This window comes from Magnetospirillum sp., from assembly GCA_027532905.1.
Lineage (GTDB): Bacteria > Pseudomonadota > Alphaproteobacteria > CACIAM-22H2 > CACIAM-22H2 > Tagaea.
The window spans coordinates 682583-794539 of sequence record JAPZUA010000001.1; the positions used below are offsets into that span (position 1 = coordinate 682583).

Genomic DNA, 111957 nt, shown 5'->3' on the forward strand with positions numbered 1-111957 from the left:
CCCGCACCGACCTGGCCGATCCCCGGCTTCTTGTGCGCGATGCCGGTATTGATCGTCGGCGCAATTCCGGTTTCGACGACCTTGCGAATGTCGATACCGACGGGTGTGCCCGCAAAATCGAGGCCGGGGATCGTCCAGTCGGGATTGCGACCGACGGCGATGTCCATCATCGCGCGCGTGATGTCGAGCGCATCGGACGCGGAACCCGCCCCCACGAAGCCCGCGACGGCGGGCGAGGCCGCCATTGCAAAGCCGCCCAAGCCCACCGTTTCGACGATCGCGCTGTCGCCGATGTCGGGATTGGCGTCGGCGGCCGAATAGCCCGCGAAGTAAAGCCCCGTCGGCTGTTCGACCGGGGCCGTGAACCAGCGCTCGCCGGTCGCGGCCACGCGAATGCCGAACTCGGTGCCGTTGCGGCACATGGCGGTCACCAGCGTGGCATTGGCGATGCCCTTGGCGGGATCGGCGATCGCCTTGCCCATCGCCATCGCGACATTCAGGAAAAACTGGTCGTTGCCGCCGATGAACTCGAACACGCTCGCAAGCTTGGCGGGATCGGAAATTGCGCGCGCCAGATGCGGCGCCATCGCGCGCACGAACAAACTCGTGCAGGCGACGTTGCGCTGGTGCATCTCGTCGCCCATCGTGAGGCCGCGCGCGATGATGTTTTTGAGGCCGAGCCCGCCCGAGGCGCGCAAGGCAGCCGCCAAAGCGGGGGCGAGGTCGCTCGCCAGCCAACGCAGGCGCTTCAACACGTCGGCATCGTTGCCGCCGAAGCGCATGACCTTGCCGAGCCCTTCGTTGAGCGTGCAGTAGGCGCGGTTGCCGAAAGTGCGGTTCTCGACGACTAGGACCGGCATTGAGCGCGTGATCATGCCGGTCATCGGCCCGACGGCACCCAAATGATGGTTCGGCACAAACTTGATGCCGCCCGAAGCGGCGAGGCTGTCAGCAGCTTCAAGATCGGGCGCCCAGCCTTCGAGCACAATGGCCCCTTGGATGGCACCGCGAAGCGGCCCGCACATTTGGTCCCACAGGATGGGCGGGCCGGCATGGCCGATCATGCGATCTTCAAGACCGTTCAAAACGTCGCCTGCAACCTGCACGTCGATCAAAACCGGATCGGCAGCAAGCAGCCGTTTCAGCGCCTCGGCATTGGCGGCTTCGATGGCAGGCACGCCGTCGAGCTTGGCAAGCAGGCGGGCGAGCCCCGCATCGCCGCGCGCGGGCGGCTGCCAATCGAGATCGACGACCGGAATGTCGGCGGCCGCCAAATCGCGGGCGAAGCTTTCGAGCCCGATATTGACGACTTGGAGCGGCGTTTTGAGAAGCGAATCGACAGTCATTGAAATGTCCTAAACCGGAGGCGCGCGGGAGTGAAGCTTGGGGCCGTCGCTTTTGCAAGGCTCGCGGCAGCACCAATACAATATTCCCAGATTCCAGGTCTGTTTTCTCTTTTTAGGCCGCCGACGGGCAAGGGTCTGTTAGGCTCGCACCCATGAGCGATTCCCGCACGCGCCTTGCTGCCGCCCTTGCCGAACGCTTCGGCGAAAATTTTGCCATTCCCAACACGCCCAACGTCGCCGCCCTCGCCCCCTTGGCCGAGCGCGGCTCGGTGCGCAGATATTCGGATGCACATGTAGACCCCGCCCTCGTGCGCTTGCTGTGCGCGATCGCCCTTGCGGCCCCCAGCAAATCCGATTTGCAGCAGGCCGATATCGTCGCGGTCGAGGATCCAGCACTGCGCGCAACACTCGACGGCTATTGCGGCAGCAATCCGTGGGTTGCGGCGGCACCTGTCTTCCTCGTTTTCTGCGCCAACAATCGGCGCCAGATGCGCGTGCACGAACGCCAGGGGCATGAATTCGCCAACGACCATCTCGATGCGATGTTCAATGCCGCCGTCGATGCCGGTATTGCGCTCGCCCAGTTCGTGGCGGCGGCCGACCTCGTCGGGCTCGGCACGTGTCCCATTTCAGCAATCCGCAACCGGGCGGCCGACGTGTCGCGCCTGCTCGGGCTTCCCGCGCGCGTGTTCCCGGTCGCAGGCCTATGCGTCGGCTGGCCCCGCGAGGCCGTGCGCATTTCGCCGCGCTTGCCGACAGCTTTGCGCGTGCACGCCGATCGCTACGACGAGGGCGATCTCGATGCCGCCCTCGAGACGTACGATGCGCGCCGCAACCGCACGCGGCCTTTTGCCGCACAGCGCGATCCTGCGCGTTTCGGCGAGGCGGCTGCCTATGGCTGGAGCGAGGACAAAGCGCGCCAATATGCGAACCTGGAACGCGGCGATTTCGGCGCCTATATTCGGGCTATCGGATTCAAACTGGATTGAACGCCATGACCGCTGCCCTGGCCCCGACGGCCGCCGAAACGATGTTCGATTTTGCGGCCCTGTCGGCCACACCCGCGTCGCACGATCCGTTCCTGCATCTGGTCGTGCCGAATTTCGTGCGTGGCGAAGCTGTCGATCGCATCGATCGCGACTGGCCGCAGATCGGCAAGCCGGGTGCTTTTCCCACCTCGTCCTTGAGCCTGAAGCCGGCGGCACAGGATCTTGTCGCCGCACTCGAGAGCGACGCGTTTCGCGAAGCGATTTCGGCGAAGCTCGATCTCGATCTTTCGGGCCTGCCGACCATGATCACGTTCCGCGACCGCTGCCGCGCGCGCGACGGGCAGATCCACACGGATTCGAAAACCAAAGTCGTGACCGTTCTGCTCTATCTCAACAAGCCGACCGGCGGCTGGCAGGACCAGGGCGGGCGCCTGCGCCTGCTGCGCGGTCCTGAAAGCCTCGAGAACTACACGACCGAGATTTCGCCGGTGGACGGCACGATGCTCGCCTTCAAATGCACGCGCGATGCGTGGCACGGCCATGCGAGCTACGAAGGCCCGCGCCACGTTCTGCAAATGAATTGGATGGTCGACCAGGCGACCAAAGACCGCGAAGAAGGCCGCCACAAAATGTCGGCGTTCCTGAAGAAGCTGAACCCGTTCGGCTGAAGCCAAACGCGACGCTTACGCCTCGCCCATCGGCTCCATGCAGGCGGCGGCCACAGCTTCGGCCGGGTCCTTGCCGCCCCACACGACGTATTGGAACGCCGGATAGAACCGCTCGCACTCGGTGAGTGCGACGTCCACGAGATCTTCGATCTGTTCGACCGTTGCCCCGCGCGCACCACGCAGCGGTACGGCATGGCGGAAGGTCGGGAGCCCGTCTTCGCCCGACAGGTCGAAATGGCCGAGCCACAGGCGCTCGTTGGCGAGTGCGAGCAACTCGGTCACCACGCCGCGGCGATGCTTGGGCAAGCGCAGATCGAGCGCGCAGGAGAAATGCAGCGCACTCATGTCTTCGTTCCAGGCGAAATAGACCCGGTAGTCGCACCAGCGGCCGGGAATTTGCGCGACCAATTCCTCGTCGGCCGCGCGCTCGCACGGCCATTCGTTCGCGGTCACGATTTCTTCGATGATGTCGAGCGGGTTGACGGCGTTTTCGGAAGTCTGGTGCACCGAGACGTCGGCCATGCCGTGGGCTCCCACTGGAACGCAAAATTGAACCTTTTCGCGTTCCCGCCCGAATTGCCCGCCGGCCTGACCCGGAAGTTGCGACTCGACGCAGGAACACAAGGGATAGCGTGCCAAACGCGAGTCAAGGGAGCAATGAAATTTCGCAGTTACCCCCAAGATAACGCGTGGGGGTGGCACTGACCGCCACTATATGACGGGATCAAGACGATGAGTCGGCGGCGGATGCGGCCTTCAACCTATTGAGTTCGGCCGCAAGCGCTTCGATCTGGCTTGCCAGTCTCTCGTTTTCGAGACGCGCATTGGCGGCCATTTCCTTGACCGCCTCGAACTCGTCGCGCGCCACAAGATTCTGGCTTTGCAGCCAGCGCTCGAGCACGAGGCGCGCTTGCGCGTCGATTTCCTGGCGCAATGCGCCGAAAGCAGATAGGGCGCCGGTGGCGGCGCGCGAAAGATCGTCGAGGATTCGGTTGTCTGTTTGCATAGCGCTATTATGGCCCCGAGATGCGTCTTGTTGCAACGGCGTGCGCCAAGCACCTATAACCCCCCAACATCTTCTAACCCCACGGCATCTTCGGGCAACAAACGGACATTCCATGATCGTCGTCACGGGCGGGGCAGGTTTCATCGGCGCCAATCTTCTGGCCGGACTCGAGGCGAAGCTTTCGAGCCCGCTCGTGTGCGTGGACCGCATGGGTACCGGCGACAAATGGCGCAACATCGCCAAGCGCAATCTCCACGATCTTCTGCGCCCCGAAGACCTGCCCGCGTTTCTCAGCGCCAACAAAGGCCGCATCGAAACGATCTTCCATATGGGGGCCAATTCGAGCACGACCGAAACCGACGTCGACGAAATCGTGCACAGCAACGTGCGCGCCACGCTCGATCTGTGGGATTGGTGTGCGGGCACCGGCGTTGCCTTCATCTACGCCTCGTCGGCCGCCACCTACGGCGACGGCCGGTTCGGTTTCGTCGACGATCCGTCGCCCGCCGCCCTTGCGAAGCTCGCCCCGCTCAATCCTTACGGCTGGTCCAAACATTTCATCGATCGGCGCATCGCGGCCACCTTGGCCGATTCCAAAGCCAAGCGGCCACGCCAGCATGTCGGCCTCAAATTTTTCAACGTCTACGGCCCCAACGAATATCACAAGGGCGCGCAGCGCTCGGTCGTGCACCAGATCTATCCCTATGCAGCCAAGGGGGCGCCGTTCGAATTGTTCCGCTCGCACAAGCCGGGCGTGCCCGATGGCGGGCAGAAGCGCGACTTCATCTGGGTCGGCGACACAGTCGATGCGATGCTGTGGCTGCAGGCCAATCCGCAGATCTCGGGCCTGTTCAATCTCGGCACCGGCAAGGCGCGCACGTTTATCGACCTTGCCGCTTGCGTCTATCGCGAGGCGGGAACCGAGCCAAACATCGCCTGGCGCGATACGCCCGAAACGATGCGCGACAAATACCAGTATCTGACAGAGGCGAGCACCACGCGCCTGCGCCAGGCGGGCTACACAAAACCTTTCACCGAGCTCGAAGAAGGCGTGCGCCGCTATGTGCGCAACCATCTCAGCGCTGCGGACCCGTATCTCTAGATGGCGATCGCGTTCCCCGCCATCGATCCCATCGCCCTGGAACTGGGCCCCATCGTCGTGCGCTGGTATGCGCTGGCCTACGTGGCCGGCATCCTCGGCGGCTGGCGCTATGCTGCGTCGCTGAATGCGGGACGCTTGCGCACGATGACAGCCGAACAGCTCGACGATTTTGTCGTCTGGGTCACACTCGGCATCATCTTGGGCGGGCGCTTGGGCTATGTGCTGTTCTACAAGCCCGGCTACTATCTGGGCGAACCGCTCGAAGCCTTGATGCTGTGGCGCGGCGGCATGAGTTTCCATGGCGGGCTGCTCGGCGTCATCGCGGCGATCGTGCTGTTCGCGCGCCGCAACAAGCTCGATCTCTTCCGCGTGGGCGATCTCGTCACGGCTGTCGTTCCGATCGGCCTGTTTTTCGGCCGCATCGCCAATTTCATCAATGGCGAGCTCTATGGGCGTGCGGCACCGGACATACCATGGGCGATGGTGTTTCCGCATGGCGGGCCTGAGCCGCGCCATCCGAGCCAGCTCTACCAGGCCGGGCTCGAAGGGCTGTGCCTGCTGCTGCTGCTCTACGCGCTCACGCACAGTTCGAAGTGGCGCAACCGCCCCGGTGCGATCGCGGGCGCTTTTCTCGCGGGCTATGGTGTGGCGCGTTGCATCGGCGAATTGTTCCGCGAGCCCGATGCGCATCTGGGCTTCCTGTGGGGGCCGCTGACGATGGGCATGCTGCTGTCGCTGCCGATGATGGCGGCCGGTGCGTGGCTGATCGCGACGGCAAGCAGCCGCGCGTGAGCGCACTCGCGCGCAAACTCGGCGCCCGCATCGCCGCAAGCGGTCCGCTGCCGGTGGATGCGTACATGGCCGCGTGTCTGGCCGACGAAGAATTCGGCTACTACCGCCGCACAAACGCCATCGGTGCGGCGGGCGATTTCACAACCGCACCCGAGATCGCCCAGGTGTTCGGCGAATTGATCGGCCTGTGGCTCGCCGACCAATGGCAAGCGCAAGGTTCGCCGCAGCGTTTCAACCTCATCGAGCTTGGGCCGGGGCGCGGCGTATTGATGCAGGATGCGCTGCGCGCCGCAGGCCAAGCCCTGCCCGCCTTCGTTGCAGCCGCGCGCCTACATCTCGTCGATATATCGGTGCCAATGCGCGACGAGCAGCGCCGTCGTTTAGGTGCCTACGCGCCCGCTTGGCACGCCGAACTTGCCGACGTGCCGAACGATGCGCCCTTGTTCGCGATCGCCAACGAGTTTTTCGACGCTTTGCCCGTACGCCAGCATGTGCGCCGCGGTGCCGCCTGGCACGAACGTCGCGTGGGCTTGCACGAAGGCCGCTTGGGCTTCGTCGAGGGCGATGCGGTCGAAGTCGATTTCGCACGCCCCCAAACGCCCGAGGGTGCCGTCGTCGAGACCTGCCCCGCAGGCGAAGCGATTGCGCAGGCTTTGGGTGCCCGCATTGCCGAGCATGGCGGTGCGGCGCTTGCGATCGATTACGGGACGGCCGTCTCGGGCTGGGGCGACACGCTGCAGGCCTTGCGCAAGCACAAGCCAATCGACGTGTTCGACCAGCCGGGCGAATGCGATCTCACGGCGCATGTCGATTTCCCGGCTTTGATGGCGGCGGCACGCGACGGCGGGGCGGCGAGCTACGGCATTGTAGGGCAAGGCGCCTTCCTTACACGCCTTGGCCTGCCGGTGCGCCTCGGGCGCTTGCTCAAATCGGCCGCACCGCGCCAAGCGCGCGATCTTGCAAATGCCAGCCAGCGCTTGCTTGATCCGCGCGAAATGGGCACGTTGTTCAAAGTCGTTTGCATCGTCCCGGCAGGTGCATCGCCGCCGCCGGGTTTCGCCGCCGAGCTTGAAATCTGACATGTCGCTGGTCACGCTGGGATCGCTGAACCGCCAAGACGGCATGCGCCATGCCTTCTTCTCGCGCCATGGCGGCGTGAGCACGGGCATCTACGGCTCGCTCAATTGCGGCCTCGGCTCGCGCGACGCGCCGGAAGCCGTGCTCGAAAATCGCGCGCGCGCTGCCGCCTTGCTCGATATGCCGGGCGCTGCGATCTCGACACTTTATCAAGTGCACGGCTCGGCCGTGGTCGAACTCGAAGCGCCGCTTGCCGCCGATGCGCGCCCGCAGGCCGACGCGTTCGTGAGCAAAACGCCGGGCGTGGTGCTGGGCATCCTCGCGGCCGACTGCACGCCTGTGCTCTTTTGCGATGCGCAAGCGCGCGTGATCGGGGCCGCCCATGCCGGGTGGAAGGGGGCGGTTGGCGGCGTATTGGAGGCCACGATCGCCGCCATGGCGAAGCTCGGTGCGGCCCCCTCGCGCATCGTTGCCGGTATCGGCCCCTGCATCGGCAAACAAAGCTACGAGGTGGGGGCGGAGTTTCCGGCCCCATTCCTGGCGCGCGACCCGGCGGCAGCGCGCTTTTTCGCACCCGGCCGTGTGCCTGGCAAATTCATGTTCGATCTGCCGGGCTATGTTGCGGCCAGGCTCGAAGCGGCCGGGATCGCCGAAATCGAAGCGACCGGCAACGACACGTGCGCGGAATCCGATCGGTTTTTCAGCTATCGTCGCAGCTGCCTTAGGGCTGAGCCCGATTACGGGCGTGGCCTGTCGGCGATCGTTCTGGAGCCGTGAGCCATGCCCTACCTGCTGGTCTTCCTGCTGATCTTGATTTTGGGTCTGGTCGTATCGTGTTTCGCCTAGCGGCGGCACTGCTCGCCTTGCTTTGTGTTGCCTGCGGACCCGTGCCGCGGCCTTTTGCGCCCGACGACAAAATCCAGGCCCCCAACCCATTGCTGCGTCTCACCGACCATGGCGGCGTGGTCGTCGCCCCGGCGGCCGGCCTGCCGTTGGCTCAAGGTCGCGCCGTGGCCGAGGCGGTCGCCCAGGCATTGCGCGAAGCCGACATTCCGGCCAATGCGCGCATCGGCAATCCCTACAGCCTCGTGCTCGATCTGCAGGCATTGCCGGCATCGGAGGGGCTCGCACTGGCGGCAAGCCTCGTCGATCAAGACGGGACCAATCTCTTCGACGGCGAATCGCGCGGTGCGTTTCCCTCCAATCCCGAACAGCCCGCAGGTTGGATCTTTTTGGCGCAACCCTTGGCGCGCGCGATCGTGCTGGCAATGAAGCCCGAAACCGCGATCGCGCGCCGTCTGCCGGCGGTCCTGGTCGGCAAAGTGACCGGTGCGCCCGCCAACGACGCGAACGCGCTCGCGCGCAGTCTTGCCTTCCAACTGGGCCGCGCGGGCCTGCGCGTCGTCGATGCGCCGGGAGCCGACACGATCACGGTCGAAGGCGAGGTCACGATCGCCGAACTGGGGTCGGAGACGCGCCGCCTGGCCGTCGCCTGGCGCGTGAGCGACAAAAACGGCGTCGAACTCGGCCGCGTCGACATGCAAAACCACGTGCCGCGCGTGTCGATCGAGCGGCAATGGGCCGAATTGTCGTTCGAAATCGCCACCGCCGCCGCCGAGGGCATTCTCGACATTGCCGAGCGCGCGCGGCTTGGGCCCGATTGACAGCACCCCGATTGACGTCGGGCGAATGGCGCCCTACCTCTAGTAATGTCCCTTTTCAGCCGAGGCAGCCCCATGTCCGCCAAACGCGCCAAACCGAAAAACGCGACCTCGTCGGCGGGCCCGTCCGCAGCCGATAGCGCCGATTTGACGCTCGGCATCGAAGATCGCGCCCTCGACGCCGCCTTGCGCCTTGCCGCCACGCGGCGCTGGACCGACATCGCCCTTGGCGAGATCGCCGCAGAGGCCGGGCTCACGCTCGGCGAGATGCTGCGCCATGTGCGCTCGAAATCGGCGCTGTTGGCGTCCTTCTCGCGGCGCATCGATGAAGCGATGCTGGCGACCCCCGCCGAGGCGGACGGCTCGGTTAAAGATCGGCTGTTCGAATTGCTGATGCGGCGTTTCGACGCGCTTGGGGCCTATCGCGATGCCGTACAGGGCATTCTTGACGGCATGGCGCGCGATCCGGCCACGACCCTGTGCCAGGGTCCGGCCTTGGTTGCCAGCATGCGGTATCTGGGTGACGCCGCCGGGGTAAAAACCACAGGGCTGCTAGGGCCTTTAAAGATCAATGCCTTAGCTGCCGTCTATTTGTGCACCCTTCGCGTTTGGCTCAAAGACGACAGTGCAGATGCAGCAAAAACCATGGCGGATCTGGACAAGAAACTTGGACGTCTTGAGTCTTGGACATCGAGTTTTCCAGCCTTTTTGAAGAGCAGCCCGACCTAATAAAGGGCGCCTGGATTTCTGCTGCACTGCACAAATTCGCTTGACGTGTCCGACTCCGTGGGGCATTTTGCCCAAGCTTTAAGCTTGCCCGATTGCGAGCTGTGAAAAAGTCACCTGCTTGCGAGAGGAACCACGCCATGATGAAGGGGACCCCTAAGATGCCGTTTGGCGATTTCGACTTCGGAAAGATGTTCGACATGTCCAAATTCGACATGACGAAGCAGATGGGCGAATTCAAGTTCGCTGCCGTCGATATGGAAGGCGTGGTTGCCACGCAGCGCAAGAACATCGAAGCGCTCGCCAAGGCCAACCAGCTTGCCGTCGAAAGCATGCAGGCGATCGCTCGCCGCCAGTCGGAAATCTTCCGCTCGATGATGGAAGAAGCCTCGTCGGCCGCGCGCGAAGTGATGGCCGCCGGCAGCCCCGAAGAAAAGGCCGCCAAGCAGACCGAAATCGTCAAGGACGCCTTCCAGCGCGCGGTCGTAAACATGCGCGAACTGGCCGAGCTCGTGGCGAAGTCGCAGACCGACGCGATGGAAGTTGTGCAGCAGCGCGTCGCCGAGAGCCTCGACGAAATCAAGACGGTCATCGCGAAGAAGAAGTAATTTTTTCTTCGTGCTAAGAGACAGGCCCCGCCGGAAACGGCGGGGCCTTTTTCGTTGTGGAGACGGGTGCGATGGACCAGATCGGATTTGCCGATTTCGAGCGCGTGGATATTCGAGTGGGCACCGTGATTGCGGTCGAGCCCTTCCCGCAAGCGCGCAAACCCGCCTTCAAGCTGCAGATCGATTTCGGGCCCGAGATCGGCGTCAAAAAAAGTTCGGCGCAGATTACGGTGCACTACACGCCCGAAACCCTGGTCGGCCGCCAGGTCGCGGCCGTGGTGAATTTCCCGCCGCGCCAGATCGGCCCGTTCATGAGCGAGGTGCTCACGCTGGGCTTTCCCGATGCGAACGGTGCGGTCGTGCTGATCGGCCCGTCGCTGCCCGTGCCCAATGGCGGCAAGCTTTTCTGAGGAAGTGCGATGACCGATCCCAAGATCCTTCTCGTCGGCTGCGGCAAAATGGGCGGGGCCATGCTGCAAGGCTGGCTTGCCGATGCGGGCCTTGGGCCCTTTGTGGCGGTCGAGCCTGGCCCCGCCCCTGCAGCCGCCCATGCGCACGTGCGCCATGTCGCCGATCATGCCGCCATTCCGGCCGACTTCGTGCCGGACGTCGTCGTTTTCGCGACCAAGCCGCAGGTGATGAACGACGTCGCACCAGCCTATCGGCGTTTTGCGCGTGCGCTGTTCGTGTCGATCGCAGCGGGAACCACGATCGCGACGTTCGAGCGTCATTTGGGTTCCGGCATCGCGATCGTGCGCGCGATGCCGAATACGCCGGCGTCCGTCGGGCGCGGCATTTCGGGCGCTTACGCAAGCCCGGCCGTTTCGCCCGACCAGCGTGCGCTTGCCGACCGGCTGCTGCGCAGCGTGGGTGCGGTCGAATGGGTGGCGAGCGAAGCCCTGATCGATGCCGTGACGGCCGTCTCGGGCTCGGGCCCGGCCTATGTGTTTTTGCTGGCCGAGGCATTGGCGGATGCCGGCGCAAAAGCCGGTTTGCCCGCCGATTTGGCCCAACGCTTGGCCCGTGCGACGGTCGCAGGGGCCGGCGAGTTGCTGCACCAAGCCCCTGAATCGGCAGAACAATTGCGCAAAAACGTGACCTCGCCCAACGGTACGACGGCGGCCGCTTTGGCCGTGCTGATGGCGACAGACGGATTCGGCCCGCTCCTCGAGCGTGCCGTTGCCGCCGCCGCCAAACGCGCCCGCGAACTCGCCAGTTAGAGGCGGCTCCACGAGCCATAGACAGACCAGGGCGACGCTGTTATTTTCCCGGCCGCTCGCGCTGGACGGTGTTTTCGACCCGCGCGGGCTTGTCGTTTTTGGCATCGCTATCAAGACTTTGCGCGACCTTGCGCGCGACGGATCGGCACGATGAAAATTCTCGCCTGCAATTCCAACCGGGTCCTGGCCGAAGCCGTCGCCGAATATCTCGATATTCCGCTGACCAAGGCGAATATCCGGCGCTTCGCGGACCAAGAAGTGTTCGTCGAGATTCTCGAAAACGTGCGCGGCGAAGACGTCTTCGTCGTGCAGTCGACGAGCTTCCCGGCCAACGACCATCTGATGGAATTGCTCGTTTCGATCGACGCGTTGCGCCGCGGCTCGGCGCGCCGCATCACGGCCGTGCTGCCGTATTACGGCTACGCGCGCCAGGACCGCAAATCGGGTCCGCGCACGCCGATCTCGGCCAAGCTTGTGGCAAATCTTATCACGACTGCCGGTGCCGACCGCGTGGTCACGGTCGATCTGCACGCCGGCCAGATCCAAGGCTTCTTCGACATTCCGCTCGACAATCTGTTCACCGCACCCACTTTCGTCAAAGACATGCGCGACCGCTTCAAGGGTGCGGACGTTGTGATGGTGAGCCCGGACGTCGGCGGTGTCGTTCGCGCGCGCGCGATCGCCAAGCGCGTCGAGGCCGATCTTGCGATCATCGACAAGCGCCGCGAACGTGCGGGCGTTTCGGAAGTCATGAACATCATCGGCGACGTCAAAGGCCGCACCTGCGTGCTGGTGGACGATATCGTCGACAGTGCCGGTACGCTGTGCAATGCGGCCGTGGCGCTGATGGACGAGGGTGCCAAAGAAGTGTGGGCCTACGTGGTGCACGGGGTGCTTTCGGGTGCGGCCGTTGCGCGCGTGACGGCGTCGCCCCTCAAAGAACTCGTGCTGACCGATTCCATCCTGGCGACCGAGGCCGTGAAGGCGGCCGCGAACATCCGCCAGGTGCCGATCGCGCCCTTGCTGGCCGAGGCGATGAAACGCATCAGCGAAGAACGTTCGGTTTCGAGCCTGTTCGACTAGAGCAGCCGCGAAACCGACGACGACCGACGTTGCGGCACCCCTGGAGGCCGGCGTCGGAACCCTGGTAGAGGAGAGTAGAGTATGTCGACTGCAATCAAACTCGCGGCCACCGCGAGAGAGCGGGCTGGGAAAGGGGCCGCCCGCGCCGTCCGTCGTGAGGGCCGTGTTCCGGCCGTCATCTACGGCGACAAAACAGCCCCTGTGATGATCTCGCTCGATCCGCGCGACATCATGCGCGAAGCGTCCAAGGCCGGGTTCTTCACCCGTCTTTACGACGTCGAGGTCGACGGCAAAGCGCACCGCGTTCTGCCGCGCGACATTCAGTTCCACCCGGTGAACGACAAGCCCGAACATGTCGACTTCCAGCGCGTGGGCGAAACCACGCGCGTGCGCGTCGAAGTGCCGGTCAAGCTCGAGAACCTGGAAAAGTCGCCGGGCGTGAAGCGCGGCGGCGTGGTCAATCTCGTGCGCCACGCGATCGAAGTGTGGGCGATGCCGGGCAACATTCCCTCGCGCATCGTGATCGACATGGCCGGTCTCGACATCGGCGATTCGATCCACATCGAAGCGATCAAGTTGCCCGAGGGCGTGAAGCCCACCATCGCGCGCAACTTCACGGTCGTGGCCTTGCGTGCCCCCAGCGTGTCGAAGGTCGAAGAGAAGACCGAGACCGTTGCGGCAGCCGCAGCCCCTGCGGCCGACGGCAAGGCGGCACCCGCCGCTGCCGCCGGAGCGAAGGCCGGCGACGCCAAGGCGGCACCCGCCGCTGCGGCCGCCAAGCCTGCTGCCAAGAAGTAAGCCAGCGACGTTTCGCGAAAATTCGGGGCCCGGACCATGAAGCTCCTTGTCGGGCTTGGCAATCCGGGCCCCGAATACGCGAACAACCGCCACAATGTCGGTTTCCATGCCCTCGATGCCGTCGCGGCACGCTGGCATTTCGGCCCCTGGAAAAAGCGCCTGGGCGGCATCACGGCCGAGGGCGACATTGCAGGCCACCGCACCGTGGCGCTGAAGCCGCTCACCTACATGAACGATTCCGGCCGCTCGGTCGGCGAGGCAAGCCGGTTTCTGAAGATCGTGCCGAACTCGATTGTGGTGGTGCACGACGAACTCGACCTGCCGCCCGCCAAAATCCGCACCAAGTCCGGCGGCGGCCATGGCGGGCACAACGGTCTGCGTTCGATCGACGCCCATCTCGGCACCAAGGATTATCGGCGCCTGCGCATCGGCATCGGCCATCCGGGCGACAAGGCGCTGGTGTCGGACTATGTGCTGCACGATTTCGGCAAGGGCGACCGCTTGTGGCTCGAGCCGCTGCTGGCCGCGATCGCTGACAGTGCTTCCATGCTGCTCGACGGCAACGAGGCTGGGTTTCTCAACAAAGTGGCGCGCCTGACGGCGCCGCTCAAACCGGTTTGAAGGAACAGGAATATGGGTTTTCGCTGCGGAATCGTGGGCCTGCCGAATGTCGGCAAATCGACCCTGTTCAACGCGCTGACGGCGACGGCAGCGGCGGCGGCGGCGAACTATCCGTTCTGCACGATCGAGCCCAATGTGGGCCGCGTGCCCGTGCCCGATGCGCGCCTCGACAAACTCGCTTCGCTCGGCAAGTCGCAGCGCGTGGTGCCCACGCAGCTTGAGTTCGTGGATATTGCGGGCCTCGTGCGCGGGGCGTCCAAGGGCGAAGGCCTCGGCAACCAGTTCCTCGGCCATATCCGCGAAGTGGACGCGATCGCCCACGTGCTGCGCTGCTTCGAGAACGGCGACATCGTGCACGTTGAAGGCTCGATCGACCCGATCCGCGATGCCGAGACTGTCGAAACCGAATTGATGCTGGCCGACATGGACAGCCTCGAAAAGCGCCTGCCCAATCTGCAGAAAAAAGCCAAAGGCGGCGACAAAGAATCCAAAGCCCAGATCGAGATCATCGAGCCCGTACTCGAAGCCCTGCGTGCGGGAAAGCCCGCCCGCACCTTCGTGCCCTCGGCCGAACAGCGCGAGACCTTGCGCCAGCTGCAGCTGCTGACGGCCAAGCCTGTGCTCTATGTGTGCAATGTCGAAGAGGAAAGTGCCGACAAAGGCAATTCGCTGTCGGCCAAAGTGGCCGAGATGGCGGCCCGCCAGGGGGCTTCGAGCGTGGTAATTTCGGCCGCGATCGAAGCCGAGATCTCGCAGCTGGCCAGTGCCGAAGAACGCCAGGAGTTTCTGGCCACGCTCGGCCTGTCGGAGACCGGCCTGACGCGCGTGATCCGCGCGGGCTACGGCCTGTTGGGCCTGCTCACCTTCTTCACGGTGGGGCCCAAGGAAGCGCGCGCTTGGACCGTGCGCGCGGGCGCCAAAGCGCCCGAAGCGGCGGGTGCGATCCACAGCGATTTCGAACGCGGCTTCATCGCGGCCGAAACCATCGCCTATGCCGATTACGTGGCGCTGGGCGGCGAAGCGGGGGCCAAAGAGGCCGGCAAGGCCCGCACTGAAGGCCGCGACTACACGGCCAACGACGGCGACGTATTCCTTTTTAGATTCAACGTCTAATATCCACAACCTCCGACCGGAGGCCGAAAAAAACTTCGCCGCCTGTGACGAAGGGCACTTGACAGCTTTCGCACGACTGCAGGATGTTCTGTCGGAACAACTGCACCCGTGCGAAAAATAAGCAGCATGCAAGTGGTTTCCCCGGCCCGTCTGCTCCTCATTCTGTGCGCGCTTGCACTCGGTGCGTGTGCGGCGAACAATCGCCGGGCCGAGGATTTCACCGCATTCAAGGGCGGCAAAGACGCCGTCATTCTGGTTTTGCCCGTCGATGCCGAATTGTCGGAGCTTTCCTTCGGCGGCTATCCGACGACGCGGCGCGACTGGACGCTCGCCGCACGCGAGCATCTGAACGCCAATCTGCGGTCGGCTTTGCAGAAAAAGTCCATCTCGGCCGTCTTCGGCGAAACCCAAGAGCCCGACGAGGCGACCGCAAAGCTGTTGCGGGTGCACGCGGCGGTCGGCCAGTCGATCATGAGCCACCAATACGAAGGGCCGGCCAAGCTGCCGACCAAGGCCAGCGGCTTCGACTGGACCTTGGGCACCGACGCGCGTGCGCTGGGCCAGGGGTCGACGGCGAACTATGCTCTTTTCATTCATGTGCGCGACTCGTATTCGTCGGCGGGGCGCGTCATGGCGCAGGCGATCGCGGCTGCCGTGTTCGGCGTGGCGATACAAGGCGGCGCGCAGACGGGCTTCGCTTCGCTCGTCGATCTGCAGACGGGCCAGGTCGTCTGGTTCAACCGGCTGCTGCGCGCGGCGGGCGATCTGCGCACGCACGAAGCGGCGATCGAAACCGTCGAGGTTTTGCTGGCCGGTCTGCCCGAATGAACCTGACGCGGCGCATGTTTCTGGGCGGCCTTTGCACCTGCAGTGCGGGCGGCCTGCTCGCCTGCACGCCGACCGATCCGGGCAGACCGCGCCTCGACGCAGGCATCGGCGGCCAAAGCGACCTTTCGCCGCGCAACCAGCCAGGCCAGCGCCACGGCACCGATGCCGATCCGGATGCGGGCATGCGCGAGACCTTTGAAGGCATGGAACGGCGCCTCCAGGCCTCGCGCTATCGCGTGCGCGAGGCCAAGGTGAACGCCTATGTCGGCGGCATCGTGCAGCGCATGGCCGGCGAATTCGCTTCCGACATCCGCACTTACATCGTACGCGTGCCCGATTTCAACGCGACCCAAGCCCCCAACGGCATGATGCAGGTATGGACCGGCCTGCTCGTGCGCTGCACGAACGAATCGCAGATGGCGGCCGTGCTGGGGCACGAGATCGGCCACTACACGCGCGCGCACGGCCGCGAGGGGCACAATGTGCGGCGCAGGAATGCCGACCTCGGGCAAGCGCTTGCGATGGTGCTGGGGGCCGCCGGAGCGCCCCAGCTTGCCGACATCAACAACGTGCTGCTGACAGCGAGCAGCTTCGGCTACAACCGGGAAAACGAGCGCGAATCGGACGAGATCGGCATTCGCCTGCTGGCCGAGCACGGGCTTTCGCCAATCGAAGCGGCGCGAAACTGGGAAAACATCACGACCGAGTTCGAGGCGCGCGGCCTTCCGCGCAGCCAAAGTCTGCTGTTTTCGACCCACCCGTCCGACGAGGAGCGCACCGAGCATTTGCGCCGCCGCGCGGGCGAGCTTCCGCCCGGCGAGGCGCACGCGGCGCGCTATCGCGACGGCATTTCCGAGATACGCGAATACATCTTCGAAGAGCAGATACGCACGGGCGTGCATGCGAGCACGATCGTCATCGGCGACCGCTGGCTTGCCGAGTTTCCGGGCGACGGCCTTGCCCTCTACGCCAAAGGCGAAGCGCTGCGCTTGCGCGCCAAGACGGGCGACGACGAAGCGGCGGCGGCGGCACTCGACGCCGCCATTCGCGATACGAATACCCCCGCGAATGCCTGGCGCGGCTACGGCCTCTTGCGCCGCAAGCTGGGGCAGGAGGCGGAGGCGCGCGAACTGCTGACCGAATATCTCCGCCGCGCGCCCAACGCGCCCGACCGCGATCTTGTCCGACGCAGCCTTGCAGGATAGAGCATGACCGTGAGACTTCGCCGCTTCCTTCGCGTTCTCGCCTTTGTCGGCCTTGCTCTGGCCGTGGCCGCCTGCCAGCACTACGCGGCGATCGGGCCAGGCAGCTACGACGTCCACGGCAAAATCGCCGTCCAGCTCGACAGCCAATGGAACCGCCAGGTCGCCGGGCCGCGCGCGGCTTGGGACGAAAGCTGGACGCGCAATGGCCCGTTGCTCGACGCGCTCGTGATCGCGGCCGGCATTGCGGACGGCAAACCGCTCCTCGATGTGAGTGGCAAAGCGGCCGAGCAGTTGCCCAAATTCCGCCCTGGCATGGCGCCTGGTGACATCGTGACTTTGGTGCAAGGCACGCTCGGCTCTGCCGCGAAGGCCAGCGATTTCGAAACCACGAAGATCGAGACGACGCATATCGACGGGCGCGAGGCGGTACGCTTCGAATTCACCTTCGGAACCGGGGCCGACAGCCCGCTCGAAAGCGACCGCAAAGCGCTTGGCGTGGCGGTCGAGGTCGACCGTCAGCTCTACCTCGTGCTGTTCCATGCCGTCGAAACCCACTATTTCGAGGCTTTGCGCCCGACGGTCGAAGCCGTGATGGAATCGGTCCGAATTCGGGCAAAAAAGGCCTGAAGCCCCCCTGCCCCTTGCCCGACTCGGGGGCCAACCCCCATAGTTCGCGGAGTTTTTCCGCTTCGCACGAGGGTATGGATGGGCCATCCGATCGAACTGACCGCCACCGACGGCCACCGCTTCCAGGCATGGCGCGCCGATCCGCCGGGCAAGCCGCGCGCGGGCCTCGTGATCGTGCAGGAGATTTTCGGCGTCAACGACCATATGCGCAAAGTCACCGACGGATTCGGCTACGACGGCTATCTGGCTTTGTGCCCGGCTTTGTTCGACCGCGTGACCCCCGGCATCGAGCTTGGCTACACCGAAGACGACATCGCCAAGGGCCGCGAAGTGCGCGGCAAAGTGCCCTATCCCAAAGCCCTCAACGACATCGCGGCGGCAGCGGCGGCGCTGCAGCGTGCGGGCTGCATCAAAGTGGCGGTGATCGGCTATTGCTGGGGCGGCACGCTCGCCTGGCTTGCGGCCACGCGCGTGACCGGCATCAACGCCGCGATCAGCTACTATGGCGGCGGGGTCGCGGAACACGCGCAGGAAAATCCGCGCTGCCCGGTCTTGTTCCATTTCGGCGAGACGGACGCCTCGATCCCGATGTCGGACGTCGACAAGATCGGCCGCATGCAGCCCGACACCGACCTGTTCGTGTATCCGGCCGGGCACGGTTTTTCGTGCGACGCGCGCGGCAGCTACGACAAAGCTTCGTCCGACAAAGCGCGCGAACGCACGCGCGAGTTCCTGCGCCGCTACGCCGGCTGAACCTTTGGTTGCAATGCCTGGCATGCGTTTGCCGAGGGCCATCGCGTTCTCCTAGGCTTTCGAAAAGGCGATGGCCACACCGCCCGCAAGCTCAGGCGGCACATGGAGGCCCGCCCCGCGATCGCGCTCGAATTCGATGCCGCCGGCCTTGAGGGCGGCGGCACATTTGTCGAGATCGGCCGTGCGCAAGGTGAGGCCCGCATAACCTTGGCGCACGGGCTCGTCCGGGGCGACGGCCGGGTGCATGAAGGTCATGTCGGCGGCGGTCACGAACATCAAAAATCCGCCGCCGCGCCCGCAGCGCACGGCAAGCGTGTCGTCGGTCGCAACGGCCGAGCCGAGTCCGAAAATCGCTTCGAACGGCTCTTGCAGGGCAAGCGGCGATTCGACCACGCAGGTGATGCTCTCGATGCCCACGACTTGGTTCGGGTGCGCGCACCATTCCGGCCGCCACACAAGCTCACGCGAGAGATGCTCGGTCACGAACGGCTTGAGCCCGCCCGGATAGGGCAACTCGGGCATCGCGAGCGCAAAACGCGGCTCGACATTGCCGCTTGGCAGTTCGATGAAGCGCGAAAGATCCTTGACCGTATGGGGCAGCCCGCGCGCACCCAGCCAATCGGCGGCTTCGCCCGCTTTTTCGGCGGCCCAGGCGAGGCCGAGCAGCCCCGGCCCATCCGCGCTGAGCATCGCAGCCAAACCATTGTCGAAACCGGCCGGATCGATCTGGCCCAGCAGCTCGACATAGTCGTGTGCGAACATGACGCAGTAATTGCCGGTCCCCCAGCCTTTGTGGCGACCGCGCGGGCTCACGACGAAGCCCAGGCTCTGCCACAATGCGCGCGCGGCCTCGAGATCGTCCGTACCGACGATCGCGTGGTCGATGCCGCGAAGGGGACCGATCACCGCGGCACCTAGCGCAGTGCTGCGGCGATGTTGCCGCCATCGACCGTGAGGATGGCGCCCGTCGTCTTCTCGGCCAACGCCAAGAACACGAAGGCCTGTGCCACGTCTTCGGCCGTCACTTCGCGGCCCAGGAGATTGCCGCCCATGTAGTCGCGCTCGCTCAAGCCCCGCGCTTTCGAGCGGCTGGCGATCATCGCATCGGTCAGCAAACCGGTGCGCACGCGGTCGGCATTGATGCCGTTCGCGCGAATGCCGAGACTGCCGTAATCGACCGCGTATTGGCGCAGCAAGAACAGCGTCGAAGCCTTCGGCAGACCGTAGGGCCCGAAATCGGGGCCCGGATTGACCGCCTGCTTCGACACGTTGAACAGCAACGCTCCGCCCGTTCCTTGCGCCTTCATCACGCGCACGGCGTTCTGCGCCACATGCTGGTGCGCGAAGAAATTGAGCTCGAAACTGTCGCGCAGGACCTTCTCGTCGACCTCGCCGATCTTGCCCTGCCACGCGGCCCCGGCATTCGACACGACGATGTCCACGCCGCCAAAGCGCGCCACGGCCGCATCGAACGCCGCACGCACGTCGCCGGGCTGGGTCACGTCGCAGGCCAACCCAAGCCCGCCGAATTTGCGCGCAGCTGCTTGGGCCGAAGCCCCGTCGCGGTCGAGAATCACGATCTCGCAGCCCTCGGCCGCAAACGCCGCCGCACTCGCAAGCCCGATGCCCGACGCCCCGCCGGTGACGAGTGCGACATGGCGCTGCAGGCGTTTTTCAGCCGCCTTGCCGAGCTTGGCCTGTTCGAGCGACCAATATTCGACGTCGAACAGATCGGCCTCGCTCACGCTTTCGAAGCGGCCGAGCGCTTCGGCATCCGCAATCGTCGCGGCGGCATTCTCGATGAGATCGCCTGCGATCTTCGCGTCTTTGGATGTCGCACCGGCGCAGAAAGCGCCAATACCGGGGACCAGCACCACGCGCGGGCTCGTATCGAGGATCTTCTTAATGCCGCCCACACGCGCGTTGTGCGTCTCGAAATACGCGCGATATTCGGCATCGTAGGCGGCCCGCTCGGCGCGCAGATTGCTCGCAAACGCGTCGAGTTCGCCCGCCACGGGGGCCGCGACGACCATCGGCTTGCCCTTGGTGCGGATCACATGATCGGGCGTGATGACGCCCGAACGCGCATAGCGCTGCACCTCGGCACCGTTGACGAAATTCATCACGGCCGGGCTCTTGCGCAGATCGAGCACGAACCGCTTGAAGCGCCCTTCGCCCGACGGCAACGCCAGAACGCCGCGAATGAGCGGTGCTATTTCGGCCGCACTGGCAAGCTTCGCCGGCAGTGGGCTTGCGGCGAAAACCTTGCGGCCCGCTTTGGCAAGCCTTGCTTCGGCAAGGCTCACAAGCTCGATCATGCGGTCGTAGGACTCTTGCGCCGTTGCCCCCCACGCGAAGATGCCGTGCTTGTGCAGCACCAGCCCGTCCGCCTTGGGGTGTGCGGCCGCCACTTCGCCCGCGCGCTTGGCAAGATCGAAGCCCGGCATAACGTAATCGACGATAGGTGCGCGATCGCCATAGACCTCGCGCAGCAGATCCATGCCGTTGGCATGGTCCGACACGCCGAGCACGGCATTGGCATGCGTGTGGTCGATGAATTTCGCGGGCAGGAACGCATGGAACAGGGTTTCGACCGACGGGTTCGGCGCGTTGGAATCCAGCAGATTGAGGCGCTGGAAATTGACCATGTCTTCGTCGGTGAGGCGGTCGAGCTTGGTGAGTTTGCGCAACGGCTCGAGGCGCACGGCCGGCAGGCCCGGCGGCTCGATCGAACCCATGTCCCAGCCCGAGCCCTTCACGCACAGCACGTCGACTTCCTCGCCGAGCGTGTCTTTGAGGCGCGTTTTGACCGAACTGTTGCCGCCGCCATGCAGCACCAGCTCCGGCACCTGACCGATCAGGCGCGTGGTGTAGGTCTTCAGCGCAATGTCTTCGTTCCAGCCTTGCGCACCGTATTTGGCGATGGCGGCATTGGCATCGGCTTGGCTGTAGAGGTTTTTCATGTGCGCTCAGCCCTGCTTCTTGAGAACGCGGCCCGCCACAACGGCGAGCTTTTCGACCATGGCGGGATCGCGGTGGGCCGGCCCCGTGATGAGGGCGGCTTCGAGCGAGGTGTGGCAGCCCGCATGGCAGGCATCGGTGCGGCTCGTGAGGCGCGGGGCGACGGCCTTCACCAACGCGCGCGCCTTGTCGGCGTTTTCGAGCAGCACTTTGATGACCGCATCGACCGTGACGTGGTCGTGGTCGGGATGCCAGCAATCGTAGTCGGTGACCATCGCGACGGTGGCGTAGCAAAGCTCGGCTTCGCGCGCGAGTTTGGCTTCGGGCATGTTCGTCATGCCGATCACCGAACAGCCCCAGCTGCGATAGAGCTCGCTTTCGGCCTTCGACGAAAATTGCGGGCCTTCCATGACCATGTAGGTGCCGCCGCGCGTGTGCGGCAGGCCGATGGTTTTGGCTGCCGCCTCGAGATGGTCGCCGAGGCGCGAGCACACCGGATGCGCCATCGACACGTGCGCCACGAGCCCCGTGCCGAAAAAGCTTTTCTGGCGCGCAAACGTGCGGTCGATGAACTGGTCGATGATGACAAAATGGCCCGGCGGCAATTCGGCTTTGAGCGAGCCCACCGCCGAAACCGACACGATTTCCGTGACCCCCGCCTGTTTCAGCGCGGAGATATTGGCGCGGAAATTGAGATCGCTGGGTGCGGTTTTGTGGCCGCGCCCGTGGCGCGGCAAAAACACGATCGGCTGGCCGTCGAGCTCGCCGAACATGAGCTCGTCGGACGGCTTGCCCCACGGCGTCTCGAACGCCTGCCAGCGGATATTCGCAAGCCCCGGAATGTCGTAGACGCCCGAACCGCCGATGACGCCCAGCTTGGGCGGCGTGCCGGGAGAAGGATGGGTGCTCATCGCGTGCGGGCTCCGGATTCGGGTGGGGGTGGCATGGCGGGTTTGGACGGTGAAGCGGCGTTCCTTTTAGCCGATTTGGGCGGTTTGGAAATAGGCGACGATGCGTTGCCAAACGCGACCGTCGCCGGTTTATCCGCTTGATTCTTCTCCAATGTCGCCTCGGCGCGCGTTTGCGTAACATTGGTTTCCGACGGCACTTCGGCGGGCGGATCGAGCGCTTCGTCGAAATAGGGGGCGCTCGGATCGACGGGATCGAGATTCATCTCGGGCGGCATTGGAGGAAGTTTGCGGCCCGGCAGACCGTGGGCTGCAAGCCCCAGCCGGTCGGCGAGCCACATCGCCACGCGCACATTGCCGCTCAGGACCTCGCGCTCGAGCAGCATGGCGATCGGCCGGCGCAAAGCCTCGACCTGCGCCCCGCATTCGGCGGCAATGCGCGCGCGTTCCTCGCCCAGGCGCACGCGCATCGCGTTCGACGAGCGCAGAATGCGCCAAATATGCTGGCGCGAGCAGCCGACGAAGCGGGCAACCTCGATGGTCGGCACGCCGTCGGCAAGCAGGGAAGCCGCCTCGCCCCAATCGATGCGCCGACGCGGACCCCGCCGCAGACGGCGGTGGGCGGCTTCCGCCGAGGGCCCGTTTGGCGGATCCCGCGGGGCCGTTTCGCTAAAATCCGGTTCCGGCAGACCGATTGCGGCGCTGCGCAAGCCGGCACCTTCCGGAACATTAAGCGAATTAGTTTGACGCTCGTGATCATCTCGTATATTTTCCATTTTACGCTCCAAAGCAGAGTTTACGGATAATAATCCTAACACAGCTGCGCGCTTTTTGCAAGCCCGCTTTGCGCGACGCCTTTCCGGATTCAATGGCGCGAATTCTGCTCTATCTCTGGCGCATGACCGACAGCAGCCCGCCCCAAACCGCCCCGACCCGAAGCTGGCGCCTGCCCAACCGCGCGCAGACCGTGCTGGTGCCGTTTTTCCTGGCGGGGTTCATGACGCTGATCGTGTCGTCGATCGCGACCGTGAAGGCCGTGGGCTTCGCCGACGACATCGTGTGGCGCATCGCAGCTGCTTGGGCGACGAGCTTCGTCGTGGCGTTCCCGTGCGTACTCGTAATCCTGCCGCTCGTGCGCAAACTGGTCGGGCGCCTCGTCGAACCGCCGCCGGGTTAAGCGCACGACACTTAGCAAGAGTGCTAAGTATTTTCTTGCGTCGGCAAAGCCGATGGATATAGTTAGCGATATGTCTAACTATTCACCCGATCTCTCCCTGCTCTTCCATGCCCTCGCCGATCCGACGCGGCGCGCGATCCTGGCTCGGCTGGCGCAAGCACCTGCGCGTGTGACGGATCTCGCCGGGCCGACGGGATTGCGGCTGCCCACAGTGATGCGGCACCTCGCCGTTCTCGAAGCGGCCGGGCTGTTGTCCACGTCGAAGGACGGACGCACGCGCACCTGCGCAATCGTGCCCGCAGCACTGGCGCCGGCGCAGACATGGCTCGACGAACGCCGCGCCGCTTGGGAAGCGCGGCTCGATCGGCTGGAGGCATTTGTGACGAACGCGGCGAAGGGATCCGAACAATGACGCCAAGCGACGATCGAAACGGCAAAGACCGTTTTGCCACACTGACCTTCGAGCGCGACGTCGCCGTAGCTGCGTCGGCGCTGTGGGCGGCCTGGACCGCACCGGCCGCGCGCGCGATCTGGGCGGCACCCTCGCCCGCCGTGACCGTGGAATTTCTCGAGACCGCAACCAAAGTCGGCGAGCGCGAAGTTTCGCTCTGCAAGTCGAAAGGCCATCCCGACATTCGCTGCGAGTGCGGTTGGCTCGTGTTGCAGCCAACGCAGCGCAGCGTGAACTACGAGTTGCTCTCTTCGGACGGCGTGCCGCAATCGGCAGCGCTCGTGACGGCGGATATCTCGGGCAAAGGCGCCGCCAGTCGGCTCGTCGTGACGGTGCAGCTCTCGGCACTGGCCGCCGACATGGCGGACGGTTATCGCCACGGCTTCGGCGCAGGCCTGGCCAATCTCGCTGGCGTGGCTGAGCGCACAATGCTTCTGCAACGCACGATCAAGGCGCCGCGCAACAGGGTCTGGGGCGCTTGGATGAACGAACGCACACTGCCGCAATGGTGGGGGCCGGAAGGTTTTTCGTGCCGGACGACGCGGATCGATCTGCGCGCGGGCGGGGAATGGGTGTTCGACATGATCGGCCCCGACGGCACGGTCTATCCGAACCATCATCGCTACCACACGGTCCAGCCCGAAGATTGGATCGGCTACACGCTGCATTGGGGCGAAAACGGCCCCAAACATGCCGACGCATGGGCTTCGTTCGAAGAAGCGAACGGTGCCACGACCGTGACGCTCGGCATGGTGTTCAGCACGGCCGCCGAGTTCCAGACGGCGAAGGGCTTCGGTGCCGTGGAACTCGGCCAGGAAACGCTGGGCAAGCTCGAACGCTTCGTCGCAGCAAGCTGAGAGGTCGCGGCCGCGCAACGCGCGCCCAATAGAAAAGGCCGGTCCTGAGGGACCGGCCTTTTTGCGTTGTCTCGATCGCGGAAAACCTCAGTGCAGGTTTTTCCAGATCTTGCGCTTGGTCGCGTAGAGGAGGCCTGTGAAGATGAACAGGAACAGCATCACCTTCACGCCCAGCGAGTTGCGCGCCTCGAGATGCGGCGAGGCGGCGAAGGCGAGGAACGTCGAGACGTCCTTCGACATCTGCTCGACCGTGGCGGGCGTGCCGTCGGCATACTGCACGCTGTCGGGCTGGATCGGCTGCGCCATCGCGATCTGATGGCCCGGGAACCATTTGTTGTAGTTCATGCCGTCGGCCAGCTTCACGTCGGCCGGCGGATCGGCATAGCCGGTCAGCAGCGCGTAGACGTAGTTTTCGCCGCCCAAACGGTTCTTGGCGATCAGCGACAGGTCGAGCGGATAGGCGCCGTTGTTGACCGCGCGTGCGGCCAACTCGTTGGCGAAGGGCGACTTGAAACGATCCGAAGCGCGCGACGGGCGCTGGAACATTTCGCCTTCGTCGTTGGGACCGTCGGTCGTTTCGTACTCGGCCGCGATCGCCGCGATTTCGGCTTCCGAAAGGCCGATGCCGGCCAAGTTGCGGTAGCGCATCTGCTTCATCGCGTGGCAGGCCGAGCAGACTTCCTTGTAGACCTGGAAGCCGCGCTGCAGCGACGCGCGGTCGAACGTGCCGAAGAAGCCGTCATGCGCCCATTTCTGCTTGGGCGGCACCAGAACTTCGGCCGCCTGGACGGGAACCGCAGCGACGGCCAGCACGGCCGCGACGGCGAGGAACTTCACGAAACGCATCAGGCTTTCTCCATCGCAGCAGCCGCCGCCATCTTGCCCCCGCCCAGCACCGGCTCGGCGATCGAGCTCGGCAAAGGCAGCGGCTTTTCGAACCATCCCAGCAGCGGCAGGAAGACCAGGAAATGCGCGAAATAGAGGATGGTCGCAATGCGCCCGATCAGCAGTGCGGGGCCTTCGGCCGGCTGCCCGCCGGCCCAGCCCAGCACCAAGCACACGGCGATGAACAGCCAGAAGAACGCACGGAAGGCCGGACGGAACTTGGCCGAGCGCACGCGGCTCGTGTCGAGCCACGGCATCAGGAACAGGATCGCGATCGAACCGAACATCAGCAAGACGCCGCCGAGCTTGTCGGGGACGGCACGCAGGATCGCGTAGAACGGCAGGAAGTACCATTCCGGCACGATGTGCGGCGGCGTGACCAGCGGGTTCGCCGGGATCCAGTTGTCCGGATGGCCCAGCATGTAGGGATTGAAGAACACGAAATAGGCGAACACGATCAGGAACACGCCCAGACCGAGCGCATCCTTGACCGTATAGTACGGGTGGAACGGGACCTTGTCCTGCGGACCCTTGGCGTCGATGCCGAGCGGGTTGTTCGAGCCGTGCACGTGGAGCGCCCACAAATGCAGCAGCACCACGCCCGCGATTACGAACGGCATCAGATAGTGCAGCGCGAAGAAACGGTTCAGCGTCGGATTGTCGACCGAGAAGCCGCCCCACAGCCACGTCACGATCGCCTCGCCGACGATCGGAATGGCCGAGAACAGATTCGTGATGACGGTGGCCCCCCAGAAGCTCATCTGGCCCCAGGGCAGCACGTAGCCCATGAACGCGGTCGCCATCATCAGCAGGAAGATGACGATGCCGAGCCACCACAAGATCTCGCGCGGCGCCTTGTAGGAGCCGTAATAGAAGCCGCGGATGATGTGGATGTAGACCACGATGAAGAACATCGAGGCGCCGTTCATGTGGATGTAGCGGATGAGCCAGCCGTAGTTCACGTCGCGCATGATGCGTTCGACCGAGTCGAACGCGTGCAGCGTCGAGGCCTGGTAGTTCATCGCGAGGAAAATGCCCGACACGATCATGATGACGAGGCAGATGCCCGCCAGCGACCCGAAATTCCACATGTAGTTCAGATTGCGGGGTGCCGGATACTTGATGAGCTGCTCGTCGATCAGTTCGAAGATCGGCAGGCGGTGGTCCACCCACTTGACGATCGGGTTCGAGCGGAACGGCGACGGGACGTAGTCGTATTTGGCCATGGCTTGCTGCCTCAACCGATCTTGATCGTTTTGTCGTTCGTGAAGGCGTAGGGCGGCACTGCGAGATTGAGCGGTGCCGGTCCCCTGCGGATGCGGCCCGACGTGTCGTAGTGCGAGCCATGGCACGGGCAGAACCAGCCGCCGTAGTCGCCGCGCGAATCGGTCGGCTTCTGGCCGAGCGGCACGCAGCCCAGATGCGTGCACACGCCGAGCAGCACCAGCCACTCGGGCTTCTGCACGCGCTTGGCGTCGGGCTGCGGATCGGGAAGGCTGGCCGAGTCGTCTTCCTTGGCCTTGGCGATCTCGTCGGCGGTGCGATTGCGCACGAACACCGGCTTGCCGCGCCATGTGACCGTGATCGCCATGCCGGGCTGGACCGCAGCCAGATTGACCTCGGTCGAGGCCAGCGCCAGCACGTCGGCCGACGGGTTCATCGAATCGATGAACGCCCAGCCGGTCAAAGCGGCACCCGTGGCGCCGAAGGCCGTGGTGGCGAGATAGAGGAAATCGCGTCGCGTCGAGCCGTCGGGATGTTTGCGCGTACCGTCGGCGGAAACTGCGGGGGGACCGGACTGAGCCATCGCGAGGGAACCCTTTTGGTTGATCGGGCGTGCGCGCCGCAAACGGTGCGACACGCGCCCAACAAATATGCTAGTGCGCAAACGCCGTACAGTCCTCTGTCGCGGCGGCATGCGACGCAATGTCGCAGCCTTCCAAGACCCCACGGCGCCGGGCGGGTATAGTCCAGTTTTCGGCGGATGCAAAGTTCCAAACGCTGTTTTTTGCGAAGGTCCCGTGACGCCAGATTTACCGCCGCTTGGCACCCCGCCGCGACCCCGCGTGCGAATTGCCCTGTTCGAGCCGGATATCGCGCCGAATGTCGGTACGATCCTTCGGCTGGCGGCGTGTTTGGGCGTCGGCGTGGACGTGGTCGAGCCGTGCGGCTTCGTGTGGTCCGAGCCCAAATTGCGCCGGGCCGGGATGGATTATCTCGACCAGGTCGATCTCCAACGCCACACGAGTTGGCAGCGCTACATCGACGCCGCCCGGCCCAAGCGCCTTGTCCTCATGACCACGCGCGGAGCCACGCGCCTGCCCGAATTCGCGTTCGCAGACGGCGACACGCTGCTGCTCGGCCGCGAGAGTGCGGGCGTGCCCGACGACGTGCACGCGGCGGCCGACGCGCGGGTCGCCATTCCGCTGATGCCGGGCATGCGTTCGCTCAACGTGGCGGTTGCCGCTGCAATTGCGCTGGGCGAAGCATTGCGGCAACTTGGGGCCTTTCCGGGGGAGGGGCAATGACGTCGATCGAAGAAACAGCCGCGCACAAAGCGACGGCGAAAGCGTGGTTCGAAAAACTGCGCGACGATATCTGTGCGGCGTTCGAAGGGCTCGAAGACGCGCTTGCCTCGGGCCCGCACAAGGATCTGCCGCCGGGCCGCTTCGTGCGCAAATCCTGGCCGCGCCAGGATGCCGACGGCGCCGACGGCGGCGGGGGCACCATGGCCGTGATGCATGGGCGCGTGTTCGAAAAGGTCGGCGTCAACGTCTCGACCGTGTACGGAAAATTCGCGCCCGAATTCGCCAAGCAAATGCCGGGTGCGGCCGAGGATCCGCGCTTCTGGGCGTCCGGCATTTCGCTCGTGGCGCATATGCGCTCGCCCAAAGTACCGGCCGTGCACATGAACACGCGTCACATCGTGACGACCAAAGCGTGGTTCGGCGGCGGCGGCGACTTGACGCCGATGGTGCCGAACGACGACGACACCAAGAGCTTCCACGCCGCCTACAAGGCCGCCTGCGACAAACACGACCCCGACTACTATCCGCGTTTCAAGAAATGGTGCGACGAATACTTCTTCCTGAAGCACCGCAACGAGCCGCGCGGCGTGGGCGGGATTTTCTACGACAATCTCGACACCGGCGACTGGGCCAAGGACTTCGCCTTCACGCAGGATGTGGGCCGCGCGTTCCTCGCAGGCTACGTGCCGCTCGTGCAAAAACACATGCACGATGCGTGGACTGAAGCCGACCGCGCGCACCAGCGCGTGCGCCGCGGCCGCTATGTGGAGTTCAACCTGCTCTACGACCGCGGCACCACTTTCGGCCTCAAGACCGGCGGCAACGTGGAAGCGATCCTGATGAGCCTGCCGCCCGACGTCGCCTGGCCTTAAGGGCAGCCGGCTTCGATCCATTCTTCTTCGCGCGCTTTGAGCCAGGCCCCCATTGCGGGGCCGGGTTCGAAGCCGGCGCGGCGCGCATCTTCGCCGGACAGCGGAAATCTCGGCCGCACCCAGGCGAGAGCGGCGGCATAGAGAGCGGCACAGCCCTGCGCGTCCGGCGCTTGCGACCATTGCAGCAGCACATGGGCGGCCGGATCGTCGCCGAGGCGATAGAACGCCGCACGGCGCTGCTTTTCGTCCGCTGCCGGATCGAGCCTTAGGGGCGGCGCGCACAAAACCTGCAGCCGCGCGGTCTCGGCGCGCGACAGGCGCAAGCGTGCAGCGACACCCGGAACATCTGCTGGCGTCAGCAAGCTTGCGAGGGCGAGGATTGCATCGACGCGCGCGCGCGCTTGTCCGGCGACCGCAAGCAGACGCGCAAGCGCCGCCGTGCCTTCAAGTTCCGGCAGCCAGAACGCAAAAAGCCCGGCAGCGCGCATTGCATCGAGCATTGCGGGCGCATTGGAGCCAGCGAGAAGGCCAAAAAGTTCGCTGTGCACGCGCTCGGCCGACAGGTTTTTCAACTGCGCCGCCGCAGCCGTGCACGCGGCGAGCGCTGCCGCATCGATGGCCCCTTGCCCGAAGCGCGCATGGAAACGGAACAGGCGCAGCACGCGCAGATAGTCTTCCGCAATGCGCGCGGCCGCATCGCCAACGAAGCGCACGCGACCGGCCGCAAGATCTTCGCGGCCGCCGAAAAAGTCGAAGACGGTCCCGTCCGCATCCATCGACATCGCGTTGATCGTGAAGTCGCGCCGTGCGGCATCGAGGCGCCAATCGTCGGTGAATTCGACCGTCGCATGGCGGCCGTCGGTCGCAACGTCGCGGCGCAAGGTCGTGATCTCGAAACGCCGGCCGCGCACGATTGCGGTCACCGTTCCGTGCGCGAGGCCCGTGGCGATCGCCTTGAAGCCGGCGGCTTCGAGCTTGGCCATGACAGCCTCGGGCCGCTCGGGGCCCGCCAAATCGAGATCGTTCGGCACGATGCCGGCAAGTGCGTCGCGCACACAGCCGCCCACGAACCGCACCTGCGGCCCCACGCACGCCAGCAGGGCGCGCGTTTCGGCGCTCGCCGCCCACAGCGGCAGCGGCGACAGGCGAAAATCGGACGAATCGGCCATGGCGCGACTTTAGCCGATCAAGGCCACGCGCCAAAACGCCCGCGCGCGCTAAATCCGATCGATCGCGTGTTTCTTGAGGTCGTCGAGCGCGCACACGTCGAGCGTGTCGGCGTGCGTGGCGGCGAGCACGACTTTGGGGGCTTTGCCCGCTTCGAGCGCTTCTTGCCAACGGGGTGCACACAGGCACCAGCGGTCGCCGGGTTTGAGGCCGGCAAAGCCGAATTCCGGGCGCGGCGTGGAAAGGTCGTTGCCGGCCGCTTTCGAGAATTCGAGGAAGTCGGCCGTGACGATCGCGCACACCGTATGCATGCCGCGGTCGCTGGGGCCGGTGTTGCAGCAACCGTCGCGGAAAAAGCCGGTCAGAGGATTGCGCCCGCATTCGGCGAGCGGCAGCCCCAGCACGTTTTTGGCGCCGCGCGGCCCTCCACCGCGTTCGTCGCGTTCGCCGTCCATGCTGCCTGCTCCTTCGACTGGTCGTGTGCGCGGTGCCTGAATCTAACGCTGGGTGCCGCGCGGTTCAACATGGCCCGGCACGATGCGGCCATCTTCGCCCAGGCGCGGCGGCACATACTGGCCCTTGGCGTTGCCGGTGTCGCGCATCAGCGTAAGCCCGAACAGCAAAAGTGCCGCCAGCACCACGCCCGCCAGCGACAGCCACACCCAGGGTGCGTCGCGCCAGCTCGGCACTTCGCCCTTGCCGAGCCGCTCGGCGCGGCGCTTTTCGAGCGCCATCCAGCCCGCATAGACGAGCGTGGGCAACAAAAGCGGCAGCAGAAATTCGAGCAGGATGCGGATCATGGCGTGCAGTTGGTCACGAAGGCGGGCGCGTGCCAAGCGCTTCGGCAAGATTGATCAGCATGCCGGCCGTCGCCCCCCAGATATAATGCGGGCCGAAAGGCAGCGCCCAGAAATGCCGCGTGGTCCCCTCGAACACGCGCGAATGGCGCTGGTGGTTCGCCGGATCGAGCGCGAAAGACAGCGGCACCTCGAAGGCCGAGGCAACTTCGAACGCGTCGAGCTTCAGTTCGAAAGGCGGGGTCACGATGCCGACGACGGGCGTGACCTCGTAGGCGGTGCGCGTGCGATACGTGTCGAGCCGGCCGACGATTTCGACATGCGCGCGCGGCAGACCGATCTCTTCTTCGGTTTCGCGCAAGGCGGCGGCGACGGCATCTTCGTCGCTGTCTTCCACGCGCCCGCCCGGAAAGCTGATCTGGCCCGCATGCGCATGCAGATGAGCGGTGCGCTGCGTAAACAACACCGACATGCCGCTTGCGTGTGCCACAAGCGGCACCAGCACGGCAGCCGCGCGAAACGTTCCGACCGGCGGCAGCAGGCCCGGATTGCCGTCGTGATCGCCGCGCGACGCACTTTGGCGCACGCCCGGTGTGTTGGCGGCAAAGAGTGTCCGAATGCGTTCGGGTGCGATCATGCGCCGACCTCAATATCAGCGGGCCCGAGATCGAAAAACACGCCGTCGCTGCGCACGCCCAAACGGCCGTCTTCGACCGTCGCCCCGTCGATCAGCCGATAGAAGGCCGCGCGATCGACGCGCGCTTCAAGCCCGGCGCGCACATCGATGTAAGGCACAATGCTGCCATCGCTTTGCGGCACCGTGCGGATTTTGTGCGCAGGGCCTGCGGCCACACGTTCGTCGAGATTGGTTGTGAACGTTGCGCGCGGCCCCGTTTCGGTTTGCGTGAACGATACGTCGTTCGCCACAAACGGCGCATCGTCGACAGTCACGCGGCCGCGTTCGACCGGTGTGACGAGCCAATAGCTGCCGTCGGCCGCGCGGCGCAGCACGCGCGCGAAAAGTTTCACAAGGGCGGGGCGGCCAATCGGCGACCCGCGATAGTGCCACGCGCCTGCGCGATCGATGCGCAGATCGAAATCGCCGCAAATCTCGGGCGCCAACTCGGCCAAGGGGGAAAGATCGCGAAACATCGGAGTCGCCGCATTCTACACGCGTCGGCACGCAACATGCAGCGTCTTTGACGGGTGGGTTACCAAAGTGCGCTGGACGGACGCGGCAGCCTCTGCCACGCTGGCTTTGCGTCCGACGGCACCCTATGTCCCTTGCGGTCCCAACTTTCGAGGAATCAGCTCGTGAACGCATCGACGACCGACCTTGCTCCCGGCCCCGAAGCTGCCCCTCCCGAAGCTGCCAATGCGTTGCTGGGCGAAATCGAAGCGCTGGGCGCTTCGCTCCAGACGGTGCGCACGCATATCGGCCAAGTCATTTTCGGCCAGCAAGAGGTGGTCGAGCAGACGCTCGTGACCTTGCTGGCGGGCGGCCATCTGCTGCTGATCGGCGTGCCCGGCCTTGCTAAGACCAAGCTCGTCGAAACGCTGGGCACGGTCTTGGGCCTCGATGCCAAACGCGTGCAGTGCACGCCCGATCTGATGCCCGCCGACATTATCGGCTCGGAAGTGCTCGAAGAAGGCGACAGCGGCAAGCGCCAGTTCCGCTTTCTGCAAGGCCCCGTCTTCGCGCAGATCCTGATGGCCGACGAAATCAACCGTGCGAGCCCGCGCACGCAGTCTGCCTTGCTTCAGGCCATGCAGGAACGCCGCGTCTCGGTGGGCGGCAAGTACCATTCGCTGCCGGCCCCTTTCCATGTGCTGGCAACGCAAAACCCGCTTGAGCAGGAAGGCACATATCCGCTGCCCGAAGCGCAGCTCGACCGCTTTCTGCTGCAGGTCGATGTGGGCTATCCGGACCTCGCCGCCGAGCGCCAAATGCTGCTCGCGACGACCGGTTCGGCCGAAGCCAAGCCGCAGCGCGCGATGGATGCCGACAGCCTGATGCGCGCGCAAGCGTTGATCCGGCGCGTCCCCGTCGGCGAAAGCGTGGTCGAAGCTATCTTGCGCCTTGTGCGCGCCGGCAGGCCCGGCGAGACCGACGTCGAATCCGTGCGCAAATACGTGATCTGGGGCCCCGGCCCGCGCGCGAGCCAATCTTTGATGCTGGCCGCCCGCGCACGCGCCGTTCTCGACGGCCGCCTGTCGCCCTCGCTCGACGATGTGGCGGCCCTCGCCGCCCCCATTCTGCGCCATCGCATGGCGCTGTCGTTTGCAGCGCGCGCCGACGGCATCACGCTCGACGGCATTATCGGCCAGCTCTGCGCGGGAATGGGCTGAGCGGGATCGCGCAGGAAACCGCGTCGCCCATGTCGCCCCCGCACATGCAAACGCCGCAAGCATCCGCCGCCGCGACGTTGCGCCAACGCCTTGCCGCCGAAGCGCTGGCAAGCCGCCTGCCCGCTTTGCTGGTCGCGGCCCAACGCGTGGCCGACACGGTCGCGCAAGGCGTGCATGGGCGCAGGCGTACGGGTCCAGGCGAAAGCTTCTGGCAGTTCCGCCGCTACATGGCGGGCGATTCGATCGAGCGCATCGATTGGCGCCAGACGGCCAAGAGCGATGCGGTCTATGTGCGCGAAAACGAATGGGAGTCCGCCCAGACCGTGTGGCTGTGGCGCGACGCCTCGCCCTCGATGGCGTGGGCCTCCGACCGCAATCTTGCGCAAAAGCAGCAGCGTGCGGAATTGCTGCTGATCGCGCTGGGCGCTTTGCTCGCGCGCGGCGGCGAACAAGTGGGCCTGCTCGGCGAAGGGGCGCGGCCATTGGTCGGGCGCTTTGCCGTCAATCGCCTCGCCGAAGATCTGCTGGCGCGCGCCGCCGATCAAGGCGTGCCGCCGCCGATGCGCGTGGCGCGCCATGCGCACGTGGTGCTGCTCGGCGATTTCCTTGGGCCGCTTGCCGAAACCGACGCCGCGATCCGGCGCTTGGCAGGATCGGGTGCGCGCGGCCAGCTTGTGCAGATCGCCGATCCGGCCGAAGAGAATCTGCCCTATGCCGGGCGCACGCGCTTCGAAGGGCTCGAGAACGAGGGCGAGCTTGTGGTGCCGCGCGTCGAAGCCGTGCGCGCGGAATATCGCGCGGTCTACAGCGCCCATGTCGAGGGCGTGCGCGACATCGCGCGTGCGCACGGCTGGGGCTATGTGGCGCATCGCACCGACCGACCGCCCGAGACCGCGCTGCTGACCTTGTGGCAGGCACTCGCCGACGCCGGAACGCGAAGCCGATGACGGAGTGCCGCTGATGGGTCTGCTGTCGTCGTTTGCGTTCCTCGCACCCGTCTGGCTTGCGGCCTTGGCGGCGTTGCCGGTGCTGTGGTGGCTGCTGCGCGTAACTCCGCCCGCCCCACGCCGCGCGGCGTTTCCGGCGATCGCGTTGCTGCTGCGCGTGAAGCCCGGCGAGGAGACGCCTGCACAAACGCCGTGGTGGCTGCTGCTGCTGCGTTTGCTGATCGCCGGCCTCATCATCCTCGCGTTGGCGCAGCCCGTGCTCAATCCGGCCGCGCGCATTGTCGGCGGCGGGCCGACGATCCTGGTCGTGGACGACGGTTGGGCGTCCGCCGCCAACTGGAGTGCAATGCGCGCCCATCTCGACCGTGCGCTCGACGGTGCCGAGCGCGACCAGCGCGCGGTGATGCTGCTGGCAACGGCACCCAATGCGGCGGGCGAACCGCCGCGCCCGTCGCGGCTGCTGACGGCCGGCGAAGCGCGCCCGCTCGTGGGCGCACTCGAGCCCAAGCCGTGGCCGGTGGATCGCGTGGCCGCGCGCGCGACGCTCGAAGCGGTCGCCCCTTCGCAAGCCGCCCTCGTACAGTACTTCTCGGACGGGCTCGAAGATGCAGCCCTGCCCGCGTTGCTCGAACGGCTGCAACGTATTGGCCCCGTGGTCTATACGGCACCGACGGCCGAGAAGCTTGCGCGCCTGATGCTGCCGCCGGTCTCCGAAACCGGCGGCATTGCCGCGACCGTGGCGCGCGCATCGACGGCGGGGCCGCTGGATCTCAATCTCGTGGCACGCGGCGAAGACGGCCGCCTGCTGGCGCGCGAAATTCTGCGCTTCGAGGCCGGCAACAGCACGGCCCTTGCGCGCATTTCGTTGCCGTCGGAACTGCGCAACCGCATTTCGCGCCTCGAGATCGAAGGCGAAGCGACCGCAGCCGCCACCGCCCTCATTGACGAGCGCTGGCGCCGCCGCCCGGTCGGCATCGTCTCGAGCGATACGGCCGAGCGCCAGAACCAGCCGCTCTTGGCCGACACGTTCTATCTCGAGCGCGCCTTGCAGCCTTTCAGCGAAGTGCGCATCGGCACGGTCGCCGACATACTGGCGCGCGAAACGGCCGTGCTGATCTTGGCCGATGTCGGCGAATTGCCCGCCGCCGATCGCGCGGCGGTCGAAGCGTGGCTCCGGCGCGGCGGCGTGGTGCTGCGGTTTGCGGGTGCCCGCCTTGCCGAAGCCAACGACGATCTCGTGCCTGTGCCGCTGCGCTTGGGCGGGCGCGCTTTCGGCGGGGCGATGAGCTGGGAACAGCCGATCGGCCTAGCACCCTTCGACGTCGACTCGCCGTTCGTGGGCCTCGATATACCAGCCGACGTGCTCGTGCGCCGCCAAGTGCTGGCCGAGCCCACGCTCGAGCTCGCGCGCAAAAGCTGGGCGCGCCTCAGCGACGGGACACCCTTGGTGACGGCCGACAAGCGCGGCGAAGGCTGGCTGGTGCTCGTGCACGTGACCGCCTCGCCCGAATGGTCGGATCTCCCCTTGTCGGGCCTCTATATCGAGATGCTGCAGCGGCTGATCGCATTGGCCCAAGGTGTGGCCGGCGACGGGGCGGGCGATGCGTTGCTGGCCCCGGTCGCGACACTCGATGCATTCGGCCGGCTCGTATCGCCGTTTCCGGCCGCAGCGGGCGTGCCGTCGCGCAGCCTTGCCGCTACGCTTGCCGCCCCGCGCACGCCGCCCGGCCAGTACGGCACGCAAGCCGCCCGCCGCGCGCTCAATCTGAGCCAAGGGCTTGCGGCCCCGCGCGCGGCGACGTCTTTGCCGTCGGGCATCACACGCGCAGCTTACGATGGTGCGGAAGAAGTCGATTTCAAACCCACGCTCTTCGTGCTCGCCTTGCTGCTGCTGGTGGCCGACATCGCCGTCGCCCTTGCCTTGCGCGGGCTGTTGAGCGTCGGGCCCTTGCGCAACCGCCTCGGCGCGATCCTCGTGTTCGGCGCGTTGGCGTTGGGCAGTACCGACGCCACACAAGCGCAAACGCGGCTGCCGCCGGTGGACGACGCAACCGGTGTCGCCAATTCGCTGGCAACGCACCTGGCGTTCGTGCGCACCGGCGACGAGCAGATCGACCGCGTGAGCCGGGCGGGGCTTGCCGGCTTGGGCGTGATGCTTGCGCGCCGCACCGCCGTCGATCCGGGAACGCCCGTCGGCGTAGATCTCGAGCGCGACGAGCTTGCTTTCTATCCGCTGCTCTATTGGCCGGTCGCAAGCCATCTGCCGCTGCCGTCGGCCGACGCGATGGCGCGCGTCAAACAATACATGGCGAACGGCGGCATGGTGCTGTTCGACACGCGCGAGGCCGATTTCATCGGCCCTGCGGCAGGCGGGCCGTCGGCGCAGCGCCTGCGCGATCTGCTGCGCCCGCTCGATCTGCCGCGCCTCGTGCGCGTTCCGGCCGAGCATGTGCTGACCAAGACCTTCTATCTGATGCAGGACTTTCCTGGCCGCCTCACGGGTGCGCCCGTGTGGATCGAACAGCCCGACGCGCGCGACAAAGACGGCGTAACCTCGATCGTGATCGGGGCCAACGACTGGGCTGGGGCGTGGGCGCTCGACGCGGCCGGCCGGCCGATGTTTGCGGCAGTACCCGGCGGCGACAACCAGCGCGAATTCGCCGTGCGCTTCGGCATCAATCTTGTGATGTACGCGCTCACCGGCAACTACAAAGGCGACCAGGTGCATGTCGATACGATCCTGGAAAGGCTGCGCCGATGACGGACTATTCGATCGCCTTCGCCCCGCTCGTGGCCTGGGGCTGGCTCGCAGCGCTCGGTGTGCTTGCCGCGATTCCGGTCGTCTACGCGATCTTCAAGCGCGCGCGCGGGGCGTGGTGGCGGGCGGCCGCCATGGCGGGCCTGCTGCTTGCACTTGCCAATCCGGTCGCGGTCGTCGAAGAGCGACGCGCTTTGTCCGATATCGGCCTCGTGGTGATCGACGAGAGCGACAGCGCCAAGCTCGGCCAGCGCGCGGGCCGCATCGAGCGCGCGGCCGAAGCCTTGCGCGAACGCCTGTCGCGCGAAAAGGATTTCGACTTGCGCATCGTGCGCGCCGGCGCTTCGGGCGGCCTGGCGCAGGACGGCACGCGCCTGTTCGAGGCGGTCGAGCGTGCTTTATCGGACGTGCCACGCAACCGGCTTGCGGGTGTGGCCCTCCTCACCGACGGGCAGGTGCACGACGCGCCCACGGGCGACGCGGCCGCCCTCGCACGCCTCAATCTGCCGGGCCCCTTGCATGCGTTGCTCGCGGGCGAGCGCAACGAAGTCGATCGGCGCCTGGTGCTCGAGCAAGCGCCGGGCTTTGCCATCGTCGCCAAGCCGCAGACTTTGACGATCCGCGTGGACGACGGTGCCAGCCCACGCGGGGCTGCGAACGCGGGGGCCCCGCGCGCCCAAGCGCGCATCGACATCAAGCGCGACGGCCAGCCCTTCCAGACCGTGCGGGTCCCCGTCGGCGTTTCGAGCACGATCGATTTCCAGCTCGAAAAAGCCGGCGAGACCGTGTTCGAGATCGAGGTCGAGGCGGGCCAGCGCGAACTCACGCTCGAGAACAACAAGCAGATCGTCGTCGTGAACGGCGTGCGCGACCGCTTGCGCGTGCTGCTCGTCACGGGCGAGCCGCATGCGGGCGAGCGCAATTGGCGCAATCTGCTCAAATCCGATCCCGCCGTCGATCTCGTGCATTTCACGATTCTGCGCCCGCCCGAATCGCAGGACTTCACGCCCGTGAACGAACTTTCGCTGATCGCCTTCCCGATCCGCGAATTGTTCGAGGTGAAATTGCGCGAATTCGACCTCGTGATTTTCGACCGCTACCGGCGGCGCGACGTGCTCGCCCCCGTCTATCTCGACAATATCGTGCGCTATGTGCGCGAGGGCGGGGCTCTGTTCATCTCGGTGGGGACCGCGTTCTCGGCCCCCAACTCGCTGTTCAATTCGCCGATCGGCCAGATTATGCCGGGTGCCCCCACCGGCCAGAATTTCGACGTCGGCTACCGGCCTTCGGTGTCGGACATGGGCCGGCGCCATCCCGTGACCGCCGATCTGCCGGGTGCGGGGACGGCCGCGCTGCCCGCCGATTGGGGCCGCTGGTTCCGCCATATCGACACCGAGCCGCGCCGCGGCCAGGTGCTCTTGAACGGGGCGTCCGACCGGCCCTTGCTGCTGCTCGACCGCGTGGGCGAAGGCCGCGTGGCCCAGCTCATGAGCGACCATTTCTGGCTGTGGGCACGCGGTCTCGACGGCGGCGGCCCGCATGCCGAGCTGCTGCGCCGTATTTCGCACTGGCTCATGAAAGAGCCCGAACTCGAAGAAAACGATCTGAAGGTCCGTGTGCGCGGCAACCGCATGGAAATCGAGCGGCGCACGCTCGAGCCCGTGCAGACGCCGGTGACCGTGACCGCCCCCGACGGCACAAGCCGGCCCGTGTCGCTCGTCGAAACCAGACCCGGACGCGAGACGGCCTTCTACACGCCCGAACGTCCGGGCCTCTACCACCTCACCGACGGCACGCGCACGGCGCTTGCGGCTGTGGGGGCTGTGAACCCGCGCGAAACCGCCGACATGCGCACGACCGACGCGCTCTTGAAACCCGCCATCGACGCAACCGGCGGATCGACGCAATGGCTCGCCGACGGCATTCCCGAAATCCGCCGCGTGCGACCGGGGCGCGACATGGGCGGCACCATCCCCGGCGGTCGCGGCTGGATCGGCTGGCGTGCCAACGGCGAATACGTCGTGACGGGCGTGTCGCAAACCCCGTTGATGCCGGGCCTGCTGACGTTCCTCGCGTGCTTAGCCCTGCTCCTCGTCGCCTGGCGGCGCGAGGGGCGGTAGACGCTACCGTCGCCCGAACAACTTTTCGATGTCGGCGAGTTTGAGTTCCACGTAGGTCGGGCGGCCGTGGTTGCATTGGCCGCTGTGCGGCGTGGCTTCCATCTGGCGCAGCAACGCATCCATTTCAGCACCGCTCAGGCGGCGGCCCGCGCGCACCGAACCGTGGCAGGCCATGGTGCCGCAAACTTCGCCCAGGCGCTCTTTCAGCGACAAGGCGGCTCCGTGTTCGGCAATTTCGTCGGCCAAATCGCGCACCAGACCTTTGACGTCGAGTTCGCCCAGCATGGCGGGCGTTTCGCGCACCATCACGGCACCGGGGCCGAAGGCTTCGATCCCGAGGCCCAGTTCGCCGAGTTCGTCGGCTTTGGAAAGCACGCGGGCGGCGGCGGCATCGTCGAGTTCGACCACTTCAGGGATCAGCAGCGTCTGGCGCGCCACGTTGCCTGCCGCGAGCGCTTCTTTCATGCGTTCGTAGACGAGGCGCTCGTGCGCGGCGTGCTGGTCCACGATCACAATGCCGTCGGCGGTCTGCGCGATCACGTAGGTTTCGTGAAGCTGGGCGCGCGCAATGCCGAGCGGCAGATCGCGCGGTTCGGCCGGTGCTTGCATTGTTGTGGGCACCGAAGCGCCGAACGCGGCGGCGGCCGGCGACGGCGGTGCGTGGTAGGCGACGCTCGCTTCGGCCACACCGCGCGAAATTTGGGAGCCGCCCGCAAACGCGTATTGCGGGCTGGGGGTGCGCACGAGATCGAGGGCTTCGATCGCCACATGCGTGGAGGCGCGGAAGCCTGCCCGGTCGAGCGCTTCCTTGAGGCTCGCGACGATAAGGCCGCGAATGCGCTGCGGATCGCGGAAGCGCACTTCGGTTTTGGCCGGATGCACGTTGGCATCGACGAGCTGCGTTGGCAGATCGAGGAACAGCGCCACGGCCGGATGGCGGTCGCGCGCCAGGAAATCGGCGTACGCGCCGCGCACGGCGCCTGCGAGCAGCTTGTCGCGCACGGGCCGGCCGTTCACGAACAGATATTGGTGCATCGAGGTCGCGCGGTTGTAGGTCGGCAGGCCCGCATGGCCCGTGAGGCGAATTTCGCCCTCGTCGTCCTGGCGCACGGCGGCGACCGCGACCGCATTGTCGAAAAACTCTTTGCCGATCACGGCGGCGACGCGTGCCAAGCGTGCCGTGTCGTCGGCGCCGGTTTGGGCGGGGAGTTTCAGCACGCTGCGCCCGTCGGCCACGAGGCTGAAGGCGATGCGCGGATGTGCCATCGCGAGCCGTGCGACCGCGTCTTCACACGCGTCGCGCTCGGCGCGTTCGCCCTTGAGAAATTTGAGGCGTGCAGGTGTCGCGTAGAAAAGATCGCGCACTTCGACGCGCGTTCCGGGCGGAGCAGCGGCCGGTACAGGCTCGCACTTGCGCCCGCCTTCGACGCTGAGCGACCAGGCTTCGGCGGCGTCTTTCGTGCGGCTGACGAGCGTTAAGCGCGCCACCGCGCCGATCGACGGCAAGGCTTCGCCGCGAAAACCCAGCGTATGGATGGCGAGCAGATCGTCGCTGGGCAATTTCGACGTCGCATGGCGCTCGACCGCCAGCGACAGCTCGTCGGCAGCCATGCCCTTGCCGTCGTCGGCAACCGCGATCAACGCGCGCCCAGCTTCGCCGAGCACCACGTCGATGCGCGTGGCGTCTGCGTCGATCGCATTCTCGACGAGTTCTTTGACGGCCGCCGCCGGGCGCTCGACGACCTCGCCCGCCGCGATGCGGTTGACCAGAGTCTCGGGCAGGCGGCGGATCTTCACGGCGCGTCGGATCCTTGCGGGGCCATGCCCTGCAGATAGCGGCGCGCCAGGATCTTGCCTTCTTCGACGGCCGGCTGCTCGTAGGGCTCGATGCCGAACAGGTCGGCGGCGATCACGGTTTCGAGCATGAAATGCATCAGCAACGCGCCGAGACTGGTTTCGTCCAAAGTGTCGACATGCATCAGCCGCACGGGCCGGCCGCGGCGGGCGAGTGTTTCGGCCGTGGCGCGCGCGGCGACGTCGAGAATGTCGCCCATCGTGCGCCCGGCAAGATAGCCGAGCGCCGGATCGGCGAGGATTGCCGCATCGTAGCGCGGACCTTTGTCGCGGCTCGTCTGGCTCACGATGGTGAAGAGCTTGTCGGCCGGGCCGTCGAGCCACAATTGCAATTGGCTGTGCTGGTCGACCGTGCCGACCGCGCGCAAAGGCGTGGTGCCCTTGCCGCCTTTGCCGAGACTTTCGGCCCAGAGCTGCGCGTACCATTGGCCGAAGGGTCCGAGTATATCGGCATAGGCGCAGAACACGGTCTGCGTTTGGCCTTGTGCGGCAAGGGCGACCGCAAGGGCGGCCCCGTGGGCAGGCAGCGAGGTTTCGGGTTCGACGAGTGCGGCATCGCGCGCTTGGGCCGCACCGGCGCGCAGCGCTTCGATATCGAGCCCGAGCAGGCAGGCGGGCAACAGGCCCACCGCCGACAGCACCGAATAGCGCCCGCCCAAAGTCGGCGGATGCGGCAGCGTGGGCAGCGCAAAACGATCCGCGATGCGGCGCAGCGCATTGTCGGTCGGCTCGGTCACGATCGTGACGTGCTTGGCGATTTTCGCGGCACCCACACTTGCCGCAAGATGCGGCAGCAGCGCATGAAGCTGCGCCAAGGTTTCGGCCGTTCCGCCGGATTTGGAAATCGCAAGCACGCCGGTCGATTTGAGATCGACGGCGGCGAGCAACTTCTCGAAGCCAAACGGATCGACGTTTTCGGCGACGACAAGGCGCCTGCCGCCGCGATTCCACAGGCCGAGCCCGCCATCGACGAGGGCTGCAAGCGTGCGCGCGCCCAGACTCGACCCGCCAGTCCCCAGCAGCAGGATCGTGTCGAAGCCATCGAAACGCGCTGCCGCTTCGCGGATGGCGGCAAGATCGTCGCGGCGGTCCGGCTGGTCGAGGAATGCGTATTGGCCCGAGCCCACCGCCGCCTTCAGGCGCGCAAGCGTGGGGGCGGTGCGCGCAAGATCGTGCGCGCGCAGCGACGGCTCGAAGCAATGGCGCAGATCTTGGGTATAGGGGAAGGACATGGCCGATTCGTCTCCGCCGGGGATTCTAGCGAAAACGCGCGCCCGATGCGCTCTATTCGGTGGCGGTCAAACCGGCCGGCTCGCCGACCGCCACGACCAGCAATTTTGCGGGGTCGAACAGGCGGGCGGCGACGCGTTTGGCGTCGGCGAGCGTGACCGCGCGCACGCGGCGCTGGCGCTCTTCGAACCAGTCGCGCCCGCGCCCGTCGAGGCGGGCACTGACCATCAGGCGCGCAATGCGCGAAGAACCGTCGAACTGCAGCGGGTACGAGCCGGTCAGAAAGTCCTTCGCTCCCTGCAGCTCGTCTTCGCTCGGGCCGTCTTTGCCCATTTGGGCCCATTCGGCGCGCACCATGTCGAGGGCGCGCGCCAGCGTGCGGTTGTCGGACGAGGTCGAGCCTTGCACGAGCGCAGCCGCGTCGAATATCGCCAGCCCCGTGCCGATCCCGTAGGTGAGGCCTGCGCGCTCGCGCACCGACAGCATGAGGCGCGAGTTGAAACCGCCGCCGCCGAGGATGTAGTTCACGACCGTGGCGGCAAACAGATCCGGATCGTCGCGGCCCACGCCCTGATGGCCGAACAGCGCATAGGTCTGGCTGCCGGGACGCGGGATCACGAAAGTTTTGCCCGCGCCGCCGATCGAGATCGGCACGACGGGCACCAAGCGCGCCGCCTGCGGCAGGCCGCCGAATGCGCGGTCGAGCAATGCGCCGAGTTCTTCGGGCGTGGTGTCACCGACGGCGGCAACCACGAGATTGTCGCGCGCCAGCAAGCGCGCCAATTGCGCGCGCATGTCGGCGGTCGCCAGCGTCTTCACGCTTTCGGGCGTGCCGCGTGTGGGCCTAGCATAGACATGCTCGCCGAAAGCGGCGCGCGCAAAGGCGCGGCGCGCGAGTGTTTCGGGGTTGGTTTCCTCGCGCGACAGGCTGGCAAGCACGTTGGCGCGCAGGCGCTCGACCTGTTCGGAATCGAAGCGCGGTTGGCTGAGCGCTTCGGCCAACAGCGTGATGCCGAGCGTCTTGTCGCGCGACAGCACGCGCAGACTGCCTTGCACCGTATCGAGACCGGCCGAGAAGCCAAGCGCGATCGAGCGGTTTTCGAGCTCGGCCGAAAAAGCCTGCTGGTCGCGGGTCCCTGCCCCTTGCGTGAGCATGTCGGCCATCAGCGCCGTGAGGCCCTCTTGGCCTGCGGGATCCTGGGCCGAGCCGCCGCGCCACGAAAATTCGATCGCCAGCAGCGGCAGCGAATTGTCGCGCACGAGCCAAGCCTCGATGCCGCCCGGGCTGCGCACCGCCTCGATGCGCTGGCCTTGCGCATGGGCGGGCGAAACGCCGGCGGCCAACAGCAGCAGTGCTATCGCGGCAACAAAACGACGCATCACGAGCCCGGCTTGGGCAGCAGCACGGACGTCACGTGCGCATCGCTGCCCAGGATCGCGCGCAAGGCCGCATTGACCTCGGCAGTCGTGACGGCCGCAAGGCGCGTTGGCCAAGATTGGACCCAAGCGACGTCGCGGCCCGTGGCGAACGCCGCTCCGAAGGCGCGTGCACCCGCTTGCGCGGAATCGCGCACGAGGATCGCGGAATCGGCCAAACGCGTTTTGGCTTGCGCCACTTCCGCGTCGCCGAAGCCGCCCGCAAGCGTTTCGCGCAGCACGGCTTCGATCGCGGACTCGAGTGCGGCAAGTTCCACACCGGGGCGCGGGCTTGCCGACACGGTGAAGCTCGTCGGATCGAGCGAGGTGGGGTCGTAGAAAGCGGAAATGCCGGTCGCAAGCGACTTGTCGTGCACAAGTGCCCGCACGAGGCGGCTCGAGGCGGCCCCGCCGAGCAGTTCGGCGGCAAGATCGAGCGCATCGGTCTGGTCGCGGCCCACACCGCCGAACGACGCCGCATGCGAGGGGGCAAGCCAGCTGCGCGACCACGAGGGCTGACGCACGCGCACATCGCGCAGCTCGACGCGCCTTGCAGCAAGCGGCGGCGGCTCTTGCGCACGCACGCGCTGCGGCAGTTCCTTGCGCGGAATGGAACCGTAATAGCGCTCGGCCAGCACGCGCACGGCGTCGGCCGAAACGTCGCCCGCGATCACGAGCATCGCGTTGTTGGGCGCGTACCAACGCGCGTACCAGTCGAGCGCGTCCTGGCGCGTAAGGCCTTGCATCTCGTGTTCCCAGCCGATGATCGGCCGGCCGTAAGGATGGTTCACGAACAGGGCCGCGGACGTCTGCTCGCGCAGCTTGGCGGCCGGGCGCTGGTCCACGACCTGGCGGCGCTCTTCGACGATCACGTCGCGCTCGGGTGCGACTTCGGCTTCCGACAGCACGAGATTGGCCATGCGGTCGGCTTCGAGCTGCATCACGCTTTCGAGCCGGTCGCTGGCGACGTTCTGGAAATAGGCGGTGTAGTCCCAGCCTGTGAACGCGTTGTCGCGCCCGCCGAGCCGCGCCACGCGCCGGCTGAATTCGCCGGGCGGCACGTCTTTGGTGCCCTTGAACATCAGATGTTCGAGGAAATGCGCAATGCCGGATTTGCCCTGCACCTCGTCAGCGGCACCGGCCTTGTACCAGACCATCTGCACGACGACGGGGGCGCGGTGGTTTTCGACGACCACGACCTGCAGGCCATTGGCAAGCTCGAAGGTTTTCGGCGAAAAAACCTGGGCGTGCGCAGGCATGGCTGCGGCCACGGCCAAAAACGCCGCCACAACCGCGGCAAGGCGCCGCATGGCGATTAGAAGATCCCTTCGAGCCAGCCGCGCTTGCGGGCACGGATGGTCGCGACGTCGCCGTCGTTGGCGCTGCGGCCCGTGGCTTGCGCCTCGCGCAGGCGCTGAGCCTCGCGCGCCGGATCGACGGTGGCACTGGAGGCCGAAGGCGTCGTCTGCCAGAAGACGAGACGATCGACGAAGGTCTGGTCGGCCTCGGCAAGGCTCTGGGCTTCGCGCTCGATCGTCTCGCGGATGGAAGCCTCGGCGCGGTCGCCGCCGGTGCGGTTCAGCAACGCTTGCTCGCTGGCGCTGAGCGCCGAATTGGCGGTGGACGCCGACGTCGCGGTGCCGCGCTCGGGCCCGAAGATGGCGGCGCGGGCCGCGTCCTGCGGCGACTGTTCCTGCGGGCGTGCCGCACCCGGCGCCGGCGGACGCAGGCCGAAATCGGGCGGCAGCGTCAACGGGGCACGCGTGACGACGCGGAACTCGTCGGGCGTGGCTTTGTCCCAACCGATGGCTTTGCGCGTGTCGGCGCAAGCGCCCAAGCCCAGGGCGGCGACCAGCAGCACGCTCGTGGTTGCGAGTCGCGATTTCGAACGATGATGATTCATGACTTAGAGTCTAGTACATTTTGACGCCCAAAGAAAGCGTCATAGAACAGGCAAGCAACGCCGATAGTAATTCCCGCATCGGCGATGTTGAAAGCGGGCCAGTGATACCCAAACAGGTGGAAATCGAAGAAGTCGAACACGGCGCCGAAGCGGAATCGGTCGACGACATTGCCGATCGCCCCGCCGGTGACGAGCCCCAGCGCCAGCACGACCGTGCCGTTCTCGGCATTGCGCAGCCACCACAGCAAGCCTGCCACGATCGCAAGTGCTAGGCCTGCAAACAGATAGGCCGAGGCCGACGAGCCCGTGTTGAACATGCCGAAGCTGATGCCGTAGTTCCACACGACGACGAGATTGAAAAACGGCAGCACCTCGACCGACGGCCGGAAGCCGTAGATCAGATATTGCAGCATCGCGTATTTGACCGCCTGGTCGAGCACCAGAACGATGCCGGCCACAATGAGCCCGCGCTTGAGCCGTGCTTGCTGGGTCATGCGGCCACCGCATCGGCGCAGCGCACGCACAGGCCCGCACGCTTGGTACCGACCTCCGCCAGCACTTTCCAGCAGCGCTCGCATTTCTGGCCGTCGGCGGTTGCGACGACGACCGCCACACCGGGCCGGTCGGGCAGCATGAACGCATCGGCTGGGGCCGCATCGGCCGCGAAACGATGGCCCGAAACGATGAACAATTCGTTCCACGCATCGGCCGAAAGCTCCTGCACCACGGCCGCATCGCCCACATGCACGACCGGGGCGGCCTGCAGCGACGAGCCGATTTTCTTCTGCGCGCGCGCGACTTCAAGGGCCCCCGTGACCGTGCGACGCAGATCGCGCAGCTTCGCCCACTTCTCGGCCAGGCCCGCATCGATCCACGCTGGATCTTGCTTGGCGAAAGCCTGCAGATGTACCGAACCCGCCGCCTCGCCATGGCGCATGCGCCAGGCTTCCTCGGCCGTGAACACAAGCACGGGTGCAAGCCAAGTCGCGAGCCGGTCGAACAGGATCGCCATCAGCGTGCGTGCCGCACGGCGGCGCAAAGAATTCTTCGCGTCGCAATAGAGCGCGTCCTTGCGGATGTCGAAATAGAAAGCCGACAGATCGACTGCACAAAAATTGTGGAGCTCGACGTAGAACGCGGTGAAGCCGAATCCCGCCACCGCTTCGGCCAACAGCGCATCGAGGCTTGCAACGCGGTGCAGCACATAGCGCTCGAGCTCGGGCATGTCGGCGGGCGCGACGGCCTCGGCGTCCGCATCGTAGCCGTCGAGAGCGCCCATCAGATAGCGCAGCGTGTTGCGCAGGCGCCGGTAGGTTTCGGCCTGCTGCTTCAGGATTTCAGGGCCGATGCGCAGATCTTCCGAATAGTCGGACGCGACGACCCACAGGCGCAGAATGTCCGCCCCGTACTGTTCGATGACCTGCTGCGGGGCCGTGACGTTGCCGAGCGACTTCGACATTTTGCGGCCCTGCTCGTCGAGCACGAAACCGTGCGTGAGCACGGCCTCGTAGGGTGCACGCCCGCGCGTGCCGCAGGCTTCGAGCAGCGAGGAATGGAACCAGCCGCGATGCTGGTCCGAGCCTTCGAGATAGAGCGAGGCCGGCCATTTGAGATCCCAGCCGGTTTCGGATGCGGGCGGTTCCAGCGTGTAGGCATGGCTCGAGCCGCTGTCGAACCAGACATCGACAACGTCGCGGATCTGCTCGTACGCGTCGGAATCGTAAGCCGGACCCAGAAAGCGCGACGGCGGCGAGGCGTACCACGCATCCGCCCCTTCGGCTTCGAACGCGTCGGCGATGCGTTTGAACACCACTTCGTCGCGCAGCAATTGGCCCGATTTTTTGTCGACGAACACGGCAATGGGCACACCCCAGGCGCGCTGGCGCGAAATGCACCAATCCGGGCGCTGCTCGATCATTGCCTTGATGCGGTTCTTGCCGGATGCCGGGACCCAGCGCGTGGCTTCGATGGCCGCAAGCGCTTTGGCGCGCAGATCGTTGGCCGCCATCGAGATGAACCATTGCGGCGTGTTGCGGAACAGCAAGGGCGCTTTCGAGCGCCAAGAATGCGGATAGGAATGCAGCAAGGTGCCCGTCGCCACGAGATTGCCCGTGGCTTCGAGAACGGCGATCACGCTCTTGTTGGCGTCGCCCGATTTGCCGTGTTGCGTGAACACGCGCTTGCCCGCGAACAGGGCCACGTGGGGATAGTAGCTGCCGTCGGCCGAAACGGTCTGGGGCACTTCCACGCCGTTCTTGAGGCCGAGCTCGTAATCGTCCTCGCCGTGGCCGGGGGCAATATGCACGAAGCCCGTCCCGGCCTCGGTCGTCACGAAATCGCCCGTGAAAACGCGCACGTCGAAATCGTAGTAACCCTCGCCGCCTTCGATCCCGCGCAACGGATGCGCGCAGACGGTACCGGCGAGTTCGGCACCCGTGGCGCGGTCGTCGAGTGACACGTCGATCTCGGCGATTTTAGCGGCTTCGACGAACTCGGTTGCCAGCGCTTTGGCCACGAGATAGCGCGCGCCCACTTTCACCTTCGAATCCGCATGCACGGATTTGACGGTGACGAGGTCGTACTCGATCTCGGCGCCCGCCGCGATCGCGCGGTTACCGGGGATCGTCCAGGGCGTGGTCGTCCAGATCACGATCGACGCACCGGCATGGCGCGGGTTCTTCGGGGCCACGATCGGGAACGCCAGATGGATCGTTGCCGATTTATGTTCGTGGTACTCGATCTCGGCTTCGGCCAACGCCGTCTTCTCGACGACCGACCACATCACGGGCTTCGAGCCGCGAAACAGCCCGCCATTCATTGCGAATTTGGCGATCTCGCGCGCGATCTGCGCTTCGGCCTTGTAGGACATGGTCGAATAAGGATTGGCCCAGTCGCCCGCAATGCCGAGGCGTTTGAATTCCGCCTTCTGGATTTCGATCCATTTGGCGGCAAAGTCGCGGCATTCGCGGCGGAACTCGACGATGTCGACCGCGTCTTTGTCTTTGCCCTTGGCGCGGTACTCTTCTTCGATCTTCCATTCGATCGGCAGGCCGTGGCAGTCCCAACCCGGCACGTAGTCGGCGTCTTTGCCCGACATTTGCTGCGTGCGCACGACCACGTCTTTGAGGATTTTGTTGAGCGCGTGGCCGATATGCAGATGCCCGTTGGCGTAGGGCGGGCCGTCATGCAACACGAATTTCTCGCGGCCCTTCGCAGCCTTGCGCAGCTGGCGATAGAGGTCGCCCGTTTCCCACGCGGCGAGCGTATCGGGCTCGCGCTTGGGCAGATCGCCGCGCATCGGAAACGCGGTCTGCGGCAGGAAGACGGTCGCTTTGAAATCAGAAGCGGGATTTTGCGGAGCGGACATCGACAGGGTTCCGAAGGTTCAAGCCGCGCGCGCGGCGTTCTGATGGAAGACGAGTTCGACATGCTGCATGCCGACGAATCCGCGGCACGTCCAGGCAATATGCTCGGCTGTGACGGCATCGAGCCCGGCGCAAGCAACCTCGATCGCAAGGCTGTCGCCGGACTCGCGCGCGGTGAACAGGCTGGCGGCGAGACCGCGCTTGTCGAACTGCGCCAGCACGCGGGCGGCCATGCCGATCTCGCGGGTGGCGGTCATAGCGAATCGATACGAGACGAGGGAATCTTCAGGGGCAGGATTGGACATTGGCGCAAAACTCCGGCTGGCACGGCTGAGGGCGAACGAACGCGACCCGGTTCTCGTCGAGAACCGGGCGGTTAATTCGCGCCGAGCGGCGCGCTGCGGGATTTGCGCACAACATGGCGCGCACTATAGAGCGCCAGCTTTGGGCGTCAACAAATGGCCAATAGACATATATTATTCTATATAAGATTATTGACCATATATGTTATATGTTTTATATATGTTCTTATCTGTCGCGTCGCCATCCTCCGGCAGCGACAGCCCCGCGACGGGCGGCTGATGGCCGGGCTTCCTTCCCCCCGAAAAACGGGCGTGGCGAAGCGCCCAGGCGTTCCGGCCCCCGGCACCGCGACGGGCCCCCGCCCTGTCGGTTCGTTCCTGACCGACAGGGCGGGTTGGCTCCTACATCTCGACGAAGTTCTGGAATCAGCCGCGCAGGCTCGCACCCGTCGCTTTGGCGACAGCAGCGATGATTTTGGCAGCGAGCGCTTCGAGATCGGCTTCGACCAACGTGCGTTCGACCGGCTGGTAGCGCACGGCGATCGCGACCGACTTCTTGCCGGCATCGATGCCCTTGCCGCGATAGACGTCGAACACGCTTGCCCCGGCGACGAGCGCTTTGTCCGCCCCGCGCACAGCGCGCAGGATCGCATCGGCCGCAACGCTCTCGTCCACGACAAACGCGAAGTCGCGCTCGACGGGCTGCAGGGCTGCGAGCTTCAAGGGTGCACGCTGGCGCCCGGCTTTGGCTTTGGGTGCGGGCAACGCGTCCAAGAACACTTCGCAGGCGACGATCGGGAAATCGATGTCGAGCGCCTTGAGCGCTTGCGGATGCAGCTCGCCAAACTGGGCCAGCACGGTTTTGGGGCCGAGCTTCAGCACACCCGAACGGCCGGGGTGGTACCAGCCCGGCGCCTCGCGCGCGACCGCAACGTTCTCGACCGACAGGCCGAGCTGGGCCAACAGCGCAAGCGCATCGGCTTTGGCGTCGAGCGCATCGACGGCACGCGCCGTTTGGCCCCAATGGCGACCTAGCATCTGGCCGCCGCGCACAGAAGTTGCAACCATGCGCTGTTCAGTTTCGCCGGGACCCAGGAAGATCGGGCCGACTTCGAACAAGGCCGCATCCGGCCAACCGCGATCGGCGTTGCGCTTTGCCGCATTGGCAAGATTGGGCACGATCGAGGGGCGCATGTAATCGAGATCGGCGCTTATCGGATTGGCCAAGGCCAACGCCGGATTTGTGCCGCCGAAAAACGCGGCTTGGGTGGCGTGCATGAACGAGAACGTGACCGCCTCGGTGAGGCCCAAGCCTGCCAGCACGCGCTTGGCATCGCGCACGCGGCGCTGGCCGGCGCTGAGCGCCAGAGGCGGCATCGCACCGTCGCGCGGCAATTTGTTGGCCGGGATCGCATCGTAGCCTTCGATGCGCAGCACCTCTTCGACGAGATCGGCCTCGCCATGCACGTCCGCACGCCAGCCCGGCGGGGCGACGTCGAGATCGGCGCCTGCTTGGCGCACGTCGAAGCCGAGACGCGTGAGGATCTCCGCTTGGCGTGCCTGCGGCACGTCGAGGCCGCCGAGGCTGGCAACGCGCCCGGCGCGCAAGCTATAGCGCCGCGCCCAGGCCGGAACCGCACCCGCAACCACCGGTTCGGAGGCTTCGCCGCCGCAGAGATCGAGCACCATGCGCGTGGCGGCTTCCATGCCGTCCATCACGTAGGCGGGATCGAGGCCGCGCTCGAAACGGTAGCGCGCGTCGGACTGGATTTGGTGATGGCGCCCGGTCATGGCGACGCGGATCGGATCGAACAGCGCGATCTCGAGGAACATCTCGGTCGTGCCCGCGTCGCAGCCCGTCCTCGAACCGCCCATGAGACCACCGAGCGAAACGGGACCGCTTTCGTCGCAGATCAGCGTCTCGCCGCCCGCCATCGTGTAGCTCTTGCCGTTGAGGGCGGCGATGGTCTCGCCGCCTTTGGCGGCGACGAGCGTGAGCCCGCCTTTGAGCTTGCCCGCGTCGAACACGTGCAAGGGTCGGTTCACGTCGAGCGTGAAGAAGTTCGTGATATCGACGAGTGTCGAGATCGGGCGCAAGCCCACGGCGAGCAGCCGGTCGGCGAGCCATTTGGGCGACGGGCCGTTCTTGAGGCCGCGGAAATGGCGACCCACGAAGAACGGGCAATGGCCTGGTTCATTGAGCGCGAGCGTCACGCCGGCCGGGCTTTTGTAGGTGCTTGCAACGGGTGCGATCGGCATCGGCTTCAGCGTGCCGAGACCGGCGGCGGCGAGATCGCGCGCAATGCCGCGCACGCCGAGACTGTCGGCGTGGTTCGGCGTGATCGCGATTTCGATGACCGGATCGTCGAAGCCGAGCAGGCTTGCGAACGGCACGCCGACGGGCGCGTCCGCCGGCATTTCGATGATGCCGTCATGGTCTTCGCCCAAACCCATTTCGCGCATCGATACGAGCATGCCGTTCGATGCTTGGCCGCGAATTTGGCCCGCCTTCAAGAGCAAGCCCGTGCCCGGCACGGTGGAGCCTGCGGGGGCGAACACGCCCTTCATGCCGGTGCGCGCATTGGGTGCGCCGCACACGACCTGCACGATGCCGGCGCCCGTATCGACCTGGCAGACGCGCAAACGATCCGCGTCGGGATGCGGTTTGGCTTCGACGACGTAGGCCACTTTGAACGGCGCCAACGCCGCACCGCGGTCGGCGATGCCTTCGAGCTCGAGGCCGATGGCGGTGAGCTTGTCCGCGATTTCCTTGAGCGAGGCCGTCGTGTCGAGATGGGTTTTGAGCCAGGAGAGCGTGAATTTCATCGCGCAAGTCCGCCGGAAAGGGTGGGAACGTCGACGGCGAGGAAGCCGTAATGTTTGAGCCAGCGCAGGTCGGCTTCGTAGAAGGTGCGCAAATCCGGGATGCCGTATTTGAGCATCGCCACGCGCTCGATTCCCATGCCGAAGGCAAAGCCCTGATACTCGGCCGGATCGATGCCGCACATGGCGAGCACCTTCGGGTTGACCATGCCGCAGCCGAGAATCTCAAGCCAATCGTCGCCCACACCGAGTTTCAATTCGCCGTTGCCGCGCGTGCAGGCGATGTCCATTTCGGCCGAGGGTTCGGTGAATGGAAAGTAGCTCGGCCGGAAGCGGTAGCGCAGATCGGGGATCTCGAAAAACGCGCGCACGAATTCGACGAGGCAGCCTTTGAGATGGCTCATGTTCGAGGTCTTGTCGATCACAAGACCTTCGATCTGGTGGAAGTTCGGCGAGTGCGTCGCATCCGAATCGGACCGATAGGTGCGCCCCGGTGCCACGATGCGGATCGGCGGCTTCTGGCCCAGCATCGTGCGCACCTGTACGGGGCTCGTATGCGTGCGCAGAACGTTGCCGTACTGCGCCCCGTCCTTGCCGACGAGATAGAACGTGTCGTGGCTCTGGCGGGCCGGATGCTCGGGCGGAATATTGAGGCGCGTGAAATTGTAGTCGTCGCTCTCGATGTCCGGGCCTTCGGCCACGGCAAAACCCATCTCGCCGAAGATCGACACAAGCTCGTCGATCGTCTGGCTGATCGGATGGATGCGGCCCTCCGGCACCGGCCGGGCGGGCAAGGTCACGTCGATCGTCTCGGCCGCGAGGCGAGCCGCAAGTGCCGCATCGCCGAGCGCTTGGCGGCGCTGGCCAAGCTTCGTTTCGACCGCGTCTTTGAGAACGTTGTACGCGGCACCTTGCGCCTTGCGCAGATCGGGGGCCAGCGTGCCGAGCGTTTTCATGAGCTCGGTGATGCGGCCCTTCTTGCCCAGAATGTCGATGCGCAAGGCTTCGAGCGCTTCGAGATCGGCGGCAGCTTCGATGCGGGCGGCGAATTCGCTTTCAAGTGCGGCGGTGTCCGTCATGGCGCGTCCTGATGTGCAAACGAAAAAAGGGGGCCTGGCCCGGTTCGGCCAGACCCCCTCTTCGGGTCGAAACGATCGCTTAGAGGGCGGCCTTGGCCTTTTCAACCAAGGCGCCAAAACCGGCCGGATCGGTCATGGCGATGTTCGCCAGAACCTTGCGGTCGATTTCGACTTCGGCCTTCTTGAGGCCGGCGATCAGCGTCGAATAGGTGAGACCGTGCTCGCGCGCACCGGCGTTAATGCGCTGGATCCACAAGCCGCGGAATTCGCGCTTCTTGTTGCGGCGGTCGCGATAGGCGTATTGCAGCCCCTTCTCGAGACGCTCGAGAGCGGCGCGGAAGGTGTTGCCGTTGCGGCCGACAAAACCGGCCGCTTGATCGATGACTTTCTTGTGGCGAGCACGCGCGGTGACGCCGCGTTTTACACGAGCCATGGTTCGCTCCTTCTTTCTCTAGCGCCGGATCAAGCGTAGGGCAGGAAGAAGCGCTTCACGCGCACTTCTTCGCCATGCGTCAGCACGAACGTGCCGCGCGAGGTCCGCTTCATCTTCTGGGGGCGTTTGCGCAGATTGTGGCGCTTGGCGCCCACGGCGGCGAGAACCTTGCCGCTGGCCGTGACTTTGAACCGCTTCTTGGCGGCCGACTTGGTCTTCATCTTGGGCATTTTGATCTCCTTCCATATTCCAGCGGTTGGGCATGCCCTGTTGGAGTGCATCGACGGCAAGCCGTCTTCTCTCCGCGCCGTGGCCGCTGCGGATTTAAGGACGCGCGTTATACAAGGGGCCGCCCGGCTTGGCAAGCCGGGCAAAACCGAGGAAGGAAGGCCTAAACCGCGCCGTTACTTCGGGGCGACGACCATCGTCATTTGGCGGCCTTCCATGCGCGGATGCGATTCGACCTTGGCCAGAAGCGTGAGGTCTTCGCGCAGGCGTTCGAGCAGCTGGTGCCCGAGTTCCTGGTGCACCATTTCGCGGCCGCGGAAGCGCAACGTGACCTTGACCTTGTCGCCTTCGTCGAGGAAGCGGACCATGGCGCGCTTCTTGACGTCGTAGTCGTGGTCGTCGATGCCGGGGCGCATCTTGATCTCTTTGATCTCGATGACCTTCTGCTTCTTGCGCGCTTCGTTGGCTTTTTTCTGCTGCTCGTATTTGAATTTGCCGAAATCGAGCAGTTTGGCGACGGGCGGCTCGGCGTTGGGGCTCACCTCGACAACGTCGAGGCCGGCATCCCAGCCCAATTGAAGCGCGTCGAAGACGTTGACCACACCGAGCATTTCGCCTTCCGCACCGATCAGGCGCAGGTCCGGCGATTCGATCTGGTCGTTGATCCGCGGGCCGTCTTTGGCCGGCGGGGCATCCTGGGAAGGTCGGGCGATGGGCGTTCTCTTCTGTTACGGAACCCCGGATACGCGCCTCGCAAAAGCGGTCCGGTCGGTCCGGTGGGGTAATCGATGGCCGAATTTACGGATCGTGGCCCTTAAGTCAAGGTCCGCCCGCACGCACCCTGGCCGGCACCCCGGATTTGGTCCCCGACGGCGGAAGCGTGCCGTGCTTCGCGGATTCGCGCACGAACAGCAGTCGCATGACCTCGTCGATGCCGAGCCCGACGAGGCTGGTCCGCCGCAATATGGCCACTTCCGAGCCGCGCGGTGCGCACAAAGCCGGGTCCGACTCCGCGCTGAACAGCACGATCGACGGGCAATTTGCAGCGGCAATCAAATGCATAGGCCCGGTATCGTTGCCGATCGCGGCACTTGCCTCGCGCGCAAGCGCCACGATTTCGGCAAAATCCGTCTGGCCCGTGAGATCGCGCGTGCGGGGTGCTGCCGCCCGGATGGTCGCCCCCAAAGATTTTTCGGCCGCGCCGCCGACCACGACCGGAACCGCCCCATGCGCCAGCAATTCGGTCGCAAGTGCCGCATATTTTGCGATCGGCCAGCGCTTGAGCGGCCGACCGGCCGAGCCGCCGGGAACGAGCAGCACGTAAGGATCCGGCAATTTGAAGCGCTCGAGTTCGGCCGTGGCCCAATCGAGATTGGGCGGCGGCACTTCCGATATGCCGGCCATGGCGAGTTGGTCGCGCTGGCGGTCGATCGTGTGCATCGCATCGCGCTTGGGGTTGGCGTGCGGCAACGAACAGCCCGGCGCGATGCCCGACCAGTCCGGCCGTTTGCCCGGCCCCATCAGGCTGAAATAGAAGTTCGAACGCGCCGAAGTCTGCAGATCGTAGATGCGCGCGAAATCCGCACGCCGCAATTTTGCGCGCAGCGACAAGAGGCCGAACAGATTGAGTTTGTGCGGCCGCGGATCGATCCAGACCTCGTCGACGTACGGGCTTTGGCGCAGGAACGACGCGAACGGCGCGCTGGTCATCGCAACGATATGCGCGTCCGCGTGGAACTTGCGGATGGCCGCAAGCGGCCCCAGCGCTTGCACCACGTCGCCCAGCGCACCGAGCTTGATTGCCAGAATTTTGGGCTTCGATGCTTCCGCTTCGGTCAAGTCCAGACCTCGGGCTGAGCTTCGCGCAGCACTTCTTCGTAGACGTCGAGCGTGGCTTTGGACATGCGTTCTTTGGTGAAATTGGCGCGCACATGCGCAATCGCGGTTTGTGCCAGAGTCTGGCGCGTTTGGGGAGGCAAATTGAGTGCCAAGGCCAGCGCATCGGCAAGGGCATCGACCTTGCCGGGCGCAAAAGTCCAGCCGGTCTTGCCCTCGATCAGGATTTCGGGTGCGGCCCCATGCGCGGGGGCGACGACTGGGCGGCCCATCGCCTGGGCCTCGGCCACCACGCGGCCGAAAGCTTCTGGATCGGTCGAGGCCGACACGACCACGTCGGCCAGCATGTAAGCGGCCGGCATGTCGGCGCAATGGTCGACCACGCGCACGATGCCCTCCAGGCCGCGCGCACGCACGCGCCGCTCGAGCTCGGCGCGATACGACGTGCGCCCCTGGTCCGCACCGACGAGCAGCAAGACCATGTCGCGCCGCCCGAGCTTGGCGACCGCGTCGATCAGCAGCGTCTGGCCCTTCCAGCGCGTGAGGCGGCCGGGCAGCATCACGACCGGCAGCCCGTCGGGCAGGCGCCAATCGCGCGAAAGTTTGACTTGGCGCTCGACCGACACGCGCGCGGGATCGAATTTGGCCAAATCGATGCCGCGATGCACGACGCGCACGATGGCCGGCGACACGCCGTAATTTTCGATCGCGTGGCGCGCGATGAAATCCGAAATTGCGATCACACGCACGCCCTTGGCCATGATCGCGTTGTAGAGGCGCTTGAAGGGCGTTGCGAAATTGTAGGTGCCGTGGAACGTCGTCACGAAGGGTACGCGCGCGCGCTTGGCGGCCGCCCGCGCCGACCACGCCGGTGCGCGGCTGCGCGCATGCACGAGATCGGCCCCGGTTTCGCGGATCGCGGCCTCGAGGCGTGCGACATTCGCGCGCATCGTGAATGGATTTTTGGACGCGACCGGCAGCGTAATGTGCTGCGCACCCGCGCGCTCGAGCTCGCGCACCATCGGCCCGCCTTGCGAGACCACGATCGCGCGCCAGCCCGCTTTGACGAGGGAAGCAGCAATATCGACCGTGCCGCGTTCGACCCCGCCCGTGACGAGCGATGGCAAAACCTGCATGATGGTCGGCACGCGCGCCGCCTGCGGCAACCCGCCGCTGTCGTGTGCGATGTCGGGCAAATCGTGCCCGTCGCCGTTTTCGCCCAGAATGGACGCCATGAGTCCCGATCGATCCCCCGCCCCGACATCCGACAGCGACTCGGTCGCGTTTTTCGCGGCCGCGCGCAATGAAGCACCCCGTATCGCCTATCGCCGATTGGCGGGCAAGTCCCCTGGCGTGGTCTTTTGCCCCGGCTTCAAATCGGACATGGAAGGGGCCAAGGCAACCGCCGTCTCCGACTGGGCAAAACGGCGCGGCCAAGCCTGCCTGCGCTTCGACTATCGCGGCCATGGACGCTCCGACGGGCGCTTCGAAGACGGCACGATCGGCCAATGGTTCGAAGATACGCTTGGCGTGTTCGATGCGCTCACCGACGGCCCGCAGATCGTTGTCGGCTCGTCGATGGGCGGCTGGATGGGGCTGCTGCTGGCGCGAGCGCGCCCCGATCGCGTGGCGGCCTTCGTCGGTATCGCCGCCGCCCCCGATTTCACCGAAGACCTCATGTGGGATCGCATGCCGCCCGAACTGCGCGCGCGGCTCGAACGCGACGGCGTCATCGAGCAGGCCAGCGAATATGGCGACCATCCCTACACGATCACGCACAAGCTCATCGAAGACGGCCGCAAGCATCTGCTGCTGCGGGCCCCCCTTGCCTATGAAGGCCGCGTGCGGCTCCTGCAGGGCATGCAGGACAAAGACGTGCCGTGGCAATGGAGCCTCAAAATCGCCGAGACGCTGACCACGCCGGACGCGCAAGTCGTGCTCGTCAAAGACGGCGACCACCGCCTGTCGCGCGATGCCGATATTCTGCTGCTGACACAAACGCTCGACAGCCTGTGCGCCTAATTGCGCGGCGCGGCGTACTCGCAGGCGGGTTTGCCTGCATCGCTGCGCGTGCGCACGCGCAGACGGCACCGGCCGCTGCCCTGGTGCTGCACGGCAAACAGGGCACGCCGAATTTTCCGGCTCTGCGCGCCGTGGCAAGCGCACTCGAGCGGGCGGGCTTGCGTGTCGCCGTGCCGGAAATGCCGTGGTCGCGCAGCCGCTATCTCGACGGCCCGCCCGACAAAGCATTCGGCGAGATCGCCGACCTTATCGCGGGCTTCAAACGTGAAGGGGCCGCCAAGATCTTCCTCGCCGGTCATTCGATCGGCGCGACGGCAGCACTCGGCTACGCGACTTCGCGCGGCGGCATCGACGGTTTGGCGCTGCTTGCCACGGGCCATGTGCCGACGTTCTACGCGTTAGGCCTCGGGCCGATCAACGCAACCGTGCGCGACGCGATCTTGCGCGCACGCGGCCTCGTTGCGACAGGCAAAGGCGAAACGGTCGAAGAATTCGCCGACAACAACCAGGGCGAAGCGCTGCGCGTGCGCATGCGTGCTGCCGACTATCTCGGCTATTTCGATCCCGGCGGCGCGATGGACCCGCAAGCGCAGATCGCACGCGCGCCCTGCGCCGTGCTGTGGGCGATCGGTACGCGCGATGTGCTCTATTCGTCGAGCCGCAGCCTCTATTTCGACCGTTTGCCGCGCGATCCACGCCACGCGTTTTTCGAAGCCGACGCCGACCATCGCGGCCTGCCGCAAGTCGCAGCCCCAGCGACAGCCGCGTTTTTCAGATCCTTAAGCGCCTGAGGCCAGCAGCGCTTTGAGGCCGATCCGATAGTCCGGATAGGCGAGCGTCACGCCGAGTTCGTCTTTGATGCGGCGGTTCGAGACGCGTTTGGACTCGGCATAAAACGAGCGCGCCATTTCGCTCATGCTCTTGGCGGCTTCTTCGTACGGCACTTCCGGCGGGGCGGGCACGCCGAGCAAGGCGGCCGCATAGGCGATCACGTCTTGCGGCGGGGCGGGTTCGTCGTCGCAGACATTGTAGACAGCCTCCGCATCGGGCTTGGCGATCGAGGCTTCAAGGGTGGTTGCGATGTCGTCGACATGAATGCGGCTGAAAATCTGGCCCTGCTTCACGACGCGCTTGGCGCGGCCCTCGCGCAGCGTGTCGAGTGCCGAACGGCCGGGGCCGTAGATGCCCGCGAGCCTGAACACATGCACCTTGTGGCCGACATGGCCGAGGCCCAGCCACGCTTCTTCGGCCGCCACGCGCGCACGCCCGCGCGGGCCGATCGGGCGCAACGCGTCGCGCTCGGTAACCCAGTCGCCACCGCGATCGCCGTACACGCCGGTCGTGGAGAGGTACCCCGTCCATTTCACGCCCTCGAGGCGCACAAGATCGTTGCCGTGATGGTCGATGACCGGATCGCCGGCCGCATCGGGCGGCACGCTCGACAGAAGATGCGTGGTTCCCGCCAAGGCGGCGGCGGCATCGGCCAAGGGGGCGTTGCGGTCGAACAAAAACGGTTCGATGCCGATTGCGCGCAATGCATCGGCCTTGGCCGCACTGCGGCAGGTGCCCGCCACGCGCCAATGTTTGCCGATGAGGCGGCGTGCGAGCGCCATGGCACTGTAGCCGAGCCCGAAACAGAACAGCCGGTTGCCGCGCGCCGGATGCTGCAAAGCACCGGTCGCAAAGGAAGAAGCGCTCATGCGCGCAACTCTATGGCATTGCGCGGCGGTCGGCGCTACATCCTTTGCACCATGAAACGTTTTGCCATCGCCCTCGCCTTGCTGCTCGCAGCAGCCCCGATGCTCGCCCTCGCCCAGCAGACGACGCCGCCGCGCACGCAAAGCCCCGCACATAGTGCGCCGCGCGGGGCCGGCGTGGTGCGGCCTTTGCCGCCGCGCGTCGATCTCGGCCCTTCGGCCGACGTCGAATACGCGAACTGCTTGGCGCGTGCGGCCAGGGAGCCCGAGCTTGCGTACGAAGACGCGATGGGCTGGGCGCGCACGCGCGGCGGCGGCGAGCCTGCTCTGCACTGCGCGGCCGTGGCGCTGTTCAACAGCGGGCTCTATCGCCAGGCAGCCCAAGCTTTCACAGACATGGCCGGGCGCTATCGCGACCGCCGCGTGCTGATCCGTGCAAGCCTCGCCGCCCAAGCGGGCCATGCGTGGCTTGCCGCCGACGATTCCACGCGCGCGGTCGCGGCCTTCAACGTGGCGGTGGACGTGGCACCGGACGTCGCGACCTTCTGGATCGACCGCGCCGAAGCCTTGGCCGCGTCGCGCAAATACTGGGAGGCGATCGACGATCTCAACCGGGCGGCCGATCTCGATCCCAGGCGCGGCGACATCTTCGCGTTCCGGGCGGCCGCCTATCGCAAGGTCGATGCGTTCGATCTTGCCCTCGAAGATGCCGAGCGCGCGGTGCGGCTTGCCCCGCGCATGCCCGAAGCATGGCTCGAGCGCGGCATCTTGCGCGCCAACAAGGGCGACAAAAACGGCGCGCGCCAGGATTGGCGCGAAACGCTGCTGCTCGATCCCGAAAGCCCGGCCGCCGATGCCGCACGCGAACAGATCGAGCGCATGGAACTCGGCGTGCGCTAAAAATCCAAGTCCGCGTAGTGGGCCGGCGGCGGCGAGCCCGGCAGATGGTCGGCCAAAAGCGGCCGGAAGGCCGGGCGGCTTTTGATGCGCGCATACCATTCGTGCGCGCGCGGATAGACGTCCCACGGCACGTCGCCCATATAGTCGAGCGTGGAGATGTGGGATGCCGCCGCAATATCGGCCAAGCTGTAGCGCTCGCCCGCGAGGAACTTCCGGCGTTCGGCCAACCAGCCGATATAGTCGAGATGGTAGCGGATATTCTGGTAGCCCGCCCGGATCGCCGACGAGTTGGGCTCAGCCGCCGTCAAGAAGCGCTTGATGAGCTTCTCGCGATAGAGATTGTCGGTCACTTCGCGCGCGAACTTCTCGTCGAACCACGCCACGAGGCGGCGCACTTCCGCACGCTCGGCAGGATTTTCGCCGATCAGATTGACGGCCGGATATTCGCGCTCGAGATGTTCGCAGATCGCCTGCGAATGGCACACGAGCGTGCCGTCTTCGTCGACCAGCACAGGCACCGTGCCGGCCGGATTGAGGGCGAGGAAAGCGGGCGCACGCTCCCAGGTTTTTTCGACCTTCATCTCGAATTCAAGACGCTTTTCGCCCAACGCCACGCGCACTTTGCGGCAGAAGGGCGAGAGCGGAAGGTGATGAAGGATGCGCATGGCGAATCGATACGACGCAGTTTACAGAACGCGTCGGCCTTAGGCGAGGCCCAGCAGCGCCGCCCCGTAGAACAAGGCAAGTCCAAACAAGATCGCCGCAAGCGCGCATGCGGCAAGCCCGATGCCGACAGCAGCACCGTCGTGCGCTGCAAGCCCGAGCGCGAGGACGACCAGCGCCAGCGACGGGATCAGCGGCAGCAGCGGCAAAGGGATCAGCAGCAGCACGGCTTGCAGCAGGGCGGCAAAGCCGATCCAGCGCCGTGCCGCAGGGCCAGTCAACATAGCGCCCCGCGGGCGCAACAGTTTTTCGCCACGCGCCAGCAACGGGGCAGCGGCCGCCACGACGCGCTGGGCGCGGCCACGCGAGATACCCAGCCTTGCAAGAAACCCCGGCAGGCGCGGATGGGCCACGCCGAGCGCCATCTGGATCGCCACAAGCGCGAGCGGAACCGCGAAGATCGTCGAGAAGCCGGGCAGGCTCGGCCCCGGCGTGAGGTTTGGGACGGCGAACAAGAACAGCAGCAGCCCGTAGCCGCGCGCCTGCAACGCCTCGACCAGTTCGCCAAGTGTGATGCGGGCGGCCGGATCGCCCGCCACCGCCGCTTGCAAGGCTGCACCGAGCCCTTGGGTCACGCGCGGCCCCGCAGCAAGCGCGGTGCGAGTGCTGTGGCCGCGACGAAGACCAAAGCCGCAGCGACGGCCAGCACAAGCGTTTCTTTCGCCGCCTCCGGATCGGTCCAACCGGCGGCACCGAGATTGGAAAACACGATCGCGACCGGCAACGTGCCGAGTGCCGTACCCAGCAGGAACGAAAGATAGCGCAGTCGCGAAAGCCCGAAGCCGTAGGTGACGAGCGCACCCGGTACGGGCAGCAAGCGTGCGAGTGCCACGGCGCGCCAGCCGCTCTTTTCGGCGCGTGCGATCCAAGAGCCCACGCGCGCCCATTCGTGCGGCCTCAAGGCCCCGCTATTGGCAAAGCGTGCGACGAAAAAGCCGAGCGACGTGCCCGCAAGCGTGCCCGCCACGGCCCAAGCAATGCCTTCGGGAAAGCCGAACAGCAACCCGGCGGCAATGGCAAACGCCCAGCGCGGCAAGGCCACAAGAATGCCCGCCGCATGGGCGAGCACGAACGCTGGCCCCATCCAAGCGCCTGCAAGCCCGACCGCCGCTTCGAGGGATGCCGGCGAAACTTCGTCGCGATTGGCGATGGCTGTCGCGGCGGCAACTGCAATCAGCAGCACCGGCACAAGCCGAACCCACAAAGGAAAACGCGGCGTCATGGCGATCTGTATAGAATGCAGCGGCGGCGGGCGCTACTTGCGCCGCCGCTGCCCCGATTCAAAAACAAGCCGCTTGCGCGATTTTCCGTCGCTCAATCCGCCCCAACGCCTTTGCCGGGGCGGCGTTGGTCGGCGCGGCGCACGGGGTGGGCAAGACGCGCCAGCATTTCCTTGGGCACGATCTGGCGGAACTTGCCGACCTCGCGGTCCCAATCGGCCAGGATCTGGCGCGCATGCTGCGACTGGGTTTCGCGCGCATGTTCTTCGATCAGCTCCTTGAGCACGCCTTCCCAGTGCGCGGTTTCGACCTTCTGCACGATCACGGTTTCGTCGTTCACACGGTCGGCGAACGAACCGTCCGCGTCGTAGACGAACGCCATGCCGCCGGTCATGCCGGCCGCAAAATTGTCGCCGACAGCACCCAGGATCGCGACCGTTCCGCCGGTCATGTATTCGAGCCCGTTCGACCCGCAACCTTCGACGACAGCGACGGCACCCGAATTTCGCACGCCGAAGCGTTCGGCGGCTTGGCCGGCGGCAAAGAGCCGCCCGGCCGTGGCGCCGTAGAGCACCGTGTTGCCGATGATCGTGTTCTTGTTCGACACGAGCGGCGACGACGTCGTCGTGCGCACCACGATGGTGCCGCCCGACAGACCCTTGCCGACATAGTCGTTGGCGTCGCCGAACACTTCGAGCTTCATGCCTTGCACGGCGAATGCGCCGAGCGACTGGCCGGCCGAGCCGCGCAGACGCACGGTGATGTGGCCCGGCTTCAAGCCCGTCATGCCGTATTTACGCGTGATCTTACTCGAAAGCTTCGTGCCGATGGCGCGGTAGACGTTGCGGATATTGTATTCGAGCTGCATCTTCTCGCCCCCTTCGAGGGCGGGGGCAGCGTCCGCGATCATCTGCTCGTCGAGCGTTTCGGGCACTTCGTTGCGGCCCTCGAGCGTGCAGTAGCGCGGATATTCGCCCGGGTCCGCCTGCACGAGCAGCGGGTTGAGATCGAGATCGTCGAGGCTTTCGTCGCCGCGCAGCACCTGCGTGAGCAGGTCCGAACGGCCGATCACGTCGCGCAGCGACTTGAAGCCGAGCGACGCCAGGATCTCGCGCACTTCTTCGGCCACAAACGAGAAGAGATTGACGACCTTCTCGGGGCTGCCGTCGAACTTGGCGCGAAGTTTCGGATCTTGCGTGCACACGCCCACGGGGCAGGTGTTGGAATGGCACTGGCGCACCATGATGCAGCCCATCGCGACGAGCGAGGCCGTGCCGATGCCGAACTCGTCGGCCCCCAGCATGGCGCCGATCACGACGTCGCGCCCGGTGCGAATGCCGCCGTCTACGCGCAGCTTCACGCGATGGCGCAGGCGGTTGAGCGTTAGCACCTGGTTGGTTTCGCTTAGCCCCATCTCCCAGGGCAGGCCCGCATATTTGATCGAGGATTGCGGGCTTGCACCCGTTCCGCCGACATGGCCCGAAATCAGAATTGCATCGGCCTTGGCCTTGGCCACACCGGCCGCGATCGTGCCGATGCCCGAACGTGCGACGAGCTTCACGCACACGGCGGCTTCGGGGTTGATCTGCTTCAAGTCGTAGATGAGCTGGGCCAGATCCTCGATCGAATAGATGTCGTGGTGCGGCGGCGGGCTGATCAGCGTAACGCCCGGCGTGGAGTGCCGCAGGCGCGCGATGAGATCCGTCACCTTCGAGCCCGGCAGCTGGCCGCCTTCGCCGGGCTTGGCTCCTTGCGCCACCTTGATCTCGAGCTCGCGGCAATTGTTGAGATACTCGGCCGTGACGCCGAAGCGGCCCGAGGCAACCTGCTTAATCGCCGACGACGGATTGTCGCCGTTCGGGCGCGGCTTGTAGCGGGCGGGATCTTCGCCGCCCTCGCCCGAATCCGACTTCGCGCCGATGCGGTTCATCGCGATCGACAGGGTCTCGTGCGCTTCGGGACCCAAAGCGCCCAGCGAGATTCCGGGGGCAATCAGCCGCTTGCGGATCTCGGTGATGCTTTCCACTTCGTCGACCGGGATCGCCTTGCGACCCGGTTTGAAGTCCAGCAGGTCGCGCAGATTGATCGGCGGCAGCTTGCGGCATCCGTCCGAGAAATCGCGGTAGATCGCGTAGGAATCGCGTTCGACCGCACGCTGCAGCGTGTGGATAAGCTCGCCTTCCCAGAAATGCGCCTCGCCCGATTTGCGATAACGATAGAAGCCGCCGACCGGCAAGGCGATCACGTCTTCGCGGAATGCGCGGCCGTGCAGTTCGGCGGCCTTCTTCTGGATGCCCTTGAGGCCGATGCCGGAAATGCGGCTCGCCATGCCCGGGAAGAATTCCGAGATCAGCGTGCGCGACAGGCCCACGGTCTCGAAATTGTAGCCGCCGCGATAGGACGACACGATCGAAATGCCCATCTTCGACATGGTCTTGAGCAGACCCTCGTCGATCGCCTTGCGGTAGCGGTTGACGGCGTCTTTGAGGCTCAGGCCTTCGAACAGACCGCGACGATGGCGGTCGGCGATGGCTTCTTGCGCCAGATACGCGTTGACGGTGGTGGCGCCGACGCCGATGAGCACGGCAAAGAAATGCACATCGAGGCATTCGCCCGTGCGCACATTGAGCGACGTGAAGGTGCGCAGTTGCTGGCGCACGAGATGCGTGTGCACGCCGCCAGCCGCCAGGATCATCGGGATCGGCGCCTTGTTCGGGCCCTGGTTCTTGTCCGACAGCACCACATGCACGGCCCCGCCGCGCACGCCGTCTTCGGCTTCGCGCTGCACGCGCTTCAGCGCATCGCGCAACGCCCATTCGCCGGCCGCCGGATCGAACGTGCAATCCACCTCGACGGCGGTCGCACCCATGTAGGCGCGCATCGCGTCGAACTCTTCGTTCAGCAGCACCGGGCTTTCGAGCTGCAGCAGGCGGCACTGGCTTTCGTCTTCGTCCAGAATGTTGCCGAGATTGCCGAGGCGCGTGCGCAAGGTCATCACGCGCCGTTCGCGCAACGAGTCGATGGGCGGGTTCGTGACCTGGCTGAAATTTTGGCGGAAGAAATGGTGCAGGCCGCGGAACTTGTCCGAGAGCACGGCGATGGGCGTGTCGTCGCCCATCGAGCCCACGGCTTCCTTGGCGTCCTCGACCATCGGATGCAGGATGAGTTCGAGATCTTCGATCGTCCAGCCGACCGCGAGCATGCGGCGGCGCAATTCGTCGCGCGACAGCCCCTGCTTGGGTTCGGCGTCTTCCTTGACGATCTGGTCGATGACCGTGATGTTGCGCGTCCAGTCGCCGAAGGGGCGCGATTGCGCAAGCCATTCCTTTAGTTCGCCGTCGCGGTAGAATTTGCCTTCGGCCAAATTGACCGCAATCATCTGGCCTGGGCCCACGCGGCCTTTTTCGACGACCGTCTGTTCGTCGACCTTGACCATGCCCGCTTCCGAACCCACGACGAGCAGCCCGTCGCCGGTGATCGTGTAGCGGCAGGGCCTGAGACCGTTGCGGTCCATGCCGGCCAGCACCCACTTGCCGTCGGTGCAGGCAAGGGCGGCCGGGCCGTCCCACGGCTCCATGACCGAGTTCGCGTAGGCGTACATGTTGCGGATGTGCTGCGGCGTCTTGTCCGCGTAGGACCAGGCCTGCGGCACCATCATCGTCTTGACCATCGGCAGCACGCGCCCGCCGCGCACGAGGAGTTCGAACACATTGTCCATCTGTGCCGAATCCGAGCCCGGCTGAACGACGGGCTTCAGGTCGTCGACCATGGCGCCGAGCGAGTCATGCGCCATGCGCGTCTCGTGGCTCTTCATCCAGTTGACGTTGCCGCGCACGGTGTTGATCTCGCCGTTGTGCGCGAGCGTGCGGAAGGGCTGCGCCAAGCGCCACGTCGGGAACGTGTTGGTCGAATAGCGCTGGTGGTAGATCGCGAAGGACGAGACGAAGCGCTCGTCGGTGAGATCGGGGTAGAAGACCGAAAGAGCTTCGGCGAGGAACATGCCCTTGTAGATGATCGAGCGGCACGACAGCGAGCAGATGTAGATGTCGACGATGTTCTCTGCGAGCGCTTGCTTCTCGATGCGGCGGCGGATCACGTAGAGATCGAGCTCGAACTGGTCGTCGGGCGCGTTGCGCACGTTGTGGACCATGATCTGTTCGATCTCGGGGCGCGTGGCGTTGGCCTTCTCGCCGCACACCGATGTGTCGATCGGCACCTGACGCCAGCCGTAGACGGCGTAGCCCATCTTGAGGATTTCGGTTTCGACGATCGTGCGGCAGCGCTCCTGCCCGTCGAGATCGTTGCGCGGCAAAAACACCTGGCCGACTGCGACGCGCGCGGCCGAGGGTGTGACGCCCTGGCGCTCGATGTGGGCTTTGAAAAAGTCCTGCGGGATTTCGATGTGAATGCCCGCCCCGTCGCCGGTCTTGCCGTCGGCATCCACGGCCCCGCGGTGCCACACGGCTTTGAGAGCGGCGATCCCCGCCTCGACGACCGAACGGCGCGGCTTGCCGTCGATGGCGACCACGAGCCCGACGCCGCACGCATCGTGCTCGTCGGTCGGATCGTAGGCGTGGCCCGCTTCGAGCTTGGCCGCGTTGGCGCGATAGTCGCGCGCAAAAATCTCGCCGTCGTTGAGTTTGTCGGTCATGGGCTAGTTCCCCTCTACTCTGCCGCGACCGAAGCGGGTGCGGCTTTGGCGGCGAGATATTTGTGGATGGCAGCGGCGGCGTCTTTGCCGTCGCGGATGGCCCACACGACGAGCGAAGCCCCGCGCACGATGTCGCCGGCCGCGAACACTCCGTCGATCGCCGTCATCATCGTGCGGTGGTTGACCTTCAACGTGCCCCAGCGCGTGACGGCAAGTTCGGGGGCGCCGAACATCGTCGGCACGTCTTCGGGATCGAAGCCGAGCGCTTGGATCGCCAGATCGCACGGCAGGTCGAAGCTGCTCTCCTCGATCTTTTCCGGCAATTGGCGTCCCGTGGAATCGGCAATGCCAAGGCGCATGCGATAGGCGCGCACGGCTCCGACGGCTTCGGAGCCCGCCTTCTTTTTGGCCTTGCCCGACTTGGCGAGGAAGGCTTCGGGGGCGGCGAGCCACACGAATTCCACACCCTCTTCTTCGGCGTTGTAGACCTCGCGCTGCGAGCCCGGCATGTTCTTCTTGTCGCGGCGATAGAGGCACTTGACCGACTTCGCCCCTTGGCGCACCGCCGTGCGCACGCAATCCATCGCCGTGTCGCCGCCGCCGATCACGACGACGTTTTTGCCCGCCGCATCGAGCGTGCCGTCGTCGAAATCCGGCACCTCGTCGCCGAGGCCCTTGCGGTTCGACGCCGTGAGATACGTCATCGCGGGCACGATGTTGGCAAGGCCCACACCGGGCGCTTCGATCGCGCGCGCTTTGTAGACACCCGTGGCCACCAAAATCGCATCGTGCTTGGCGCGCAATTCGTCGAGCGTGGCTTCGCGACCCACTTCGAAATTGAGATGGAATTTGATGTTACTGTCTTCGAACAGCTTCTGGCGACGCTGCACGACCTCTTTTTCGAGTTTGAAATTCGGGATGCCGTAGATCATGAGGCCGCCCGCACGGTCGTAACGGTCGTAGACATGCACCTGGTAGCCCTTGCGGCGCAGCGCGTCGGCCGCGGCGAGCCCACCAGGACCGGCACCGATGATGCCGATCGATTGCGCGCGTTCCTGCGGCGGCGCGATGGGCTTGACCCAGCCTTTTTCGAAGGCGGTGTCGGTGATGTATTTTTCGACCGAACCGATCGTGACGGAATCGAAGCCCTTTTCGATCACGCAATTGCCTTCGCACAGGCGGTCTTGCGGGCAAATGCGGCCGCAGATTTCCGGAAACGTGTTGGTCGCCTGGCTGATTTCGTAGGCTTCTTCGAGCCGGTTTTCCGCCGTGAGTTTCAGCCAGTCCGGGATGTTGTTCGAGACCGGGCAATGGATCTGGCAGAACGGCACGCCGCATTGCGAGCAGCGCCCGGCTTGCGCCTCGGCCTCGGTCTTGCTGAACTCGGCATAAATCTCGTCGAAATCGGCCGTGCGCTCGGCGGCAACGCGCTTTTGCGGCATTTTCTGGTCGCGATCGACGAAGTGCAGCATTTTGCCGGTGGTCGCCATGGGCAAGGTCCTGACGAAAATGAAAAAGGGACCGACGGTCTAAGCTAAGTTGAACAGCAGGAACAGCGAAAAAGAGAAAGTAGGACAGTATAGGGTAACTACTTTCTTGAAGAAGTTGAAAAATGAGGCAGAATTGAGAATTTACTTGTAGAGTGTAAAAAATTTAGTACATTTTTGGTATCGAATTTGCGATTTCCTGCGTCGGCCGGAATTCCGTATACATCTTTCGTAAAGTTTTGCGGGGATGCAATGGATTTTGTCACGGCCATCAAGGCGTGCTTCACGAAATATGTCGGGTTCGCCGGTCGCGCCCCACGCAGCGAATATTGGTATTTTACGCTGTTTCTGGTCGTCGTTGCGATCGCGCTCGGGGCCGCCGGGCTCGACCAGGTCGGCAATTTCTTTTCCCTCGTGACGCTGCTGCCGAGCCTCGCGGTCGGCGTGCGTCGCCTGCACGACACCGACCGGTCCGGCTGGTGGCTGCTGCTTTTGCTCGTGCCGCTGGTCGGCATGATCATACTGATCGTATGGTTCGTCAAAAGCGGTACGCAAGGTGCAAACCGCTTCGGCGACGATCCGCTGCAGCCAGCCCAATCCGCCCTTCCGCCCGACGCCTGACAATCGCGACACCTGACAATAGAGCCGGACACACGACGATGGAATCCACGCTGTTTCTCGGGCAAGCCGCTTTGTGCCTGGCGCTTGTCGCCGCCTTTCTGCAGACCATGCCGTCGTTGCGGCTCGCGGCAATGGCCGCCTGCATCGCGACGATGGCGGCGGGTTATGCCGAAGGTCTTGCCTGGCTGTGGATCGGCGCAGGCTTGGTGATGCTCGTGCATGTGTGGCGCTACGCCCAGGCGCGCGCCACGCTCGAGCGGTTGACGTCGGACGAAACGCCCTCGCCCGCCGCCCTGTTCGCGTTCGTCAATCGCGAGACGCTGGCACCGGGCCAGATCCTGTTCAAACGCGGCGACGCCGGGGCAGAGATGTATCTGATCGTCGAAGGCGAGATCGAAATCGTCGAGCTCGGCAAGATTCTGGGCGCAGGCTCGGTGCTGGGCGAGGTCGCGCTCGTGGTGCCCTCGCACAAACGCACGGCGACCGCGCGCGCCAAATCGAACGTGACGCTTGCGCGCATGACCAAACGCGACATGGAGCTGACGGCCCTGCAGAACCCGACTTTCGGGTTCGAGCTGTTGAAGCTCGTCGCACGCCGCCTATCGGACGACGTCGAACGTCTCGAGCAGCGGATCGCGGACAGCGCTTAAAAGAGGCAGCGCCTAAGCGGGTGCGGCGAAGCGCCCGCCTTTGCGGTAGGCGGCAAGATAAACGGGGGCGACTGCTTCCATGGCGGCAGGCTGAATGCACAAAGCTTCGAGGCCTTGCGCACCTGTGCCGATATTGTCGGTCTTGAGCAATTCCACCTGGTCGCGCGTGAGGAGCTTGATCGGCAGCATGCCCATCAGCGTGCCCTGGATTTCCGCGATCGGCCACGCGATGGGCACGAGGCCGCGATGTTTGCCGATCGTCTTCAGCAGAAACTCCATGAGTTCGCGGAAGGTGTAGACCGTGGGGCCGACCGCCTCAAAGATCTGACCCTTGGCGCTGTCGTAAGCGATCGCGCGCTCGATTGCGGCCGCCACATCGTCGACATAGACGGGCTGGAACTTCGTGTGCCCGCCGCCGATCAGCGGCAAGGCCGGCGACCAGGCCGCCATCTGCGCAAAGCGATTGAAGAAACCGTCTTCGGCACCGATCACGATCGACGGGCGGATGATCGTGGCATTCGGGAACGCTGCGCGCACGCCTGCTTCGCCCGCAGCCTTGCTGCGCGCATATTCGGATTTGGAGGCGGCATCGGCACCGAGGGCCGAGACTTGCACAAACGACGTCGCCCCTGCCGCAAACGCGGCTTTCGCCAAACGTGCCGCCCCGTCGGCCTGCAGGGCTTGGAAGCTCTGACTGCCGCTTTGGGCGAGAATGCCGACAAGATTGACGACCGCATCGGCCCCTTGCACCGCCGACGCAAGCGCTTCGTCGCTGTCGGTCAAATTGACGCGCAGCGGGGCGATCTGCCCGACAGCACCCATGGTCTTGAGGAAGGCGCCCGCGACGGGATCGCGCATGCAGGCGCGCACGACATAGCCTTGCTGTGCCAAGCGCCGCACCACATAGCGCCCGATGAAGCCCGAAGCCCCGAACACCGTTGCGCGCCGAACCGGTCCGATCCCTGCCCCCATGTGCTTGGCCCCCTATCACTTCCGCAATGGCGCTTGAAATGCCAGATCCCATGGCGATAGAGCCAAGCCCGGCGCGCGTCAAGTCCCGGCCCGGGTGCCGACGGCGCAACCGCGCAAGGAGCATTTGACTTCGGCCCGTTCTTCGGCGTAAAGACGCGGCCTTGCGCACGAGACCCGGTGCCCGGGTGGCGGAATTGGTAGACGCGCTAGATTCAGGTTCTAGTGGCCGTAAGGTCGTGGAAGTTCGAGTCTTCTCTCGGGCACCAACTCTCCCCTTCGAACAGGGTCAAATGGCAACGACCGTCCATCTGCATCAAGGCGACCTCCCCGACGGGCTCAAATTCGGCGCGTCGATCGCGATCGATTCCGAGACCATGGGCCTGCGCCCCGAGCGCGACCGACTGTGCGTGGTGCAATTGTCGGGCGGCGACGGAACGGCGCATTGCGTGCGTTTTGCCAAAGGTACCTACGACGCTCCCAATCTCAAGGCGCTGCTGACCGATCCGGCGACGCTCAAAATCTTCCACTTCGCGCGCTTCGACGTGGCCATGTGCGCCAAATATCTTGGCGTGCGCGTGGCCCCCATCTACTGCACCAAAATCGCCTCGCGCTTGGTGCGCACCTTCACCGACCGGCACGGCCTCAAGGATCTGTGCCGCGATCTGATCGGCAAGGAATTGTCCAAAGAGCATCAATCCTCGGATTGGGGGGCGGCGGAACTCACCCAAGCGCAGCTCAATTATGCGGCATCCGACGTGCTCTATCTGCACGCGCTCAAAGCCAAGCTCGACGACATGCTCGCGCGCGAAGGCCGCACGCATCTGGCGCAAGCCTGTTTTGATTTTCTGGGGACCCGCGCCGATCTCGATCTGCTGGGCTGGGGCGAAGAAGACATCTTCGCGCATTGACGTGTGGCCCCGTGTTGCTGCAGCGCAGCATAAAACTTGACTTGCCCCCACACGCTGCAATTTTTCTTTACAAAACATTTACTTAGAGACATTGACTTCGTGCCTCCAAAACAGGCATAGTTCTTGCCTTGCGATGGGAGGCCCTCCCGGCCAATGACAACGCTGAAAGCCATATCGACTGTGGCAAATCCGGCCTCGGCGCGCGACCTCGCGGTGGCGCGACGTGCGATTGCGGTCGAGCGTGCCGGGCTTGAAGCGCTGGAAGCAAGCCTCGACGCGAATTTCATCGCGGCGATCGACCGCATCGTCACGGCCCCCGGCCGCGTGATCGTGTCGGGCATGGGCAAATCGGGCCATGTCGCGCGCAAGATTGCCGCGACCTTGGCCTCGACCGGCACGCCTGCCCAGTTCGTGCACCCAGCCGAAGCAAGCCACGGCGATCTTGGCATGATCACGCCCGCCGACGTCGTTTTGGCCCTGTCCAATTCTGGCGAAACCGTCGAGATGACCGATCTTGTGGGCTATTCGCGCCGCTTTGCGATCCCGCTGATCGCCATCACCGCGCGCGAGAAATCGGCCCTGGCGAATGCTGCCGACATCGTGCTGCTGCTGCCGGCGGCCGAAGAAGCGTGCCCGGTGGGTCTTGCCCCCACGACCTCGACGACGATGCAGCTCGCCCTCGGCGACGCGATCGCGGTGGCCCTCATGGAGCGGCGCGGCTTTACGGCAGCACACTTCCGCGAATTCCATCCGCGCGGCGCTTTGGGTGCGCGGCTCGCGAAGGTGGGCGATCTCATGCACACCGATTTGCCGCTCGCGAGCCCTGGCCAGAAAATGGCCGACGTGCTGATCAAGATGACGGCCAAGCGCTTCGGCTGCGTGGCCGTGGTCGACGCGCAAGGCTGGCTTGCCGGCATCGTCACCGACGGCGATTTGCGCCGCCACATGGCGCCCGACCTGCTCGACCGGCCGGTCGAAGCAGTGATGACGCGCAATCCGCGCGCGGTCGCCCCCGACACGCTCGCCGCCGAGGCGCTGGCGCTGATGAACGCGCACCAGATCACGGCGCTGTTCGCCTGCGAAACGCAAGACGGCCAGCGCCGTCCAGTCGGCATCCTGCATATCCACGATCTGCTGCGCGCAGGTGTCGCATGATTCCGCGTGCAACGCCGCGCCCGCCCCAGCCCGAAATCGGGCTCGTCGATTTGCCGCCCCCGCCGGTACCCGTGCCAGTCGCGTCGGAGACCCAAGCGGTTCCGCCGCCGCGCGCCCGGCTCGCGGGCCTCACGCCGGGCGGCCCACGCGTGTACAGCCCGCTCTACAGCCAGATCGTGGGCTTGCTCAAATTCACACTGCCGGCCGCAGCCCTCGGGATCGCGGCCCTGGTGCTGCTGTGGCCACAGCTTAATCCGATCGACGCGCGCTTTCGCCTTACGCCCGTGCAGGTGTCGATCGAGGACCTCGAAAATCTGCGCATGGTGCAGCCGCGCTATGTCGGCGTCGACGACCGCAACCAGCCTTACACGATCGTCGCCGAACAAGCGACGCAAGCCAAAGGCTCGTCCGATTCGACCGACCTCAAAGATCCGCAAGGCGACATTGCGATGAATTCGGGCACGTGGCTTGCGATGACGGCCGAGCACGGGCTCTACCACCAGCCCGACAAGGCGCTCGAATTGTGGGGCGGGGTCACGTTGTTCCACGACGGCGGCTACGAGATTTCGACCGACCGCGCGCGCATCGATCTCGACCGCGGCACTGCGCAAGGCGATGCGCCCGTGCGTGCGCAAGGCCCCAACTCGCAGCTCGACGGGTCCGGCTTCCGCATCGACGATCGCGGGGCCCGCGTCGAAGTCACGGGCCAAGCGCGCGTGCTGCTGTTCCCCACGCCGCGCGCCACACCCGCCTCGACCAGCACGACGCCCCGCGCGCAAGCGGCCGTCCCGCCGCCGCCAACCCCGGCGCCGCGCCGATGAGCGGTTTTTTGCGCCTCTCTTTCTTGGTCGTCTTGTCGGCCGTATGCAGCACCTGGGGTGCGGCCGCCTGGAGCCAGGCGATCGATCTCGGGCGCGGCGGCTCGGGAACGCCCATCGAGATCACGGCCAGCAACGGCATCGAATGGGACCGCGATGCCAAGCGCTATGTCGCGACCGGCAATGCCGCCGCACGCCAGGGCGACACGAGCGTCTATGGCGATCGGCTCGTCGCGTGGTATCGCGAAGCGGCCACCGGCGGCACCGAAATCTTCCGCTACGAAGCGATCGGCAATGTGCGCTTCGAAACGCCCACCCAGAAGGTCGAGGGCGATCGCGGCATCTTCGACGTCGACAGCGAAGTTGTGGTCGTGACGGGTCGCGCCCTCAGGCTCACCACGCCCACCGACACGCTGACCGCGCGCGACACGCTCGAATACTGGGCCGCGCGCGAGATTGCGGTCGCACGCGGCAACGCGATGATCGTGTCGGGCGAACGGCGCATGACGGCCGACGTAATGACGGCGCACTTCGTGCAACAACAGCCGCAAGCGCGAACAGCGGCCGCACCGGCACGCGGGCAGCAGAATGCGCGCAGCGGCCAGCGCCCGGCCACAGGTAACGCGCCGGGCGGCAACGATGCGCGTCTGCAGCGCGTCGAGGCGTTCGGCAACGTGCACGTTTCCACGCCGACCGAAATCGCGCGCGGCGATCGCGGCGTCTACAACATGCAGACGAGCATTGCGCAGCTCGCCGGCAATGTGCGCCTCACGCGCGGCGACAACCAGATGGCCGGCGATTTCGGCGAAGTGAACATGAATACCGGCATCTCGCGCCTGCTGAGTGCGCCCGGATCGGGCGACGGGCGCGTGCGCGGCCTGCTCATTCCGCAGCAGGCGCGGCCATGAACGACCGGCCCTATCCCGTGCGCACGGCGCAAGCCCCCTCCGCTTCAGCGGCGACCGGCGATGCGCCGGAATTGCGGGTCGTAGCGGACAATCCGGGCCTCGTCGCGCACAAGCTCGGCAAACGCTACAAAGGCCGGCCGGTGGTGCGCGAAGTGACGCTGAGCGTGCAGCGCGGCGAAGCGGTCGGCCTGCTTGGGCCCAACGGGGCCGGCAAAACCACGTGCTTCTACATGATCACGGGTTTGATCGCGCCCGATTTCGGCTCGATCCGGCTCGACGGCGCCGACATCACGAGCCTGCCGATGTACCGGCGCGCGCGCTTGGGCATCGGCTATCTGCCGCAGGAAACCTCGATCTTCCGCGGCCTCACGGTCGAGCAGAATATCCGCGCCGTCCTCGAGCTCATCGAAAGCGACACCGCAAGGCGCGAGGCGGTGCTCGACGAACTGCTGGCCGAGTTTTCGATTTCGCATCTACGCCAAGCGCCCGCGATGGCGCTGTCGGGCGGCGAGCGGCGGCGCGTGGAAATCGCGCGCGCCCTCGCCTCGCAGCCGCATTTCGTGCTGCTCGACGAACCGCTCGCGGGCATCGACCCGATTGCGGTCGGCGACATCCGCGATCTCGTGCGCCACTTGAAAGATCGTGGCATCGGCGTGCTGATCACCGACCACAATGTGCGCGAAACGCTGGAGATCGTCGATCGCGCCTACATCCTGCACGACGGCCACGTGCTGATGGAAGGTACGCCCGACGCGATCGTCGCCTCGCGCGACGTACGGCGCGTCTATCTCGGCGAGCGGTTCTCGCTATGACGCGCGGAGGGCAAACATGAACCGTCTTGCCCCGCGCCTCGACCTGCGCCAGACGCAGCAGCTCGTGATGACGCCGCAGCTGCAGCAGGCGATCAAGCTTCTGCAGCTCTCCAATCTGGAAGTCGCCCAATTCGTCGAAGAGGAGCTTGCGCAAAATCCGCTGCTCGAGCGCGACGAGCCGGGTGCCGAAAGCGGAGCCGCCGAAATCGTCGACCGCGGCGAAGCGCCCGATCTGGCGCGTGCCGACGCCGAAACCTCGCTGCTCGATCCGGTGGCGGGTGCGGCCCAGTCGAACGAAGCCCCGCTCGACATCGACTACGACAACAATTTCAGCAAGGGTGCCGACGAGCCGCAGGGCGAAGGCGAGTTCCTCGGCGAATGGAAGGGGACCGGCGGGCGCTCGGATTTCGAGGATTCGGAATTCGGCCTCGAACAGACACTGGCACGCCCGGTTTCGCTGCGCGAACATCTGCTGGCGCAAGCGGGAGTCGATTTCGCCGAGCCCGTCGACCGCATCATCGCGGCCCGCCTCGTCGATCTCATCGACGATTGCGGCTACTTGACAGCGCCGCTCGGCGAGCTTGCTGCCAAGCTCGACATCGACGAGGCGGAGATCGAACGCGTGTTGAAGCGCTGCCAGCGCTTCGATCCGCCCGGCATCTTCGCGCGCAGCCTCAAAGAGTGCTTGGCCCTGCAATTGGCCGAGCGCAACCGTCTCGACCCGTGCATGGAAAAGCTGCTCGAAAATCTCGATCTGCTGGCCAAGCGCGACGTCGCCACGCTGCAGCGTCTGTGCGCCTGCGACAACGAAGATCTGCAGGACATGGTGGCCGAGCTGCGCAGCCTCGACCCCAAGCCAGGGCTCGCCTTCGACCGGGCACTTGCAAGCCCGATCGTGCCCGACGTTTTGATGCGCCTGGCCGCCGACCGCAGCTGGATCATCGAGCTCAACCAGGAAACGCTGCCGCGCGTGCTTGTCAACACGCGCTATCACGCGCGCGTGCACGGGGCCGTGCGCACCAAGCAGGAAAAGGAATTCGTCGCCGAGCGGCTGCATGCGGCCAACTGGCTCGTCAAATCGCTGCACCAGCGCGCGCAGACGATTCTCAAAGTGTCGGTCGAGATCGTGCGCCAGCAGGACGGGTTCTTCCGCGGCGGCGTGCGCCATCTGAAGCCGCTCGTGCTGCGCGACATCGCGGCCGCCATCGACATGCACGAATCGACCGTGAGCCGGGTCACGACCAACAAGTTCATCGCGACCCCGCACGGCATCTTCGAACTCAAATATTTTTTCACCTCGGCGATCCCGGCCTCGGGCGGGGGCGACGCGCATTCGGCCGAGGCCGTGCGCGACCATATCCGCGGCCTGATCGATGCCGAGACCGCAACGGAGATCCTGTCCGACGACCGCATCGTCGAGCTGCTCAAAGCCAGCGGCATCGACATTGCAAGACGTACGGTCGCCAAGTATCGCGAGGCGATGAACATCGCTTCGTCGGTCCAGCGCAGACGCGAAAAAGCGTCGGGTTTCTAGTCGCTTAAGGGAAAACGCTTGACCCTTGCAGGACCCGGGCGCAGGCTCGGCCAAAGGGTGGAAAAAAATGCGCAACCATCGCGTCGCCCCCGACTTGACGAGCCTTGCAGCCGACTTGACGAGCCTTGCAATGGCCACCTATGTTCCCCGGCAATTGCGGAAAGAAGGGCCGGACGGCGCGGCCCGCAGCCCGTGTCTTTACGTCGCACACTCAACCGGAAAACGACCCCAATCATGCAGTTGTCAGTAAGCGGCAAGCGCCTCGATGTCGGCGATTCGTTGCGCAACCATGTCGGCAAGATTCTCCAAGCGGCGGTCGATCGCTATTTCGGCCGCGCCCTCGAAGGCAAGGTCGTGTTCGAACGCCAGCGCCATATCTTCCGCGCCGACATTTCGGTGCATGTGCGCCGCGGCATGACGCTGCAGAGCCACCACGAAGCAAGCGACCCCTATGCCGCCTTCGACGGTGCGGTCGAACGGCTCGACCATCGCCTGAAGCGCCACAAGGGCCGCATCAAGGACCGCAAGCGCGGCAAGGGTGCGGACGCCGACGACGGCGTATTCGAAGCCGCCCGCTATGCCGTGATCGAAACGGAAGCCGAAACGCTCGACCAAGCGCAGCTCGCCGCCCCCATCGTTGCGGAAATGACGACCGACATCGGCACGCACAGCGTGGGCGAAGCGGTCGCACGCCTCGATCTCGGCCAGAAACCGGTGCTGATGTTCCGCAACAGCGCCAACGGCCAATTCAACGTCGTCTATCGGCGCGCGGACGGAGCGATCGGTTGGATCGATCCGGGCGCGCAATCCGCCACCTCGGCCAAACGCTAGGCGCCCGCCAATGCCCTCCATGGAACTCACCGAATTTCTCGCCCCCGAAGCGGTCCTCGCCTCGGTTCGCGCCACCAACAAAAAGCAGGTGCTGCACGAGATTGCGCGCAAGGCGGCCGAGCTTTCCTCGGTCGAAGAACGCCTGATCCTCGACGTTGTGCTCGAGCGCGAACGGCTCGGCACCACGGGCGTGGGCAACGGCATCGCGATCCCGCACGGCAAGCTTGCGGGCTTGAAGCGCCTCTACGGCGTGTTCGCGCGCCTGGAAAAGCCGGTCGATTTCGAAGCGATCGACGAGCAGCCGGTCGATCTCATTTTCATGCTGCTCGCACCCGAGGGTGCGGGTGCGGACCATCTGAAGGCGCTCGCCCGCGTCTCGCGGCTGCTGCGCGACCGGCGCATGTGCGAAAAACTGCGCGGCTCGGACCGCGCCGACGCGCTCTACGCGCTTTTGACCGAACACGCTGCCAGCCACGCGGCCTGACGGCCGCTGGGGCCAGTCACGCGGCCTGACGGCCGCGCGCCGAACCAACACTTACATTGCGTCGCGCGGCTCGAGTTCGTGCTGGCGAATGGCGGCAAACGCCAGATCGCGGTCGGGGGCTGTGCCGATGCGCTCGCCGTCGGCGGCAAAAATCGCATAGATCGGGCGCGGAGCTGATTCGCCGGGCAACGTCTCGACAAGGCGCCGCACATAGGCGACACCCTGCACACCCAATGCGGCAAAAGCTTCGGCCGACATGGGTTCGGAACCGGCGGTGGATTGGTTCATATCAACGCTCCTTGCTCGCGGCTGGGGTTGCCGCTTGGTCGTCGAGGCGGGCTGCGCCCACGTCGATCGTCTTGTTCTTCGCGGCGTTGGCACCGCTGCGAATGGGGATCGAGCGCGCTTTGGGCTCGGCCAAGGGGCGCATCAGGTCGATGTGCAAGAGGCCATTGTCGAGCGTGGAGCCCGTCACTTCGATGCCGTCGGCAAGCACGAAACTGCGCTGGAATTGGCGGGCGGCGATGCCGCGATGGATATAGACGCGGCCCTGCTCGTCGGTCTGCTTGCCGCGGATCGCAAGCTGGTTGTTCTCGACCGTGATCGACAGATCGTCGAGCCCGAAGCCGGCGACGGCGAGCGTGATGCGCAGACCGTTTTCGCCGATCTGCTCGATATTGTAGGGCGGATAGCCTTCGGCCGCATGTTTGGCAATGCGGTCGATCGTGCGCTCGAATTCGTCGAATCCAAGCAGCAGCGGATTGTTGAACAGCGACAAACGCGTCATCGGCGGCACCCTCCCAACGAGCAATGCCAAGTTACGGTCGGCGCCGACCCCTGAAGCACGGGCATCGACGCCTTGCAATCAATATGGCAAGCGCACGCGCCCTCATCAAGAGGGGGCGCTTCAGCTGCCCGGTCAGGTGCCCGGGCGGCGCGAATATTTGGCCGAACGCGGCGCCATTCGGCCGGGGGCGGGCTTGGTCGCCGGGACCGGTGCAGCACCCGGTTTTTTGCCCAGGTGATTTACAGTCCGGTTCCGCGCGACATTGTCGGCGGCGGCAAAAAAGCGCTGCGTGGCGGCAGTCGACGGTACCGGCGCGCCGTCGCGGACCGCGCGCACGCGATCAAGCTCGGCCTCCATCTGGAAGTCGGCGCCGCCGGCCATGCGCTCGAGCTGTTTGGCCGCCCCTTCGAGATTGACGACCATTTGTTCGAGTTCGAGCCGGTGTGCGCGCATCAGATCGTCGCGCTTGAGGGTATGGCGAAACCCTGCCGCACGCTGGCGGAAGCGTTTGGCCTTGGCCAGATACATGTCGGCTTTGGGGTCGGGGCTTTTCATCTTCCTGGAGTTCGACTCGAGACCCCAAAAAGTATACGCCCCGACCCCGACAAGCAAATGCAGGCCCGGTCGCCGCCTCTACCGCATGCCGTGCCCGTGGCCGCGCCCGCGATGCTCGAACGTTTCGGCAAGGGCGGCTTTCTGCTGGTCGTTGAGGGCCAGTTGCAGCCGCTCGAGGGCCGGGCGGATCGTCTTCATCCCCTCAAGCATGGCAGCCATGACGGTTTCGCGGCGCGCCAGGCTTGCCGCCGCGTCGTTGGCCGGAGCGGCCGCCGTCGGGGTAGCGCACAGGCGCTTAATGGGCTCGGCCGCCGCACGCGCGTCGCGCGCGAACGCGTCCCACGCCGCACGCTGCTCGGATGTCGGCTTCACCTTGGCTTCCGTATAGGAAAGGCGGCTGGCGAGCCGCGCATCCCCGTCGCGGCACATGCGGTCGAGCATGCCTTGCGACCGGTCCGACATGTGGTCGGGGCGGCGATCGTGCTCGCGTGCGGGACGGTCCTGGGCGAGGGCCGCACCGGCGACAAGCGACAAAGCGAGGGCTGCAACGATGCGAGTCTTCATGGGGGAAATCTCCTGGTTGGATCGTGTCGGGTTTCGACGCGATCCTTGTCGCAGAGATGCGCGCTGCGGCGATGACTGTGGCGTTTCATCGTGTAACCCGGCGTTACACCGCAGGCCGTAGGCGGCACGCCTCGACGCGGCTAGACTTATACCCGTCATGAACATGCGCACCGCCCATATTCTGATCGTCGACGACGACCGCGAGATAAGACGCCTCATCGTGCGGCTGCTGACCGAGAACGGCCTGCGCGCCACGGCCGTCGGCGATGCGCGCGAAGCCGACGCCGCCCTCGCGGCCGGGCGCTTCGATCTCGTGGTGCTCGATTTGATGCTGCCCGGCGAAGACGGGCTTTCGATCGCGCGCCGCATGCGCGCAACAAGCGACGTGCCGATCCTGATGCTGACCGCGCGCGGCGGCGAGATCGACCGCATCGTCGGGCTCGAGATGGGTGCGGACGACTATCTCGCCAAACCTTTCAGCCCGCGCGAGCTGGTGGCGCGCATCCGCGCCATTCTGCGCCGCACGGGCGAGCGCAGCGACGAAGCGCCCAAGACGCGCAGCTTCCGCTTTGCGGGCTGGCGCGTGGACGCCGCACGCCGCGAACTGCACCGGCCCGACGGGGCGCTCGTGCCCACGACAGACGCCGAATTCGATCTCCTGTGGGCCTTTCTCGAGCGCCCGCAACGCGTGCTGAGCCGCGAGCAGCTGCTCGATCTGGCGCGCGGGCGAGCCGCGCAATTGTTCGACCGTTCGATCGACGTGGCCGTGATGCGCCTGCGCCGCAAGATCGAACCCGATCCGACCAAACCCGAAATCATCCGCACCGTGCGCAACGGCGGCTACATGTTCGCCGCCGACGTCGAGGCAGGCACGTGAAACGCATCGCTTGGCTCGACGGCATTGCCGCGCGCATTGCGGCCGTCTCGATCCTCGGGCTGGTGCTGGCGCAATTGGCCGCCGTGGGCGTCGCCTTGCTGCTGCGGCCGCACGAGTTGCAGGTGTTCCAGGCACGCTGGCTCGTCGATACGACGTCGGACGTGGCGCGCGAGGTCTTCACGCGCCCGCCGGGCGAGCGCGCGCGCGCCTTGCGCGAGCGCCCCGAGGTCGCACATTTGTCGTTCGCGTTGCAACCGACCTTCGAGACCGACGCCGAACCGCGCCGGCCGCGCGGGCCGGGTGGGCGCCTGCAGCGCGGCATCGCCGAGCGGCTGCCGCCGGGCTACCGGGTCGAGGTGGATCTCGTCGCCTTCGCACCGGGCCGCGCGTGGAACGCGCCCGACCGCTATATCCGCCGCGTGCCCGACGAAGCGTCCGTCTGGAACGAAGGGACCGGCGGCGTGGTGCCCGGCAGTTTCGTGCTCGCCGTACGCGGCCCCGACGGCACCTGGCTCGTCGTGCGCCCGAAAGAAGCGCAGATCGGCTGGGGCTGGATCGTGTTCGCGGCATGGCTTGCCGCAACCGCCGCAGCGGGCGCTTTTGCCGCGTGGTGGGCCGCACACCGGCTCGTGCGCCCGCTTGCAGCCCTCGCGCGCGAAGCCGCCCGCGCCGGTGCGGGCCTCGCCCCGCTTACGCAAGCCGCCAAAGACGCGCCGCGCGAAGTGCGCACGATCGGCGAAGCCTTGGCGCGCATGCGCGGCCAGCTCGTGCGCCATGTCGAAGACCGCACGCAGCTGCTTGCCGCCGTGAGCCACGATCTGCGCACGCCGCTCACAAGACTGCGCTTGCGAGCCGAGGGAATCGGCGACGAGTCCGAGCGCGCCAAAGCGCTCGGAGATCTCGAAGAGATGGAGCGCATGATCGGCGAGACGCTCGCATTCGCGCGCGCCGACGCGCTCGAAGCGGCGCCCGAGCGTTTCGATCTTGCGGCCCTCGTGCAGACGCTCGTGGACGAGCGCATCGACATGGACCGGCCGGTCGAATACGAGGGCCCGGCGAGCCTCGTCATCGAAGGCCGCGCGGGTGCCCTCAAACGCGCACTCGCCAATCTCATCGACAACGCGCTCGCCTATGCCGGGCCGGCGCGCGTACGGCTCGGCGTCGAGGCCGACGCGATCGCCGTCGTCGTCAGCGACGACGGACCCGGCATTCCCGCCGACCGGCTCGAAGACGTGTTCCGCCCCTTCGTGCGGCTCGAAGCCTCGCGCTCGCGCGAAACCGGCGGGGCGGGCTTGGGGCTTGCGGTCGCGCGCGACGTCGCCCGCGCGCATGGCGGCGACGTAACGCTCGCCAATCGCAGGCCCAAAGGCCTCGAGGCGCGCCTCACGCTGCCGAAAATCGCCGGACCGAAAATCGCTTGAGGTAGGCGGCCGTTCGTCGTACGCGGGAACGATGGCAAAAGCGCTCGATGCGATCGACGTCGCGGTCCTGGCCGGCGGGCTCGGTACAAGGCTTGCCGCGACCGTGCCCGGCCTGCCCAAAGCGCTCGCACCCGTGGCGGCGCGCCCCTTCGTCGAACATCTGCTCGATTGGCTCGGCGCCCAAGGGGCGCGGCGCATCGTGTTGCTGCTCGGCCATCGCGCCGAACAGCTCGAAGCGCATCTGGCCGACCATCCGCGCGCGGGCATCGCGTTCGAGACCAGCATCGAACCGCAGCCGCTCGGCACCGGCGGCGCGATCGGCTTTGCGCGCGCGAAGCTGCGCAGCGATCCCATCCTCGTCGTGAACGGCGACACGTTCGTGGACGCGGATCTTGCGCCGATGCTTGCCGCCCATCGAAGAAGCGGATCGCCTGCAACCTTGCTGGCGGTCGAAGTCGCCGACGCAGCACGCTACGGCCGCCTCGACATCGCCGACGGCAGGCTCCGGGCCTTCGTCGAAAAAGACGCAAGCTTCGCCGGTCCCGCCGCGATCAATGCCGGCGTGTATCTGCTGTCGCAAGCTTTGCTCGCCCGCATCGCCGCCCAAGGGCCGGGCTCGCTCGAGCGCGACGTTTTTGCGGCCCTTGCGCCGGGCACACTCGGCGTGCATCTCGACCGTGCGGCGCGCTTCGTCGATATCGGCACGCCCGAAAGCTGGCAGTCGGCCGCATCCATCGTTGCGAAAGAAACGCCGTGACCGCCGACGACGTCCCGCCAATCCGCCGCCTCGGCCGGCGCGCGGTTTTCGAGAACCGCGTCTGGCGCGTGTTCGCCGACGCGATCGCCGACGCAAGCGGCGCACAGGTGCCGGACTATCTGGTGCTCGAAGCCAAAGCGGTTCCCGCCAACGCGATCGGCGGGGTGGCCGTCTTGCCGATCCTGGCCGACGGGCGCGTCGCGTTGCTGCGCAATTGGCGCCACGCGATCGACGGCTGGAGTTGGGAAGCGGCCAAAGGTTTCGTAGAAGCGGGCGAAGATCCGGCCGCAGCGGCGTTGCGCGAACTCGCCGAGGAAACGGGGCTTGCCTGCACGGCAGGCGATCTCGTGTCGCTCGGCAGCGTGCATGCGGAGCCCGCCGCCATGGCGACGCGGGCAGCCCTCTATGTCGCGCGCAATTGCACCGCGCTTGCGGACCATGTGCTGGAAACGGACGAAGCCGGGCTCGGCCGCGTGGCGTTTTTCGACGCCGCCGCGGCCGACGAACTCTGGCAGACCGGCGAAATGCGCGACGCTTTGAGCCTGCTGCTGCTCGCGCGCCGCTCGGTCGCCCTTAAAGCGCCTTGAGACCTGCGCTGCGGCGGCCGAGCCACGGCGCGTAGTCGGCAGGCGGCTTTTCGAACTCGAGATGGATCTGGTCGTTGAAGCGCTCGCGCACGGTAAAGGCCAGCGTCTGCGACAGCCCGTCGAAACGCAAAGTGCCGCGCTCGCCGCTGCGCATCGCATGATTGGTGCGCACATGCGCCCCGCCTTCCGAAGCGTCGACCAGCGTGCCCTCGATGCGCGCGCCGCTGCCGTCGTAGACGTCCACGCTGGCCTGGATCGCAAAGCGCGGGAACTTGCGCCGGTTGGCGTCTTGCGTGGAGGTGCGCACCACGCGCACCAGGATCTGGCGCAGACCCTCGACGTTTTTGGTGACCGACGCGATCGCCGCGCGCACTTCGGCCGCCGAGTTGCCGACCGAGTCGGCTTCGCGGCTGACGTTCTGGATCTTCGAGGAGACCTCGCGCGAGGCTTCGGCCGTCTGGCCGACATTGCGCGCGATCTCCTGCGTGGCGGCCCCCTGCTCTTCCATGGCGGCCGCAATGGCGCTTGCGACCTCGTCCACCTCGCGGATGCGCTCGCCGATTTCGGCGACGGCTGCCACGGCCGCTTCGGTCGCGGCCTGGATCTCGCCGACCTGACGGTCGATGTCTTCGGTCGAACGACCCGTCTGGTTGGCGAGGTTCTTGACCTCCGAGGCCACGACCGCAAAGCCCTTGCCGGCATCGCCCGCGCGCGCGGCTTCGATGGTCGCGTTGAGCGCGAGCAGGTTGGTTTGGCCTGCGATCTGGCCGATGAGCTTCGTCACTTCCGAAATTTTCGCGACCGCGTCCGACAGCGAGCGGATCGTCGCCTGCGCCTTCTCGCCGCTCGCGACCGCGTGCTTGGTCACACTCGACGCACGCGCGACCTGGCCCGAGATCTCGCGGATCGAGGCCGACAATTCTTCGGCCGCCGACGACACGGTCTGCACATTGACGAGCGCTTCTTCGGAGGCCGCTGCAACCGACTGGCTGTCGGTCGACACTTCCTGCGCCAAGGTCGTCATGCCCTGCGCAGCATTGTCGACTTGGCGCGTAGTGGCCGCGATCGATTCGACGGCAGCGGAGGTTTCGCGCTCGACCGTTTCGGCCATGTCGAGCAATGCCTGCTTTTTCTGGCGCTCGGCTTCGGCTGCTGCCGCCCTCTGTTCGGCCTCCAGGCGCAGTTTCTCTTTGCCGGCATCCTGGAACACTTGCAGGGCGGTCGCGAGTTTGCCGATTTCCTCGGTCTGGTCCTTGTGCGGGATCGCGATGTCCAAATTGCCCGCCGCCGTCTCGCGCATCGCCGCCATGACGCGCTTGAGCGGCATCAAAATGCCGATAAAGATAATCGCCGTGCCCAGAAGCAATGCCCCCAGAACGCCGCCTGCGGTGAGGCTGATCGAAAACGTTTTGGCGCCCTGATAGTTGTCTTCAACAGCTTTCGCGGCCGCAGTAAATCCGGCCAGGCTTCGGTCTTCGATCGGACGAATTTGAGCGCGGATTTCGTCGATCAGGCCGCTGAACTCATAGGCAATCTTGCCGGCTTCCTCGAACTTGCCGTCGCGCGACAGGCTTTTGATCGTGTCGGCCTGGGCCTTGTGGCGTGCCAAAATCGCGCGCGCGCGCGTGACTGCCGCCCGCAGCTCTTCCGACAAGAGCAGCGGCTGTAACTGGTCGAGCCGCGCGATAAACCGACGATGCTCGTCCTCGACCAATGCTTCCATTTTTGTGCGCGAATCTGCAGTCAATTCGATCGGCAAAAACTCGACCGCGCGGGCATACGCAAGCAGATTTGCAGTACCCCGGCCCCCGTGCAGAATGCGCGTGGCCTCACCGGTGATTTTGTTCACATCGTCTCTGAGGTCCGAGAGCGCGCGGATCCCACTGACTGACAATGCAGCGGCCACAAAGGACAGCAGCAACAGCACGGCGTAGATTTTTGGCGCAATCGGAATGTTTTTCATCGTACGGTCCCCATGTTTATTATCGGCTCGGCAGTATTCGATCCGCTTATATAGCGAGTTACCGCGAATCGTCCTACGATTCCAGCGTATCTTGAAGGCGGCTGCGTCAAAATGTCATAGAGTGGATACCTCGAAGCATCGATTTGCATTTTGCAAACGCACCCTCCCGTCGACAGCGAACACGCGCTAGATGGATGACATGACCGCACCGACTTGCCGCCCCGTGATTCTTTGCGTGCTCGACGGCTTCGGCTATCGCGTCGAGCGCGCCGACAACGCGATCCGCCTAGCCCGCACGCCGAATCTGGACCGGTTCGCCAGCCTGCATGCGCCGGCCTTTTTGCAGGCCTCCGAGCGCTATGTCGGCCTGCCGACCGGCCAGATGGGCAATTCCGAAGTCGGGCACATGAATCTGGGGGCCGGCCGCGTGGTGATGCAGGATCTGGTGCGCATCGACGCGGCCATCGAGGACGACACCCTCGCAGCCATGCCGGGTTTGCTGGCTTTCGTGGAAACTCTCAAAAAGACCGGCGGTACGGCGCATCTGCTGGGCCTGCTCTCGCCGGGCGGGGTGCATGCGCATCAAGACCATATGGCGGCACTGGCGCGCATTCTGGCCGCCGCGGGCGTGCCGGTTGTCGTGCACGCCTTCCTCGACGGGCGCGACACGCCGCCCAAGAGTGCCGAGGCCTATCTCGAAAGATTCGCGGCCGACATCGCCCCTTTGCCGAACACGTCGCTCGCAACCCTCGCCGGGCGCTTTTACGCCATGGACCGCGACAAACGCTGGGACCGCGTGGCGTTGGCCTACGCTGCCCTGGTCGATGCCGAAGCCCCGCGTTTTGCCGATTGGCAGGCGGCTTTGGCGGCGAGTTATGCCGCCGACGTGACCGACGAATTCGTGCTTCCCGCCAGCCTCGGCGGCTACAAGGGCATGGCCGCGGGCGACGGTCTCTTGATGGCCAATTTCCGCGCCGACCGCGCGCGCGAAATTCTCGACGCCCTGCTGCTGCCCGGTTTCGACGGTTTTGCGCGCCGCCGCATGCCCGCTTTTGCGGCCACACTCGGGCTTGTCGCCTATTCGGACACGCTGTCGGCGCATATGCCCGCCCTGTTCGCCCCGCAATCGCTCGACAATATGCTGGGGTCGGTCGTGTCGGCGGCCGGGCTCAAACAATTGCGCATCGCCGAAACCGAGAAATACGCGCACGTGACCTTCTTCTTCAACGGCGGGGCGGAAGCCGAATTGCCGGGCGAGGCGCGCATTTTGGTGCCCTCGCCCAAGGTCGCGACCTACGATCTCAAGCCCGAGATGTCGGCGGTGGAACTCACCGACAAGCTCGTCGCGGCCGTCGATGCGGGCCTTTACGACCTCATCGTCGTCAACTACGCCAATTGCGACATGGTGGGCCATACGGGCGATCTGCGGGCCGCGATCAAGGCGGTCGAAACCGTCGATGCGTGCCTCGGGCGCTTGGCACGCAGCGTCGAAGCGCAAGGCGGGGCCTTGCTCGTTACGGCCGACCACGGCAATTGCGAATGCATGCGCGATCCGGCGTCGGGCCAGGCGATGACGGCGCACACGCTCAACCCCGTTCCCGTCTATCTCGTCGGCGGCACGCGGCCGGGCCGCAATGCGCCCGTCCATCTTGCCGACGGCAAGCTTGCCGACGTCGCCCCGACGATCCTCGAACTGATGGGGCTTGCCGTACCGCCCGAAATGACCGGCCATTCGCTGCTGCAACCACCCGTTTCAGCCGAATGAGACGTGCGGCCGCCGCTTTCGGCATCTTGCTGGCGGCATCCCCGGCCTATGCCCAGAACGCTGCCGAACGCGGCGAGCAGGTGCGCCAGATCGAACGCCAGATCGAGCAGGAGCGCACCCGTGCGAGCACGCTCGAGCGCCGGGCGACGGCCGAGCAAAGCGAACTCGAAAAGCTGCAAGAAGCCGCCCGCAGTACCGCCGCCGCCGCCATGGCGCGCGAGGACGAGGCAAGCGAACTCGAGCTGCGTTTGGCCGAAATCGACGCCGAGCGGGGAATGCGCGAAGCCGCCATCGCCAACCGCCGCGGCGAGATCGCGGCACTGGCCGGTGCCCTGCAGCGGCTCGCCCGCCAGCCGCCCGAAGCGCTCGCCCTCGATCCCGCCACGCCGCTCGAGGCGGCGCGCACCGCCACCCTCGTCGGTGCCATGGTCGGCACGCTGGAGCGCCAAGCGCATGCGCTCAAAGACGAGCTTGCGGCCCTCACGGCCGCGCGCCAAGCCCATCTGCAGACCCGCACCGCCCTTGCCAAATCCTTGGCCGACCTCGCCCAGGAACGCGCGCAACTGGAAACGGCCCTTGCCGCACGCGCACGCGCAGTCGCGCGCCTTGCCGACGAGCGCGGCGATACCGCCGCCCGCATCGCAAGACTGGGGCGCGAATCGGCCGAATTGCTGGGCCGGCTCGAGCCAGCCCCCGCAATTTCGCCCCAAAATGCGCGCGCCAATGCGCGCAGCGCCCCCGTTTCCCCCGCCGACCTGCAGGCCCTGCCGGCCTATCGCTGGCCGGTGCGCGGCCGGATCGTCGAGAATTGGGGCCAAGCGCAGCCGGGCGGCCAGATATCCAGGGGCCTCACGATCGAACCGCGCGAGGCGGCCAGCCTCGTAGCCCCGGCCGACGGAACGGTGGCCTTTGCCGGGACTTTTCGCGGCTACGGGCAAATCTTGATCCTGGAACACGGCGGCGGGTATCATTCGATCCTGGCACAGTTGAGCCGAATCGACGCTGCGGTGGGGCAAACCGTCACGGCGGGCGAACCGGTCGGCCGGGCGGGGATCGACGATCGCGGAATGCCGGTGCTCTATCTCGAGCTTCGGCGCAACGGACAGCCGGTGGATCCCACGCCCTGGTTGCAGACGGCCGGGACAAGTGCGCGGCGCTAAGAGCCGCGAAAAGAATTTGGACGTCCGCCATCGTGGCGGACGCGGAAAGGACCTTCGAATGTTCGCCCGCAAGATCGCCGCCGCTGCCTTCGCAACCGCGTTTGCAGTCCTGCCTGCCCTCTACGCGGTTCCGGCTGCCGCACAAGCGCCGCAAGCCCCTGCGACGGGCGCCTCGTCGGAGACCTACCGCCTGCTCAATCTGTTCGGCGAAATTTTCGAGATTGTGCGCAACGACTATGTCGAGCAAGTGCCCGACCGCAAGCTGATCGAAGATGCGATCAACGGCATGCTGACGGCCCTCGATCCGCACTCCTCGTTCCTCAATGCGCGCTCCTACCGCGACATGCAGGTGCAGACGCGCGGCGAATTCGGCGGCCTCGGCATCGAAGTGACGATGGAAAACGGCCTCGTGAAGGTCGTCTCGCCGATCGACGAAACGCCCGCAGCGCGCGCAGGGCTGCGCCCCAACGACCTCATCGTGCAGCTCGACGGCGAGCCGGTGCTCGGCCTGTCGCTGCAGGAAGCGGTCGAAAAAATGCGCGGGCCCGTCAACAGCCCGATCAAGATCATGATCCGGCGCGGCGACGCAGCGCCCTTCGAAGTCACGCTCAACCGGGCCGTGATCCGCGTGCAGTCGGTGCGCTCGCGCATCGAAGGCGAGATCGGTTATGTGCGCATCACCTCCTTCACCGAGCAGACCGACACGGGCTTGCGCAACGCCGTCACGCGCATGCGCGAGCAGCTCGGGCCGCGCTTCAAGGGTCTGGTGCTCGACATGCGCAACAATCCGGGCGGCCTGCTCGACCAGGCGGTCTCGGTCTCGGACGCGTTCCTCGAGCGCGGCGAAATCGTCTCGACGCGCGGTCGCCGCACGGACGAAGCCCAGCGCTTCAACGCGCGCGCGGGCGACATCCTCAACGGCATGCCGCTGGTGGTGCTGATCAATGGCGGCTCCGCCTCGGCCTCGGAAATCGTCGCGGGTGCGTTGCAAGACCATCGCCGCGCGATCGTGCTGGGGACGCGCAGCTTCGGCAAAGGCTCGGTCCAGACGATCCGCCCGATCGGCAACCAAGGTGCCATTCGCTTGACGACGGCGCGCTACTTCACGCCGTCGGGTCGCTCGATCCAAGCGCAAGGCATCGATCCCGACATCGTTGTGGAAGCCGCCCGCATCGAAGCGACACCGCAAGGCTCGCAGCGGCGCGAAGCCGATCTGCGCGGCGCTTTGCGCAACCCCCAAGGCGGCGAAACGCCGGCCGCAACGCCGCCCGCCGCAACGCCGGCCCCGGAAAACGAAGAGCGCCAGCAGGAGAGCACGCAAGACTACCAGCTGAGCCGCGCTTTCGATTTGCTGCGGGGTCTTGCCCTCTACAATCAGCGCACGAACTGAGGATACGCCTCAAGGAGCGACCGACCGGCATGGCCGCGCGCGATCCCAAGCCCACATCGACGGACCCCGCCCGGAGCGGGCCGTCGGCGCTGGGGGTTGCGTGGGCCTTGCTGGTGCTCGGCATCGGCGGCTTCGTCGTCTATTCGAACGTGAACCCGCCCGAGGCGATCGATTTGGGCACGCCGATCGCCGCCCAAATCGACCTGCCGCCGGTCGAGACGGCGGCGGCGGAAGTCCCGCCACCCGCACCGCTCGCGCCTGCGCCCGCACCGGCCGCATCGCCATCCATACCGCTTCCCGTACCGGCATTCCCAACGCCCACATTTCCCACAACGGCCGCCCAACCCGAACCGGCGCCCGCTCCCGCACCTGAGTCGCCGCCAGCGGCAGTTGCAACGCCGCCGACGCCTGCACCGGTTGCCGAAGCCCCGCCGTCCGCGACCCCGCCCCCACCAGCGCCGGGCCCGGCACGGCCGCCCATACAAGTTGCCGCCCCCGAACCCGCACCGCCCGCGGCGGTTCGGCCAACCCCGGCAGCGCCGGCGAACGTCGCCGTCGCACGCCCGCCGCCGCCCGCATTGCCGCCGCGCGACGTTGCGGCACCCACTTGGGTGCGTTTTGCGCGACCCTTCGATCCGGAGGAAAAGCGCCCGCGCATCGCGATCGTGATCGTCGATCTCGGCAAAAGCCAAGCGGCGACCAATGCCGCCATCCAGAATCTCGGCGGCGGCATCACGCTCGCCTTTACGCCCTATGCGGACGGGCTTGCCCAATGGGTGGCCCTCGCGCGGGCGGCAGGGCACGAGGTGCTGCTGAGCCTGCCGATGGAGCCGACGGATTTCCCCAATACCGACCCCGGCCCGCAGACGCTGCTGACGGCCCTCACGGGGCGCCAGAATCTCGAACGCCTGACCTGGACGCTCGAGCGCGCGCAAGGCTATGTCGGCGTCATCAACGCGCAAGGCTCGCGCTTTACGGCGTCCGCCGACGCGATGCGCCCGGTCATCGACCGGCTGTTCCAGCGCGGCCTGCTGATGGTCGATGCGCGCACGGCCACGAACTCGGTTGCCGTGCGCATCGCCGACGACGTGGGCCTGCCGCGCGCCTATGCCGACCGGCTGATCGACCAGGAAGCCTCGCGCCCCGCGATCGACCGAGCACTCGCCGATCTCGAGCGACTTGCGCGCCAGAACGGGGCAGCGCTTGGCATTGCGCAGACCTATCCCGTCACGTTCGAGCGGCTCATCAATTGGCTCGCCCAGATCGAAGCGCGCGGCTTCGTGATTGCCCCCGTCTCGGCGGTGGTCAATCGCCAGCCCGCCCTTGCCGCGACCGCTGCAGCCCCGGCCGCCGGCGGACCGCCGCCGCCGCCTTCGGTGCGCCCCTAAGATGGCAGCGCCGTCGCCCCTCTATCGCCCGGGCGTCGGCATTCTGCTGTTCGACCGCACGGGCCTTGCGTTTGTGGGCGAGCGCAGCGATGCGCCCGGTGCCTGGCAGATGCCGCAAGGCGGCATCGATGCGGGCGAGGAGCCGCAGGCAGCAGCCTTGCGCGAACTCGCCGAGGAAACGGGCGTTACGCATGTGCGCGTGGTCGGCGCCACGCGCGGCTGGCTTGCCTACGACCTGCCCGAACATCTGGCGGCCACGATGTGGCGCGGGCAATACAAAGGCCAGCGCCAGAAATGGTATGCGATCAAGTTTCTGGGCCGGGACGGCGACATCAGGCTCGATGCGCACACGCCCGAGTTTTCGAGCTGGCGGTGGGTGCCGCTTTCGCATCTGGCCGATCTGATCGTGCCGTTCAAACGCGATCTCTATGCGCAGATTGTCGCCGAATTGTCGCCGTTCGTCGCTAAACACGCCTCACCATGCACGCCCTGACGATCGACGGAATTTCGAAAAACTTCGCAGCCGCTTCCGGACACCGCATCCAAGCGCTCGACCGCGTGTCGCTGGCGATCAACGCGGGCGAGCTTGTGGCCGTGCTCGGCGCTTCGGGCTGCGGCAAGTCGACCTTGCTGCGCATGGTCGCAGGCTTCGAGACGGCCGATGCGGGCACCATCCGGCTGGGCGACAGGCTCCTCACGGGGCCCGCCACGCATGTGCCGCCCGAGGCGCGCAAGGTCGGCATCGTGTTCCAATCCTACGCGCTGTGGCCGCACATGGATGTGGCGGGCAATGTGGGCTATGCGCTTGCCGTGGCGGGGCTCGACAAGGCAACCATCCGCACGCGCGTGGCCGCCGCCCTCGAGAGTGTCGATCTCGCAGGCTTCGAGACGCGCAAGCCTGCCGAACTTTCCGGCGGCCAGCGCCAGCGCGTGGCGCTCGCGCGCTGCCTGGCGATGGACCCGGCCCTCGTCTTGCTCGACGAACCGCTCGCCAATCTCGACATCCATCTGCGCGCGAGCATGCTCGAAAGCTTCGCCTCGTTCCACGCCAAGACCGAAGCCACGATGCTCTACGTGACGCACGACCAGGCCGAGGCGATGGCGCTGGCCGACCGCATCGCCGTGCTCGAAGCGGGCCGCCTGCTGCAATTCGCCGATCCGCGCACGCTCTATCGCGAGCCCGACAACGAAGCCGTCGCACGCTTCGTCGGTCGCGGAATGGTGGTCGGCGCGCACATGACCGCCAACGAAAATGGGGCGGCACAGGTCGAGATCTTCGGCGCGTCCGTGCGCGTGCGCGCTTCGGCGGCCTGCGCACCGGGGCCGCGCAAGCTTGTGCTGCGCGCCGAAAATCTCGCACCGGCCGCCGATGGTTTTGGCGTGCGCGTCACACATGCGGCCTATATCGGCGGGGCGTGGGAGATCGCGGCAGTTCCGCTCGCCGAACCCGACACGAACTTGCGCGCAGTACTCGGCGACGGGCCGCGCCCGCAGCCGGGCGACACGCTCAACCTTGCCCCCAAAGACGGTTGGGTCCTTCCCGGTTAGGCCGTCCAGGGCAAGGTGCCTGGCGGCAGGCGGTGCCGGAGCAGCGACAGCACGCCCATCAAGGCGACGACGACGCCGATCGCGACGATCGAGACCGCTGCCGCGAGCGGCGAATCCCCGCCTTCCTGCAGTGAAAACACGATTACGCCCAGCGTCTGCGAGCCCGACGACCACAGCAACGCCGAAACGGTGAGCTCGTTGAGGGCCGTCAAGAAAACGAGAATGGCCCCAGCACCTGCCGCCGGTGCCGCCAAGGGCAACGCCACCGTGCGCAGGCGATACGCAAAACCGGCACCGGCGGCAGCGGCCGCATCGTCGAGTGCGGGATCGATCTGCGCAAAACTCGCTGCGATGGGGCGCAAGGCCAGCACCAGAAAGCGCGCGACATAGGCGATCGCGATGATCCACAGCGTGCCGTAGATCGACACGTTCAGCAGCGGCAGCGGGCGGATGAAGGTGAGGATGCAGGCGATCGCGAGCACGATGCCCGGCAGCGCATAGGGCAGCTCAGCCACCGCACCGACGGCGCGCACAAGCGCATTCGGCCGCCAAGCCGCGAGATAGCCGAGCGGCAAGGCCACACCGACGCAGACGACGGCCGCGATCGCCGACAGCAAAAACGAATTGCCGAACGCCGCCGCGACGACAGGCTGGCGCAGCACTTCGCCGAAGGCGGCGAAGCTTGCCGTGTCCGGCCCCAACGGCACCCCGATCGCCGGCACAAGCGCGCTTGCCAGCAAGGCGACAAACGGCACGACCGAAATCAAGATCAACAACCCCCACACGCCCGCCTCGACGAGCCCGCGCGCACGGCCCAGCGCCACAATTCCGGGTCGTTGGCTTGCGCCCAGAATGCGCGCATCGAACCGGCGTGCGGCTTGGCCCTGCAGCCACAAGACGGCAAGCGCAAACACGCCGATGATCGCCGACAGCACGGCCGCTTGGGCGAGCACGGACGTGCCGAACCCGGCCAAGCGTTGGTAGATCAGCGTGACAAGCGTGTTGTAGCCGACCGGAATGCCGAGCAAAGCGGGCGTGCCGAAATTGCCGACCGACGACACGAACGCCAGCAGCGTGCCTGCGAGCAACGCCGGGGCCAGCATCGGTGCCACGATCGTGGCAAGGGTGCGCATGTGCGATGCCCCGCACGCGCGTGCAGCCTCGATCGCCTCGCGCGGCAGTGCAAGCAAGCCCGCGCGCACGGCCAGAAACACGAGCGGTGCGTGCTCGAGCCCGAGCAGCCACGAAATGCCGCCGCGCCCCAGCATCGGGTTGGCCGAGCCCGGCGGCGGGGCAAGGCCGAAAGCGCCCAACAACGCGCTTTGCGGGCCCGCCATGTTCAGCCAGGCCAAGGCCGCGATCTGCGAAGGAACAACCAGCGGCAGCACGAACAAAAAGATCAAGGCATGCTTGGCGCGGATGTCGGTCAGCACCACGAGCAGGGCAAAGCCTGCGCCGAGGACGAGCGAAACGAAGGTGCCGAGCAGCGACGTTTCGAGCGTGCGCCACGCCGCATTCCAGGTCGAGGGTGCCGACAGGATGCGCGTGGCGATCGCAAGGTCGAAGCCGCCGCCGCGCGGGGCGACGGCTTCGTAGCCCAAGCGCAGCAGCGGCCACAAGGCCAGCAGCCCGACCAAGGCTGCAAGGCCGAAGAGCCAGAAACGTTCGACCGCCGTCTGTGCGCGCGACATCGCCGGCGGTCGCCGTCCGGCTTAGCGGCCGAACAGGTCGGCGAAGCGTTCCTTGTTGCGCTCGTCGTCGCGCAGGATGGCCGCGATGTCGCTCTTCATCATCGGCACGCGTGCCAAATCCGGGAAGCCCGGCGGCGGTGTGACGTCGCCGCGCGCGGGCAGCATGCCTTGGCTTGCGGCAAGGCCCTGGCCGTCGGCGCTGAGCAGGAAATCGACGAAGGCGCGCGCGGCATTCTGATTGCGCGCGGTGCGCAGGATCGCGACCGGCTCGGTCACGAAGGTCACACCCTCCTTCGGGAACACGAACTCGATCGGCGAACCGCGTTCGCGCGCACGGATCGCCATGAAATCGACGATCACGCCGTAGAGTTTCTGGCCGCCCGCAACCGCTTCGAGCACGGCCGGGTTGCCGCGCGCGGCCTGCGCCCCGTTGCGCTGCAGCGCTTCGAAATAGCTCCAACCCAGACCCGGCGTGGCGACGACCGACCCCATATGGATGGCGGCCGCCCCTGAGAACAGCGGCGACGGCATCAGCACTTGGCCGCGCGCTTCGGGCTTGGCGAGGTCGGCCCAGCTTTCGGGCTTCATCGGCGCGGCACGGTTGTAGACGATGCCCGTCGTGATGAGCTTGGTCGCGAAATAGGTCTTCTCGGCGTCGTGGCTGCCTGCGGGCAGACCGTCGGTCTTGGCGCCCGGATACGCCAACAGACGATTTTCGCGCTTGAGGGCTTCCATCGTCATCGCGTCGGCGATCAGCAGCACGTCGGGCTGCGGCTGGCCGGCCACGAACTCGGCCTGCAGGCGGTTCATAAGCTGCGTGGTGCCGTCGCGCACGAACGTGACTTCCACTTGCGGATGGACACGGCGGAACGCGTCGATCGTGGCCTGGGCATCGGCCTGGGGCTGCGAGGTGTAGAGCGTCAGGCGCCCGCTTGGGCTTTGCGCTTGGGCGGCGGCAAACGGAACGGCGACGGCGGCGGCAAGGCCGACAAGGCCGGCGAAAATCGGGTGCATAAGGGGTGTCTCCTGGCGAAATCGGATGAAAGACGCGGCATCCAGCTACACGGGCTGCGTTACAGCTTGATGAAGCCGCTCCTCAAAACTTGGGAATTACGAATGCACTCAGGCATTTGCACGCGCAAGCACGCGTGCACGCGTGGCGATGGCGCGGGCCGCGAACGCGGCCAAGCCGCGATGCAGCCAGCCTTGCGGCGACAGCCCCACCGCTTTGAGCGCCATGCCGACTCCGCGCTCGACATGCGCGCGTCGATAGACCGAATAGGCGCGGCGCGCATAGGCCCTGGCGCTCGTCTTGCGGTCGTATTTGGCGGGCCATTGGTTGGCCGCGTAGTAGGCATAGGCGAGTTCGTCGTCTTCCGATTCCGCAATGCGACCGAGCCCTGTCCATACCCGGCCCCAGCGGCCGAGATTCTCGGTGCTCTGGTAGCGGCGCATGTGCGTGTAGAAGAGCTTGTAGTGGCGCAACTCGTCGGCCGCGATGCGGCGGCAGATCTGCTCGAAGACCGGCTCGTGCGAAATGTCGGCTAGCGCCGAATAGTAGGAGCTCGTCCCCGTCTCGACGATGCAGCGCGCGATCAGTTCGCCCGTGCGGCTGCCGCGCACCGAGGTTGCGGCATCGAGCGGCAGCTTGTAGCCGTCGGTAAAGCGCTTGAAGGCTGCGGCAAAATCCCACGCCGGATCGGCCATCTGCGCCCAGCGCGCCAAAGCGGCCCCGTGCTGCACTTCCTCGCGCGCCCACATGTCGATTTCGGGACGGATGTCCGGGTCGTCCGCGAACACGTTGTTCAAATAGACCGCGTAGTCGGCCCCGTTGTGTTCGACCAAAGCTGCCGCCTTGGCGACGCGCAACAGGTCGGGGTCGACTTGGTCGCGACGAAAAGCGGTCCAATCGATGTCGTCGAGCGTCCAGTGGGCCATGATCGGCAATACGCGTCCGCAAGGGGGCTGAAACAAATCGGGCGGTAACCCCTTATATGCGGAATAGGCGTCGCTATTTCAAGGACCTATACCAAAGCAAGAACGACCCGGCGATTGCGCTTGCCCTTGCTTTCGATCTTTTCGACGACAACCGCGCCGATTTCGCCGGTGCGCGCCACATGCGTGCCGCCGCAAGGCTGCAAATCCACGCCCGCAATGTCGAGCAAGCGCACCCGGCCGGCCCCACGCGGCGGCTGCACCGACATGGTGCGCACGAGCTCGGGCCGCGCATCCAATTCGCTTTCTTCGACCCAGCGCGGGGCCACGGGCGCGTCCTGGGCGATCAGTCGGTTGAGGCCGGCTTCGATCGCCGCCTTGTCGAACACGACCTCGCCGGGGTCGAAATCGAGGCGCGAACGGTCGGCGCCGATCTGACCGCCGGTGACGCCTGCCGGCACCACCGCGCACAGCAAATGCAGGGCCGTATGCATGCGCATATGGCGATGGCGACGCGCCCAGTCGATTTCCAGCGTCACCGGTTCGCCCGCCGCAGGCAGCGCCTGGCCTTCAGCCGCAATATGCAGAATGCCCCCTTCGCCTTTGCGCGTATCGGCAATCGCAAGGCGCGTACCGTCGGCGCGCACCAGCGTGCCGGTGTCGCCGGGCTGGCCACCGCCCATCGGATAGAAGATCGTGCGGTCGAGCACGATGCCGGCAGGGGTGGCCGCAATCACCTGTGCGGTGGCGGTCTTCAAATAGGCGTCTTCGCGAAAAAGTTCCTCGGTCACGGGGGCAATCCTCTTGGAATTTGCGATAAACACTTGACGGGGGGCGCCAAAAAGCGAGAGTCCGCCGCCATGGCGCGCACTGTCAACCTCGAAGCCGAAATCGAACGTTTCCTCGACGCGCTCGACGAAAAATCGTCGACATTGCGCGAAGTGGTCGCCGCCACCAAATCGGAGGTCGCGCGCTCGAGTTTCGCCAACTACAAAAAATTCTCCGACGTGTGCGGCGATTTCGACAGTTTCTGCATTCTGATCGAGTATCGGCTGAAGCGCCTGCCGCAGGGGCCGGCGCGTGCGCAGCTCGGCGCGCGCTTCCAGGCCGCGCGCGTGGCGCACATGTCGCGCCAACTCAAGACGTCGATCGAACTCATGGGGCTCGTGGCGAGTGTGCGCGAATTGCCGCTCGGCGCCAAGGACGTGTTCTTGCGCGAACTGCGCTCGATCTACGCGCTAAAAAACGCGCTGTCCGAACCGCCCTTTGCCGACGGCGTGGCCCCCGAAACAGCGCACGACATCGACCTTGCCGAGAAGATCCTGCGCGAAATCATCGAACGGGCGCCGACGATGCTCGAATTGTCGCTCGGCATCGAAAGCGGCGAAGCGACGGCGGCCGAAGCCTGACCCTCCGCGTTCTTCTGTCGCAAAAACCCGAATTGCGGTAAGGTTAAGTTTATATGGCAGACGGCGGCGAAAACACCGAACAACGCCCAGCCCTGGTTTCGGGGCGGGACGTTGCCCTGGGCGATCGTTTCAAAATACGGTCGTCGCAGACCGTTATGGACATGGCGTCGCCTGCGGCCGAAGCCTTCGTTGCGACCGATGCCTCAGCGCCGGACTCGGGCTGCGTTGCTCTGGTTGCGCGCCCCGAACAATTGCCGCGCATTTCCGGCTGCCTGCAGATCAAAGGGCTCGACCAGATCGGCGTAGCACGGCTGTACGACCACGGTGCGGTCGATTGGCCCGACGGCACGCGGCGCTACGCGATGGTCTACGAAGCCCCTGCGGGCCCGCCGCTTCTGCGGCGCGACGCGACGATCCAGCCAATCGACGCCACCACGCTGATCCGCAGCTTCATCCGCCCCGTCGTGCAGGCTTTGTCGGAGTTCGCGCGCCGCGGCGTGAGCCATCGCGCGATCCGGCCCGACAATGTGTTCTGGTACGATTTCGGCAAATCGAAGCTGATGCTGGGGCCGTGCACGGTGGGCCCTGCGGGCTCGCGCCAGCCCGCCCAGTTCGAAGCGATCGAAATGGCGATCTGCAATCCCTACGGCCGCGGCCCCGGCCATTCCAGCGACGACATGTTCTCGCTGGGTGCGACCGTTCTGGCGCTTGCGATGGGCCGCTGGCCGATGGCCGAGAGCGACGATGCGGCCGTGATCCAAAAGCGCCTGTCGGTCGGCAATTGGGAAGCGCTTGCAGGCAAATTCAACGCGCCGCCAGAACTGTTCGATTTCCTGCGCGGCACGCTGGCCGACGATCCGGCCGAGCGCTGGGCGCTGCCGACGATTGCCAAATGGACCGACGGCGGCAGGCCGGCACTTCCGCGCTTCACCGAAATCGCCAAAGCGCGCGAGCCCTTCCTGTTCGAAGCGCGCCTCTTTCGCACAGCGCGCGAGATAGCGCTCGCCCTTGCCGCAAACCCGGCGCAAGCGGCGGGTGCCGTGCGCTCGGGCGTGCTTGCCGACTGGGCGCGCCGCTCGCTGCCCGACGATGGGGCCGCCCGGCGCGTTGCCGCCATTTCCGGGCCCGACAATCCGGCCGCGCGCGACGGCGATCCGGCCCTTGTCGGCCGCGCCTGCATCGCCCTCGACCCGACCGGGCCCATCCACATCTCCGGCACCTCGGCGCGACCCGACGGGCTGGGGCCAGCCTTGGCGCATGCCTTTCTTTCGCGCCGCGATTCGCTGCCGGCATTCGATGCGCTGATGCGCGCAGGTTTGCATCTCGAATGGCTCACCGCGCAAGAAACGATGCAGCGCGATCCAAATGCGCGGCCGCGGCGCAAACACGCCTCGCACGAGCGCCTGTCGCGCTGGGCAATGGATGCGGCACCCGGCGGCGGGCTCGAGCGCTGCCTCTACGAAATCGATTCCAACTTGCCGTGCCTGTCGCAAGCCTGCATCGACCAATGGGTCGACGCCCCGGGCGAGATTCTGCCCGCGATCGACGCCTCGATCGCCGACGGGGCGAACAAAGGCTTCGACCGCCACATCGCGGCCTTCCTGTCGGCGCGTGGTGCCGCCGACGAGAAGGCGCTGCGCGGCCTCATGGGCGGGACTGCCAGCGAAGAAGAGCGCCTGGCGGCCCTACGGCTGCTCTCAAATCTGCAGGAAAACTACATGATCGGCGGCCTGCCCAATCTGGCGGCCCAGTGTGCGGCCTTGGTGCGCCCGACAGTCGAGCAGTTCCAGCGCATTTCGACCAAGCAGATGATCGCGCAGAAGAGCGAAGCATCGGTCGCGCAGGGCGATCTCAAATCGCTGCTCGGCATCGTCGACGACCGGCTGGCACTCGAAGCCGACGGGCGCGGCTTCACGGCGGCAAAAACCGAATACGCATCTGCGACCGAGCGGCTCAGCAAGTCGGACCTCATCATGCTCGACCGCGTGCGCCAAGCGCTGCATCGCGGGCGCGAAACGGCCGTGCTGGCTTCGGGCGCTTTGTCGCTCGCGACGTTCTTCGCAGTGCTGGCGCTGCACCTGCCATGAGCAAGCGCACGGGCTCGGCAACCGAAAACGCGATGGAGCGCGCACGCCAGCGCTCGACCGGCTGGGCGCGACGCATGGCGCCGGCCGCATGGCTGCTGGCGGGCGTGTTGCTGGTGGGCCTGCTGGTCGCTTGGCCGATGATCGCGTTCTACTTCGCGGTTGCGTGCCTGCCCACGCTGGCGATCGGCCTCATCGACGACGATCCCGACCGCCGCGGCATGGTGTGCGTCGGCACGCTCAATATGGCGGGGGCGCTGCCCTTCGTGCTGCTGTCGATCACGGGCCAGTTCAAGGCAAACCCACTGCTGTTCGCACCCGCCTATCTCTTTCCGTTCATGGGGGCTGCAATCGGGTACGGTCTCTATTATTTCATTCCGCTCATCACACGCCGGATCGCCAAGGCCGAAGAAGACCGCGAGAAGATGGCGCTCGGCGAACGCCAGCAGACGCTGGTCGACGAGTGGGGCGCCAACGTCGCCACCGTCAAGCTCGATTTCAGCCGCAGCGACGGCTAATCTCGGCGCACACCAAAAAAACACGATACGGGAGAACACGCATGCCTTCGTCCAACACTGCTGCCGCCGCCAAAGTCGCCGTCGTTACCGGTGCCGGATCCGGCGTGGGGCGCGCCGTTGCCTTAGCCTTGAGTGCGGCTGGCTACAAAGTGGTGCTCGCGGGCCGCCGCGCCGATGCGTTGGCCGAAACCAAGGCCTTGGCCAAAGGCACTTGCCTCGCAATCCCGACCGACGTCGCCGACGATAAAGCCGTCGACGCGCTGTTCGCCAAGACGGTCGCTGAATTCGGGCGCGTCGATCTCTTGTTCAACAATGCGGGCACCAACCTGCCCGCTACGTCGATCGAAGAAATCGAGCCTGCGCGCTGGCGCAGCATCGTCGATGTCAATCTCAACGGCATGTTCTACTGCACGCGTGCGGCCTTCCTCGCCATGAAGGCGCAGACCCCGCAAGGCGGGCGCATCATCAACAACGGCTCGATCTCGGCGCATGCGCCGCGCCCCGGCTCGGGCGTCTATACGGCGACCAAACACGCGATCACGGGCCTCACGAAGAGCACCTCGCTCGACGGGCGGCGCTACGACATCGCGTGCGGCCAGGTCGATATCGGCAATGCCGCGACCGACATGACGGCGCGCATGGCCAAAGGCGTTCCGCAGGCCAACGGCACGATGGCGGTCGAACCGACGATGGACGTGGCGCATGTCGCGAGCACGGTCGTGCATATGGCGTCTCTGCCGCTCGACGCCAACGTGCAGTTCGTGACCGTGATGGCGAGCAAAATGCCGTTCATCGGCCGCGGCTGAAGCTCAAGCCGCTTTTTTGGCTTTCAGGATCTCGGACGCGCGCCAGAAGCCGAGGCCGGCCCCGTCGACGAAATGCACATGCCGGTCGGCGGCAAAATCGCCGACAAGGCACGTGATGGTCGTCGCATCGGCGCGCGCAAGGCCGAAGCGGATTTCGCCGGCCGCTTCCGAAGCCGCAAGCACGGCCGCAATGCGCGATGCCGCATCCGGCGTTACGTCGAGCACCAGGCGCGGGCCGCCGGCGGCTTTGCGATAATCCGAGCGGATCGCCATGTCGCGCCGATAGCGCGTTATGTCGATCGCCCCCAGTTTGCCGCCGCACAGATGCACGACATAGGCGACGAACGCGCCGAACAGCGCCGTTGCCACACGCTGGATGCGCTGGCCGCGCGGGCTTGCGCGCGCCTCCAAGCGCAAAGCGGCAAGGCTTGGCATCAGACGCAGCTGGATCGGCGAGCCGTCGCCGAGCGGGGCCGCATCGAGGCCTTGCGTGCACGCGTCGATCTGCGCCAGCACGCGGCCGAGCACGGCAAGCCCCGCCCGACCCGGAGCGACCGGATCGGCGATCACGCACAGCACCACGCCGTTACGCGCGGCGACCGGCTGCCAGCGGCACGACAAGCCCTCGAGGCCAGCAAGCGGCCCTTCGGCAGGCGTCACTTGCCAATGCGGATCCTGTTTGACCCATGCGTCGGCAGCGACGATGCCGTCGCCCAAAAACAGGCCGAACGCATTGCGATTGCCGAAATCCTGGAGCGCCACGAATGCGTCGAAGCCCTTTGCGTAGAGAGCCGCAACGGGCACGAGGCCCACGCGCAGTGCAATGCCGTATTCGGCGTCTGCCCAATGCGCGAGGGCGGCCAACGCCGTGCGCGTATCGGCAAGGCGGGCGGGCGGTACGGCCGCGATCGCCCCGTCGCCGCCAAATTGGCAGGCGACTTGGCTGCCAGCGTCGCGCACGGCTTCGCTCAAGACGGCAACGGCGGCCCCGGCGACGAAATTGACGTCTTTGTCGCGCCCGGCGGCCGCGAGCTTCGTGCTGCCGACGATGTCGGCCACCGCCAGCGCCCAATCGTCGGCCAGCCGCGCGTAGTGCGCAGGATCGGCACCTTCGCGCGCGAAGTCGGCGATCAGGGGCAGTTCGACGGATGCCATGGCGACACCCCTTTCTTCCGCGGCAGTGTTGCACGATCCGTGCGGCATGTTAAATCGACGGCATGGACAGTCCCATTCTCGTCGTCGGCGGCAGCGGCTTCATCGGCCTCAATATCGTCGAAACTCTGCTCGCCAAAGGCGAGGCCGTGGTGCTGCACGCGCTCGACGCGCCGCCGGCATCGGCCCTTACCGACTTTTCGAAATTGCCGGGCCGCCTCATCTGTGCGACCGGCGACGCCGCCGACACAAAAAGCCTCGTCGAATTGGTGCGCGAACACAAAATGCGCCGCGTCGTCTACGGGGCGGCGATCACGGCCGGGCCGCAGCGCGAGCGGCAAAGTGCGGCGCGCATTTTGAGCGTCAATGCGGTTGCGGCCGTTGCCCTTTACCAAGCGCTCGCAGGTGCTGCACTTGCGCGCTTTGTCTATCTCTCGTCGGTCGCCGTCTACGGCTCGGCCGGCTATGGGACGGTGCCGACGGCCGAAACGGTCGAGCCAATCCCCGACTCGCTCTACGCGATCAGCAAATACACGACCGAGCGCAGCCTTGCGCGCTTGCGCGACGCGGCGCGCGGCGATGCCGTGTGCCTGCGCGTGGGCCCCGCCTTCGGGCCGTGGGAATACAGCACAGGCCTGCGCGACACGCTGTCGCCGCCCTTCGAGCTGCTGCGCCACGCGCGCCAGGGGCGGACCTGCCTGCTGCCGCGTGCCGGCATTCGCGACTGGACCTACGCGCCGGATATCGGTGCGGCGGTTGCGCGCGTGTTGGCTGCACCCCAGCCGCTCGCACCTGTCTACAATGTGGCGGCGGGCCGCGCGGCAAGCCTGCTCGAATTCGCACAGGCCTTGCAGCAGCGCTATCCGCAATTCGCGGCACGGCTGGCCGACGCTCCGCAGGACGCCACACTCGATCTCTACGCGCCGCACGACCGCGCAATGCTCGATGCCACGCGGCTTGGCACCGATATCGGCTTTGCAGCGTCGCGCGACGTTTCGGCGACGGTCGCCGCGTGGCTTGAATGGCTCGATCGCCATCCGGATTTCGCACCCGCCTAAGTTTCTGCAAACGCATCGATTTACTCGTACGCTCAGATGCGCTATCGAACGGCGCTTGTTACTCTGTTGTTGTCGGTAGCTTCCATGAACAGCGGTTTCGATCCCAGCGTGTTGGCCGAGCTTCGCACCCATATCGGCGACGAGGCGGTCGGACGCGTGGTTGCGCAATTCAAAAGCGATGTGGCGCGGCGCGTCGATCTTTTGCCGGGGCTGTTGGGACAAGATCTCGCGCGTGCCGCCCATGCGCTCAAAGGCTCGGCGCTCGAAGTGGGGGCAGTCGCAATGGCCGAGGCCGCCCGCATTCTCGAACAGACCGGGGCGACTCTCTCGGCGGATGCGGCCGCCAGCCGGATCGAAACGCTGCGCCGCCTCGTCGCCGAGACTTTCGACGCCCTCGACAGGATCGTCGTACCCCGTGTCTGATCGCGTTTTTTCGGCGCTTCCAGGCGTCATTCGCGCCAAGAGAAACGCCCCAAAATGGTTAATGTCGATTTAACCATATGATATATATTTGATATTCGCATTCTTGGAAAATCATTCGAAATTCTAATTCAATTCTCACAAAAAAGATTGATCTTTAGCTAAAATTTGATACAAATGCTGTCAGGACCAATCAATCAAGGACCCGCAGCCATGATCAACCGCGCCACCGACAGCAATATCGACCCGCTTCTCGTCTCTTCCGAAGACGCGATCGTCCTGTCGTTCGATGGCGAAAAGGAAGCTGCCGAGGCCCCGCAGGACGAAAAGATCCTCTCCGCCGAAGAGGCCGAAAAGCTCGATGCCGAATGGCTGCGCACGGCGAGCGTGCTCAACGTCAAAGGCGGCGAAAGCGTGGAAGCGGGCGACAAAAACGACCTGATCGTCGTGCATGACGGCGACAGGGCTTACGACAGCAAAATTTTTGCGGGCGGCGGCGACGACCGGGTCCACGCAGGTGCGGGCAACGACCATATCGATGCAGGGGCCGGCAACGACACGATCCATACCGGTGCGGGCAAGGACACCGTGATCGCGGGCGAAGGCAACGACGCGGTGTGGGCCAGCTTCGACAGCGACTCGCTCGAAGGCGGCAGCGGCGACGACCGCCTGGGCGGCGACGAAGGCGACGACAGCGTCATCGGCGGCGAAGGCAACGACACGCTGGCAGGATGGTCGGGCGACGACTATCTCGACGGCGGCGAAGGCGACGACACGCTGGTGGGCGACGCAGGCTTCAAGGACCGCATGTTCGGCGGCGACGGCAACGACCGCATTTTCGACAATGACGGCGTGCTCGGCGCCCATGGCGGGGCCGGCGACGATCTGATCGCGGTTTCGTTTGCCGCCGACAGCACGACGCGTTCGGACGGCAAGATCTCGGGCGGCTACGGCAACGACGCGATCTTCGTGGCCATGGACAACGCCAACCTCTTCTTGAACATGCGCGCCGACGAGATTTCGGCGAGCGACCAGGACGGCAACGACTATGTCGAACTCTCCGGCATCTACGGCAACTCCGTCGTGTCGATGGGCGGCGGCGACGACTATTTCGTGGGCGGCCAGGGCGGCGACAACGTCAACGGCGGCACGGGCTCGGACTGGCTCGCCGGCGGCGCGGGCAACGACCTGCTGACCGGCGGCGAAGGGGCCGACCGCTTCATTTTCGCCAACGGTACGGGCCGCGACACGGTCGCGGATTTCACCGTCGGCAGCGACCTGCTCGACCTGCAGGGCTATCTGGGTGCGAAGGACGAGGCCCTTTCCTTCGAGAGCCTGGCGATCGTCCAGCAGGGCAACAATACGGTCATCACGCTCGGCTCGACAGACTCGATCACGCTCTCGAACGTCTCGGCCAAGTCGATCGGAGCCGGCGACTTCTTCTTCGGCTAAACCCGATTTCCCGCAAAAGTCCGCTCTTTCCAAATTCGGGAAAAGAGGACTTTCTCTTTTTTATTCAGATATTTAGAATTTTCTACAGCATACCAATAAATTTCTATTGTCTTTTATCTAAAATTAGATATAAATCCACCCATCTTCTTTCCACAAAGGACCAAAGCACATGACGACGTCCCCGACCCCGACCTTCAACCAAGCGATCTGGCAGCAAACCGCGGCGCGCGTGACCGGCACCTTGGGTGCGGACACGCTGTACGGCAGCAATGGCAACGACCTCATCAACGGCCGCGAAGGCGACAACCTGATTGGCGCCAATGCCGGCGACGACCAGATCCGCACGGGCGGCGGCAAAGACACGATCTATGCCGGCGAAGGCAACGACACGATTTGGTCCGGGGCTGGCGACGATCTGATCAACGCAGGCGAAGGCGACGACCGCATCGATGCCGGTGCGGGCAACGACGCGATCTACGCGGGCGAAGGCAACGATTCGGTGTGGGCAGGCTCGGGCAACGACTTTGTGCTGGCCGGTGCGGGCAACGACCGCGTGGATGCAGGCTCGGGCGACGACACGGTGTGGGGCGGCCTTGGCGACGATACGATCCACGGCGGCGACGGCAACGATTGGCTCGGCGGCGACGAAGGCGACGACAAGGTCTATGGCGGCGACGGCAACGACACGCTCCATGGCTGGACAGGCAACGACTATCTGCACGGCGGCGAAGGCGACGACCGCCTCAGCGGCGACGAAGGCAACGACACGCTCCATGGCGGCGACGGCAACGACACGCTGGCCGGCGGCCTCGGCAACGACACGCTCGGCGGCGGCAACGGCGACGATCTGCTGCTCGGCGACGACGGCGACGATCGCCTCGCGGGCGACGACGGCAACGACACGCTCGCAGGCGGCCTCGGCAACGACTGGCTGCATGGCGGCGACGGCGCCGACCTGCTGAACGCCGGCGAAGGCGACGACACGGTTCACGGCGGCAACGACGACGACACGATCTTCGGCTCGACCGGCAACGACTATCTGCACGGCAGCGACGGCAACGACCGCGTCAGCGGCGACGAAGGCGACGACAAGGTCTATGGCGGCAACGGCGAAGACGTGCTGGCCGGCGGCCTCGGCAACGACACGCTCGGCGGCGGCAACGGCAACGACCTCATCGGCGGCGACGAAGGCGACGACCGCCTCGCGGGCGACGACGGCAACGACACGCTGACCGGCGGCGTCGGCAACGACTATCTGCACGGCGGCAACGGCGACGACACGCTGGTCGGCGACGCAGGGCTGATGGACACGATGCATGGCGGCAACGGCAACGACCGCATCTTCGATGCCGACGGGGTCGCCGAAGCGCGCGGCGGGGCAGGCGACGACACGATCGCGATTTCGTTCGGCGCAGCCTGGGACAACGACAGCAACGAAGCGACCGGCCCGCTCTCGCACTTCAGGATTTCGGGCGGTGCGGGCAACGACACGATCCTCGTCGAAATGGCGCATGCGGGCTTCGTGCTCGGCATGAACGCCGACGACGGCGGGGCGCGCGAGTCCGACGGCAACGATACGGTCGAGCTGCGCGGCCTTTACGCTGCGTCGAACATCACGCTTGGCAACGGCAACGACCAGTTCGTCGGCGGTATGGGCAACGACAGCGTCAACGGCGGAGCGGGCAACGACTGGCTCGTCGGCAACGCGGGCAACGACACGCTGACCGGCGGCACGGGCGACGACCGCTTTGCCTTCACGGCCGGTTCGGGCCGCGACACGATCCGCGATTTCAACAACGGCAACGACGCGATCGACCTGTCGGGCTACTGGAAGGCCGACAACCAGCCGCTCGCCTTCGCCGACGTGTCGATCGCCCAGCAGGGCCAAAACACGGTCATCACGCTCGGCACGAACGACTCGATCGTGCTCGAAAGATTCTCGGCCGGGAACCTGACGTCGCAAGACTTCATCTTCGGCTGATCGCGACAAGACAAAGCGGGCGCGCTCTTGAAAAAGGGCGCGCCCGTTTTGCGTTTTAAAGTGCGGCGTCCACTTCCGCGCGCGTGGGGCAGCCCAAGCGGCCGCCGAAATGCCGGCATTTGAGCGAGGCGGCCACGCACGCAAAGCGCGCTGCCTGCGCCATCGCCATGCCTTCGGCCAAACCCAGCGCCAAAGCGCCGTGGAACACGTCGCCCGCCGAAAGCGTGTCGACGACCTCGACCGCCAAAGCCGGCACATGGCGCATCGCACCGTCTTCGAGCCAGAAATAGCCGTCCGCCCCGCAGCTCGCACCGACATGGCCCGTATGCGTCGCCGCGACCGCGCGCAACGCAGGCTCGAGCGCATCGAGGCCCGTATAGGCGAACAGCCCGGCATCCGAAAAAACCGCGTAGGCGGCAAGCGGCACCAAGCGCGCCAGGATCTCGCGCGGGCCCACATCGGCATCGAGCATGGCGGGAACGCCTTGCGCGCGCGCGGCCGCAAGTGCTGTCTCCGCCCCTTCGACCCAGCGCACGTCGGCCAAAACAAAATCGGCGGCCTTGAGATTCTGCGTCGGCAGCCATGCGGGCGACGGATCGAGCCCTTTGTCGTGGAACGGGACTACGAGGCGCTTGCCGTCGGCATCGACGATCACGCAAGCATGCGACGAGCGCCCGACCGCGACGGGGCGGATCTCCGACACGTCGAGCCCGGCTTGCCCGAGCTCGGTGCGGATCGAGTCCCCGCGCGCATCGTTGCCGACCCGTGCCCAGACTGCCGCCGCCCCGCCGAGCTTGGCGAAGCTGTAGGCGGCCGAGATCGCCATGCCATCGGCCACGCGCGCGGCGTCGCTTGCAAGCGCTTTGGCCGGCGGGGCGGGTACCGCATCGACACGATAGATCGACGTTTCGCACACCGCACCCACGGCAACCAAACGCTTCTTAGGCGACATCGTCATTTGTTTTTTTCCAGCTCGCGACTCCAAAACGGGCCCTATGATGGCTCCAAATCTTGCACGCGGAAAGGTCCCCTCATGTCGCGCTTCACGTTCGGTCTGCCGGAAGATTTGCGCGGTTATATCCACGCCGTGTCGCTGCGCGAAACGGCCCTGCAGAAGCGCTTGCGCGATGAGACGGCGCAGCTGCCGCAAGGCGGCATGCAGATCAGCCCCGAGCAGGGCCAATTGATGGCGCTGCTGGCGCGCCTCATCGGCGCCAAATTCTATCTCGAAATCGGCACGTTCACGGGCTACAGCGCGCTCAGCGTGGCCGCTGCCTTGCCCGAAGACGGGCGTGCCGTCTGCTGCGACGTGTCGGCCGAGTGGACGGCGATCGCACGGCGCTATTGGCAGGAGGCGGGGCTTGCAGCGCGCATCGAGCTGCGCCTGGCTCCGGCGCTCGAAACGCTCGACGCGTTGCTGGCAAGCGGCCATGCGGGTGCGGTCGATCTTGCCTTCATCGACGCCGACAAGACCGGCTATGCCGCCTATCTCGAACGCGTGTTCGCGCTGCTGCGCCCGAACGGCCTCTTGCTGGTCGACAATGTGCTGTGGGGCGGCAAGGTTGCCGATCCGGCCGCATCAAGCCCCGATACGGATGCCTTGCGCGCCTTCAATTTGCGGCTCAAGGACGATGCGCGCTTCGACATTTCGCTGTTGCCGGTCGGCGACGGCCTCACGCTCGCGCGCAAGCTCTAGGCGGTACCCGCTTTTAAGTGCGTGCCGCACCGCGCTGGTTGTTGAAATTGCCGAACACCTTGTCGGCGACCCGCTTCTGCGCGTCGGGCATCGCGTCATAGAGCGTCGTGAACGACGCCGTCAGATCGACAAGGCCGTCGAGATGCGCCTTGGCGAATTCCTGGTCGATCTTGATATCTTCAAGCGCCGTCGGATATTGCGTCCCGCGGACACGCCGGGCAGCAACGCGCTTTTCCATGTTGGCCGCATTGGCGCGCATCGTGCGCGCGACCGGCTCCCAGAGAGGCTGCTGGGCGGGCGTGATCTGCAGATCGGCGTGCAGCCGCACGAGGCGCGCATCGATCGTTTCGCGCTTGGGACGCGGCGGTGTCGTCTGCACAGCCGGGGGCACGAGCTGCGTGACGGTAAGGCCCGTCGATTGCGCCTGCGACGGGCTCGCCTGCCAAGCGACCAGCGTTGCACCCAGAATGGCGGCTAGGACGAGAGGGCGTACGACGGGGCGTTTCATGGCGGGGCTCGTTTTGTTGGAGACGATTGCGAGCCGCAAGATTGCGCGCAGCACCGTCCCGGTCGAAGCCCCGGAAACTACGTAGAACCGAAGATGTGGCGAAAAATGGTGCCGCAGGAGGGAATTGAACCCCCGACCCGCGCATTACGAATGCGCTGCTCTACCCCTGAGCTACTGCGGCACTGGGGTCTTGGAATCGGCGGCAAACTACAGGAAGCCCCCTGCGCTGGCAAGTGACGGGAAACGCCGGATTTAAACCCGGCCGATTTGGCCGTCCGGGGCCATTTGTGCGAGACTTTGCCTGGCATGCGGATTTGGCTCGCACTGGCAGCTTTGAACGGGCTGGTCGCCGTCGCCTTCGGGGCGGCGGGCAGCCATATTCTGTCGGGCCAACTCGAGGCGGCCGATCTCGCCCGCGTGCGCCTGGCCGCCGACTACCAGCTCTTCCACGCCCTTGCCCTGCTGGGCGTTGCTGCCCTGGCCGAGCGGCGCGGCAATCTGCGCCTGTTCCTGGCCGGGCTCTGTTTTGCGCTCGGTATTGCCGGATTTGCGGGCGGACTCTACGCGCGGGCCCTCGCCGGCATCGCGGCCGGGCCCATCGTGCCGATCGGCGGCAGCTTGCTGATGCTGGGCTGGTTCTGGCTGTTCGCGGCCGCTTTCGGGCACAGGCGCTGAAGCGCTAGTTCGGACGCGATCCTGGATCGCCGGAATCGGGGTCGGCCTCGGGCGGCGGCGGCGGGGCGGGCCCGGCTTGGTGGAAGACCATGCGCCAGACGCCGTCTTCCTGCGCAAAGGCGTTGGTCGCTGCGAGCCAGTCGCGCCCGACCCTTTCGCTGCAGCTTACGAATGCAACCGCGCCTACAAAATGAATGCGCGGATGCGACATTTCGAGCCCGATCGCCGCCCCGCCGAGCAGCCGCTTCCAGCTGTCGAGCACGGCTTCCCGGCCGACCAGTGCCGGCCAGCCCGGATGCAGGCACAGGATCGGCAGGGTATGGGCCCATAGGGCCGACATACCTTCGTAATCGCGATCGGCGAAGGCCTGGTAGAACGCTTCGTTCGCGAAAAGTGCCGCACTGCGTGCGCGCCACGGATCGAAACCCGACATTTATCGCCATACCGTTTCTTGCATTTGCCTGCAATTCGAGGCCCGTCGGGGCCTCGGACCTGCAAAATGCCTATGTTGCGGGGCCTCCCGCGTATCTCTGGCACGAAATCTTGCCCTTCTGTTAAGGTACACAGTCAAAGAGCCGATTCCCACGGCTTTGCGTGGCGCACCCACGAAACGTTGCAGAAGGTTCAGGCCCAGGCATGGATGCGGCCGTATCGAAGTCATTTTGGGCCCCGCCGACATTCGCGGAGCGCGGCGCGTCCGTGCCCTTCACCACGCCGATCATCGTGGGCGCGCGCGTGCGCGGGCGCAACAAGGACCTCGAGCTCGTCGTCCCCAACCCGTCGGGGGCGAAGGGCAACTACATTCTGCAATGGAAGAGCCTGCCCGAAGTCTTCACGCTGTCGGTCCACGATCGCGTGCTGCACCGTGCGATCGGCGAGGCGATGGCCTCGAACCCGAGTGCGGTGCGCAAAGCGACCTTGAAGACCGCCGCGACTGGCCTTGCCGGGCCTGCCGCCGCCAAGCAAGCCAAGGCAGTCCTCAAGGAAGAAGAAGATTTCAAGCTGCTGATCCAGTTCTCGCTGCTGTCCGAGACGGTCGCCCAGCTTTCGGGCGGGCAGCTGCAGATCACGCTCGCGCACGTGCAGAGCGACACCGGCCGCCAGCAGGCAAAGCTCATCCTGGCGCGCGTCGCGCACAAGGTGAAGCTCGAGGGCAACGAGCTTTACGCGATGATCGAGACCTGGGCCGACCATATCGGAGCCCTCGGCACGCCGAAGCTGCCCAAAGCGCCGCGCTTGCGCAAGATGCGCAACCGCATCGACGAATTCGCCAACTCGATCGGCAGCTGGGCGGAAATCGACCGTTCGGAATCGGCGCAGCTCGGCGGGCTTGCGAGCCTCGTCGCGCGCGAAACCGCGTCGCTTGCGAGCGAACATTTCGCCACGGTCGACGCGATGCTCGACAATTTCGAATCGACCCTCGGCAAGTGGGAGAAGAACCAGGCCGAGCTCGCGCGCATCGCCGACCGCATCTCCTGGATGCTCGACGGCTGGGACCTGCTCGTCGCGATGTGGGAAGACGCGGTGCTGAAGCCGCCCTACGAGCAGCAGGCGACGGTGCAGGAACTCGCGCGCATTCTGCCGATCGTGCCCGAAGAAGAAGTGTCGGGTGCGCGGCGCGAAAAGGCGCGCGACATCGGCGTGCAGCGCCGCAAGATGGTCAAGCCGATGGAAGACTGGATCAGCGGCTCGATCGATCCCGAACTGCGCACGCGGCTTGAGCGCTACAAGGCGAAGGCCGCATGACCGATACCGGCAAAGCCTTGGGCGATCTGTCGCAGCGCCTGTCGCAGATTCCGGAAGCGACGCTCGTCGAGCTCGTCTGGACGCTCGAAGGCAAGCGCATCGGCAACCACACCGACCACACAGCCGTAACCCTGCTCGGCCAGTTCCGGCCGCGCCTGCAGCTCGTGCGCCCGATGCGCCGCATGTCGGCCAAGCGCCTGTT

General features: G+C 65.9%; 113 protein-coding genes and 2 tRNA genes (2 of these 115 only partly in view). 64 read left to right on the forward strand and 51 right to left on the reverse strand.

Annotated elements, in window-relative coordinates; all coding sequences use genetic code 11:
• On the reverse strand, window positions 1-1346 hold the 5' portion of the coding sequence (locus O9320_03250; GenBank protein ID MCZ8309843.1) for a DUF1116 domain-containing protein. It extends 73 nt beyond the left edge of the window; only the first 1346 of its 1419 coding nucleotides appear in the window; it begins with the start codon at window positions 1344-1346; the stop codon falls past the left edge of the window.
• 152 nt (window positions 1347-1498) lie between these two features.
• Between O9320_03250 and O9320_03255 the strand changes: the two genes are divergently transcribed.
• On the forward strand, window positions 1499-2335 hold the full coding sequence (locus tag O9320_03255; GenBank protein MCZ8309844.1) for a nitroreductase family protein: 837 nt from the start codon (window positions 1499-1501) through the stop codon (window positions 2333-2335).
• A 5-nt stretch (window positions 2336-2340) separates the two neighbouring features.
• Window positions 2341-3003: a 2OG-Fe(II) oxygenase gene (locus O9320_03260; GenBank protein ID MCZ8309845.1), complete on the forward strand. Its 663-nt coding sequence runs from the start codon at window positions 2341-2343 to the stop codon at window positions 3001-3003.
• A 15-nt stretch (window positions 3004-3018) separates the two neighbouring features.
• Here O9320_03260 and O9320_03265 read toward each other — a convergent pair whose 3' ends face one another.
• Together O9320_03265 and O9320_03270 are read right to left on the reverse strand one after the other, a co-directional pair.
• Window positions 3019-3525, reverse strand: a complete 507-nt coding sequence (locus O9320_03265; GenBank protein ID MCZ8309846.1) for a YbjN domain-containing protein — start codon at window positions 3523-3525, stop codon at window positions 3019-3021.
• 202 nt (window positions 3526-3727) lie between these two features.
• A complete protein-coding gene (locus tag O9320_03270) occupies window positions 3728-4009 on the reverse strand; it encodes an accessory factor UbiK family protein (protein MCZ8309847.1) in 282 nt (93 codons plus the stop codon).
• A 112-nt stretch (window positions 4010-4121) separates the two neighbouring features.
• On the opposite strand from O9320_03270, the gene rfaD reads away from it, so the two are divergent.
• The 17 genes from rfaD to O9320_03355 all read left to right on the forward strand — a co-directional run bounded on the left by rfaD (window position 4122) and on the right by O9320_03355 (window position 18223).
• Window positions 4122-5111, forward strand: a complete 990-nt coding sequence (gene rfaD / locus O9320_03275) for an ADP-glyceromanno-heptose 6-epimerase (GenBank protein MCZ8309848.1) — start codon at window positions 4122-4124, stop codon at window positions 5109-5111.
• Window positions 5112-5903 (forward strand): prolipoprotein diacylglyceryl transferase, encoded by a 792-nt coding sequence (lgt, locus tag O9320_03280; protein ID MCZ8309849.1) that lies wholly within the window; start codon window positions 5112-5114, stop codon window positions 5901-5903.
• Window positions 5870-6982 (forward strand): SAM-dependent methyltransferase, encoded by a 1113-nt coding sequence (locus O9320_03285; protein MCZ8309850.1) that lies wholly within the window; start codon window positions 5870-5872, stop codon window positions 6980-6982. The genes lgt and O9320_03285 overlap by 34 nt, the downstream gene beginning before the upstream one ends.
• 7 nt (window positions 6983-6989) lie before the next feature.
• The gene (gene pgeF, locus O9320_03290) at window positions 6990-7757 is read left to right on the forward strand and encodes a peptidoglycan editing factor PgeF (protein ID MCZ8309851.1); all 768 of its coding nucleotides are present in this window, start codon (window positions 6990-6992) and stop codon (window positions 7755-7757) included.
• A 110-nt stretch (window positions 7758-7867) separates the two neighbouring features.
• Window positions 7868-8644, forward strand: a complete 777-nt coding sequence (locus O9320_03295) for a hypothetical protein (protein MCZ8309852.1) — start codon at window positions 7868-7870, stop codon at window positions 8642-8644.
• 72 nt (window positions 8645-8716) lie between these two features.
• Window positions 8717-9370: a hypothetical protein gene (locus tag O9320_03300; GenBank protein MCZ8309853.1), complete on the forward strand. Its 654-nt coding sequence runs from the start codon at window positions 8717-8719 to the stop codon at window positions 9368-9370.
• 158 nt (window positions 9371-9528) lie between these two features.
• Entirely contained in the window at window positions 9529-9975 is a 447-nt protein-coding gene (locus O9320_03305; GenBank protein MCZ8309854.1) for a phasin family protein, read from the forward strand.
• A gap of 71 nt (window positions 9976-10046) precedes the next feature.
• The gene (locus O9320_03310; protein MCZ8309855.1) at window positions 10047-10385 is read left to right on the forward strand and encodes a tRNA-binding protein; all 339 of its coding nucleotides are present in this window, start codon (window positions 10047-10049) and stop codon (window positions 10383-10385) included.
• A 9-nt stretch (window positions 10386-10394) separates the two neighbouring features.
• A complete protein-coding gene (gene proC, locus O9320_03315) occupies window positions 10395-11195 on the forward strand; it encodes a pyrroline-5-carboxylate reductase (protein ID MCZ8309856.1) in 801 nt (266 codons plus the stop codon).
• Window positions 11196-11345: 150 nt separating this feature from the next.
• Window positions 11346-12278 carry a ribose-phosphate pyrophosphokinase gene (locus O9320_03320; protein MCZ8309857.1) on the forward strand — a complete coding sequence of 311 codons (933 nt, stop codon included), beginning with the start codon at window positions 11346-11348 and terminating at the stop codon, window positions 12276-12278.
• An 81-nt stretch (window positions 12279-12359) separates the two neighbouring features.
• Window positions 12360-13076, forward strand: coding sequence for a 50S ribosomal protein L25/general stress protein Ctc (locus O9320_03325; protein ID MCZ8309858.1), 717 nt, complete (start codon window positions 12360-12362; stop codon window positions 13074-13076).
• A gap of 36 nt (window positions 13077-13112) precedes the next feature.
• Complete coding sequence (gene pth / locus O9320_03330; GenBank protein ID MCZ8309859.1) at window positions 13113-13697, forward strand: aminoacyl-tRNA hydrolase; 585 nt, start codon at window positions 13113-13115, stop codon at window positions 13695-13697.
• Window positions 13698-13709: 12 nt separating this feature from the next.
• The gene (gene ychF / locus O9320_03335; GenBank protein MCZ8309860.1) at window positions 13710-14810 is read left to right on the forward strand and encodes a redox-regulated ATPase YchF; all 1101 of its coding nucleotides are present in this window, start codon (window positions 13710-13712) and stop codon (window positions 14808-14810) included.
• 126 nt (window positions 14811-14936) lie between these two features.
• Window positions 14937-15638 carry a hypothetical protein gene (locus tag O9320_03340; protein ID MCZ8309861.1) on the forward strand — a complete coding sequence of 234 codons (702 nt, stop codon included), beginning with the start codon at window positions 14937-14939 and terminating at the stop codon, window positions 15636-15638.
• Window positions 15635-16843 carry a M48 family metalloprotease gene (locus O9320_03345; protein MCZ8309862.1) on the forward strand — a complete coding sequence of 403 codons (1209 nt, stop codon included), beginning with the start codon at window positions 15635-15637 and terminating at the stop codon, window positions 16841-16843. The genes O9320_03340 and O9320_03345 overlap by 4 nt, the downstream gene beginning before the upstream one ends.
• A 3-nt stretch (window positions 16844-16846) precedes the next feature.
• Window positions 16847-17470, forward strand: a complete 624-nt coding sequence (locus O9320_03350; protein MCZ8309863.1) for a hypothetical protein — start codon at window positions 16847-16849, stop codon at window positions 17468-17470.
• A 78-nt stretch (window positions 17471-17548) separates the two neighbouring features.
• Complete coding sequence (locus O9320_03355; GenBank protein ID MCZ8309864.1) at window positions 17549-18223, forward strand: dienelactone hydrolase family protein; 675 nt, start codon at window positions 17549-17551, stop codon at window positions 18221-18223.
• 51 nt (window positions 18224-18274) lie between these two features.
• On the opposite strand, the gene O9320_03360 is transcribed toward O9320_03355, so the two are convergent.
• The 4 genes from O9320_03360 to O9320_03375 are packed head-to-tail and all read right to left on the reverse strand — an operon-like array spanning window position 18275 to window position 22802.
• Window positions 18275-19129, reverse strand: coding sequence for a VOC family protein (locus O9320_03360; protein ID MCZ8309865.1), 855 nt, complete (start codon window positions 19127-19129; stop codon window positions 18275-18277).
• A gap of 8 nt (window positions 19130-19137) precedes the next feature.
• Window positions 19138-21186 carry a bifunctional aldolase/short-chain dehydrogenase gene (locus O9320_03365; protein ID MCZ8309866.1) on the reverse strand — a complete coding sequence of 683 codons (2049 nt, stop codon included), beginning with the start codon at window positions 21184-21186 and terminating at the stop codon, window positions 19138-19140.
• 6 nt (window positions 21187-21192) lie between these two features.
• A complete protein-coding gene (locus tag O9320_03370; protein MCZ8309867.1) occupies window positions 21193-22095 on the reverse strand; it encodes an S-methyl-5'-thioadenosine phosphorylase in 903 nt (300 codons plus the stop codon).
• The gene (locus O9320_03375; GenBank protein MCZ8309868.1) at window positions 22092-22802 is read right to left on the reverse strand and encodes a helix-turn-helix domain containing protein; all 711 of its coding nucleotides are present in this window, start codon (window positions 22800-22802) and stop codon (window positions 22092-22094) included. Before O9320_03375 ends, O9320_03370 begins: the two co-directional genes overlap by 4 nt.
• A 158-nt stretch (window positions 22803-22960) precedes the next feature.
• On the opposite strand from O9320_03375, the gene O9320_03380 reads away from it, so the two are divergent.
• The 3 genes from O9320_03380 (at window position 22961) to O9320_03390 (ending at window position 24577) form a co-directional block, all read left to right on the forward strand.
• Window positions 22961-23269, forward strand: a complete 309-nt coding sequence (locus tag O9320_03380) for a DUF2798 domain-containing protein (GenBank protein ID MCZ8309869.1) — start codon at window positions 22961-22963, stop codon at window positions 23267-23269.
• A 70-nt stretch (window positions 23270-23339) separates the two neighbouring features.
• Window positions 23340-23681 carry a metalloregulator ArsR/SmtB family transcription factor gene (locus O9320_03385; GenBank protein ID MCZ8309870.1) on the forward strand — a complete coding sequence of 114 codons (342 nt, stop codon included), beginning with the start codon at window positions 23340-23342 and terminating at the stop codon, window positions 23679-23681.
• The gene (locus tag O9320_03390) at window positions 23678-24577 is read left to right on the forward strand and encodes an SRPBCC domain-containing protein (protein MCZ8309871.1); all 900 of its coding nucleotides are present in this window, start codon (window positions 23678-23680) and stop codon (window positions 24575-24577) included. The genes O9320_03385 and O9320_03390 overlap by 4 nt, the downstream gene beginning before the upstream one ends.
• 87 nt (window positions 24578-24664) lie before the next feature.
• On the opposite strand, the gene O9320_03395 is transcribed toward O9320_03390, so the two are convergent.
• Genes O9320_03395 through petA form a run of 3 tightly spaced genes read right to left on the reverse strand, consistent with a single transcriptional unit; the run spans window position 24665 to window position 27269 of the window.
• The gene (locus O9320_03395) at window positions 24665-25423 is read right to left on the reverse strand and encodes a cytochrome c1 (protein MCZ8309872.1); all 759 of its coding nucleotides are present in this window, start codon (window positions 25421-25423) and stop codon (window positions 24665-24667) included.
• Complete coding sequence (locus O9320_03400; GenBank protein ID MCZ8309873.1) at window positions 25423-26688, reverse strand: cytochrome b N-terminal domain-containing protein; 1266 nt, start codon at window positions 26686-26688, stop codon at window positions 25423-25425. Before O9320_03400 ends, O9320_03395 begins: the two co-directional genes overlap by 1 nt.
• An 11-nt stretch (window positions 26689-26699) precedes the next feature.
• Complete coding sequence (petA, locus tag O9320_03405; GenBank protein MCZ8309874.1) at window positions 26700-27269, reverse strand: ubiquinol-cytochrome c reductase iron-sulfur subunit; 570 nt, start codon at window positions 27267-27269, stop codon at window positions 26700-26702.
• Between the two features lie 259 nt (window positions 27270-27528).
• Between petA and O9320_03410 the strand changes: the two genes are divergently transcribed.
• Together O9320_03410 and hemF are read left to right on the forward strand one after the other, a co-directional pair.
• A complete protein-coding gene (locus tag O9320_03410) occupies window positions 27529-27990 on the forward strand; it encodes a tRNA (cytidine(34)-2'-O)-methyltransferase (GenBank protein MCZ8309875.1) in 462 nt (153 codons plus the stop codon).
• Window positions 27987-28862 carry an oxygen-dependent coproporphyrinogen oxidase gene (gene hemF, locus O9320_03415; GenBank protein ID MCZ8309876.1) on the forward strand — a complete coding sequence of 292 codons (876 nt, stop codon included), beginning with the start codon at window positions 27987-27989 and terminating at the stop codon, window positions 28860-28862. The genes O9320_03410 and hemF overlap by 4 nt, the downstream gene beginning before the upstream one ends.
• Here the strand turns inward: hemF and O9320_03420 are convergent.
• Genes O9320_03420 through O9320_03440 form a run of 5 tightly spaced genes read right to left on the reverse strand, consistent with a single transcriptional unit; the run spans window position 28859 to window position 31978 of the window.
• The gene (locus O9320_03420; protein MCZ8309877.1) at window positions 28859-30031 is read right to left on the reverse strand and encodes a CCA tRNA nucleotidyltransferase; all 1173 of its coding nucleotides are present in this window, start codon (window positions 30029-30031) and stop codon (window positions 28859-28861) included. The genes hemF and O9320_03420 overlap by 4 nt on opposite strands.
• Window positions 30032-30079: 48 nt before the next feature.
• On the reverse strand, window positions 30080-30484 hold the full coding sequence (locus O9320_03425; protein ID MCZ8309878.1) for a DUF2237 domain-containing protein: 405 nt from the start codon (window positions 30482-30484) through the stop codon (window positions 30080-30082).
• A 42-nt stretch (window positions 30485-30526) separates the two neighbouring features.
• The gene (locus O9320_03430) at window positions 30527-30829 is read right to left on the reverse strand and encodes a hypothetical protein (GenBank protein MCZ8309879.1); all 303 of its coding nucleotides are present in this window, start codon (window positions 30827-30829) and stop codon (window positions 30527-30529) included.
• 13 nt (window positions 30830-30842) lie between these two features.
• Window positions 30843-31463 (reverse strand): CoA pyrophosphatase, encoded by a 621-nt coding sequence (locus tag O9320_03435; GenBank protein ID MCZ8309880.1) that lies wholly within the window; start codon window positions 31461-31463, stop codon window positions 30843-30845.
• A complete protein-coding gene (locus tag O9320_03440) occupies window positions 31460-31978 on the reverse strand; it encodes a DUF1285 domain-containing protein (GenBank protein MCZ8309881.1) in 519 nt (172 codons plus the stop codon). The genes O9320_03435 and O9320_03440 overlap by 4 nt, the downstream gene beginning before the upstream one ends.
• Window positions 31979-32209: 231 nt before the next feature.
• Between O9320_03440 and O9320_03445 the strand changes: the two genes are divergently transcribed.
• The 4 genes from O9320_03445 to O9320_03460 are packed head-to-tail and all read left to right on the forward strand — an operon-like array spanning window position 32210 to window position 39000.
• Entirely contained in the window at window positions 32210-33175 is a 966-nt protein-coding gene (locus O9320_03445) for a MoxR family ATPase (GenBank protein MCZ8309882.1), read from the forward strand.
• Between the two features lie 29 nt (window positions 33176-33204).
• Entirely contained in the window at window positions 33205-34122 is a 918-nt protein-coding gene (locus tag O9320_03450) for a DUF58 domain-containing protein (GenBank protein MCZ8309883.1), read from the forward strand.
• 13 nt (window positions 34123-34135) lie between these two features.
• The gene (locus O9320_03455) at window positions 34136-36883 is read left to right on the forward strand and encodes a DUF4159 domain-containing protein (GenBank protein MCZ8309884.1); all 2748 of its coding nucleotides are present in this window, start codon (window positions 34136-34138) and stop codon (window positions 36881-36883) included.
• The gene (locus tag O9320_03460) at window positions 36880-39000 is read left to right on the forward strand and encodes a hypothetical protein (protein ID MCZ8309885.1); all 2121 of its coding nucleotides are present in this window, start codon (window positions 36880-36882) and stop codon (window positions 38998-39000) included. Before O9320_03455 ends, O9320_03460 begins: the two co-directional genes overlap by 4 nt.
• 3 nt (window positions 39001-39003) lie before the next feature.
• Here O9320_03460 and mutL read toward each other — a convergent pair whose 3' ends face one another.
• The 15 genes from mutL to O9320_03535 form a co-directional block, all read right to left on the reverse strand.
• Window positions 39004-40797: a DNA mismatch repair endonuclease MutL gene (gene mutL / locus O9320_03465; GenBank protein ID MCZ8309886.1), complete on the reverse strand. Its 1794-nt coding sequence runs from the start codon at window positions 40795-40797 to the stop codon at window positions 39004-39006.
• Window positions 40794-42086, reverse strand: coding sequence for a glucose-6-phosphate isomerase (locus O9320_03470; GenBank protein ID MCZ8309887.1), 1293 nt, complete (start codon window positions 42084-42086; stop codon window positions 40794-40796). The genes mutL and O9320_03470 overlap by 4 nt, the downstream gene beginning before the upstream one ends.
• Before the next feature lie 52 nt (window positions 42087-42138).
• The gene (locus tag O9320_03475) at window positions 42139-43464 is read right to left on the reverse strand and encodes a pitrilysin family protein (protein ID MCZ8309888.1); all 1326 of its coding nucleotides are present in this window, start codon (window positions 43462-43464) and stop codon (window positions 42139-42141) included.
• Window positions 43464-44810 carry a pitrilysin family protein gene (locus O9320_03480; protein ID MCZ8309889.1) on the reverse strand — a complete coding sequence of 449 codons (1347 nt, stop codon included), beginning with the start codon at window positions 44808-44810 and terminating at the stop codon, window positions 43464-43466. Before O9320_03480 ends, O9320_03475 begins: the two co-directional genes overlap by 1 nt.
• A 5-nt stretch (window positions 44811-44815) precedes the next feature.
• Window positions 44816-45403, reverse strand: a complete 588-nt coding sequence (locus O9320_03485; protein MCZ8309890.1) for a DUF3035 domain-containing protein — start codon at window positions 45401-45403, stop codon at window positions 44816-44818.
• Entirely contained in the window at window positions 45400-45897 is a 498-nt protein-coding gene (lspA, locus tag O9320_03490; GenBank protein MCZ8309891.1) for a signal peptidase II, read from the reverse strand. Before lspA ends, O9320_03485 begins: the two co-directional genes overlap by 4 nt.
• Window positions 45894-48770 carry an isoleucine--tRNA ligase gene (gene ileS / locus O9320_03495; protein ID MCZ8309892.1) on the reverse strand — a complete coding sequence of 959 codons (2877 nt, stop codon included), beginning with the start codon at window positions 48768-48770 and terminating at the stop codon, window positions 45894-45896. The genes lspA and ileS overlap by 4 nt, the downstream gene beginning before the upstream one ends.
• Before the next feature lie 18 nt (window positions 48771-48788).
• Complete coding sequence (locus O9320_03500; protein MCZ8309893.1) at window positions 48789-49025, reverse strand: hypothetical protein; 237 nt, start codon at window positions 49023-49025, stop codon at window positions 48789-48791.
• Between the two features lie 471 nt (window positions 49026-49496).
• Window positions 49497-51896, reverse strand: coding sequence for a phenylalanine--tRNA ligase subunit beta (gene pheT, locus O9320_03505; protein ID MCZ8309894.1), 2400 nt, complete (start codon window positions 51894-51896; stop codon window positions 49497-49499).
• Window positions 51893-52972, reverse strand: coding sequence for a phenylalanine--tRNA ligase subunit alpha (pheS, locus tag O9320_03510; protein MCZ8309895.1), 1080 nt, complete (start codon window positions 52970-52972; stop codon window positions 51893-51895). The genes pheT and pheS overlap by 4 nt, the downstream gene beginning before the upstream one ends.
• Window positions 52973-53051: 79 nt before the next feature.
• Window positions 53052-53405 carry a 50S ribosomal protein L20 gene (rplT, locus tag O9320_03515; GenBank protein ID MCZ8309896.1) on the reverse strand — a complete coding sequence of 118 codons (354 nt, stop codon included), beginning with the start codon at window positions 53403-53405 and terminating at the stop codon, window positions 53052-53054.
• Between the two features lie 29 nt (window positions 53406-53434).
• A complete protein-coding gene (gene rpmI / locus O9320_03520) occupies window positions 53435-53635 on the reverse strand; it encodes a 50S ribosomal protein L35 (GenBank protein MCZ8309897.1) in 201 nt (66 codons plus the stop codon).
• Window positions 53636-53809: 174 nt separating this feature from the next.
• Complete coding sequence (infC, locus tag O9320_03525) at window positions 53810-54346, reverse strand: translation initiation factor IF-3 (protein ID MCZ8309898.1); 537 nt, start codon at window positions 54344-54346, stop codon at window positions 53810-53812.
• A gap of 106 nt (window positions 54347-54452) precedes the next feature.
• Complete coding sequence (locus tag O9320_03530; GenBank protein MCZ8309899.1) at window positions 54453-55472, reverse strand: glycosyltransferase family 9 protein; 1020 nt, start codon at window positions 55470-55472, stop codon at window positions 54453-54455.
• On the reverse strand, window positions 55469-56704 hold the full coding sequence (locus tag O9320_03535; protein MCZ8309900.1) for a glycosyltransferase family 4 protein: 1236 nt from the start codon (window positions 56702-56704) through the stop codon (window positions 55469-55471). Before O9320_03535 ends, O9320_03530 begins: the two co-directional genes overlap by 4 nt.
• Here O9320_03535 and O9320_03540 point away from each other — a divergent pair.
• Window positions 56703-57491, forward strand: a complete 789-nt coding sequence (locus tag O9320_03540) for an alpha/beta hydrolase (protein MCZ8309901.1) — start codon at window positions 56703-56705, stop codon at window positions 57489-57491. The genes O9320_03535 and O9320_03540 overlap by 2 nt on opposite strands.
• On the forward strand, window positions 57482-58282 hold the full coding sequence (locus O9320_03545) for an alpha/beta fold hydrolase (GenBank protein MCZ8309902.1): 801 nt from the start codon (window positions 57482-57484) through the stop codon (window positions 58280-58282). Before O9320_03540 ends, O9320_03545 begins: the two co-directional genes overlap by 10 nt.
• On the opposite strand, the gene O9320_03550 is transcribed toward O9320_03545, so the two are convergent.
• A complete protein-coding gene (locus O9320_03550; GenBank protein MCZ8309903.1) occupies window positions 58271-59191 on the reverse strand; it encodes an SDR family oxidoreductase in 921 nt (306 codons plus the stop codon). The genes O9320_03545 and O9320_03550 overlap by 12 nt on opposite strands.
• Before the next feature lie 51 nt (window positions 59192-59242).
• Here O9320_03550 and O9320_03555 point away from each other — a divergent pair, with 51 nt between their 5' ends.
• Complete coding sequence (locus tag O9320_03555) at window positions 59243-60088, forward strand: tetratricopeptide repeat protein (protein ID MCZ8309904.1); 846 nt, start codon at window positions 59243-59245, stop codon at window positions 60086-60088.
• Here O9320_03555 and O9320_03560 read toward each other — a convergent pair.
• The 5 genes from O9320_03560 to O9320_03580 all read right to left on the reverse strand — a co-directional run bounded on the left by O9320_03560 (window position 60085) and on the right by O9320_03580 (window position 68172).
• Complete coding sequence (locus O9320_03560) at window positions 60085-60753, reverse strand: glutathione S-transferase family protein (protein MCZ8309905.1); 669 nt, start codon at window positions 60751-60753, stop codon at window positions 60085-60087. The two genes, O9320_03555 and O9320_03560, sit on opposite strands and share 4 nt — an antisense overlap.
• Before the next feature lie 39 nt (window positions 60754-60792).
• Window positions 60793-61386 carry an exopolysaccharide biosynthesis protein gene (locus O9320_03565; protein ID MCZ8309906.1) on the reverse strand — a complete coding sequence of 198 codons (594 nt, stop codon included), beginning with the start codon at window positions 61384-61386 and terminating at the stop codon, window positions 60793-60795.
• Window positions 61383-62033: a VTT domain-containing protein gene (locus O9320_03570; protein ID MCZ8309907.1), complete on the reverse strand. Its 651-nt coding sequence runs from the start codon at window positions 62031-62033 to the stop codon at window positions 61383-61385. The genes O9320_03565 and O9320_03570 overlap by 4 nt, the downstream gene beginning before the upstream one ends.
• A 92-nt stretch (window positions 62034-62125) precedes the next feature.
• The gene (gltB, locus tag O9320_03575) at window positions 62126-66682 is read right to left on the reverse strand and encodes a glutamate synthase large subunit (protein ID MCZ8309908.1); all 4557 of its coding nucleotides are present in this window, start codon (window positions 66680-66682) and stop codon (window positions 62126-62128) included.
• Window positions 66683-66696: 14 nt separating this feature from the next.
• Window positions 66697-68172, reverse strand: a complete 1476-nt coding sequence (locus tag O9320_03580; GenBank protein ID MCZ8309909.1) for an NAD(P)-dependent oxidoreductase — start codon at window positions 68170-68172, stop codon at window positions 66697-66699.
• Window positions 68173-68421: 249 nt separating this feature from the next.
• Here O9320_03580 and O9320_03585 point away from each other — a divergent pair, with 249 nt between their 5' ends.
• Window positions 68422-68790 carry a DUF805 domain-containing protein gene (locus O9320_03585; GenBank protein ID MCZ8309910.1) on the forward strand — a complete coding sequence of 123 codons (369 nt, stop codon included), beginning with the start codon at window positions 68422-68424 and terminating at the stop codon, window positions 68788-68790.
• A 38-nt stretch (window positions 68791-68828) separates the two neighbouring features.
• Window positions 68829-69440: a cyclic nucleotide-binding domain-containing protein gene (locus O9320_03590; GenBank protein ID MCZ8309911.1), complete on the forward strand. Its 612-nt coding sequence runs from the start codon at window positions 68829-68831 to the stop codon at window positions 69438-69440.
• 12 nt (window positions 69441-69452) lie between these two features.
• On the opposite strand, the gene O9320_03595 is transcribed toward O9320_03590, so the two are convergent.
• Entirely contained in the window at window positions 69453-70412 is a 960-nt protein-coding gene (locus O9320_03595) for a complex I NDUFA9 subunit family protein (protein ID MCZ8309912.1), read from the reverse strand.
• 179 nt (window positions 70413-70591) lie between these two features.
• Between O9320_03595 and O9320_03600 the strand changes: the two genes are divergently transcribed.
• The 9 genes from O9320_03600 to ptsN all read left to right on the forward strand — a co-directional run bounded on the left by O9320_03600 (window position 70592) and on the right by ptsN (window position 77862).
• Window positions 70592-70678 (forward strand) — tRNA-Leu (locus O9320_03600).
• Window positions 70679-70702: 24 nt separating this feature from the next.
• Window positions 70703-71320 (forward strand): ribonuclease D, encoded by a 618-nt coding sequence (locus O9320_03605; protein MCZ8309913.1) that lies wholly within the window; start codon window positions 70703-70705, stop codon window positions 71318-71320.
• A 153-nt stretch (window positions 71321-71473) separates the two neighbouring features.
• Complete coding sequence (locus O9320_03610; GenBank protein MCZ8309914.1) at window positions 71474-72475, forward strand: KpsF/GutQ family sugar-phosphate isomerase; 1002 nt, start codon at window positions 71474-71476, stop codon at window positions 72473-72475.
• Window positions 72472-73296: an LPS export ABC transporter periplasmic protein LptC gene (lptC, locus tag O9320_03615; GenBank protein ID MCZ8309915.1), complete on the forward strand. Its 825-nt coding sequence runs from the start codon at window positions 72472-72474 to the stop codon at window positions 73294-73296. Before O9320_03610 ends, lptC begins: the two co-directional genes overlap by 4 nt.
• Entirely contained in the window at window positions 73293-74201 is a 909-nt protein-coding gene (locus O9320_03620) for a hypothetical protein (GenBank protein MCZ8309916.1), read from the forward strand. The genes lptC and O9320_03620 overlap by 4 nt, the downstream gene beginning before the upstream one ends.
• Entirely contained in the window at window positions 74198-75013 is an 816-nt protein-coding gene (gene lptB / locus O9320_03625) for an LPS export ABC transporter ATP-binding protein (protein ID MCZ8309917.1), read from the forward strand. The genes O9320_03620 and lptB overlap by 4 nt, the downstream gene beginning before the upstream one ends.
• Before the next feature lie 16 nt (window positions 75014-75029).
• A complete protein-coding gene (rpoN, locus tag O9320_03630; protein MCZ8309918.1) occupies window positions 75030-76547 on the forward strand; it encodes an RNA polymerase factor sigma-54 in 1518 nt (505 codons plus the stop codon).
• 234 nt (window positions 76548-76781) lie between these two features.
• Window positions 76782-77378 carry a ribosome-associated translation inhibitor RaiA gene (gene raiA, locus O9320_03635; GenBank protein MCZ8309919.1) on the forward strand — a complete coding sequence of 199 codons (597 nt, stop codon included), beginning with the start codon at window positions 76782-76784 and terminating at the stop codon, window positions 77376-77378.
• A gap of 19 nt (window positions 77379-77397) precedes the next feature.
• Window positions 77398-77862, forward strand: a complete 465-nt coding sequence (ptsN, locus tag O9320_03640) for a PTS IIA-like nitrogen regulatory protein PtsN (GenBank protein MCZ8309920.1) — start codon at window positions 77398-77400, stop codon at window positions 77860-77862.
• Window positions 77863-77913: 51 nt separating this feature from the next.
• Here the strand turns inward: ptsN and O9320_03645 are convergent, their stop codons facing one another.
• The 4 genes from O9320_03645 to O9320_03660 form a co-directional block, all read right to left on the reverse strand.
• Window positions 77914-78150 (reverse strand): DUF1150 family protein, encoded by a 237-nt coding sequence (locus tag O9320_03645; GenBank protein MCZ8309921.1) that lies wholly within the window; start codon window positions 78148-78150, stop codon window positions 77914-77916.
• A 1-nt stretch (window position 78151) separates the two neighbouring features.
• On the reverse strand, window positions 78152-78649 hold the full coding sequence (locus O9320_03650) for an Hsp20 family protein (GenBank protein ID MCZ8309922.1): 498 nt from the start codon (window positions 78647-78649) through the stop codon (window positions 78152-78154).
• Between the two features lie 132 nt (window positions 78650-78781).
• Window positions 78782-79204 carry a hypothetical protein gene (locus O9320_03655; protein MCZ8309923.1) on the reverse strand — a complete coding sequence of 141 codons (423 nt, stop codon included), beginning with the start codon at window positions 79202-79204 and terminating at the stop codon, window positions 78782-78784.
• 78 nt (window positions 79205-79282) lie between these two features.
• Window positions 79283-79768 (reverse strand): Spy/CpxP family protein refolding chaperone, encoded by a 486-nt coding sequence (locus tag O9320_03660; GenBank protein MCZ8309924.1) that lies wholly within the window; start codon window positions 79766-79768, stop codon window positions 79283-79285.
• 157 nt (window positions 79769-79925) lie between these two features.
• On the opposite strand from O9320_03660, the gene O9320_03665 reads away from it, so the two are divergent.
• The 4 genes from O9320_03665 to O9320_03680 are packed head-to-tail and all read left to right on the forward strand — an operon-like array spanning window position 79926 to window position 83410.
• Window positions 79926-80645, forward strand: coding sequence for a response regulator (locus tag O9320_03665; GenBank protein ID MCZ8309925.1), 720 nt, complete (start codon window positions 79926-79928; stop codon window positions 80643-80645).
• Window positions 80642-82066: an ATP-binding protein gene (locus tag O9320_03670; GenBank protein MCZ8309926.1), complete on the forward strand. Its 1425-nt coding sequence runs from the start codon at window positions 80642-80644 to the stop codon at window positions 82064-82066. Before O9320_03665 ends, O9320_03670 begins: the two co-directional genes overlap by 4 nt.
• Window positions 82067-82097: 31 nt before the next feature.
• On the forward strand, window positions 82098-82823 hold the full coding sequence (locus O9320_03675) for a nucleotidyltransferase family protein (GenBank protein MCZ8309927.1): 726 nt from the start codon (window positions 82098-82100) through the stop codon (window positions 82821-82823).
• Entirely contained in the window at window positions 82820-83410 is a 591-nt protein-coding gene (locus tag O9320_03680) for an NUDIX hydrolase (GenBank protein MCZ8309928.1), read from the forward strand. The genes O9320_03675 and O9320_03680 overlap by 4 nt, the downstream gene beginning before the upstream one ends.
• On the opposite strand, the gene O9320_03685 is transcribed toward O9320_03680, so the two are convergent.
• Entirely contained in the window at window positions 83397-85373 is a 1977-nt protein-coding gene (locus O9320_03685; protein ID MCZ8309929.1) for a methyl-accepting chemotaxis protein, read from the reverse strand. The genes O9320_03680 and O9320_03685 overlap by 14 nt on opposite strands.
• A gap of 199 nt (window positions 85374-85572) precedes the next feature.
• On the opposite strand from O9320_03685, the gene gpmI reads away from it, so the two are divergent.
• Genes gpmI through O9320_03715 form a run of 6 tightly spaced genes read left to right on the forward strand, consistent with a single transcriptional unit; the run spans window position 85573 to window position 92624 of the window.
• Window positions 85573-87138, forward strand: coding sequence for a 2,3-bisphosphoglycerate-independent phosphoglycerate mutase (gene gpmI / locus O9320_03690; GenBank protein ID MCZ8309930.1), 1566 nt, complete (start codon window positions 85573-85575; stop codon window positions 87136-87138).
• Window positions 87135-88298 (forward strand): peptidoglycan DD-metalloendopeptidase family protein, encoded by a 1164-nt coding sequence (locus tag O9320_03695; GenBank protein ID MCZ8309931.1) that lies wholly within the window; start codon window positions 87135-87137, stop codon window positions 88296-88298. The genes gpmI and O9320_03695 overlap by 4 nt, the downstream gene beginning before the upstream one ends.
• A gap of 58 nt (window positions 88299-88356) precedes the next feature.
• On the forward strand, window positions 88357-89688 hold the full coding sequence (locus O9320_03700; GenBank protein MCZ8309932.1) for a S41 family peptidase: 1332 nt from the start codon (window positions 88357-88359) through the stop codon (window positions 89686-89688).
• A 29-nt stretch (window positions 89689-89717) separates the two neighbouring features.
• Window positions 89718-91076 carry a divergent polysaccharide deacetylase family protein gene (locus O9320_03705; GenBank protein MCZ8309933.1) on the forward strand — a complete coding sequence of 453 codons (1359 nt, stop codon included), beginning with the start codon at window positions 89718-89720 and terminating at the stop codon, window positions 91074-91076.
• A gap of 1 nt (window position 91077) precedes the next feature.
• Window positions 91078-91569 (forward strand): RNA pyrophosphohydrolase, encoded by a 492-nt coding sequence (locus O9320_03710; GenBank protein ID MCZ8309934.1) that lies wholly within the window; start codon window positions 91078-91080, stop codon window positions 91567-91569.
• Window positions 91557-92624 carry an ABC transporter ATP-binding protein gene (locus O9320_03715; protein MCZ8309935.1) on the forward strand — a complete coding sequence of 356 codons (1068 nt, stop codon included), beginning with the start codon at window positions 91557-91559 and terminating at the stop codon, window positions 92622-92624. The genes O9320_03710 and O9320_03715 overlap by 13 nt, the downstream gene beginning before the upstream one ends.
• Here O9320_03715 and O9320_03720 read toward each other — a convergent pair.
• The 4 genes from O9320_03720 to O9320_03735 form a co-directional block, all read right to left on the reverse strand.
• Entirely contained in the window at window positions 92621-94315 is a 1695-nt protein-coding gene (locus O9320_03720; protein ID MCZ8309936.1) for an iron ABC transporter permease, read from the reverse strand. The genes O9320_03715 and O9320_03720 overlap by 4 nt on opposite strands.
• Before the next feature lie 21 nt (window positions 94316-94336).
• Window positions 94337-95329 (reverse strand): ABC transporter substrate-binding protein, encoded by a 993-nt coding sequence (locus tag O9320_03725; GenBank protein ID MCZ8309937.1) that lies wholly within the window; start codon window positions 95327-95329, stop codon window positions 94337-94339.
• 108 nt (window positions 95330-95437) lie between these two features.
• A complete protein-coding gene (locus tag O9320_03730; protein ID MCZ8309938.1) occupies window positions 95438-96253 on the reverse strand; it encodes a ferritin-like domain-containing protein in 816 nt (271 codons plus the stop codon).
• Window positions 96254-96339: 86 nt separating this feature from the next.
• Entirely contained in the window at window positions 96340-97041 is a 702-nt protein-coding gene (locus tag O9320_03735; GenBank protein ID MCZ8309939.1) for an alanyl-tRNA editing protein, read from the reverse strand.
• A gap of 69 nt (window positions 97042-97110) precedes the next feature.
• On the opposite strand from O9320_03735, the gene O9320_03740 reads away from it, so the two are divergent.
• From O9320_03740 to O9320_03755, 4 genes are all read left to right on the forward strand, one after another.
• Window positions 97111-97659, forward strand: coding sequence for a hypothetical protein (locus O9320_03740; protein MCZ8309940.1), 549 nt, complete (start codon window positions 97111-97113; stop codon window positions 97657-97659).
• A 155-nt stretch (window positions 97660-97814) separates the two neighbouring features.
• Complete coding sequence (locus tag O9320_03745; GenBank protein MCZ8309941.1) at window positions 97815-99746, forward strand: hypothetical protein; 1932 nt, start codon at window positions 97815-97817, stop codon at window positions 99744-99746.
• On the forward strand, window positions 99743-100261 hold the full coding sequence (locus O9320_03750) for a hypothetical protein (GenBank protein ID MCZ8309942.1): 519 nt from the start codon (window positions 99743-99745) through the stop codon (window positions 100259-100261). Before O9320_03745 ends, O9320_03750 begins: the two co-directional genes overlap by 4 nt.
• Before the next feature lie 41 nt (window positions 100262-100302).
• Complete coding sequence (locus O9320_03755) at window positions 100303-101067, forward strand: SDR family NAD(P)-dependent oxidoreductase (GenBank protein MCZ8309943.1); 765 nt, start codon at window positions 100303-100305, stop codon at window positions 101065-101067.
• Window positions 101068-101070: 3 nt separating this feature from the next.
• On the opposite strand, the gene O9320_03760 is transcribed toward O9320_03755, so the two are convergent.
• Entirely contained in the window at window positions 101071-102222 is a 1152-nt protein-coding gene (locus tag O9320_03760) for a DUF3095 family protein (GenBank protein MCZ8309944.1), read from the reverse strand.
• Window positions 102223-102284: 62 nt separating this feature from the next.
• On the opposite strand from O9320_03760, the gene O9320_03765 reads away from it, so the two are divergent.
• The 4 genes from O9320_03765 to O9320_03780 all read left to right on the forward strand — a co-directional run bounded on the left by O9320_03765 (window position 102285) and on the right by O9320_03780 (window position 107130).
• Window positions 102285-103277, forward strand: a complete 993-nt coding sequence (locus O9320_03765; protein ID MCZ8309945.1) for an NAD(P)-dependent oxidoreductase — start codon at window positions 102285-102287, stop codon at window positions 103275-103277.
• Between the two features lie 84 nt (window positions 103278-103361).
• Window positions 103362-103700 carry an Hpt domain-containing protein gene (locus tag O9320_03770; GenBank protein ID MCZ8309946.1) on the forward strand — a complete coding sequence of 113 codons (339 nt, stop codon included), beginning with the start codon at window positions 103362-103364 and terminating at the stop codon, window positions 103698-103700.
• Window positions 103701-103910: 210 nt separating this feature from the next.
• Window positions 103911-105149 (forward strand): calcium-binding protein, encoded by a 1239-nt coding sequence (locus O9320_03775; protein MCZ8309947.1) that lies wholly within the window; start codon window positions 103911-103913, stop codon window positions 105147-105149.
• 169 nt (window positions 105150-105318) lie between these two features.
• Window positions 105319-107130 carry a calcium-binding protein gene (locus O9320_03780; protein ID MCZ8309948.1) on the forward strand — a complete coding sequence of 604 codons (1812 nt, stop codon included), beginning with the start codon at window positions 105319-105321 and terminating at the stop codon, window positions 107128-107130.
• A gap of 55 nt (window positions 107131-107185) precedes the next feature.
• Here O9320_03780 and O9320_03785 read toward each other — a convergent pair whose 3' ends face one another.
• Window positions 107186-108088: a PfkB family carbohydrate kinase gene (locus O9320_03785; GenBank protein ID MCZ8309949.1), complete on the reverse strand. Its 903-nt coding sequence runs from the start codon at window positions 108086-108088 to the stop codon at window positions 107186-107188.
• 75 nt (window positions 108089-108163) lie between these two features.
• Between O9320_03785 and O9320_03790 the strand changes: the two genes are divergently transcribed.
• Window positions 108164-108826 (forward strand): class I SAM-dependent methyltransferase, encoded by a 663-nt coding sequence (locus O9320_03790; protein MCZ8309950.1) that lies wholly within the window; start codon window positions 108164-108166, stop codon window positions 108824-108826.
• Between the two features lie 13 nt (window positions 108827-108839).
• Here O9320_03790 and O9320_03795 read toward each other — a convergent pair whose 3' ends face one another.
• Window positions 108840-109334: a Spy/CpxP family protein refolding chaperone gene (locus tag O9320_03795; GenBank protein MCZ8309951.1), complete on the reverse strand. Its 495-nt coding sequence runs from the start codon at window positions 109332-109334 to the stop codon at window positions 108840-108842.
• A gap of 106 nt (window positions 109335-109440) precedes the next feature.
• Window positions 109441-109515 (reverse strand) — tRNA-Thr (locus tag O9320_03800).
• 125 nt (window positions 109516-109640) lie between these two features.
• On the opposite strand from O9320_03800, the gene O9320_03805 reads away from it, so the two are divergent.
• The gene (locus O9320_03805) at window positions 109641-110009 is read left to right on the forward strand and encodes a DUF423 domain-containing protein (GenBank protein MCZ8309952.1); all 369 of its coding nucleotides are present in this window, start codon (window positions 109641-109643) and stop codon (window positions 110007-110009) included.
• 4 nt (window positions 110010-110013) lie between these two features.
• Here the strand turns inward: O9320_03805 and O9320_03810 are convergent, their stop codons facing one another.
• Window positions 110014-110442 carry a nuclear transport factor 2 family protein gene (locus O9320_03810; protein ID MCZ8309953.1) on the reverse strand — a complete coding sequence of 143 codons (429 nt, stop codon included), beginning with the start codon at window positions 110440-110442 and terminating at the stop codon, window positions 110014-110016.
• 203 nt (window positions 110443-110645) lie between these two features.
• On the opposite strand from O9320_03810, the gene O9320_03815 reads away from it, so the two are divergent.
• Both O9320_03815 and O9320_03820 read left to right on the forward strand, forming a co-directional pair.
• Window positions 110646-111755, forward strand: a complete 1110-nt coding sequence (locus O9320_03815) for a hypothetical protein (protein ID MCZ8309954.1) — start codon at window positions 110646-110648, stop codon at window positions 111753-111755.
• A protein-coding gene (locus O9320_03820) for a hypothetical protein (protein ID MCZ8309955.1) crosses the window boundary here: on the forward strand, window positions 111752-111957 show its beginning. Its footprint extends 1234 nt past the window's final position; only the first 206 of its 1440 coding nucleotides appear in the window; its start codon is at window positions 111752-111754; its stop codon lies beyond the right edge, outside the window. Before O9320_03815 ends, O9320_03820 begins: the two co-directional genes overlap by 4 nt.

Coding starts and splice junctions, on each gene's coding strand:
- O9320_03255 (MCZ8309844.1), top strand. CDS start 1,499: ATGAGCGATTCCCGCACGCGCCTTGCTGCCGCCCTTGCCGAACGCTTC.
- O9320_03260 (MCZ8309845.1), top strand. CDS start 2,341: ATGACCGCTGCCCTGGCCCCGACGGCCGCCGAAACGATGTTCGATTTT.
- O9320_03265 (MCZ8309846.1), bottom strand. CDS start 3,525: ATGGCCGACGTCTCGGTGCACCAGACTTCCGAAAACGCCGTCAACCCG.
- O9320_03270 (MCZ8309847.1), bottom strand. CDS start 4,009: ATGCAAACAGACAACCGAATCCTCGACGATCTTTCGCGCGCCGCCACC.
- rfaD (MCZ8309848.1), top strand. CDS start 4,122: ATGATCGTCGTCACGGGCGGGGCAGGTTTCATCGGCGCCAATCTTCTG.
- lgt (MCZ8309849.1), top strand. CDS start 5,112: ATGGCGATCGCGTTCCCCGCCATCGATCCCATCGCCCTGGAACTGGGC.
- O9320_03300 (MCZ8309853.1), top strand. CDS start 8,717: ATGTCCGCCAAACGCGCCAAACCGAAAAACGCGACCTCGTCGGCGGGC.
- O9320_03305 (MCZ8309854.1), top strand. CDS start 9,529: ATGCCGTTTGGCGATTTCGACTTCGGAAAGATGTTCGACATGTCCAAA.
- O9320_03310 (MCZ8309855.1), top strand. CDS start 10,047: ATGGACCAGATCGGATTTGCCGATTTCGAGCGCGTGGATATTCGAGTG.
- proC (MCZ8309856.1), top strand. CDS start 10,395: ATGACCGATCCCAAGATCCTTCTCGTCGGCTGCGGCAAAATGGGCGGG.
- O9320_03320 (MCZ8309857.1), top strand. CDS start 11,346: ATGAAAATTCTCGCCTGCAATTCCAACCGGGTCCTGGCCGAAGCCGTC.
- O9320_03325 (MCZ8309858.1), top strand. CDS start 12,360: ATGTCGACTGCAATCAAACTCGCGGCCACCGCGAGAGAGCGGGCTGGG.
- pth (MCZ8309859.1), top strand. CDS start 13,113: ATGAAGCTCCTTGTCGGGCTTGGCAATCCGGGCCCCGAATACGCGAAC.
- ychF (MCZ8309860.1), top strand. CDS start 13,710: ATGGGTTTTCGCTGCGGAATCGTGGGCCTGCCGAATGTCGGCAAATCG.
- O9320_03340 (MCZ8309861.1), top strand. CDS start 14,937: ATGCAAGTGGTTTCCCCGGCCCGTCTGCTCCTCATTCTGTGCGCGCTT.
- O9320_03345 (MCZ8309862.1), top strand. CDS start 15,635: ATGAACCTGACGCGGCGCATGTTTCTGGGCGGCCTTTGCACCTGCAGT.
- O9320_03350 (MCZ8309863.1), top strand. CDS start 16,847: ATGACCGTGAGACTTCGCCGCTTCCTTCGCGTTCTCGCCTTTGTCGGC.
- O9320_03355 (MCZ8309864.1), top strand. CDS start 17,549: ATGGGCCATCCGATCGAACTGACCGCCACCGACGGCCACCGCTTCCAG.
- O9320_03365 (MCZ8309866.1), bottom strand. CDS start 21,186: ATGAAAAACCTCTACAGCCAAGCCGATGCCAATGCCGCCATCGCCAAA.
- O9320_03370 (MCZ8309867.1), bottom strand. CDS start 22,095: ATGAGCACCCATCCTTCTCCCGGCACGCCGCCCAAGCTGGGCGTCATC.
- O9320_03380 (MCZ8309869.1), top strand. CDS start 22,961: ATGGCGCGAATTCTGCTCTATCTCTGGCGCATGACCGACAGCAGCCCG.
- O9320_03385 (MCZ8309870.1), top strand. CDS start 23,340: ATGTCTAACTATTCACCCGATCTCTCCCTGCTCTTCCATGCCCTCGCC.
- O9320_03390 (MCZ8309871.1), top strand. CDS start 23,678: ATGACGCCAAGCGACGATCGAAACGGCAAAGACCGTTTTGCCACACTG.
- O9320_03395 (MCZ8309872.1), bottom strand. CDS start 25,423: ATGCGTTTCGTGAAGTTCCTCGCCGTCGCGGCCGTGCTGGCCGTCGCT.
- O9320_03400 (MCZ8309873.1), bottom strand. CDS start 26,688: ATGGCCAAATACGACTACGTCCCGTCGCCGTTCCGCTCGAACCCGATC.
- petA (MCZ8309874.1), bottom strand. CDS start 27,269: ATGGCTCAGTCCGGTCCCCCCGCAGTTTCCGCCGACGGTACGCGCAAA.
- hemF (MCZ8309876.1), top strand. CDS start 27,987: ATGACGTCGATCGAAGAAACAGCCGCGCACAAAGCGACGGCGAAAGCG.
- O9320_03420 (MCZ8309877.1), bottom strand. CDS start 30,031: ATGGCCGATTCGTCCGATTTTCGCCTGTCGCCGCTGCCGCTGTGGGCG.
- O9320_03425 (MCZ8309878.1), bottom strand. CDS start 30,484: ATGGACGGCGAACGCGACGAACGCGGTGGAGGGCCGCGCGGCGCCAAA.
- O9320_03430 (MCZ8309879.1), bottom strand. CDS start 30,829: ATGATCCGCATCCTGCTCGAATTTCTGCTGCCGCTTTTGTTGCCCACG.
- O9320_03435 (MCZ8309880.1), bottom strand. CDS start 31,463: ATGATCGCACCCGAACGCATTCGGACACTCTTTGCCGCCAACACACCG.
- O9320_03440 (MCZ8309881.1), bottom strand. CDS start 31,978: ATGTTTCGCGATCTTTCCCCCTTGGCCGAGTTGGCGCCCGAGATTTGC.
- O9320_03450 (MCZ8309883.1), top strand. CDS start 33,205: ATGTCGCCCCCGCACATGCAAACGCCGCAAGCATCCGCCGCCGCGACG.
- O9320_03455 (MCZ8309884.1), top strand. CDS start 34,136: ATGGGTCTGCTGTCGTCGTTTGCGTTCCTCGCACCCGTCTGGCTTGCG.
- O9320_03460 (MCZ8309885.1), top strand. CDS start 36,880: ATGACGGACTATTCGATCGCCTTCGCCCCGCTCGTGGCCTGGGGCTGG.
- O9320_03470 (MCZ8309887.1), bottom strand. CDS start 42,086: ATGTCCTTCCCCTATACCCAAGATCTGCGCCATTGCTTCGAGCCGTCG.
- O9320_03475 (MCZ8309888.1), bottom strand. CDS start 43,464: ATGCGTCGTTTTGTTGCCGCGATAGCACTGCTGCTGTTGGCCGCCGGC.
- O9320_03480 (MCZ8309889.1), bottom strand. CDS start 44,810: ATGCGGCGCCTTGCCGCGGTTGTGGCGGCGTTTTTGGCCGTGGCCGCA.
- O9320_03485 (MCZ8309890.1), bottom strand. CDS start 45,403: ATGAATCATCATCGTTCGAAATCGCGACTCGCAACCACGAGCGTGCTG.
- lspA (MCZ8309891.1), bottom strand. CDS start 45,897: ATGACCCAGCAAGCACGGCTCAAGCGCGGGCTCATTGTGGCCGGCATC.
- ileS (MCZ8309892.1), bottom strand. CDS start 48,770: ATGTCCGCTCCGCAAAATCCCGCTTCTGATTTCAAAGCGACCGTCTTC.
- O9320_03500 (MCZ8309893.1), bottom strand. CDS start 49,025: ATGACCGCCACCCGCGAGATCGGCATGGCCGCCCGCGTGCTGGCGCAG.
- pheT (MCZ8309894.1), bottom strand. CDS start 51,896: ATGAAATTCACGCTCTCCTGGCTCAAAACCCATCTCGACACGACGGCC.
- pheS (MCZ8309895.1), bottom strand. CDS start 52,972: ATGACGGACACCGCCGCACTTGAAAGCGAATTCGCCGCCCGCATCGAA.
- rplT (MCZ8309896.1), bottom strand. CDS start 53,405: ATGGCTCGTGTAAAACGCGGCGTCACCGCGCGTGCTCGCCACAAGAAA.
- rpmI (MCZ8309897.1), bottom strand. CDS start 53,635: ATGCCCAAGATGAAGACCAAGTCGGCCGCCAAGAAGCGGTTCAAAGTC.
- O9320_03540 (MCZ8309901.1), top strand. CDS start 56,703: ATGAGTCCCGATCGATCCCCCGCCCCGACATCCGACAGCGACTCGGTC.
- O9320_03535 (MCZ8309900.1), bottom strand. CDS start 56,704: ATGGCGTCCATTCTGGGCGAAAACGGCGACGGGCACGATTTGCCCGAC.
- O9320_03550 (MCZ8309903.1), bottom strand. CDS start 59,191: ATGAGCGCTTCTTCCTTTGCGACCGGTGCTTTGCAGCATCCGGCGCGC.
- O9320_03555 (MCZ8309904.1), top strand. CDS start 59,243: ATGAAACGTTTTGCCATCGCCCTCGCCTTGCTGCTCGCAGCAGCCCCG.
- O9320_03560 (MCZ8309905.1), bottom strand. CDS start 60,753: ATGCGCATCCTTCATCACCTTCCGCTCTCGCCCTTCTGCCGCAAAGTG.
- O9320_03570 (MCZ8309907.1), bottom strand. CDS start 62,033: ATGACGCCGCGTTTTCCTTTGTGGGTTCGGCTTGTGCCGGTGCTGCTG.
- gltB (MCZ8309908.1), bottom strand. CDS start 66,682: ATGACCGACAAACTCAACGACGGCGAGATTTTTGCGCGCGACTATCGC.
- O9320_03580 (MCZ8309909.1), bottom strand. CDS start 68,172: ATGGCGACCACCGGCAAAATGCTGCACTTCGTCGATCGCGACCAGAAA.
- O9320_03585 (MCZ8309910.1), top strand. CDS start 68,422: ATGGATTTTGTCACGGCCATCAAGGCGTGCTTCACGAAATATGTCGGG.
- O9320_03590 (MCZ8309911.1), top strand. CDS start 68,829: ATGGAATCCACGCTGTTTCTCGGGCAAGCCGCTTTGTGCCTGGCGCTT.
- O9320_03595 (MCZ8309912.1), bottom strand. CDS start 70,412: ATGGGGGCAGGGATCGGACCGGTTCGGCGCGCAACGGTGTTCGGGGCT.
- O9320_03605 (MCZ8309913.1), top strand. CDS start 70,703: ATGGCAACGACCGTCCATCTGCATCAAGGCGACCTCCCCGACGGGCTC.
- O9320_03610 (MCZ8309914.1), top strand. CDS start 71,474: ATGACAACGCTGAAAGCCATATCGACTGTGGCAAATCCGGCCTCGGCG.
- lptC (MCZ8309915.1), top strand. CDS start 72,472: ATGATTCCGCGTGCAACGCCGCGCCCGCCCCAGCCCGAAATCGGGCTC.
- O9320_03620 (MCZ8309916.1), top strand. CDS start 73,293: ATGAGCGGTTTTTTGCGCCTCTCTTTCTTGGTCGTCTTGTCGGCCGTA.
- lptB (MCZ8309917.1), top strand. CDS start 74,198: ATGAACGACCGGCCCTATCCCGTGCGCACGGCGCAAGCCCCCTCCGCT.
- rpoN (MCZ8309918.1), top strand. CDS start 75,030: ATGAACCGTCTTGCCCCGCGCCTCGACCTGCGCCAGACGCAGCAGCTC.
- raiA (MCZ8309919.1), top strand. CDS start 76,782: ATGCAGTTGTCAGTAAGCGGCAAGCGCCTCGATGTCGGCGATTCGTTG.
- ptsN (MCZ8309920.1), top strand. CDS start 77,398: ATGGAACTCACCGAATTTCTCGCCCCCGAAGCGGTCCTCGCCTCGGTT.
- O9320_03645 (MCZ8309921.1), bottom strand. CDS start 78,150: ATGAACCAATCCACCGCCGGTTCCGAACCCATGTCGGCCGAAGCTTTT.
- O9320_03650 (MCZ8309922.1), bottom strand. CDS start 78,649: ATGACGCGTTTGTCGCTGTTCAACAATCCGCTGCTGCTTGGATTCGAC.
- O9320_03655 (MCZ8309923.1), bottom strand. CDS start 79,204: ATGAAAAGCCCCGACCCCAAAGCCGACATGTATCTGGCCAAGGCCAAA.
- O9320_03660 (MCZ8309924.1), bottom strand. CDS start 79,768: ATGAAGACTCGCATCGTTGCAGCCCTCGCTTTGTCGCTTGTCGCCGGT.
- O9320_03665 (MCZ8309925.1), top strand. CDS start 79,926: ATGAACATGCGCACCGCCCATATTCTGATCGTCGACGACGACCGCGAG.
- O9320_03675 (MCZ8309927.1), top strand. CDS start 82,098: ATGGCAAAAGCGCTCGATGCGATCGACGTCGCGGTCCTGGCCGGCGGG.
- O9320_03685 (MCZ8309929.1), bottom strand. CDS start 85,373: ATGAAAAACATTCCGATTGCGCCAAAAATCTACGCCGTGCTGTTGCTG.
- gpmI (MCZ8309930.1), top strand. CDS start 85,573: ATGACCGCACCGACTTGCCGCCCCGTGATTCTTTGCGTGCTCGACGGC.
- O9320_03695 (MCZ8309931.1), top strand. CDS start 87,135: ATGAGACGTGCGGCCGCCGCTTTCGGCATCTTGCTGGCGGCATCCCCG.
- O9320_03700 (MCZ8309932.1), top strand. CDS start 88,357: ATGTTCGCCCGCAAGATCGCCGCCGCTGCCTTCGCAACCGCGTTTGCA.
- O9320_03705 (MCZ8309933.1), top strand. CDS start 89,718: ATGGCCGCGCGCGATCCCAAGCCCACATCGACGGACCCCGCCCGGAGC.
- O9320_03710 (MCZ8309934.1), top strand. CDS start 91,078: ATGGCAGCGCCGTCGCCCCTCTATCGCCCGGGCGTCGGCATTCTGCTG.
- O9320_03715 (MCZ8309935.1), top strand. CDS start 91,557: ATGCACGCCCTGACGATCGACGGAATTTCGAAAAACTTCGCAGCCGCT.
- O9320_03720 (MCZ8309936.1), bottom strand. CDS start 94,315: ATGTCGCGCGCACAGACGGCGGTCGAACGTTTCTGGCTCTTCGGCCTT.
- O9320_03725 (MCZ8309937.1), bottom strand. CDS start 95,329: ATGCACCCGATTTTCGCCGGCCTTGTCGGCCTTGCCGCCGCCGTCGCC.
- O9320_03730 (MCZ8309938.1), bottom strand. CDS start 96,253: ATGGCCCACTGGACGCTCGACGACATCGATTGGACCGCTTTTCGTCGC.
- O9320_03740 (MCZ8309940.1), top strand. CDS start 97,111: ATGGCGCGCACTGTCAACCTCGAAGCCGAAATCGAACGTTTCCTCGAC.
- O9320_03745 (MCZ8309941.1), top strand. CDS start 97,815: ATGGACATGGCGTCGCCTGCGGCCGAAGCCTTCGTTGCGACCGATGCC.
- O9320_03750 (MCZ8309942.1), top strand. CDS start 99,743: ATGAGCAAGCGCACGGGCTCGGCAACCGAAAACGCGATGGAGCGCGCA.
- O9320_03755 (MCZ8309943.1), top strand. CDS start 100,303: ATGCCTTCGTCCAACACTGCTGCCGCCGCCAAAGTCGCCGTCGTTACC.
- O9320_03760 (MCZ8309944.1), bottom strand. CDS start 102,222: ATGGCATCCGTCGAACTGCCCCTGATCGCCGACTTCGCGCGCGAAGGT.
- O9320_03765 (MCZ8309945.1), top strand. CDS start 102,285: ATGGACAGTCCCATTCTCGTCGTCGGCGGCAGCGGCTTCATCGGCCTC.
- O9320_03770 (MCZ8309946.1), top strand. CDS start 103,362: ATGAACAGCGGTTTCGATCCCAGCGTGTTGGCCGAGCTTCGCACCCAT.
- O9320_03775 (MCZ8309947.1), top strand. CDS start 103,911: ATGATCAACCGCGCCACCGACAGCAATATCGACCCGCTTCTCGTCTCT.
- O9320_03780 (MCZ8309948.1), top strand. CDS start 105,319: ATGACGACGTCCCCGACCCCGACCTTCAACCAAGCGATCTGGCAGCAA.
- O9320_03785 (MCZ8309949.1), bottom strand. CDS start 108,088: ATGACGATGTCGCCTAAGAAGCGTTTGGTTGCCGTGGGTGCGGTGTGC.
- O9320_03790 (MCZ8309950.1), top strand. CDS start 108,164: ATGTCGCGCTTCACGTTCGGTCTGCCGGAAGATTTGCGCGGTTATATC.
- O9320_03795 (MCZ8309951.1), bottom strand. CDS start 109,334: ATGAAACGCCCCGTCGTACGCCCTCTCGTCCTAGCCGCCATTCTGGGT.
- O9320_03805 (MCZ8309952.1), top strand. CDS start 109,641: ATGCGGATTTGGCTCGCACTGGCAGCTTTGAACGGGCTGGTCGCCGTC.
- O9320_03810 (MCZ8309953.1), bottom strand. CDS start 110,442: ATGTCGGGTTTCGATCCGTGGCGCGCACGCAGTGCGGCACTTTTCGCG.
- O9320_03815 (MCZ8309954.1), top strand. CDS start 110,646: ATGGATGCGGCCGTATCGAAGTCATTTTGGGCCCCGCCGACATTCGCG.